We start from the raw sequence: 115343 nt of genomic DNA on the forward strand, positions 1-115343 counted from the left end.
CGTTGGACAAGTCACCGGCCAGCGCCATGACCGGCCCGCCGCAGTTCGGGCCCAGCGCACTGACGCCGGACGGCTATGCGGTAAACACCATGGCGCCTCCGTACTGGCCCACCTGGATCCGCGACCCGGAGCGCCCGGACTACGCCAAACCCGACCTGCCCAGCGTGCTGGTGCCGCAGTCTCACGAACACATCGGCGACAAGCTGTCGAAGAAGAACGTCGATTGGGCCTGGTACGGCGGTGCCTGGCAGGCGACGATCGACGAGCACAAGGATTCGGCGGCGATTCCCAAGATCCCCAGCTTTCAGTATCACCACCAGCCGTTCAACTACTTCAAGCAGCAAGGTCCGGAAAATCCGCTGGAGCGCAAGAAACGCCTGCGCGACGGTGGGCTGGGCGATGAGCCGAGCACCAATCACTTCCTCGCGGATGCCCAGGCGGGGACACTGCCGGCGGTGAGCTTCTACAAACCGCAGGGCAACCTCAACATGCACGCCGGTTACGCCGACGTGGCCTCCGGCGACCGCCATATCACCCGCGCCCTGAAAGTGTTGCAGGAGAGCCCGCAGTGGAAAAACATGGTGGTGATTATTACCGTCGATGAGAACGGCGGCTGGTGGGACCACGTTGCACCGCCCAAAGGCGACCGCTGGGGCCCGGGCACGCGTATCCCGGCGTTGGTTATTTCGCCGTTTGCGCGCAAAGGCACAGTCGACCATACGGTGTACGACACCGCGTCGATCCTGCGCTTGATCACCCGCGTGTTCCAGCTGGAAAAACTGGACGGCCTCAAGCTGCGCGACGACGCCATGATTGCGCGCGGCCAGAAGCCCATGGGCGATCTGAGCAACGCCTTGCAGTTCAAGGTGTAGGTTTTCTTATCCAATAGCGACATGCCCAGCGATTTAGCACGCGGTTTTCCTGGTCAACCGCTACTGTGTGCAAGTGGGCTTTCACCCCGCGCAGACGGGCTTTCGCTGACAAGGAAACAACTATGTTTAAACCGACCAGGCTGTCCTTCACCCTGGCCGCACTGCTCGCCAGTGCGGTCGTACAGGCCGACATCGAAGTACCATTGGGCAGCACGCAGCGGGTCACCCAGTTGTTTGCGTTCCCCAATAACTGCAACGTGATCTGCTTTCGGCCATGGACGCTGGAGCAGACCGCCGAGCACTATCTGAACCAAAGCCTGCAGCGCGACGGTTATAGCCGCGCCAAGGTCAGTGTAAAAACCCATGACGGCCAGGTCTCAGCCACGTTCAGCGGCGTACCCGACCACTATGGCCAGCCACTGACCACGCTGCTCAACACCGCCGACCTGGCCTACCAAGGCGCCAGCAAGCTCAACAGCGACGGCAAGTGGGCTTACAACTGGTACCTGTTCCTGCCGCTGGGCATGGCCCTGGAAAATCGCAAGAGCATCGAACTGCTGCACTTCCCGCCGGACTATTCGCTGACCCAGGCCCAGGATTACCTGGAATCGGCGACCACCGACCGCTGGGCCACGTTGCTCACCGACAATGGCATCCCCGCCACCGAAACACCGGCCTATCAGACCATCATCGATATCGCGCCGATCGCCGCGCCCTCTAATGCGGGCAAGGACCTCGAAAACGTTTACGGCTACTTCGCCGATTACCAGACACGCATGGTCAGGGAGTTGAGCCTGCGCGCCAATGGCTCGTTGCCAATGGTGGCGTTCGGCGCGCCGGTGCGTAATTGGATCAAGCAACAATATGGCCAGACTGTGGGCGTGCTGGGCCTGGCGCAGATCAGCCCGACAGCCGGCAAGACCGTGTCGGTACTGGGCGCCAACCACCCGAGTTACATCTGGTACGCAGCAGATCCGGCAACTTACGACGGTAATGAACAGAAAGCCGATGAGGCCGGCTTGAAGGTGATGGGGCAGGACCTGAGCGCCGCGTGCTGGCAAGCCGGCATGGGGCAGAAACCCGCCAGCGATGCGAATGTACTGCTCAAGGCGTGCATGAATACCTGGCAGGTCACGCGCAAGGAACAGACCTGTGAGTTGTTCTACACCTCGGTGCGCAATCTGACCCCCGAGCAAGCCAACGCCAAGTGCGCCACACCCGTCATCAAGGCTCAGTTGAAACAACTGAAGGACGCCGCTCCAACCCCGGCTGTCCTAGCCCCAGCGCTGTAAGCCGAGCACGCTATAACCGATTTCTACTGTCAGATTTGACAGTAGAAATCGGATCCAACTTCAGCGAATCTTGGGCCGCACCCATCCGCTGCAAGACTGGTAGTCAGCCCCCTTCGCAGGTCGATGCAGCCCAACCCAGGAGAGTTATGAAGACTCAAGCCATGGATCAGGCTAAAACCGCTGTGAGTGACGGCCTTTACCCGTTCAAGACAGTGCTCGTTGAACACGGTTACCCCTCGAACGCCCACTTCCAGGTGGTACAGGACGCAACTGGGCCGGGTGCCCGCATCAAGGCGTGCGTTGCCTTTGACAGCCGCACGCGCATTGCCAGAGTTTCCGGCTACGCCCTGAGCGAACGCCGCTTGCATACCCTGCAACTGTCATCACGCATTCACTTGTATGACCCGTGGTTCAGCGGCCTGCTCTCGCACTCGTGCAACCCGAATGTGTTTTTCGATGCCACGTACCTGGAAGTCTGGACGGTGCAAGCCATCGCTGCAGGCGACCTGCTGACGACGGACTACGCCAATACCGAGGACACGCTGTTCCGGCAGTTCGCTTGCCAATGCGGCGAGCTGAACTGCCGGGGGTGGATCACCGGCAGTGCAGAACCCTTGAACGCCGACGGTCAGGCCTTCATGACCCAGTGGCGGCAGCGCAAACGGCCTTAGACCTCGCCCACTGGCCGCAAGCGATATTGCGGTGGCAGTTGCTCGAAACCACTGATCGTGGTGTTCAGGCTCTTCCAACGACCGTCCTTGATGCCATAGATACAGCCATGGATCGAGAGGCTCTGCCCACGGTGCCAGGCGTTTTGCACAATGCTGGTATGACCCACATTGGCCACCTGTTGAATCACGTTCAGCTCGCAAAGGCGGTCGACGCGCTCTTCTTCAGTGGGTAACTGGGCCAACAGCTCGCGGTTTTCGTAGTAGAGGTCACGAATGGTGCGCAGCCAGCCGTCGATCAGGCCGAACTGGCGGTCCTGCATGGACGCACGCACGCCGCCGCAGCCGTAGTGGCCAGTCACGAGGATATGTTTGACCTTGAGCACGTCGACCGCGTACTGGATCACCGACAGGCAATTGAGGTCGGTGTGCAATACCACGTTGGCCACGTTGCGGTGCACAAACAGATCACCGGGCAGCATGCCGACGATTTCGTTGGCCGGCACGCGGGCGTCGGAGCAGCCGATCCACAGGTATTCCGGGGTTTGCTGGCGGGCGAGCTTGGCGAAGAATTCGGGATCTTCCTGTTTGATCGCATCCGCCCAGCGTTCGTTGTTATCAAGCAGGTCTTGTAGTTCGTTCATCAGGGAAAGCCTCAGGAATGATGCGCAGCTTTGACAGACGACCGCCCGTCCGGGTCACGCCCGGTTCAAGAATAGACCGGTGTTAATTAGCTTGAATCTTTGGGGAGCCGTGCCTGTCCACACACTATAAGCCCCACAGCATGAGGATTGGCCATGACAGATTCACGACGTCCCTACGGCGCTACACAGCCGGAACCGATTGATGACAATGAAGACCGCATGGGCTCGATACGCGAGCTGAATTTTGACGAGGAAGAGCCGACGGCGGAAATCGGCGACGAACTCCCAGCGGGTGAGCGTGAGCACCTGATGCCCGACGAGCGGGTTCGCGAAGCCGGAATGACCGGCGCTTCAACGCAGGACCACGAACCCACCGATGATGACATGAGCCCGGAAACGCTGATTCATGAGGACGGCGCCCGGGATGCGCGGGAGGAAGGTGAAGACAGCCCGGCGGATTACGATCTGAGCATCGTCGATGAAGACGAGATCGGCGGCGGCAATGGGTTGGATGAAGCCGAGTTGGCTGATCTCGACCCGGTAGACGGCAACCGCTGACACACCACAGGCCTCATTGTGAAATGGGGTCCCTGTGGGTGCTGGCTTGCCTGCGATGGCGGCAGTGAATCCAACACGGCTATCGCGGGCAAGCCCGGCTCTCACATGGGTTAGGTGTTCAATCGACCAAGGTGCAGGCCATCACGACTGCGTCTTCGCGCCCACCCACGGCGGGGTAGTAATCGCGTCGACGGCCGATCTCGTTGAAACCGTAGCGCTCATACAGACGGAACGCGCCGGTGTTGCTGTCACGTACTTCCAGGAAGCATTCCCGGGCATTGGCGGCATACGCGCGGGACATCAAGTGTTCCAGCAGCGCCAGGCCCAAACCACGGCCCTGGTTTTCCGGCTTGACGGTGATATTCAGCAAATGCGCTTCATCAAGGATGATTTGCACCACACCGTGGCCCACTTGCTGCTCGCCCTCGAACATCAGCCAGATCTGGTATTTGCCCAGCCCGTCGAGAAAAATCCCGCGAGTCCAGGGATGGCTGAACGCCGCGTATTCGATTTTCAGCACCGCGTCGAGGTCGGCCTCGGTCATCGGGCGGAAGGATAAAGCCTCACTCATCGGTTGTTTTCCAGCGCGCCATCAGCCGGCGCATGGCTTGCCAGACATCAGCCTTACGCTGTGGCTCTTCCATTAATAATTCCAGGCCCGGCAGGGCCCATACCGAGCCCAGACCTTCGACCTGCAGTTCGCGGTACCAGGCTTCGGCATTCGCTTCGCCGGCAAAACGCACAGCGGGCAGGCCGATCAACCACAGGCACACGCAGGGTTCGTCTTCCAGGCGCGCCGACACAAAACCTTGCACAAAATCCCGCGCGGCTTCCGGGCCCTGGTCCATGGTGCCGCGCACCAACAATGGCCAGCGCACCGGGTCGCCGACGATTTGCGGGCTGTCGGGCAGGCCGGCGGCGCGCAGCATGTCTTTTAGCAGCATGTAGGCCGGGTCGCGGGTCTGGAAGCGTTCGCCGGTGGGCAATTCCACCAACAGCAGGCAACGCCCCGCCCGCAGCAATTGCAGGGCAAAGCGTGGCGGCGGCACCACCGGGGCCTTGACCACCGGCGTGGCCTCTTCGGCCACCACGGGTTTGGCGACCGGTGACGGGCGCGGTACTTCGACCTTCGCCCGTTCGACCACAGGACGCGCCTCGGGTACCGGCTTGGCCACCGCCACCGGCGCGGCCGCCTCCTCGCCTGAAACCTCGAACGCCTCATAGGGCTCAGGCGCCTGCAGCAGCTCGGGCCGCGATGGGGCGGCAAATGGCAGTTCGGTGCGGGGCAGCCAGTTGACCACCTGCATGGCGGTCAAGTAAGCGCGACGTCGGGACTCGATAAGCACAGCTCGGCCACTTGTGGATAAGTAAAGAGCGGGGATTCTACCGCTGTTCGCTAACAATCGCCCACTGCGCACTGACCGGCTGTGGATAAATCCCGCGCCTGATGCAGTACAATCGCGACTTTTAATCGCCAACCAGCCGGCCATTCCCATGATCGAACCCAAGCGCGTCCTGCGCGCCCTCGCCGAACACTGGGCCTTACTTGAGCCACTGTGCGAACACTTTGACCAAGGCACCTTGAGCCTTGGCGAGCTGCGCGCACAACTGGCCGCCCAACAACTGGACAGCACGCCCCAGGACATCACCAGCCTGCTGGACGTGTGGATTCGCCTGGACATCCTGGTGCCTGTGGCCAAGAGCCCGAACCGTTTCGAGCTCAATGCACAGATCCACGACTTCCTGGCTTATCTTCGCAAGGAGCACCGGCTTGGCCTGTGCCTGGAAATCGAAGCCTACCTGCGCCACCTTGAGCGCCTGGCCGGCTACATCCAGGACGCCTTCGACATCCGCGACGGCCACGACCTGGCCCGTCAACTGCGCCTGCTGGATATGCGCGTACGCGATGTGCTGAAAAAACTCGCCAACGACGAACAGGCCCTCGCTGCCGTGGCCGACCGCGCCAAGACCAGCGACCGCCAGATCCCGTTGCGCCAGCGTTATGCCGAGGTCTTGGCAACCTGGGACGAATATGTCGAACCAATGATCCAACTGGTGAACGCCGACGGCGCCTTCGAGCAAGGCGTGCGCAAGGTCGAAAACGTGCTGTTGCGCATGCTGACCGAGCAACAGCGCCTTGGCCACCTGGTGGACGATGACATGCTGCTGCGCACCCACGCGCGCATCCTCGAAATGCAGACCAGCGCCCAGCTGACCTTGCGTCATGCCCGCGAACTGCTGCTGCCGCTGCGTGAAGAAGCACGTCGGCACAACGCCGTGACCCGTGGCGCGGCGTTGGCGCTGTCAGCCATCCGCCGTAAAGGCCTGGACGCGGTGCCACAGGCAGCGATGCCGATGTTCACTCGGCCGCAAAGCACCTTCCTTGGCAGCGCCAGTCAGGTCGAAGCGTATGTGTATGCCCTGGCGAATTTCGAACCTAAACCAGCGCGGTTCCCCAAGGCGCACAAATCCCACAAGGGCGAAGCCCAGCGTGCACCGCGCACGGTCAAGGAAATGCTCGAACGCTGCGAAGACGCGCTGCCGATGCCGGACCTGATGACCTGGCTGCTGGAGCAGGAGCCGGACGGGGCCACCGACGAATTGCTGTACTGGTTCTCGCGACTCTCACGCGAGAAACGTTTCAAGCGCGAACGCCTGGAACGCCGCGATTACCACACACACGAGCACCAGGTCAGCCTGCGCTCATTCGCCCTGCTCCCGGCCACGCCTGACGCCGCCGACACCTCTGCGAGCACCGCTTCTGTAAGGACTTCGCATGCATCTTGATCTCTCCGAACTGTCCCAGCTGGCGCCGATCTTTCGCGAGCTGTTCAAGGGTTACCACGTCAGCCGCCGTGACCCGGAGCTGTACGCACAACTGTCGAACTTCCAGGACCAGTACCGCACGCTGTTCAAGGCCCTGGGCTTCGAACTGGTCTGCGATACGCGCGGTTTCTACTACTTCGTGCCGGACTCCGCCATTGCCAGCGCGCAGGTGAACAAGACCGCCCAGCGCCTGGCGTTGTTTACCTTCATCATCGTCGAGCACCTGGCCGACCAGGGCCGCGACCCGATCGCCGTGCTCGACGGCGGCAGCCTGGGCCGCGATGAGTTGCCGTCGTTGCTGGAGAAGTACCGCGACCTGTTTATTCAGGCCGAAGTGCAAACCCAGGAAGAGCTCGAAGAAAAAATCATGCGCCGCATGACCCAGCTGGGTTTCGCCAGCGAGGACAACGGTATCTATCGCTTCCTGCCGCCGATGCACCGCTTCCTCGATGTGTGCCTGTCGGTGCAGCAGGACCGCGACCTCGCCGCCAGCGTGCACAGCGTGTTGCCATTGCCGGCGCCGGTGATCATCGATGAAGACAGCGACGAAAAACTGTTGAAGACCGATGACCCCCTCGACTTGAGTGACTTCTCGGACGAAAGCGAAGAAGACGCCCTGGCACGTGCCATTGCCGAAGAACAGGAGACCGACGCATGAGTAAGGAACGCTACGGCATCCGCCGCTTCGCCCTATTGAACACCGCCGGCTACAGCCTGGGTTTGTTCCCGCTGGAAGAGCCGCTGTCGGTGTACGGCGCGAATAACCTGGGTAAATCCGCTTCGATCAACGCCCTGCAGTTTCCGATTCTGGCGCGCATGTCGGACATGAGTTTTGGCAAGTACACCCTGGAGCAATCGCGGCGCTTCTACTTTGCCACTGACACCAGCTACATCCTCGTGGAAGTCTCGCTGCCCCACGGCCCCCACGTGATCGGCGTGGTCGGGCGCGGCCCGGGCGGTGGTTTCGGTCACCAGTTCTTCGCCTACGCCGGCAAGCTTGACCTGGCCCACTACCAGAAAAACGACACGTGCCTGCGCCAGAAAGAGTTGTTCACCAACCTTGAACGCGAAGGCCTGAAAGCCTACGAACTCAAGCCGGATGAACTGCGCCGTTTATTGGTGGGTGGCCACACGTCGGTGCCGCTCGACCTGACCCTGATTCCGCTGCGCTCCACCAGCGAGCAGAGCTTGAAGACCTTCCGCGCGCTGTTTATCAACCTGTTGCACATGCGCGAAATCACCGCGGCCAAGCTCAAGCAGCTGTTCCTGGATGCTTTCGAACACAGCTTGCGTTCCGGCAGTGTCGATTACATCGCCGCGTGCGAAGAAGCCTTCCGCGATGTACGACGCATGGAGCAGGATTACAACTCGCTGGTGGCCGCCGGGCCGTTGGTTGAAGCGCTCGCCAATGGCGTCAAACAGCGCGACATTCTGCGCGGCAAATTGCATCGCCTGTCGCCGCTGCTGGACTCGCTGCTCGGCACGTGGTCGGACTACGCCAGTGCGCGCAAGGAAGAACTGACGATCCAGGCCGAGCACTACCGCAACGAGCAGGACGCGCTGCAAAACGATCAGCGTGGCGGCACGCAGGAGCTGATGCGCCTGGAGCGGGAAATCAGCGGCATCCAGCGTTGGTTGGGCGAGCTGTCGGTACTCAAGCATCGCTTTGCACTGGTGGATGACGTCAAGGTGCTGGAGCAGCAATTGCTGGCGGCCAAAGATGCCCACGATGAACTCGCTGGCGCCCTGGCGCAGTCGCGGCAGTTCAGCGCCGAGGATCTGGACGAGCGTTTGCGCGACCTGGAAAAACGCCTGAAGTCGGTCAAGCAGCAACTCGATCACGCGGACAACAACAGCTACGCCAAACTGCGTGAAGAATTCTCACAGCAGGACGTCGAGCGTCTGATGCGTCTGTTCAACAGTTCGTTGTTCAGCCTGCCATTGGGCGAACACGGCATCACGCTGGATGAGGACGGCCAGTGGGTCAAATCCCTGGAGCAGATCCTCGACGGCTTCAAAGGCGAGCGTTTCGAAGTGCCGGGGCTGTCTATCGACATTTCCCACATCGAACCACCTGCATTGCAGGCGCTGGCGGATCGCGCGGCGTTGCGTGACCAGAAAGAACGCCTGGAAAAAGAACTCAAGCAGCTCAAGACGCAACAGGCCGTCGCCTCCGACCGGGCGGCGAGCAAGACGCAGACCGAAGCGCTGTACCAGCAAGTGCTGGATGCGCAGAAGGCCTTGGAAGATTTCCGCCGCGCGCAAACCCTGAGCGCCGAGGAAGGCGAGAAACTCGAACACCTGGCGCAGATGGAAGCGGCGCAGGATGAGCTCAAGCGCTCCAGCGATGCGTTTACCGAGCGCGTCCAGCAGCTGTCGGCCAAGCTGCAATTGGTCGGGCGTCAGATCGGCGATATGGAAGCCAAACAGCGCACGCTGGATGACGCGCTGCGCCGCCGTCAGTTACTGCCGGCGGACTTGCCGTTCGGCACGCCGTTCATGGACCCGGTCGACGACTCCATGGATAACTTGCTGCCGTTGCTCAATGACTATCAGGACAGCTGGCAAGGTTTGCTGCGCGCCGACGGCCAGATCGAAGCGCTTTACGCCCAGGTGCGCCTCAAGGGTGTGGCCAAGTTTGACAGCGAAGACGACGTGGAGCGTCGCCTGCAGCTACTGATCAACGCCTATGCGCACCGTACCGATGAAGCCCTGACGCTGGGCAAGGCGCGCCGCGCGGCGGTCACCGATATCGCGCGGACCCTGCGCAATATCCGCAGCGACTACGACAGCCTTGAGCACCAACTGGCGTTGTTCAACCGCGAGATCAACAAGCGCCAGGTCTCCAACCTGCAGAGCTTTCGCATCGTGCTTGCGCCGAACAAGGAAGCCCTCAAGCATATTGACCAGATCATCCACAGTGCCGGTCAATATGAAGAAGGCGAGACCTTGTCGGTGTTCGACCTCAGCCAGAGCGCCGAGCAGGACAACAAGAACGAAGAGGCCAAGGAATACCTCGCGCGCCTGGTGGCTGCCAATCATAACCAGTTGGGCCTCAAGGACCTGTTCGAGCTGGCGTTCGAGATCACCAAGGTGAACGGCCAGCCAGTGATTCACACCGATATCGATGGCGCGGCGTCGAACGGCACGACCATGACCATCAAGGCCCTGACCAACATGTATTTGTTGCTGCACTTGATGGACCGTGACCAGGCCGGCCGTGTGCGCTTGCCGTACTACCTCGATGAAGCGGCAGACATCGATGAGAAGAACCAGGCAGCGCTGCTCGAAACCAGTTTGCAGCTGGGCTTTGTGCCAATCCTGGCCAGTGTGAAACCGCAGGTGTCCGCCCAGGTGGCGATCGACCTGGAAGGTGGCAGCGGACCGAATGGCATCTACATCGATGAGGCGGACTGGAAGTACATCCGTCGTCACGATGCGGTCAAGGCAACGGTGAATGTGCTGGCGGATGAGCCGGAGCTGGATGAGGTTTAATCCACAGCACTGAAATGCAAAAAGGCCGCGATCTTATGGATCGCGGCCTTTTTTTTGCGGTGTTTTTTAAGGGCCTCTTCGCGAGCAAGCCCGCCCCCACTTTTGACCGCGTTTATCCTGTAGGAACGCAGTCGAATGTGGGAGCGGTGTTGCTCGCGAAGGCCGCGCCTCGGTTTATTTGCCGAGCGGAATTTTAGGCGCCCAAGTCAGCCATTCATCTTCGAACTTGTCGAACAACGGAAAGGTTTGCTGTGGGCGTGCGGCATTGCCCATGCGCTCGCCGTCTGGCGTTGCGAAGGCGATGCCGCCGGCGACGAGGGTTTCCAGGGATTCGGTGCGAACCGTCGCCCCTTTGAACAAGCCGAAGTCGAGTCCAAAACCGCTGGTGTTCCAGAAGCGACTGCCACCACGCACCAGCGGCGCGTATTTGGGCTCGATCAGGATGTGAATCAGCACCCGGTCGGCGGTCTGGCCCAGCTCATAGCCGGTGACTTTGCCGACAGTGACTTCGCGGTAAGTGACCGGGACGCCCTCTTTCAACGAGCCACGGCGTGCAGCGCTGAGTACCAGGCTCAGGCCTGCCTCTTGGTGAACAGCCTCCGGCGGCTTGTCCAATGCGACGAAGCTTTTTTGCGGCCCCAGGTTTTTCGCGGCGGGCAGCACTTCGATGTATTGGCCGGTCACCAGGGTTTCCAGGTTCGAGGTTTTCATCAGGCCCAGCTCAGGCTTGACCACCCAGAACTGGCTGCCTGCGCGCGCGATCCGATCGGCCACTTGGGTAATACGCGCGCTGAGCAGCACGGATTGCATGTCGGCGCTTAGGTCGACGTGCTCGATCTTGCCCACATCCAGGCCTTTGAAACGCACGGGCGTGCCCGGGCGCAAACCGTCGGCGCGATCGACCTTGATGGTCACGAGGGTGCCATGTTGATTGGCCGCTTCACGATCAGCAAACAGACGGAAACGCGGGATGCGTTTTTTCAGCGGCACATTCGGTTCCGGCGTTTCGAAGGCGATACCACCGGCCATCAGGCTGGCGAGGGATTCACTCTTAACCTGGATGCCGCCGGTGAGGCCGCCGGTCAGCGTGACGCCGCTGGCATTCCAGAAACGCGTCGAGCCGTTGACCAGGTTCTCGTATTCCTTCTCGATGTGGACGCCGATCACCAGTTGTTTGTTCTTGCGCGAGAACTGGTAGCTCTGCACCGAACCCACTTTGACCTGCTTGTAGAGGATCGGGCTGCCGACATCCAGGGAGCCGAGGTTGTCCGTGAACAGCACCATGTGCAGGCCTGGGGAACGCAGGTCCAACGGCGGCGCTTTGGCACGCGCGACGAACTCGCGTTGTGGCGCGCTGCCTTTATCGCCGGGGCGAATGGCGATGTAGTTACCTTTGACCAAGGCTTCCAGGCCCGTGATACCCGCCAGGGAGATGGATGGCTTGACCACCCAGAACTGGGTGTCCTGTACCAGGTAATCTTCGGCGAGCGGATCGAGGGTCAGCTCGGCGTTGGCACTGGAGAGGTCCGGGTCAATCTTCAGGGTTTTCAGGCTACCGACCTGGATGCCTTTGTACATGACCGGAGTACGCCCGGCTTGCAGGCCCTCGAAGTCAGTGAGTTTAACCTTGACCTTGATGCCGGCTGCGGCAGCGTCGAAGTCTTCGTAGAGGCGGAAGGGCAAACTCGGGTCGGTGGGTGGGCTGTCCTTGCGATTCTCGGGTGTGGCGAACGCGATACCGCCGGCGACGATGCTGGAGAGGGATTCGCTGCGCACTTTTACGCCGGAGAGGTTCGCGTCGATGCTGATGCCGCTGGCGTTCCAGAAACGTGTGTGTTTGCGCACCAGATTGGCGTAGGTCGGCTCAATGTAGACCTTGATCTCGACAGTGCTCTGGTCTTCGGACAGCAGGTAGCTTTTGACCTGACCGACCTGGATCTGCTTGTAGAACACCGGACTGCCACGGTTGAGCGAACCCAGGCGATCGGCCTTGATGGTCAGGTGGAGGCCGGGCTTGGCGTCTGACAAAGGCGGCTCTTCGGAGAGCGCCTTGAATTTGCGGGTGGGCTCACCGTCGCCAGGGCTGGCGGCAATGTAGTTACCCGAGACCAGGGTTTCCAGGCCCGTGATGCCAGCGAGGCTGACGCTGGGTTTGACCAGCCAGAAACGGGTGTTGGTCTTAAGGTATTGCTCGACATCCTTGTTCATCTCAATGGTGGCGATCACACCGCGATTGCTGCCCTCGTCGTCCAGAGCCAGCGTCTTGACCTTGCCCACGGTCATGCCTTTGTAGACCACTTCGGTCTTGTTGACCTGGATGCCCTCGCCGCTTTCAAAGCGGACCTGGATCTCAATGCCTTGCTGGGAATAGGCGCGCCACCCCAACCAGCCGCCAATGATCAGCGCAACCAATGGCAACACCCAGATGGCCGACCAATTGGAAGCTGGGCGGGTTTTAGCTTTTGGCAAATCACTCATGGTCGTCGTCCGACTCCGTGTTGTCCCAAATCAGTCGGGGATCAAAAGTTACTGCGGCAAGCATCGTCAAGATCACCACACTGGCGAATGCTGCAGCGCCAAGATTGGCCTCGACACTGGCAAGTCGCCCAAAGTTAACAACCGCTACCAGGATGGCGATCACGAAGATATCCAGCATGGACCAGCGGCCAATGAATTCGATAAAGCGGTACATAATGATGCGTTGCTGCGCGGACAGCGGTTGGTGGCGCTGCACCGAGAACAGCAACAGGCCAATGCCTACCAGTTTGAATGTCGGTACCAGGATGCTGGCGATAAACACCACGGCAGCGATGGGAAACATACCGTGCTGCACCAACTGAATCACCCCCGCCATGATGGTACTGGGGTCGCCCTGGCCAAGGGAGTTGACGGTCATGATTGGCAACAAATTAGCGGGAATATACAAGATCGCCGCAGTGATCAGTAACGCCCAGGTACGCATGAGGCTGTTGGGGCGACGGGCATGGATCAGTGCACCGCAACGCGTGCAGAGCTGCTCATCGGTGTCGGCCTCTTGCTTGTTCAACTCGTGGCATTCGGTACAAATCAGAATGCCTGCATCAATCGCCCGCATGATCATCCTCTCCTGCCAATGCCTGCCAGATCTGGTGGGGCGACATCACCACCTCAAGCAGAACCTGAACGATTAATAGACTGACGAAGCAGATCAGCCCCAGGCCAATCGTGATAGAAGCCATGTCGGCGAGCTTAACGATCGCGACAAGTACCCCCATCAAGTAGACCTCCAACATTCCCCAATCCTTCAAGTGATGGTAAATGCGATAGAGCAACAGCCCATAACTGCGCCCGATCTTCCAGCGAATGCTAAGTAGCACCGCTAATTGGCAGAGCAACTTGAGCAGGGGAATGCCCATGCTGCACAGGAACACGACAGCCGCCACACCTTGCATACCGGTATCGAACAGGCCGACGACGCCACTCCACACGGTGTCCTCTGACGATTGCCCAAGTAGATTGAGCTGCATGATCGGTAAAAAGTTCGCGGGGATGTACAGCAACAACGCGGCTATTACCAAGGCGAGGCTTCGTTCAACGACGTTGTGGCGATGAGCGTAGAGCTCGTAGCCGCAGCGTGGGCATTGAGCCTTTTCGCCCAGGGCGAGCGTTGGCTTGCGCATCAGCAAGTCACACTCATGGCATGCCACCAGATCATCCAGTGGTAAATCCGACACCTCGGGGGTATCAACCGGATCGGGCATAAATAGGGCTCGGATTCTAAAAAAGGTTAGGTGCCTATTCTAATGGTCTGGTTCAGAAATAACTGTGCAAATTTGTCGGGCAGGATTGAGCGACCTATCGAAAAACACGCGGGGCGATGGTGCAGGTGAGGCAGCGTGCGTACAGGTCAGCACATTGTGGATGCCTATAGCCCTTTGCACTTTTCGACCGCCCAAAACAAAACCCCTGTCTGCGTTAGCAAACAGGGGTTTTGGAATTTAATCTTGACGATGACCTACTCTCACATGGGGAAACCCCACACTACCATCGGCGATGCATCGTTTCACTACTGAGTTCGGGATGGGATCAGGTGGTTCCAATGCTCTATGGTCGTCAAGAAATTCGGGTACTGAGTCGTGGCCAGTTGGCCTCGCTTCAGCAAATTGGGTATGTGATAGCTTTCGGTGTTTTGTGAAATTCGAACTTTCGGTTCTATCGTCTTCACACACCGCAATCTGATGCTTCTGCTTGTTTCCAAGTCAGGAGTAGTCAAATTGCTTGGGTGTTATATGGTCAAGCCTCACGGGCAATTAGTATTGGTTAGCTCAACGCCTCACAGCGCTTACACACCCAACCTATCAACGTCGTAGTCTTCGACGGCCCTTCAGGGGACTCAAGGTCCCAGTGAGATCTCATCTTGAGGCTAGTTTCCCGCTTAGATGCTTTCAGCGGTTATCTATTCCGAACATAGCTACCCGGCAATGCCACTGGCGTGACAACCGGAACACCAGAGGTTCGTCCACTCCGGTCCTCTCGTACTAGGAGCAGCCCCTCTCAAATCTCAAACGTCCACGGCAGATAGGGACCGAACTGTCTCACGACGTTCTAAACCCAGCTCGCGTACCACTTTAAATGGCGAACAGCCATACCCTTGGGACCGGCTTCAGCCCCAGGATGTGATGAGCCGACATCGAGGTGCCAAACACCGCCGTCGATATGAACTCTTGGGCGGTATCAGCCTGTTATCCCCGGAGTACCTTTTATCCGTTGAGCGATGGCCCTTCCATACAGAACCACCGGATCACTAAGACCTACTTTCGTACCTGCTCGACGTGTCTGTCTCGCAGTCAAGCGCGCTTTTGCCTTTATACTCTACGACCGATTTCCGACCGGTCTGAGCGCACCTTCGTACTCCTCCGTTACTCTTTAGGAGGAGACCGCCCCAGTCAAACTACCCACCATACACTGTCCTCGATCCGGATAACGGACCTGAGTTAGAACCTCAAAGTTGCCAGGGTGGTATTTCAAGGTTGGCTCCACGCGAACTGGCGTCCACGCTTCAAAGCCTCCCACCTATCCTACACAAGCAAATTCAAAGTCCAGTGCAAAGCTATAGTAAAGGTTCACGGGGTCTTTCCGTCTAGCCGCGGATACACTGCATCTTCACAGCGATTTCAATTTCACTGAGTCTCGGGTGGAGACAGCGCCGCCATCGTTACGCCATTCGTGCAGGTCGGAACTTACCCGACAAGGAATTTCGCTACCTTAGGACCGTTATAGTTACGGCCGCCGTTTACCGGGGCTTCGATCAAGAGCTTCGCGTTAGCTAACCCCATCAATTAACCTTCCGGCACCGGGCAGGCGTCACACCCTATACGTCCACTTTCGTGTTTGCAGAGTGCTGTGTTTTTAATAAACAGTCGCAGCGGCCTGGTATCTTCGACCGGCATGAGCTTACGGAGCAAGTCCTTCACCCTCACCGGCGCACCTTCTCCCGAAGTTACGGTGCCATTTTGCCTAGTTCCTTCACCCGAGTTCTCTCAAGCGCCTTGGTATTCTCTACCCAACCACCTGTGTCGGTTTGGGGTACGGTTCCTGGTTACCTGAAGCTTAGAAGCTTTTCTTGGAAGCATGGCATCAACCACTTCGTTAACTAAAAGTTAACTCGTCATCAGCTCTCGGCCTTAGAATCCCGGATTTACCTAAGATTCCAGCCTACCACCTTAAACTTGGACAACCAACGCCAAGCTGGCCTAGCCTTCTCCGTCCCTCCATCGCAATAACCAGAAGTACAGGAATATTAACCTGTTTTCCATCGACTACGCTTTTCAGCCTCGCCTTAGGGACCGACTAACCCTGCGTCGATTAACGTTGCGCAGGAAACCTTGGTCTTTCGGCGTGGGTGTTTTTCACACCCATTGTCGTTACTCATGTCAGCATTCGCACTTCTGATACCTCCAGCAAGCTTCTCAACTCACCTTCACAGGCTTACAGAACGCTCCTCTACCGCATCACTTACGTGATACCCGTAGCTTCGGTGTATGGTTTGAGCCCCGTTACATCTTCCGCGCAGGCCGACTCGACTAGTGAGCTATTACGCTTTCTTTAAAGGGTGGCTGCTTCTAAGCCAACCTCCTAGCTGTCTAAGCCTTCCCACATCGTTTCCCACTTAACCATAACTTTGGGACCTTAGCTGACGGTCTGGGTTGTTTCCCTTTTCACGACGGACGTTAGCACCCGCCGTGTGTCTCCCATGCTCGGCACTTGTAGGTATTCGGAGTTTGCATCGGTTTGGTAAGTCGGGATGACCCCCTAGCCGAAACAGTGCTCTACCCCCTACAGTGATACATGAGGCGCTACCTAAATAGCTTTCGAGGAGAACCAGCTATCTCCGAGCTTGATTAGCCTTTCACTCCGATCCACAGGTCATCCGCTAACTTTTCAACGGTAGTCGGTTCGGTCCTCCAGTTAGTGTTACCCAACCTTCAACCTGCCCATGGATAGATCGCCCGGTTTCGGGTCTATTCCCAGCGACTAGACGCCCTATTAAGACTCGCTTTCGCTACGCCTCCCCTATTCGGTTAAGCTCGCCACTGAAAATAAGTCGCTGACCCATTATACAAAAGGTACGCAGTCACAGAACAAAGTCTGCTCCCACTGCTTGTACGCATACGGTTTCAGGATCTATTTCACTCCCCTCTCCGGGGTTCTTTTCGCCTTTCCCTCACGGTACTAGTTCACTATCGGTCAGTCAGTAGTATTTAGCCTTGGAGGATGGTCCCCCCATATTCAGACAAAGTTTCTCGTGCTCCGTCCTACTCGATTTCATGACTAAGAGATTTTCGCGTACAGGGCTATCACCCACTATGGCCGCACTTTCCAGAGCGTTCCGCTAATCTCAAAGCCACTTAAGGGCTAGTCCCCGTTCGCTCGCCACTACTAAGGGAATCTCGGTTGATTTCTTTTCCTCAGGGTACTTAGATGTTTCAGTTCCCCTGGTTCGCCTCTTACGCCTATGTATTCAGCGTAAGATAACCATCTTATGATGGCTGGGTTCCCCCATTCAGACATCTCCGGATCAAAGTCTGTTTGCCGACTCCCCGAAGCTTTTCGCAGGCTACCACGTCTTTCATCGCCTCTGACTGCCAAGGCATCCACCGTATGCGCTTCTTCACTTGACCATATAACCCCAAGCAATCTGGTTATACTGTGAAGACAACATTCGCCGAAAATTCGATAATACTCAATTACGAGTAACTCACAAATTTTACCTTAGCCTGATCCGTTACCAGTGAAAGTAACGTTCAGTCTATCTTTCTATCACATACCCAAATTTTTAAAGAACGATCTAATCAAAGACTAGAAATCAACATTCACCATCATCACAATGGAATGCTCATTTCTAAGCTTTCGAAACTTCAGAAGCAGTAGTGGTGGAGCCAAACGGGATCGAACCGTTGACCTCCTGCGTGCAAGGCAGGCGCTCTCCCAGCTGAGCTATGGCCCCGTATTTCTACAGGCGTTTCCCACACAAAATTGGTGGGTCTGGGCAGATTCGAACTGCCGACCTCACCCTTATCAGGGGTGCGCTCTAACCAACTGAGCTACAGACCCAATTTCGGGCTGCTTCTTATCGTCTTCTTCAATGAATCAAGCAATTCGTGTGGGAACTTATGGAGCAGCTGATGTCGTCGATTAAGGAGGTGATCCAGCCGCAGGTTCCCCTACGGCTACCTTGTTACGACTTCACCCCAGTCATGAATCACACCGTGGTAACCGTCCTCCCGAAGGTTAGACTAGCTACTTCTGGTGCAACCCACTCCCATGGTGTGACGGGCGGTGTGTACAAGGCCCGGGAACGTATTCACCGCGACATTCTGATTCGCGATTACTAGCGATTCCGACTTCACGCAGTCGAGTTGCAGACTGCGATCCGGACTACGATCGGTTTTGTGGGATTAGCTCCACCTCGCGGCTTGGCAACCCTCTGTACCGACCATTGTAGCACGTGTGTAGCCCAGGCCGTAAGGGCCATGATGACTTGACGTCATCCCCACCTTCCTCCGGTTTGTCACCGGCAGTCTCCTTAGAGTGCCCACCATTACGTGCTGGTAACTAAGGACAAGGGTTGCGCTCGTTACGGGACTTAACCCAACATCTCACGACACGAGCTGACGACAGCCATGCAGCACCTGTCTCAATGTTCCCGAAGGCACCAATCTATCTCTAGAAAGTTCATTGGATGTCAAGGCCTGGTAAGGTTCTTCGCGTTGCTTCGAATTAAACCACATGCTCCACCGCTTGTGCGGGCCCCCGTCAATTCATTTGAGTTTTAACCTTGCGGCCGTACTCCCCAGGCGGTCAACTTAATGCGTTAGCTGCGCCACTAAGAGCTCAAGGCTCCCAACGGCTAGTTGACATCGTTTACGGCGTGGACTACCAGGGTATCTAATCCTGTTTGCTCCCCACGCTTTCGCACCTCAGTGTCAGTATTAGTCCAGGTGGTCGCCTTCGCCACTGGTGTTCCTTCCTATATCTACGCATTTCACCGCTACACAGGAAATTCCACCACCCTCTACCATACTCTAGTCAGTCAGTTTTGAATGCAGTTCCCAGGTTGAGCCCGGGGATTTCACATCCAACTTAACAAACCACCTACGCGCGCTTTACGCCCAGTAATTCCGATTAACGCTTGCACCCTCTGTATTACCGCGGCTGCTGGCACAGAGTTAGCCGGTGCTTATTCTGTCGGTAACGTCAAAACACTAACGTATTAGGTTAATGCCCTTCCTCCCAACTTAAAGTGCTTTACAATCCGAAGACCTTCTTCACACACGCGGCATGGCTGGATCAGGCTTTCGCCCATTGTCCAATATTCCCCACTGCTGCCTCCCGTAGGAGTCTGGACCGTGTCTCAGTTCCAGTGTGACTGATCATCCTCTCAGACCAGTTACGGATCGTCGCCTTGGTGAGCCATTACCTCACCAACTAGCTAATCCGACCTAGGCTCATCTGATAGCGCAAGGCCCGAAGGTCCCCTGCTTTCTCCCGTAGGACGTATGCGGTATTAGCGTCCGTTTCCGAACGTTATCCCCCACTACCAGGCAGATTCCTAGGCTTTACTCACCCGTCCGCCGCTCTCAAGAGAAGCAAGCTTCTCTCTACCGCTCGACTTGCATGTGTTAGGCCTGCCGCCAGCGTTCAATCTGAGCCATGATCAAACTCTTCAGTTCAAACATCTTTGGGTTTTTAAGAAACCCTAAACTTGGCTCAGCAATCGTTGGTTACATCTTTGATTTCTCGCGGAGTAACTTGTGATGCTGATAATCTTGTTGACTATCAGTCTGACTCCACAAGCACCCACACGAATTGCTTGATTCAGTTGTTAAAGAGCGGTTGGTTAAGATCTTTCGTCTCAACCGAGGCGCGCATTCTACAGCAGCCTCATTTGCTGTCAAGTGATTATTTTCAGAAGTTTTCGAGGAATTCCTCAACAACTTCAACCACTTGCGCTTCCGATCTCTCGTTAGCGGGAGGCGAATTCTACAGCGTTACACGCTGCTGTCAACACCTCTTTTCCTCCGCTTTCGACCGAGAGGATCGAAACGTTAATAGAGCCAAACAACACTGCTCTACCAACTCCTTCTGGGCTTCGATGACCTGAAGCAACTCGCTGTCGAATTCTGCATAACTTCTTGTTTACCAAGGAGTTTTCCGTTTCGACTGCGCCGGAAGTGGGGCGAATTATAGACGTCCAGAATCTGCCGTCAACACCTTTTTCATATTTCTGTCATATCGATCAACAAGGCCCACAACGCAAAAGCCGGCCCCAAGGGGCCGGCTTTTAACTACAACACCTTACAAACTAGGAAACGCAAATTGCGATGCTTCATGGCTGGCCCGTTGCGGCCAACGCTGGGTAATCGCCTTGCGACGGGTATAGAAACGCACCCCATCCGGCCCATAGGCATGCAAGTCGCCAAACAACGACCGCTTCCAGCCACCAAAGCTGTGATACGCCACGGGCACCGGCAGTGGCACGTTAACACCGACCATGCCCACTTCAATCTCGTCACAGAACAGGCGTGCCGCCTCGCCGTCACGGGTGAAGATGCAGGTGCCGTTGCCATACTCGTGATCGTTGATCAGTTGCATCGCCGCTTCCAGGCTATCAACTCGAACCACACACAATACCGGCCCAAAGATTTCTTCTTTATAGATGCGCATCTCGGGGGTCACACGGTCAAACAGACTGCCGCCCAGGAAGAAGCCCTCTTCATGCCCGGCAACACTCAGGCCACGACCGTCCACCACCAGCTCGGCACCCGCCGCCACACCGTCTTCTATATAGCCACTGACTTTGTCCCGTGCCTGGCCAGTCACCAACGGTCCCATATCCAGGCCACACGAAGTGCCCGCACCGATCTTCAGGGCCTTGACCTGCGGCACCAGCTTGGCAATCAACGCATCCGCCACCTGGTCACCTACGCAAACGGCAACCGAGATCGCCATACAGCGCTCACCGCAGGAACCATACGCCGCGCCCATCAGGGCGCTCACGGCGTTATCCAGATCCGCATCCGGCATCAGCACTGCGTGGTTCTTCGCCCCACCCAGTGCCTGCACGCGTTTGCCGCGTTTGGTCGCTTCGGAGTAGATGTATTCGGCGATCGGCGTCGACCCTACAAAGCTCAGCGCCTTGACTTCCGGCGCTTCGATCAGCGCATCCACCGCGCCCTTGTCACCGTGCACCACGCTCAGCACGCCTTTGGGCAGACCCGCTTCCTGCAGCAGTTGTGCAATCAGCAGCGTCGAACTTGGATCACGCTCCGATGGTTTCAGGATGAAACAGTTGCCGCACACGATCGCCAGCGGGTACATCCACAAGGGCACCATCGCCGGGAAGTTGAACGGGGTAATACCAGCCACTACGCCCAACGGCTGGAAATCCGACCACGCATCGATGTTCGGCCCCACGTTACGGCTGTATTCGCCCTTGAGAATCTCCGGCGCCGAACAGGCGTACTCCACGTTCTCGATCCCGCGTTTCAATTCGCCCGCAGCGTCTTCCAAGGTCTTGCCATGCTCTTCGCTGATCAACTGCGAGATACGTGCTTCGTTCTGCTCCAGCAATTGCTTGAAACGAAACATCACCTGAGCGCGCTTGGCCGGTGGGGTATTGCGCCAGGCCGGGAAGGCCGCCTTGGCCGAGTCGATTGCACGTTGAATGGTTTCGCGGCTGGCCAACGGCACTTGGTGAATCACCTGGCCGGTGGACGGGTTATACACATCGGCAGTGCGACCGGACTCACTGACCAACTGGCCGTTGATCAAATGCTGGATAAGGCTCATGCAGGGCTCCTGAAAAGTTGTTCTATATAGAAGGAGAAATCAGTCGATCTTGTTCAGCACTTCGCCGACCGCATCGAACAGGCGATCCAGGTCCTGCGGCTTGCTGTTGAAGGTTGGCCCGAACTGCAGGGTGTCACCGCCAAAGCGCACGTAGAAACCGGCTTTCCACAAGGCCATACCCGCCTCAAATGGACGCACGATGGCATCACCGTCACGCGGGGCAATCTGGATCGCGCCGGCCAGGCCGTAGTTGCGAATATCGATCACGTTCTTGCTGCCCTTCAAACCGTGCAGCGCATTCTCAAAGTGCGGGGCAACCTCGGCGACGCTCTGCACCAGGTTTTCTTTCTGCAACAGGTCCAATGCCGCCAGGCCAGCGGCGCAAGCCACCGGGTGCGCCGAGTAGGTATAACCGTGGGGGAATTCCACCGCGTATTCCGGCGTCGCCTGGTTCATGAAGGTCTGGTAGATCTCGCTGCTGGCAATCACCGCGCCCATCGGGATCGCGCCGTTGGTGACTTGCTTGGCGATGCACATCAGGTCCGGGGTCACGCCAAAGCTGTCGGCACCGAACATCGAGCCGGTACGGCCGAAACCGGTGATGACTTCATCGAACACCAGCAGGATGTTGTGCTGGTCGCAGATCTCACGCAGACGTTTGAGATAGCCTTGCGGCGGCACCAGCACGCCCGCGGAGCCGGCCATCGGCTCGACAAACACCGCCGCGATATTCGACGCGTCGTGCAACTCGATCAGTTTGAGCAGCTCATCGGCCAAGGCGATACCGCCCTGCTCCGGCATGCCACGGGAGAAGGCATTGCTCGCCAGCAAGGTGTGAGGCAGGTGGTCAACATCCATCAAGCCTTGACCAAACAGCTTACGGTTACCGTTGACGCCGCCCAGGCTGGTACCGGCAATGTTCACACCGTGATAACCACGGGCGCGGCCGATCATTTTGGTCTTGGTCGCCTGGCCCTTCAGGCGCCAGTAAGCACGTACCATCTTCACTGCGGTATCGGCGCACTCGGAACCGGAATCGGTGAAGAACACGTGGTTCAGGTTGCCTGGGGTCAGATCGGTAATCTTTTCCGCCAGTTGGAATGACAACGGATGACCGTATTGGAAGCCTGGGGAGTAGTCCAGCGTGCCCAATTGTTTGGATACAGCTGCCTGGATTTCCTTGCGGGTATGCCCGGCGCCGCACGTCCACAGGCCCGACAATGAGTCGTACACCTTGCGCCCCTTGTCATCGGTCAACCAGCTGCCTTCGGCGGCCACGATCAGGCGCGGGTCACGCTGGAAGTTACGGTTAGCGGTGTAGGGCATCCAGTGAGCATCCAACTTCAGTTGGCTGGCCAGGGACGAAGGGGCGTTTTCGGGCATGTTCATCAGCAAAACCTCGCAAGGCAAAAGGCAGCGTCGGGATTGAAAGCGTTCTTGCAGCTAAATTGCCACGGGGATAAAGTCGGTGAAATCCAACTCTTCTAACCTTCAGTCAGGCCTTCACTAAACTATGAGCAGCCGTCGATCCGACCCTCTGGCCCAAGTCAGCGACTTCGATATACGCCTGTTGCGCATCTTCCGCAGCGTGGTGGAGTGCGGTGGTTTCTCGGCGGCGGAAACCGTACTGGGTATCGGCCGCTCGGCCATCAGCCAGCAAATGAGCGACCTGGAGCAACGCCTCGGATTAAGGCTGTGCCAACGCGGGCGCGCCGGGTTCTCCCTGACCGAAGAAGGCCGCGAGGTGTATCAATCGGCCCTGCAGCTATTAAGCGCCCTGGAAAGTTTTCGCACTGAGGTGAACGGTCTGCACCAGCACTTGCGCGGCGAGTTGATCATCGGCCTCACCGACAACCTCGTCACCCTGCCCCATATGCGCATCACACATGCCCTGGCGCAATTGAAGGAACGCGGCCCCGACGTGCAAATCCAGATCCGCATGATCGCCCCCAACGAAGTCGAGCAAGGTGTACTCGACGGTCGCCTGCATGTCGGTGTGGTGCCTCAGGCCAGCGCCTTGTCAGGCCTCGAATACCAACCGCTGTACAGCGAGCGTTCGCTGCTCTACTGCGCGGTCGGCCACCCATTGTTTTATGCCGACGACAAGCAACTGGACGACACCCGTATCGACAGCCAGGACGCCATCGCCCCAACCTTCCGTCTGCCTGCCGAGATCCAGGCCCATTACCAGGCACTCAACTGCACCGCCAGCGCCTCGGACCGCGAAGGCATGGCTTTCCTGATCCTCACCGGTCGCTATATCGGCTACTTGCCCGACCACTACGCCAGTCTTTGGGTGCAACAAGGCCGACTGCGTGCGCTGAAACCGGCTACACGCTTTTACGATTTAAGCCTCGCATCGGTCACGCGCAAGGGGCGTCGCCCTCATTTGGTGCTGGAAAGCTTTCTCGAGAGTTTGGCGGCAACGTGCTAAGCCGGGCCTTTTGCTAAAAGCTGAGCAACTGGACAGCTTTTTGCAAGGGAGCCAGGACCTAGAACCGTCCGTCTCGAGTTTGCCCGCCATGCCACCAGAATCCTCCAGCCCCAGCGACCTGATCTACGGCCTCAACGATCGCCCCAAACCGATCCCCGCCCTACTGGCAGCCTTGCAACATGTGCTGGCTGCCTTCGTTGGCATCATCACTCCACCGCTGATCATCGGCTCCACCCTTGGCCTCACCGCTCACCTGCCCTACTTGATCAGCATGGCGTTGATGGTTTCCGGCGTAGGAACGTTCATCCAGGCGCGTAGACCTTTTGGCATAGGTGCCGGGATGATCTGCCTGCAAGGCACCAGCTTTGCGTTTCTCGGCGCGGTGTTGTCGGCGGGGTTCCTGGTCAAGCAACGTGGCGGTAGCCCGGAGGACATCATGGCGATGATCTTCGGCGTGTGCTTCTTCGGCGCGGCCGTACAAATCGTGCTGAGCCGGTTTATCGGGCAACTGCGTCGAGTCATCACGCCATTGGTGACCGGCATCGTCATCACCTTGATCGGTATCAGCCTGATCAAAGTGGGCATCACCGACCTTGGCGGGGGGTTCAACGCTCCCGACTTCGGCGCGCCCACCAACCTGGCGCTGGGTCTGTTCGTGGTGCTGACCATCATCCTGCTGAACCGCTCGAACACCCCGTGGGTGCGCCTCTCGGCGATCATCATCGGCCTGGCCCTCGGCAGCCTCGCGGCGTGGTTCAGTGGCAAACTGGTGCCGCAAGCCTTGCCCGACCTGCCGCTGGTCAGCCTGCCGATACCGTTTCGCTTCGGTTTCAATTTCGACTGGAGCGCCTTCCTGCCCATCGCGCTGATTTATCTGATCAGCAGCATCGAAACCGTCGGCGACCTCACCGCCAATTGTATGATCGCTCGCCAGCCTATCAGCGGCCCGTCTTATATAAGCCGGCTCAAAGGCGGCGTACTCGGCGATGGCGTCAGTTGCATGATCGCGGCCACTTTCAGCGCCTTTCCGAATACGACCTTCGCGCAGAACAACGGCGTGATTCAACTCACCGGCGTGGCCAGCCGTTACGTCGGTTTATACATCGGCGTGGTGCTGTGTTGCCTCGGGCTGTTTCCGCTGATTGGCGCCGTGCTGCAGCAAATTCCCAAGCCGGTATTGGGCGGCGCGACCCTGGTGATGTTCGGCAGCGTGGCCGCCGCCGGTGTGCGCATCCTCGCCCAGGCACCGCTGGACCGGCGCAGCATGCTGATCATTGCCACCTCATTTGGCGTCGGCCTGGGCATTGCCGCACAACCGAACCTGCTGCATTTGATGCCGCCTTTGGTGCAAAACCTGTTCGACTCAGCCATCACCAGCGGGGGCCTGACCGCCATCGTGTTGTGCCTATTATTGCCCGAAGCCAAAGCGGCGCGCATTGCCGCAAACCACGCCCCGGAAAGCGACACGCTGGAACCGCTTTGACGGTTTTATTGCATCGGGACTTGTCTGAGGCTTGAGGGTGGGTTATCTGTGCACACGTCGTCTCTATCGATCAGCACGGAAACCTCCATGAGCCTCGAAGTTCCTGCCCACAGCAACCACGCCGGTAAACCCGCCAGCCGCATTCGGCAAAAGAATGAACAAGCAATTCTCCAGGCTGCTGAAGACGAGTTCGCGCGCCATGGCTACAAAGGCACCAGCATGAACACCATTGCCTCGAGTGCCGGGCTGCCCAAGGCTAATTTGCACTATTACTTCACCAACAAACTCGGCCTGTACATCGCGGTGCTGAGCAATATCCTTGAATTGTGGGACAGCACGTTCAACGCGCTCACCGCCGAGGACGACCCGGCCGTGGCGCTCACCCGCTACATCCGCACCAAAATGGAATTTTCCCGGCGCCACCCGCAAGCCTCGCGAATTTTCGCCATGGAAATCATCAGTGGCGGCGAATGCCTCACCGAATATTTCAGCCAGGACTACCGCGCCTGGTTCAGTGGCCGGGCGGCAGTGTTCCAGGCCTGGATCGACGCCGGCAAGATGGACCCCATCGACCCCGTGCACCTGATCTTCCTGTTGTGGGGCAGCACCCAGCACTACGCCGACTTCGCCACCCAGATCTGCCGCGTCACCGGGCGTACCAAGCTGACCAAGCAAGACATGGAAGACGCGGGCACCAACCTGATCCACATCATTCTCAAAGGCTGTGGCATCAAGCCGGCCCTATAAACGAAGCGATTTATGCCTTTCACGCTCACAGGCCTTTGCGAATTTCGTGAAGAAATACGCAAAAGCCGCTTTATCACCCTGGCGGCGCCCATCACCAGCCCGCAAGACGCCCAGGCGTTTTTTGAGCTGCACAGTGACCTGAACGCCACGCACAACTGCTGGGCCTGGAAACTGGCCGACCAGTACCGCAGCAATGACGATGGCGAGCCCGGCGGTACTGCCGGTCGACCGATTCTGGCGGCCATCGAAGCCCAGGGGTTTGATCAAGTCGCGGTGCTGGTGATCCGCTGGTACGGCGGCATCCAACTGGGCACCGGCGGCCTGGCCCGCGCCTACGGCGGCGGCGCAAACAAATGCCTGCAGACTGCCGACCGCATCGAGTTGATCAGCCGCGTACCGCTGAGTTGCGCCTGCGGTTTTTCCGAATTGAACCTGGTGAAACTGCGCGTTGCCGAACTGGGCGGGCTGGTGACGGAAGAAACCTTCACCGCCAACGGCGTCGAGTTACAGCTTGCACTGGGCGAAGCACACATCGCTACGCTGCAGACTCAACTCGCCGACCTGAGCCGTGGGCGTATCCTGCTGGAACGCTGAAACTGCCCACATCTACTGTGCACCCGCCTGTGGATAACCTGAGCACATCCGCCTGTAACCCTTCTGTCACAAGGCGTTGCGGGCGCTGTTCACTTTTTGTCCAATGAGACTTCGCGCCATTTAGCCAAGTCTGCGCTAATGTAGTTCGCTCAATTTCCTGAACCGCGACTTCAAAGGAAGCCCTGCATGTCTACGCCAAAAACTGCACTGATCATCGGCGCCTCGCGCGGGCTGGGCCTTGGCCTGGTCAAGCAATTGATCGAGGACGGCTGGGACGTGACCGCCACCGTGCGCGATCCGAACAAGGCCGATGCCCTGAAAGCCGTTGGCCCGGCACAGATCGAGAAACTGGACATGGACGATCAGCAAGCCGTAATCGCCCTGAGCCAGCGCCTCAAGGACCGCACCTTCGACCTGCTGTTCGTCAACGCGGGCGTCAAAGGCCCGGCCAACCAGGAACCTGGCCACGCCACCCTCGCGGAAGTCGGCCAGCTGTTTTTCACTAACGCCGTGGCGCCGATCAACCTGGCCCAGCGGTTTGTCGGGCAGATCCGCAAAGACAGCGGTGTACTGGCCTTCATGAGCTCAGTGCTCGGCAGCGTGACCATTCCCGATGGTTCGGACCTGGCGCTGTACAAGGCCAGCAAGGCCGCACTCAACTCCATGACCAATAGCTTTATCACCCAGCTGGGCGACCACACACTCACCGTGCTGTCGCTGCACCCGGGCTGGGTGAAGACCGACATGGGCGGCGAAAACGCACAGATCGATGTCGACACCAGCGTGCGGGGCCTGGTGGATCAGGTGAATGCCTACACAGGCAAGGGCGGCCATCACTTTGTTGACTACAAAGGCGACACCATTGCCTGGTAAGGACCCCGGATCAACAGGTAGGACGAGCAATGCGACGATTCGACTTGCCTCTTCCCACACTGATCGGGTGCGCTTTCCTACACCTAGACCAGATCGCGAACTACACGTAATCTAGCCACCTCGCCTTCACCGGCGACCCTGGATCAGCAGACAGGGCAACACTGAGCTGGCAAACCTGAACCCATCATTCAGAGGAGCCGGCCAATGCCTGCGACCCGTATCTGGTTAAAAAACCCCCTCGCGATTTTCACTGCCAATGGCCTCGACGCCCGTGGTGGCCTGGTGCTGCAAGACGGTGTGATCACCGAAGTGCTGGGCTGGAGCCAAGAGCCCGCAGTACCTTGTGGACACGTGTTCGACGCCCGCGAGCACGTGATTCTTCCCGGTTTGATCAACACCCACCATCACTTCTATCAAACCCTGACACGCGCCTGGGCGCCGGTCGTTAATCAGCCGTTGTTCCCGTGGCTGAAAACCCTGTATCCGGTTTGGGCGCGTTTGACCCCTGAAAAACTCGCCCTGGCCTCCAAAGTCGCGCTCGCGGAACTGCTGCTCTCGGGCTGTACCACGGCAGCCGATCACCACTACCTGTTCCCCGACGGCCTGGAAAATGCCATCGACGTACAGGTCGATAGCGTGCGCGAGCTGGGCATGCGCGCCATGCTTACGCGAGGCTCCATGAGCCTGGGCGAGGCCGATGGCGGCCTGCCGCCGCAACAAACCGTGCAACAAGGCCAAGTCATTCTCGAAGACAGCCAACGCCTGATCCGCGAATACCACCAGCGTGGCGACGGCGCGCAGATTCAGATCGCCCTGGCGCCCTGCTCGCCGTTTTCCGTCACGCCGGAAATCATGGAAGCCAGCGCCGAACTGGCCAACAACCTCGACGTGCGCCTGCACACGCATTTGGCAGAAACCCTCGATGAGGAAGACTTCTGCCTGCAGCGTTTCGGCCTGCGCACCGTGGATTATCTCGACAGCGTCGGCTGGCTCGGCCCACGCACCTGGCTGGCCCATGGGATTCACTTCAACCCGGATGAAATCGCGCGCCTGGGGGCTGCGGGCACGGGCATCGGCCATTGCCCGAGCTCAAATATGCGCCTGGCTTCCGGTATCTGCCCGACCCTGGACCTGCTTGCCGCCGGTGCGCCCATTGGCCTTGGCGTGGACGGTTCCGCCTCCAACGATGCATCCAACATGATCCTCGAAGCCCGCCAGGCCCTGTACATCCAGCGCCTGCGTTACGGCGCGGAAAAGATCACGCCTGAAGGCGTGCTGGGCTGGGCGACCAAGGGCTCGGCGCAACTGCTGGGGCGTACGGACATTGGTGAGTTGGCGGTAGGCAAACAGGCTGACCTGGCGCTATTCAAACTCGACGAACTGCGCTTCTCCGGCAGCCACGATCCGATTTCGGCGCTGCTGTTATGCGGCGCCGACCGTGCGGACAGGGTGATGATCGGCGGCAAATGGCGAGTCATCGACGGCCAGGTCGAAGGCCTGGACCTCAAAGGCTTGATCGCCGACCACACCCAGGCGGCGCGGCAGTTGATCGCCGGAACCTAATCAACATGGGGTTCGTCGACTCTACTTAGTCGGTTACAACCCAAGCAGCGACAGCATGATAAAGGTCGCAAACAACACGAAATGGGTCATCCCTTCGATGGCGTTGGTTTCGCCATCGTTGAGGTTGATCGCGCTGACGACCAGCGTGATCAACACCATCACGGTTTGCACCGGCGTCATTGCCATCTGGAACGGCTGGCCAGTGTAGAGCGCCATGGCCTCCATCACCGGCACCGTCAGAATGACAGTCGACAATGAAGCGCCCAATGCGATGTTCACGACCGATTGCATACGGTTGGCCAAGGCCGCGCGCAATGCCGTCAAAATTTCCGGTGCCGCCGAAATCGCCGCGACCACAATTGCGGTGATGACCGGCGGTGCACCGGTGCCTTCCAGGCCCAGGTCGAGGGTCTTGGACATCACCTCGGCCAGCGCGCCGATCACAATCACCCCGAACACCAGCGTACCGATGGAGAACGCCAGACTTATCGATGGCTCCTGCTGTTCTTCAGGCTGTTTTTTGCGGCGTTTTTCCGGGTAGCTGTAGCTGAAGAAATAACTGTGCGGCCCGACCTGCATGCGCAGAAACAAGGTGTAGAGCACCACCATCGCGCCGATGGTGAAGGCCGAGTAAATTTTCCAGTCCGCTTCTGGGATAAATTCCGGCACCACCATCGACACGCCCATCGCGGTGAGGATCATCACACTGTAAGTGCGCGCCGAATCATCGTTGTAGGACTGCTCGCCATGCTTGATGCCGCCCATCAATGCGGCCAGGCCGAGGATGCCGTTGATATCGAGCATCACCGCCGAGTAAATGGTGTCGCGCACCAGCGTCGGCGACGGCTCGTTGCTCATCATGATCGCCAGGATCACCACCTCCACCAGCACGGCGGCGAGCGTCAGGATCATCGTGCCGTAGGGGTCACCGACTTTTTCCGCGAGTTGTTCGGCATGGTGCGCCACGCGCATCGACGCCATGACGATAAAGCCGATCAGTGCTACGCCGGCCAGCAGCGCCACCATTTGCCCGTTGTGGAGCATCCAGTGCTCCAGCGGGTAGGCTGCGATGGCGGCAATCAGCGCCAGCAGCATGTATTTTTCTTGCTTGAGGGATGTGAGCATTCCGGGCCTTTTCATACGGCTAATCAGTCATTGATGGGGTACAGACTGCGCCACGCTGCTAACGTTTCGTTACACCTTAGTTCACAAGGCTTATAAGTGAAAAAAAACCAATACTCTCCTGCTGGTCAGGTTTTGCCGATTATTTCAGCCATGGCCTGTAGAATGCCGCCATTGCACCTGATGAGAATTTAGACATGTACGATTGGCTCAACGCCCTCCCCAAGGCTGAATTGCACCTGCACCTGGAAGGCTCGCTGGAGCCTGAGTTGCTGTTCGCCCTGGCCGAGCGCAACAAAATTGCGCTGCCGTGGAACGACGTCGATACCCTGCGCAAGGCCTACGCCTTCAACAACCTGCAAGAATTTCTCGACCTGTATTACAAGGGCGCCGATGTGCTGCGCACCTCCCAGGATTTCTACGACCTGACCTGGGCCTACCTGCTGCGCTGCAAAGAACAGAATGTGATCCACACCGAGCCGTTCTTCGATCCGCAGACCCACACCGACCGTGGCGTGCCGTTTGAAGTGGTGCTGAACGGGATCGCGGCTGCACTCAAAGATGGCGAACAGCAACTGGGCATCACCAGCGGCCTGATCCTCAGTTTCCTGCGCCACTTGAGCGAAGCCGAAGCCGAAAAAACCCTCGATCAAGCGCTGCCGTTCCGTGACGCGTTTGTGGCCGTCGGCCTGGACAGTTCAGAAATGGGTCACCCGCCGAGCAAGTTCCAGCGCGTGTTCGACCGTGCCCGGCATGAAGGCTTCCTCACCGTGGCCCACGCCGGCGAAGAGGGCCCGCCCGAGTACATCTGGGAAGCCCTCGACCTGCTGAAAATCCAGCGGATCGACCATGGCGTGCGCGCCATCGAAGACGAGCGTTTAATGCAACGGATCATCGACGAGCAGATCCCGCTGACCGTGTGCCCGTTGTCCAACACCAAGCTGTGTGTGTTCGATGACATGGCTCAACACAACATTCTCGACATGCTCGAGCGTGGTGTGAAAGTGACAGTGAACTCGGATGACCCGGCGTACTTCGGCGGTTATGTCACCGAGAACTTCCACGCGCTGTACACCTCGCTGGGCATGACCCAGGACCAGGCCAAACGCCTGGCGCAGAACAGCCTGGATGCGCGACTGGTAAAGCCATAAGCAACACTGATTGAATGAATACAGGCTAAATGTGGGAGCGGGCTTGCTCGCGAATGCGGTGTGTCAGTCACCAGATACATTGACTGACACACCGCATTCGCGAGCAAGCCCGCTCCCACACTGGCCTCACCAGCCTTTAGATTTCAGTTAGCTCTTCCAGCGTCTTGCCCTTCGTCTCCTTCCCGAACACCCACACCACCAGCGCCGCCACCGCAAAGCACAGCGCCCCCAAGGCAAACACCCCGCCCTGCCCGGTTATCGGGAACACCAGCCCGGTCACCAACGGCCCCAGCAATGACCCGACCCGGCCAATTGCCGACGCAAACCCCGAGCCCGTCGCCCGCGCCGAAGTGGGATACAACTCAGGCGTGTAGGTGTACAGCACCGCCCACATGCCAAACAGAAAGAACTGCATCAACAACCCTGACGTAATCAGCAGCCCTACGTTGCCGCCGAATACCGCGCTCTGCCCATACAAGAACGCCATTACCCCGCCGCCCAGCAACGTCACGACACACACCGGTTTGCGCCCCCAGCGTTCCACCAGCCAGGCCGCCATCAGGAACCCGGGAATCCCGCCCAGGGAAATGATCACCGTGTAGTACACCGACTGCGTCACGGCAAAACCCGATTGCTGCAATAACGCACTCAGCCACGACGTCAGCCCGTAGAAGCCGAGCAAGGCAAAAAACCACACGCTCCAGATCATCATCGTGCGCTGGCGATACTGTGCCGACCACAACTGCTCAAAGGCGGAGAAAAAGGTCCCCGGCACGCTCTCCACACGTGGCGAGGCAATTGGCTCCGGCAAGTCCGTGCGGCCGAGGGACTCGCGCACTTTGCGCTCAATGCCCTGCAACACCTTATCCGCCGCCTCATGCCGCCCTGCCTGCTCAAGCCAGCGCGGTGACTCGGGGATAAAAAATCGAATCGCCAACACAAACACCGCCGGCACCGCCAACACCAAAAAGATGTCCCGCCAGCCAATCACCGGCAGCAGGAAATAAGACAACACACCCGCCGCCACAAAACCCAAAGGCCAGAACCCATCCATCAAGGCGATATAGCGCCCGCGCCGTTTGGCGGGGATCAGCTCTGAAAGCATCGACTGCGCGATCGGAAACTCCATGCCCATGCCGATTCCCAGCAGGATGCGGAACAGCGTCAGCGTCTCCACCGTCTGCGCGGTGGAACACAGGTAGCTGGCGACACCCCACAACACGATGCTCCACTGGAACACCGGTTTGCGCCCAAAGCGATCAGCCAGCATGCCGGACAAAGACGCACCGACCACCATGCCGAAAAAGCTCGAACTGGCGAGTAACCCCGCCTGGGCAGTGCTCAGGCCGAACTCGGTTTTGATCGAACCTAACAGGAAGGTCATCATCGCCAGGTCCATGGAGTCGAAGAAAAACGCCAGGGCGATGATGATAAAGATGACGCGGTGGTAACCGCTGATGGGTAACCGTTCCAACCGTTCCGCTGCGCTATAGCCTTGCATACCCATGCCACACCCCTGTATGAAAAATCCCCAAAGCGAGTGTGCGGCATCGTTTTGCCCGGTTATTGCTGGATACGACCTGACTGAAACTCTGAACGACGCTCGCGCCTATGGCGCGGTCAGCCGGTTGATTTGCGCAAGCCCGGTATCCGTCACCAACAACGCGCAGGACTCGTTGATCACGCGGATCCATCCGGACTGTAAAAAAAGCTGCAACAACCCCACCCCCAACGAGCCGCCCAAGTGCGGTTGCTGCTGGCTCCAATCAACACAGTCACAGGCCAGGGGTGATGCCAGTGCCTGGGTGTAAATGCCCAGGCCCGCCAGATGCCGAGCGCCCTTGACGGTGACGTCGGTGCGCTGTTCATGACGCTTGATCCAGCCTGCTTCCAGCATCCGTCGGTACAGCCTTGCCGCCAACTCACCGCCCAGATGGCCATGGCACAACCGCGCATGGCGCAATGATGCCGGGGCGGCCAATGCCTGCGGGATAGCCAGCGGCGAACCACGCGCCGCGCTGGCCATGGTGGTACTGGCCAAGGCGTCGATAGCGGCACTGACATCGGTAGCGGCTACACGGTACAGCCGCTTGCCACGCCGGGCTTCGATCCGCAGCAAACCGCCGCCAGCCAGACGCGCCAAATGCGCATTGGCCGATGCCGCTGACAGCCCGGCGAGTGCGGCCAACTCATCCGAGGTTTTTGCCGAACCGTCCATCAAGGACCAGAGCATGGCGGTGCGCTTGGGGTCAGCGAGCAAGCTGGCGATCTGACTGATGCAAGGTGCTTCTTCCATGTATTCACTCCTTGTTAAATCATTTGTCTGCTGCGGTTGGAACCGAAGTATAAGGGCGCAAACCGCCCGCTCCGCGGCGTCTGACAGCGCGGATTGGGACAGGATTTGAGTGAAATTTCCTGCTGTAGTGAAGGCGATTACGCAGTACGCAATGGCCCTGGCCGTTGCGCGGTCAATACCGCACAACGGGACACGAGCATTTCCCGCAGCAGGTTAATCGGTTTGCTCAGTTGCGCACGGTGGGCGCAGAGTAAATTGAGCGGCGTACGCTCGCCACGCAACTCCGGCAGGATCAAGCACAAGCGCCCGGCCAACACGTCGCTGCTCACATCCAGCCAGGATTTGTAGGCAATGCCGACTCCCGCCACCGCCCAGCGGCGTACCACATCGGCGTCGTCACTGAAGCGGTCACCGGTCACGGTCAGGCTGACCTCGCGCTTGCCATCATGAAAACTCCAATGGTCGTGCACGCGACTGCCGAGCATATACAGCAAGCAATTGTGCTGGGCCAGTTGCTCCAGATGGCGGGGTTCGCCATGCCGGGCGAGGTAGCTGGGCGCAGCGCACAGCACCCGGATATTATCCGGGGCGATGGGCAGCGCGATCAGGCTGGAGTCTTCGGGCTCGCCGTAGCGCAGCGCGATGTCCACTGGCTGGCGGAACAAGTCGGCAATCCGGTCGCCGAGCAGCAGGCGGATGCTCAGTTGCGGGTATTCACGCTGAAACTCATCCAGCCACGGCAACAACTGATTACGCCCGAAGTCCGAAGGTGCCGACAGTTGCAACACGCCGCTGACATGGTCCTGGCCGCTGGCCAATAAGCGCCGCCCTTCGTCCAGCGAACTCAACGCGGCGCGGGCATATTCCAGGAAGCCCTCGCCCTCGGCAGTCAACCGCAGGCTGCGGGTGGAACGTGCCAGCAAACGCGCACCGAGTTGCTGTTCAATACGCTTCAACGCGGCGCTGGCTACCGCAGGCGACAGGTCCATCACCCGCGCCGCCGCCGACAAACTGCCCAGGTCCGCTGCCCGCACAAATAACTGCAAATCATCAAAGCGCAGCATGCATTTCCACCCATTATCAAAATTCTATTGAAACAGACTGCTGTTTTAGCCGCTTTTATCTTCACCGGAAATAGCCAATCATCTGCCCATCCCGTTTATCACGTGCCAGGAGTTGAATATGTCCGCTGCCTTTAACGTCATCGCCACGCTGATCGCCAAGCCCGGCCAACACGCCACCCTCGAACCGCTGTTGCGCGATTTGCTGGAGCCGACCCGCCGCGAGGCCGGTTGCGAGCAGTACGACCTGCATCAAGACCTGCAACACCCCGAGACCTTCTACATGCTCGAACGCTGGAGCGACGACGCCGCGCTGGCCGATCACGACCAGAGCGCGCATATCCAGAACTTCCGCACCAAGGCTGCCGACGTGATCGAACACTTCGAACTCAAGCGCCTGAAGTTTCTCGCCTGATTACCGCCCTTTTCCGGAGCCCCCATGAAAGCCATTGCCTACTACGCCTCATTGCCGATCGACGATCCAAAATCCCTGCAAGACATCGAACTGCCAGAGCCCGTCGCCGGCCCACGCGACTTGCTGGTGGAGGTCAAAGCAATCTCGGTCAACCCGGTGGACACCAAGGTGCGCCAGAACGTCGCCCCGGAAAATGGCGCCGCCAAGGTGCTGGGCTGGGACGTGGCCGGTGTGGTCAAGGCCGTCGGCAGCGAAGTGACGCTGTTCAAAGCCGGTGACAAGGTGTTTTACGCCGGCTCCCTGGTACGCCCGGGCGGCAACAGCGAACTGCACACAGTGGATGAACGCATCGTCGGCCACATGCCCAAAAGCCTGGGTTTCAGCGATGCCGCCGCGCTGCCGCTGACCGCCATCACCGCCTGGGAGCTGTTGTTCGAGCGCCTGCAAGTACGTGAAGGCAAACAGGATGAAGGCCAGAGCCTGCTGGTCGTCGGCGCTGCTGGCGGTGTGGGTTCGATCCTGACCCAACTGGCCAGCCAGCTCACCGCGCTGACAGTCATCGGCACCGCCTCGCGCCCGGAAACCCAGGCATGGGCGAAGGCGCTCGGCGCCGACTTGGTGATCGACCACAGCCAACCGTTGAGCGAAGCACTGAAAAACGCCGGCCACCCACACGTGACCCATGTCGCCAGCCTGACCCAGACCGACCATCACCTGGACCAACTGGTAGAAGCCCTGGAACCGCAGGGCAAGCTGGCATTGATCGACGACCCCAAGGCGCTGGATGTGAGCAAGCTCAAGCGCAAGAGCCTGTCGTTGCACTGGGAGTTCATGTACACGCGCTCGATGTTCGAGACACCGGACATGATCGAACAACACAACCTGCTCAACCGCGTGGCCGAGTTGATCGACGCCGGCACCCTGAAAACCACGGTGGGCGAGCACTTCGGTGTGATCAATGCGGCGAACCTGCGCCGCGCCCATGCGCTGCTGGAAAGCGGCAAGGCCAAGGGCAAGATTGTGCTGGAAGGGTTCTAAAAACAGTCTGTCAGTGTCGTCCATTATTCATGTGAGTAATGGACGACACCGCTAGTCAGAGAGTTGATCTTTGTCATATTTGTGAGCGCATTCGGGTTTATATTGGCCGCCTTTGCCACGATTCTTTTACGTGAGGAAGTCAGCAATGAAGATCCTGATAAGAGCGTTAGCAAAATCCCCGGGCAACAAATGGCAAGTCAGCCTCGACGGCGATGCTTTCACCTTCCGCAATGAAGCCGAGGCCCGTGCCTTTGCCGACACCCTGCAGGCGCGTATCCGCGCCCCCCACCGCTTTCCCCTCAACCAGCAACGTTCCGCCGCTGGCTGATCCGCACCTCAGACCTGCGCCTGCGCGGCCCTCGCCCGTTGCAGGCGCTGGGTCAACGTTGCAATGGTCACCGCCAACACACCGCACACGCTGATGACAATCGCCATCGGCATGGCCGTGCCGTCGTGCAATACGCCCACCAGCGACGCCGCGCCCGCCGCCACACCAAACTGAATGCAGCCAAGCAGCGCCGATGCACTGCCTGCCCGCGCACCCTGCCCGCTCATGGCGCAGGCTGACGTGTTGGGCAAAATGCAGCCCAGGCTTGCGATACAAATGAACAGGGGCACCAACAACGGCCACAAGGCCTCGGTGCGCAAGGCGGCAATGCCCAACAGGGTCAACGCCGCCACTACATAGACCCATACGGTGCGTGACAGCAAAAACGCCGGGGCACGCTTGGCCAGCAACCGCGCATTCAGTTGTGCAACCAGGATAAAGCCGGCAGCGTTGGAGCCGAACAGCCAACCGTAATGCTCGGCAGGCACACCGTACAGCTTGATGAATACAAACGGTGAGCCGGCGATATAGGCAAACATCCCGGCGATCGAGATGCCGCCGGTCAACGCGTAGCCGAGGTAAACCCGGTCTGACACCAGCGCGGCGTAGCGGCGCAGTGACCCGGACAACGGCTGGCGAGGCTGGTGGGCCGGAAAGGTTTCCGGCAACCCGACGGCCACGGCAATCGCCGCCATCACGCTGAACACCGACAACGCCAGGAAGATCGACTGCCAGCCCCACACCCCAACCATCACCCCACCTGCCAACGGTGCGAGGATCGGCGCCAGGCCAGTAACCAGCATCAGTTGCGAGTAAACCTTGGCTGAGCCCACGGCATCACATTTGTCGCTGACGACCGCCCGCGAAATCACCATCCCCGCGCAGCCGCCAAGGGCTTGTACGAAGCGCGCGCCGATCAGCCACTCCAGCGATGGCGCATAAGCGCAGGCGAAGGACGCCAAGGTAAACAGGGTGACACCGCTGAGCAGCGGCACGCGCCGGCCAAAGCGGTCCGCCAGCGGTCCGTAGATGAGTTGGCCGATGGCCAGGCCCGCGAAATACACTGCCAGGGTCAGCTGGATATGTTTTTCGTCGGTCGCGAACGCCGTGGCCATTGCCGGAAAGCCCGGCAGGTAAAAGTCGATCGCCAACGGCGCGAAGGCGCTCAAGGCGCCCAGAATCAGAATTATGCGGAGGTTCATCAGACACCCAAGTGAGTCGGCAGCCCGACAGTCTAGCCGCGCTTGGGTGCCCTGAACATTACGATAGCTCGCTAACTATCAAAAAATTCAAGCAAGCCTGGCACTGTAGCCTTCTTCAGTGATCAGGCTGATGACCTGATCGGCAGACAACCGACTACTTTCAACACTCACGGCTTTCGCCGCCAGGTCGACCTTGACACTCGCCGCCGGGTCCTGGCTTTGTACCGCCTGGGTCACCGCCCGGACGCAATGGCCGCAGGTCATTCCTTCAACGCTGAAAACTTGCATGACATGACTCCTTTGATGAGGTTGTGGCCAGTTTTGACCTTGCCATGATGGCAAGGTCAAGCGTTGAAACTTTCGGCCGGGCTGGTATTCAGCCGCTGCCTCGGCCAAGCTTCATTTCTCTTAGATATGAACCACGGAGCATTCGCCATGCGCTGGTCGTTTTTTAGCCTTATCGGCCTGTTGAGCTTGTCTGCCGCTGCGCCCATGGCCTGCGCCGATGAAGACTACGCGGTGCTGATCATTTCCCGCGAACGCCTGGAAGTGCCGACTAACTGCGAGATCGGCCTGTATATCCAGGATCAATTGGCCGGGCGTCTGTTTCAGGAACAGGCCACCTCGTTTAACTTGCCGGCTGGCAATGTGTCGCTGCGCCTGAAGCTGCTGCCCGGCCAATCGCCTGGTTGCCTGCCGGGCATGCTCGCCCCGCCGGCGCAGAACATCACGCTCAAAGCCGGCGACATACGCAAGTTGCGGATCGCGCAAGGCCCGGACGGCATGTACCTGAAACCCGCTGCACTGGAATATTAAAGGCGCTTGACCTTCCCCACAGGTCAAGGTTGATCCTAGGGGCAACTTCTTTTGGAGGACTGCCCCATGAATGGATCCACCACCTTTGACCTGCCCATCAGCGGCATGACCTGCGCCAGCTGTGCCGGCCGCGTCGAACGGGCGCTGGGCAAGGTGCCGGGGGTGCAAAGCGTCAGCGTCAACCTGGCCAATGAACGCGCGCATGTCGAAGTGCTGGGCAAGATGGACCCCGCAGTGTTGATCGCCGCCGTCGACAAGGCCGGTTACACCGCCAGCCTGCCCCAAAGCGAAACCGTCACCGATGCCAATCAAGCCCAACGCCTGCACCGCGAGCGTTGGTCGTTGCTGCTGGCCATTGTGTTGGCGCTGCCGTTGGTACTGCCGATGCTCGTGGAGCCCTTCGGCCTGCATTGGATGCTCCCCGCCTGGGTGCAGTTCGCCCTGGCCACGCCGGTGCAATTCATCTTGGGCGCGCGCTTCTATATCGCCGCCTGGAAAGCCGTACGCGCCGGCGCCGGCAATATGGATTTGCTGGTCGCCATCGGCACCAGCGCCGGTTACGGCCTGAGCCTGTATGAATGGCTTACCGCGCCCGCTGGCACCATGCCGCATCTGTACTTCGAAGCTTCCGCCGTGGTGATCGCTCTGGTGCTGCTTGGTAAGTACCTGGAAAGCCGCGCCAAACGTCAGACCGCCAGCGCCATCCGCGCCCTCGAAGCGTTGCGCCCGGAGCGCGCGATTCGCCTGTTTGAAGGGCGCGAAGAAGACGTCGCCATCAGTGCGTTAAAGCTCGACGACCTGGTGTTGGTGAAGCCCGGCGAACGTTTCCCGGTGGATGGCGACGTCGTGGACGGGCAGAGCCATGCCGACGAAGCCTTGATCAGTGGCGAAGCCCTGCCCGTGCCGAAACAACCGGGCGACCCGGTCACCGGCGGCGCCATCAACGGCGAGGGCCGTTTGCTGGTGCGCACCCGCGCTGTTGGCGGGGAAAGTGTGTTGGCCCAGATCATTCGCCTGGTGGAAGACGCGCAGGCGGCCAAAGCCCCGATCCAGAAACTGGTGGATAAGGTCAGCCAGGTCTTTGTGCCCGCCGTGCTGGTGCTGGCGCTGATCACGTTGCTGGGCTGGTGGCTATACGGGGCGCCACTGGAAACCGCGATCATCAATGCCGTCGCAGTGCTGGTGATTGCCTGCCCATGCGCATTGGGGCTGGCCACACCGACAGCGATCATGGCCGGTACCGGCGTCGCCGCGCGCTACGGGATTCTGATCAAGGACGCCGAAGCCCTTGAGCGTGCCCATGATGTCAGCGCCGTGGTGTTCGACAAGACCGGCACCCTCACTTCAGGTACGCCAAAGATTGCGCATTTGGTGGCGGTGGATGGCAATGAAACCCTGCTGCTGCAACAAGCCGGCGCGCTGCAACGCGGTAGCGAGCACCCATTGGCCAAGGCCGTGCTGGATGCCTGCCGCGAAAAAGCGCTGACCGTCGCGGATGTGAGCGCCAGCCAATCCCTGACCGGGCGCGGCATTGCCGGCACCCTTGAGGGCCGGCAACTGGCGCTGGGCAACCGTCGAATGCTCGAAGAAAACGGCTTGAATGCAGGCAGCCTGGCCGACGCCGCCAAGGCGTGGGAAGCCGAAGGCCGCACGTTATCCTGGTTGATCGAACAAGGCGCGCAGCCCCGCGTGCTGGGGCTGTTCGCCTTTGGCGATACGCTCAAGCCCGGCGCCCTGGAGGCGGTGACACAACTCAAGGCCCGGCACATCAGCAGCCATTTGCTCACCGGCGACAATCGCGGCAGTGCCCGCGTGGTGGCCGATGCCCTGGGTATCGATGATGTACACGCCGAAGTCCTTCCCGCCGACAAGGCCGCCGCCGTCGCCGAGCTGAAAAAGACCGGCGTGGTGGCGATGGTCGGCGACGGCATCAATGACGCCCCGGCCCTGGCCGCCGCCGATATCGGTATCGCCATGGGCGGCGGCACCGACGTGGCGATGCACGCGGCCGGAATCACCCTGATGCGCGGCGACCCACGCCTGGTGCCGGCCGCGCTGGAGATCAGCCGCAAGACCTACGCTAAAATCCGCCAGAACCTGTTCTGGGCCTTTGTGTATAACTTGATCGGCATACCGCTGGCTGCGTTCGGGTTGCTCAACCCGGTATTGGCGGGTGCGGCCATGGCCCTGTCCAGCGTCAGTGTGGTGAGCAATGCGTTACTGTTGAAAACCTGGAAGCCTGAGGATTTGGAGGATCAACACCCATGAACATCGGCCAGGCAGCCCGTCAGAGCGGGCTGAGCGCGAAGATGATTCGCTACTACGAATCCATCGGCCTGCTCAAAGCCGCGCACCGCACCGACAGTGGCTATCGGGTGTATGGCGGCGACGACTTGCACACACTTGCGTTTATCAAGCGCTCGCGGGATTTGGGCTTTTCATTGGAAGAGGTCGGCAAACTGCTGACCTTGTGGCAAGACCGACAGCGGGCCAGCGCCGACGTAAAAGCCTTGGCGCGCCAGCACATCGAGGCGCTGAATCAGAAGATTATGGAGCTGGGGCAACTGCGCGATACGTTGCAGGACCTGGTGGAGCATTGCCAGGGCGATCATCGGCCGGATTGTCCGATTCTCAAGGAGTTGGCATCGGGCAGCTGTTGCGCCTGAGCATTTAGCCGGCGCACTGCAAAGCCAAATGTGGGAGCGGGCTTGCTCGCGAATGCAGGGTGTCAGTCACTTCATCTTTCACTGATCAACCGCATTCGCGAGCAAGCCCGCTCCCACATTTTTTAGATCTTCATTTGCAGGAAGATCATTGCATCCAGGGCGGCGGCGGTGGTTCGTCGGGCACTTTACTCGCCGGCGCATCATCCGCCGCCCGTATCGCCTGGCGACGCTCTTCATCCAGCCGCGCCGCTTCGATCTCGCGGATCACACCGCCCACGTCCGCCAACTCTTCCGGCTCGTCGAACTCGCCGGTCAAGACGCTGGCCGGGTGCAAGGTGCCGGCTTCATACAACGCCCACATTTCCTTGGCGTACTTGGTCTTCTTCAACTCCGGGGCAAAGCGCCCGAAGTAGGAAGCCATGTTGCCCACATCCCGCTCCAGCATGTTGAACGCGTGGTTGTTGCCAGCGGCATCCACCGCCTGCGGCAGGTCGATGATCACCGGGCCCGTCGGCGTGAGCAGTACGTTGAACTCGGACAGGTCACCGTGCACCAGGCCGGTACACAGCATCAGCACGATCTGGGAAATCAGGAAGGCGTGGTATTCGCGCGCCTGGTCCGGCTCCAGCGTGACGTCGTTCAAGCGCGGTGCCGCATCGCCGTATTCGTCGGCCACCAGTTCCATCAACAGCACGCCTTCGAGGAAGTCGTACGGCTTGGGCACGCGAACGCCCGCACCCGCCAGGCGGAACAATGCCGCGACTTCGGCGTTTTGCCAGGCGTCTTCAGTTTCTTTTTTGCCGAACTTGGAGCCCTTGGCCATGGCCCGGGCCTGTCGGCTGTTGCGGACCTTGCGGCCTTCCTGGTATTCGGACGCCTGACGAAAACTTCGTTTATTCGCCTCCTTGTAAACCTTGGCGCAACGCAATTCGTTGCCGCAGCGCACCACATAAACAGCTGCTTCTTTACCACTCATGAGTGGGCGCAGCACTTCGTCGACCAGACCGTCTTCGATCAGGGGTTCAATGCGTTTAGGAGTCTTCATCAGCTTTTATTGTGGGTCCTTTATTACCAAATACGCGTATGGCACTCGTTATACGGCAATCAGCTCGCCGGTGGGAGAGGCTACCGACCTCTGACCACTGAAGAATGCATGCAATGGGCCAATTTCTTCGGCAATTAGCGTTCGATGATCGCCGTCACTCCCTGACCGCCGGCGGCGCAGATCGAAATCAGCCCACGGCCCTTGCCCGCTGCGTCCAGCAGCTTGGCCAGATTGGCGACAATGCGCCCGCCGGTGGCGGCAAACGGGTGCCCGGCCGCCAATGAACTGCCTTTGACGTTGAGCCGGCTGCGGTCGATGGCGCCCAGCGGCGCATCCAGCCCCAGGCGCGTCTTGCAGTAGTCGGCATCTTCCCAGGCCTTGAGCGTGCACAACACCTGGGCAGCGAACGCTTCGTGAATCTCGTAATAATCAAAGTCCTGCAACGTCAGGCCGTTCCTCGCCAGCAGGCGCGGCACGGCATACACCGGCGCCATCAACAGGCCTTCGGCACCGTTGACGAAATCCACCGCAGCCGCTTCACCATCGCGCAAGTAGGCGAGGATCGGCAAACCGCGCGCCTTGGCCCAGGCTTCACTGCCCAGCAATACCAGGGAGGCACCGTCGGTCAGCGGCGTCGAGTTGCCCGCGGTGAGCGTGCCCTTTTCGCTACGCTCGAACGCCGGTTTGAGACTGGCGAGTTTTTCCAGGGTCAAGTCCGCGCGCACGTTGTTATCACGGGTAAGGCCCAGAAAGGGTGTGAGTAAATCGTTGTGCCAACCTTCGGCGTAGGACGCAGCCATTTTCTGGTGGCTTTCCAGCGCCAGTTGATCTTGCTCGGCGCGGGGGATTTGCCAGGTCTGCGCCATCAGCTCGCAGTGCTGGCCCATCGACAAGCCGGTGCGCGGTTCGCCATTACGCGGCAGTTCCGGTTTGAGGTGATGCGGACGAAGTTGTAACAAGACTTTTAATTTATCCGCCATGGACTTGCTGCGGTTGGCTTGCAGCAGGAGCTTGCGCAGCCCCTCATTCACGCCGATCGGCGCGTCGGACGTGGTGTCGACGCCACCGGCAATCCCACACTCGATCTGGCCCAGGGCGATCTTATTGGCCACCAGCAACGCCGCTTCCAGGCCGGTGCCGCACGCCTGTTGAATGTCGTATGCCGGCGTTTGCGGCGACAGGCGCGAGCCCAGCACGCACTCGCGGGTCAGGTTGAAATCCCGTGAATGCTTGAGCACCGCCCCCGCCGCCACCTCGCCGATGCGCAGGCCGTGCAGGTTGTAGCGTTCGATCAAGCCTTCCAGCGCCGCCGTCAACATCGCCTGGTTACTCGCCGTGGCATAAGGGCCATTGGAGCGGGCGAAGGGGATGCGATTACCGCCAATGATCGCTACACGGCGCAATTGAGTCATGGAAAGCTCCCTGAAGGTGATGAGGTGAGTCTGTGAGACTAGCCTAGGCTCAATCGAACGACTTTCACCTCTTGATGGTCCACCGTTTGAACCCCAGCACTCGGAGAGCGTTCCATGTCTGACCGTTATATCGACTTCGCCAACTCAAGCCTCGGCCATCGCCTGGTCGCCGCCATTGGCCTGCCGTCACCGGTACGCCTGGAACGCTGGCAGGCCGGACGCCTGCGCCCGGTGGAAGGTGCGCTGTTGTTGGGTGGCGGCGCGCTCGCGGCCAAGGTGCTGCCGTTTGCCAATAAACTCACCGACGCGATTTACAGCTACGGCCCTGAGCCATTGGCCGCGTCCGCGTGGATCCCGGGGCATGGCCCCAAACTCAAGGCCGTGGTGTTCGATGCCAGCGACTTGCAGCACACCGACCAGCTCAAACAGCTGCGCGAATTCTTTCAGCCGTTGCTGAAAAATCTTGCACACAGCGCCCACGTGGTGATCCTTGGCCGCGCCCCGGAAACCCTCAGCGATCCGTTCGCCGCCAGCGCACAGCGTGCCCTCGAGGGCTTCAGCCGATCCCTGGCCAAAGAGCTGCGCAGCGGCGGGGTTCTGCAGTTGTTGTACGTCGGCGAAGGCGCCGAGGATCAGCTGGAAGGCGCGCTGCGATTCTTCCTCTCCCCCAAAAGTGCCTATATCTGCGGCCAGGTGATTCGCCTGCAAGCCTGCGCCACACCGGTCGCGGATTGGACTCGCCCGCTGGCCGGGCGCAAAGCGCTGGTCACTGGCGCCGCACGGGGTATTGGCGCCGCCATTGCCGAAACCCTGGCGCGCGACGGTGCCGATGTGATCGTACTGGATGTGCCCCAGGCCAAGGCTGATCTTGACGCGCTTGCGGCGCGCCTGGGGGCGCGCACTATCGTGCTGGATATCTGCGCCGAAGACGCCGCTGCACAGTTGATCGAACACTTGCCGGACGGCATCGACATCGTGGTGCACAACGCCGGCATCACCCGCGATAAAACCCTGGCCAATATGACCCCGGAATACTGGGACGCCGTACTGGCGGTCAATCTCAACGCGCCGCAGGTGCTGACCAAAGCCCTGCTGGACAGCGGCACCCTGCACGACAACGGCCGCGTGGTGCTGCTGGCTTCCATCAGTGGCATTGCCGGCAACCGTGGGCAAACCAATTATGCGGCCAGCAAGGCCGGCTTGATCGGCCTGGCTCAGGCGTGGGCCCCTTTGCTTCAAGAACGCGGCATCAGCATCAACGCGGTTGCCCCCGGTTTTATCGAAACCCAGATGACCGCGCACATTCCCTTCGCCCTGCGTGAGGCTGGGCGCCGCATGAGCTCATTGGGCCAGGGTGGTTTGCCGCAAGACGTGGCCGAAGCGGTGGCCTGGCTCGGTCAGCCGGGTTCCGGAGCGGTCAGCGGCCAAGCATTGCGGGTGTGCGGGCAAAGCCTGCTGGGAGCGTGAGCATGGAGTGGCGGACATTAGACAGCACCCCGTTTCTGCCGCCGCTGTACTGGCGGGCGGCGCTCAAGCGCAAGATCACCGGCAGTACGTTGCCCGATGAAGGGCTGCGCTGCCACCTGCGCGTGAACCCCGAGCACCTGGCCGCTTATCGCCAGGTGTGCGGGTTTGCGGACAGCCCGGTGCTGCCGGGTACGTATCCGCACGTGCTGGCGTTCGGTTTGCAAATGCAATTACTCACCGACAAACAGTTTCCGTTCCCGCTGCTGGGGCTGATTCACCTGAGCAACCGCATCCGCATCCATCGCCCATTGGGCGGTGTGAGTCACCTGATGGTTGGCGTGCACGCGAACAACCTCCAGCCCCATGCCAAGGGCGAGACCTTTGATATCGTGACCACGGTGCAAGATTCCCTCGGTCTGTTGTGGGAAGCCGAGAGCCGAATGCTCTGTCGCGGAGTGAAACTGGAAGGCACGCCGCACGATGATCACGTGTCGGCCACAGGAGACGTCAGCGAATTGGCCCGTTGGAAGGCACCCGCCGATATCGGCCGCCGATATGCACGAGTATCCGGCGACTACAACCCGATCCACCTGAGCGCATTGACGGCCAAGCTCTTCGGCTTCCCGCAGGCGATCGCCCACGGGCTGTGGAGCCTGGCGCGAACGCTGGCCGCGCTGGATGAGAACGTGCCTGCTGCCAATGTTGAAATAGAGGTCGAATTCAACAAGCCCGTGCGCCTGCCCAGTGAAGTCATCTTACTGGCCCATGCCGCAGGTGCCAGCGGCGAGTTGCTGTTAAAGGGAATGGGTGACCTTCAGCATATGGCGGGCAAGTGGCACCCGATCGCATGAGAAAAACCATTTAATTGTATATATACACCCTAAGTTATAGCGGACGCCCTGGCGTCCGTTTTTTTTATTTAACCCATTGATATATAAAACATAGATAACTTTATACAGCCCTCTGTTACACCCTTCGCATTAACCATTAAGCCGACTAAGACCTTGTGTATATAAATTGTTAATACCAAGTTGAGCGTTGCGAGAAAGAGTGCCCGGGTCTGTGATAACCACACGGACAAACGTATCGCTATCCAAGAAATAACGAGCGTTTGAAAACAACCAAGGTTGTACAGGTGCAAGGGAACTCCATCATGAAAACTCAAACTCAAGTAGTGTTATGGAAAACAAGTACCGCGCTGGCCCTGATCATGGCGATGAGCCTCGGTGGCTGCAGCAGCGGTGGTGGCGGGCATCACAGCAGCGTGGCGGCATCCTCGCCTGACGCAGGCGCGGGAACCGGCGGTGGCACGGGTGGCGGTGGTACGGGCGGTGGCACCGGTGGCGGTACTGACGGCGGCACGGGCGGCGGTACTGGCGGTGGCACGGGCGGTGGAACCGGTGGCGGTACTGACGGTGGCACGGGCGGTGGAACCGGTGGCGGTACTGGCGGTGGCACGGGTGGCGGAACCGGTGGCGGTACTGGCGGTGGCACGGGTGGCGGAACCGGTGGCGGTACTGGCGGTGGCACCGGTGGCGGTACTGGCGGTGGCACGGGCGGTGGCACGGGCGGCGGAACCGGTGGCGGCACGGGCGGCGGCACGGGCGGCGGCACGGGCTCGGTAACACCGCTGGTAACAGGCCAGATCGTCGGCGCCCTTGGCACCACCGTCGGCAACGTAGGCACAGCGGTGGGTAACATTGGTTCGAGCTTGAACGGTGTTCCAATTGTCGGCGTTACCGCTGGCGGCCTGGTCACGTCCACCGGCAATGCCGTCACCAGTATTGGTACCGGTGTCACAACAGGCCTGGGCTCCCTGGGTACCGACAGCAATTCCCTGGGCAAAACGGTTGCTGGCGTAGGCACCGGCGTCGCCAATCTGGGCACCGGCGTGTCCACTGCGGGCCAATCCCTGGGCACCACACTGAGTGGCGTACCCGTGGTGGGTGGCTTGACCGGAGGCGTAGGCACAGCAGCGGGTGGATTGGTTAATACTGCCGGTCAGGCAGTCACCATGCTCGGCGATACCCTTAGCACCGCCAGCACCACCGGCCCATTGGGCTCGTTGACGAATACGGTGGGCAGCAAAGTGCTGGTGCCTGTGGTTTCCCTGGTGGAAAACACCACCGGCAACCTCGGCACGGCCACCGGCCTGGGCAGTCCGGTCAATGGCCTGCTGAATAAAGTCGGCAGTACCGTGACCGGCGTGGGCGGTCAAGTCGCCAGTGCCGGCGGTGCCGGCAACCCTGTCACGACGGTGGTGGGCGGTGCATTGACCGGGGTTGGCAGCGTGCTCGACAAGTCCGGCGGCTATGTCGCTCCCGCCAGCGCTGCGCCAGCCTCAGGCATACCTGAATTGGTGGGCGGCCTGGTGGCCAATGTGGGTAACGGGCTGAATGCCGGCAACACCAACGGCACTGTCAGCGCAGCCGGTGTAACCGGCGGCGCACTGGGCGGCACCGTCGCCTCGCTGGGTACCGTGATCGGTGGCAATGGCGTCGCCAATACGGCCGCCACGGCGCCGGTGGCAAGCGTGACCACCACCGTCGGCGCGGCCCTGAACCCTGTGACAACCGGTGTTGCCAGCCTGACGCAAAATGTCGGCACCACCACAGGCGTCGGCGCTCCGGTCAACGGTCTGGTGACCCAAGTCGGCGGTGCAGTCAGCGGCGTCGGCACCACGTTGACCGCCGCCAACGCCAACCCGGTGACTAACGCCGTGGGCACCACCGTCACCGCCGTCGGCAACACCGTGGGCGCGGTAGGTGGGTTGGTCACCGGCGGTACCGGCAGCGGTGGTGGCCTGCTCGGCGGTCTGACCGTCGGCGCCGGCACCAGTGCCCCGGCCAGTGGCACCACCAGCACCGGCACAAGTGGTGGTCTGGGAGGGTTGTTAAACGGTCTGACCGGCAAATAATAGAATGCACCTGGCCGATTAGACGGCCTCCCCTACAGCGCCTACGCTTGGTTGAGACGAGAGACCCTATCAGTCTCTCGTCTTTTTTATAGGGCTTGATGCCACGCCCTCCCGAACCGCGTCCCAGAACCCGGCGGGCCCGAGACGCTGCTGCAGTCTGACCATGGAGTGTCCTATGCGCGTGTTGACTCCGTTGTTTTTGCTTACCCTCAGTGCTTACGTTCAGGCTGAGACCCTTCCCAGTTTCCTCAACAGCAACGACACCATTCGCAACCTGCCGGTGCCTAACCTACCTGCCGACGCCTATCGACCCGTCACGCCACAAACCCAGGTGCCGCAAGCACCCGCCACCCAGAACCAGCCGTTGCAGATGGACACCAAAGTCACCATCCGCAAGCTGCAGATCGAGGGCGGCACGATCTATCCACTGACCGAAACGGCCCAGGCTTACGCAGCGTTGCTCGGCCATGAAACCAACCTCGCGCAATTGATCGAAGCCACCCGCAGCATCACGCGTCGCTATCAACAGGACGGCTACCTGTTGTCCTACGCGTTCTTGCCGCAACAGACCTTCGAAAATGGCCTGGTGCGCGTGGTATTGGTCGAGGGGTACATCAAGGATTACCAGCAAAGCGGTGACATCGGCGCGGTGTCGGCCTACGTCGACAAACTGGCCAACAAGCTCATGGCCGAACGCCCTCTCACGCGCAAGACGTTCGAGCGCTACACCACCCTGATGGGGCGTATCCCCGGCGTGACCTTGCAGGCGCAAGTGCCGCCGCCGGGCACCACTGATGGGGCCGCGCACATGAAGATCGAAGCCACGCGCAAACCCTTCACCACCAGCATGAGCCTGGTCGATGACAACCGTAACGGCACGCAAGCATTGCTCACCGCTACCAGCAACTCCCAGACGTCGATGGGCGAGCAATTCTACGTCAGTGGTTTGTTCCCACCGGGTGACGATAAACAGCACTACTACCGCGTGGGCTACAGCCAGTTCATCAACGCCGAGGGCAGCCAAGTGGTGGTGGGCGCCGAGCGCTATCGCGCCGACCCCAAAAGCAACATCCAGCTTAACGGTGGCTTCGAACTCAAACCGCATCAGTCGATTGATCGCTACACCATCGGCCTCAGCCATCCGCTGATTGCCTCACCGAATGAATCACTGACCCTGGCTACACGCCTGTACGCGGTGGACCAAACCACGCGCTATCAACTGGTGGGTTACCCGCAGCGTTTCGACATCGAAACCAACCTGCGCGCCCTGGCCTTCGAGGGCGACTGGCGCAAGTCCGACACGCGCCAACTACGCATCCTCAGCGCCGGGCTTTACCAAGGCATCAACGGCTTGGGCGCCACGACGCGCAGTGACCTGGAGGTGACGAAACCCGACCTGGACTTCTTCCGCCTGCGCCTCTCCGGCGTGCAAAGCGACAAGTTCTTCGATAACTGGCAGGGCGTGCTGTCGGGGGCGTTCTACTGGAGCGACAGCACCTTGCCCGACAGCGAGCGCGCCACATTCGGCGGGCAGAACTTCGGCCGCGGATACCCCGATGATCAAGCCTCAGGCGACAAAGGCTGGGGCGCGGCGTACGAGGTCAACTACAGCTTCAATCGCGCCGGCGAGTGGCTCAAGGTTGTGCAACCTTATGTGGTGCTCGACCGTGCCAAGACCTGGTTCAACGAACTGCCAGCCAAAAGCAATGACCTGTCATCCGCTGCCGTGGGCGTGCGCTTTGGCGATAACAAGTACTACAACATTGCGCTGGAAGCGGCCAAACCGATGTCGGACATCGCCCTGGACAGCTTCAATCGGCGCCCGCGTTATACGCTGAGCTTCAGCTATCAACTCTGAATGAGGAGACTGTGCAGAGGGCGTTAACGCCCTCTCACAGGGAGGACTTTCTCAGCGGGAAAAGGCTGTCGAGGGTATCGAACAAGCGCTTCAGGTAAATCGGTTTGCGGAACAGATCCAGCACTTGCAGACGCAACATATCGCTGACGTCATCCATCTCGGCATGGCCCGACATCACGATCACCGGCAAGTGTTGACGAGCGGTGTGTTCGCGCAAACGCTTGATCAACGAGATACCACTTTCCTCGGGCATCCGCAGGTCGGTAATGACCAGCGCGATATCGGGGTGCAGGGTCAGTTCCTGCAAGGCAAAGGTGACGGAGGTCGCCGTAAAACAAACGAAGCCCTCGTTCTCCAGCGATTCCGCCAGTTCAACGAGGGCATCTTCTTCGTCGTCCACCAACAGGATCTGTTGACGGCAAGGTATAGCTGCAGCATTCATAGGCACTACCTGATGTTCCAATCAACAACGTGTGCACTCAACAGGAGGCCGTCTAACACTCACGTAGTGGTAATGGCGGTCTGGATTTTACCAATGAAGGTCGTAATCTGAGGTCCCAGCGTAGTCCCGGCTGCCAGTACCACCAGCGCTACAATTGCAACGAGAATAAGGTATTCGATCGCCGTTGCGCCGTCCTTGCGCTGAAAAAATACCTGGAGTTGAACATACAGTCTCATCAACAGATTAAAGACCATCTTACTTCTCCTCTGGCGACATGACGCCATATCAAAGCTCTGTCCACGCTACTTGCAGTGAGTCGTTACGTTGTCGTAATCGCCGTCTGAATTTTCCCGAAGAATGTCGTGATTTTTGGCCCCAGCGTCGTCCCGGCTGCCAGAATCACCAATGCAACAATCGCCACGAGAATGAGGTACTCAATCGCCGTCGCGCCATCCTTGCGATGAAAAAGTAACTGAAGTTGAACATGGAGTTTAATCAACAGATCAAGAATCATCGGAATGCTCCCTGGGCGACCAGACGCCCTGCCTCGGTGCTGCACAGTAATTGCGATGTGCCATCTGAGCATTGTCAACAAACTTCCCCCTCACAACTGTAAGAAGGGATTAATCACAAAGTAGTGGCTGCTTTGTTGACCTGCTAAAGCCTCGATTTCAAAGGCCGGTTTGTGCGCCACAAAGAAATGTTGCTGTCAGTAATGGCATTTTGTCCTAGCTGAACTACCTTCAAATAGCTAAATAGTTAGTTACCGTTCATAGCAGCTGGTTGCGGAATTAGCCTGTTTGGATAGTCGGGTTTTAGTGCAACGGGAAAGGGAGAGCCGTCATGAACACGCGGTTGAGCATGGTACTGGCGGGTGTGCTTTTGATAGGTGCGCTGTTTGCCGGTTATTGGGGGCTGGTGCTCAGTCGTCAACCTGCCCCTTTGCCGCCACCACCGCCACAGGCTGCACCGGTCGAAAAGGCGGTGGCCGTGGTGGAAGATCAAACCCGCCAACCGGTGGTGGTGTTGGCCCATGATGTACCACCCTTTGTTGCGCTGAATGCCGCCGACCTGGCCGTGGAAAAACTGCGCACAGTACCCGCCGGCAGCTTGACCAGCGTTGACCAGGCCATCGGCCGCACGCCCTGGCGAGCCCTGCGCGCCGGCACCTGGCTGAACGATGAGAGCTTCACCGCCGGCGGCCCGCTGGCCCGCATGATCCGCCCGGACGAACGCGCCCTGGCCGTCGCGGTCGATGAAGTGATTGGTGCCGCTGGCCAACTGAGTCCCGGTGACTACGTGGATGTGCTGCTGTACCTGCGCCAGGACGCCGCCAACCTCGAACAATCGGCACAAGTGGTGGTCCCGGCCATGCGCCTGCTCAGCGTCGGCGATCAAATGGGCCTGACCAACGACGGAGCCCCGGCCACACCACCGGCGCTCACCGCCGAGGAAAAAGCCCAACGCCACGCGCCCTCTCGCACCGTGGTGCTGGCAGTGCCCGAGCAACTGCTGAGCCGCCTGATGCTGGCGACCCAGGCCGGCACCTTGCGCCTGGCGGTGCGCAGCGCCGATGAACGCTTGCTGAGCCACTACTGGGCCGGCGAAAGCGATGCGCCGGGCAACCTGCAAAGCGCCAACCGCGATCTCTACCAATTCACTCAACTGGCCTTTGCCCAAGCCCCGAAAAAACTCGCCCAGGGCAGCCCACGCCGCACCGGTGTTGAAGTGATACGTGGCAATCAAGCAACCCAACAAACACCCGACTGAACAAGGATGCTGTGCATGAGCCGACGTTTCGCACCGGTGTTCACGCTGAAAATCGCCTGTGCCCTGATGCTGTCGAATGTGTCTGTGGGTATGGCCGTGGCCGCCCCAGGCAACTGCGGCAGCCTGGGCCAACTGCCCGCCGCACTCTCGGTAGGCGAGGGTCTGCAACAGGAGCTGCAATCACCCGTCGCGATCACGCGCCTGGCGATCGGCGACCCGAAAATTGCCGATGTCCACCTCAACGGGGACCGCGGTTTCCTGCTGACCGGTGTCTCCTCCGGCACCACCAGCCTGATGGTCTGGACCGCCTGCTCGAACACGCCGCGCCAGAGCATGGTATTCGTCAAAGGCAAGGCCACCTCGGCCCTCACCAACCTCGCACTGTCGCCTTCCGATGACCCGCTGCTGCCCAGCCAGGTGCAGACCGACATTCGTTTTGTCGAGGTCAGCCGCACCAAGCTCAAGGAAGCCAGCACGTCGATCTTCGGGCGCGGCGGCAACTTCCTGTTCGGCAGCCCCAGCAACGTGGCCAACCCGGTGAGTACGCCGTTTCGCGGCAACCTGCCGGTCAACGGCGACACCTTCAATATCGGCTTCGGTGGCGGGCGTGTCTCGGCCATGATCAACGCCCTGGAAAGCAGCGGTTTTGCCTACACCCTGGCGCGTCCAAGCCTGGTAGCCATGAGCGGCCAGAGCGCGACGTTTCTCGCGGGCGGCGAAGTGCCAATTCCAGTGCCCAGCAGCGGTAGTAACAGCATCTCGATCGAGTACAAGGAGTTCGGGATTCGCCTGACGCTGACCCCGACCGTGATCGACCACAACCGGATCTCCCTCAAAGTCGCACCGGAAGTCAGCGAGCTGGACTACACCAACGCGGTGATCATCCAGAACATTTCGGTACCGGCCCTGACCATCCGCCGCACCGACACCAGCGTGTCGCTGGCAGACGGTGAAAGCTTCGTGATCAGCGGCCTGATCAGCAGCAACAACAGCACCAATATCAGCAAATTCCCCGGCCTCGGCGACATCCCGGTCCTGGGGGCGTTCTTTCGCGATTCCTCGGTTAAACGCCAGGACAAAGAACTGCTGATGATCGTCACGCCGCACCTGGTGCAACCGTTGGCGGCCAACGCCCAATTACCGTCCTTGCCGGGCGAGAAGCTGCGCAACTACGACCCGAACTGGTACCGCCTGTATTTTCTGGAAAACGGTAATTTCGACCGACTCAACGGTTTGTCCCAATGAGCGATAGCCTGAGCCAGACGTTTCTGGCAATCACGCGCAATACCACCGACCTGGAATGGCTGCAGGGCGCGCTGGCGCCGCTTGGCCAAGTGGTCAGTGCCGGCAGTGGCACCCTGGACGAGCTGCTGGCGCTGGTGGATGTCACCTTCGCCAACCTGGTGTTCATCGGCCTCGACCGTGAGCACGTGGTCGCCCAAAGCGCGCTGATCGAAGGTGCGCTGGAAGCCAAGCCGATGCTGGCCATCGTCGCCCTCGGTGACGGCATGGACAACCAGTTGGTACTCAATGCAATGCGCGCCGGCGCCCGGGATTTTGTCGCCTACGGTTCACGCTCCAGCGAAGTCGCCGGGCTGGTGCGCCGCCTGAGCAAGCGCTTGCCGCAGGTCACCACCAACACCCAACTGGGCGGCCTGACCGTGCTGTACGGCACCCAAAGCAATGCCGACGGCGCCCTGCTCACCAGCCATTTGGCGTTGGTCGTGCAAAAGAGCGGCCAGCAAACGTTGCTGCTGGACCTGGGCCTGCCCCGCGGCGACAGCCTGGCGCTGCTGGGGCTGGAAAGCTCATTCAATTTTGGCGATGCCCTGCGCCACCTCAGGCGGCTGGACACCACCCTGATCAACAGCGCGTTTACCTCTGCCGAAGACGGTCTGCGCATCCTCGCCTACGCCCCCAACGACGAGCCGCTGGAGCTGACCAGCGCCGCCGAGCTGTACATGCTGCTCAGTGCCTTGCGCCAGCACTTCCAACACATTGTGGTGAACCTCGCCGGCCAACCGGACAGCGAAGCGCTGCGCACGTTTGTCAGCCACTGCGACAAGCTGTTGTGGTGCGCCGACCAGAGCGTACTGGACTGCCGTCGCAACCTTGGCGTGCTTAAACAGTGGCGCGAAAAAGGCATGAAACTGGAGCACGCCAAGCTCTTGGTCGACCGCTATATCAAAGGCTGCGCGCCCGATGCCGAGGCCTTGGGCAAAAGCTTCGGGCTGGAAGTGATCGCCGTGTTGCCGTTTAGCCCGGAGGTGCGCCTGAACGCCAAGAACCAGGGGCAAACCCTGTTTGCACTGGCCCCTCGGGAAAGCCTGACCCACGCCCTGAAAACCCTCGGCGAGCGCCTCGCAAAACGCTCGGAAGGCATGAAGAAAACGTCCAACACCTGGCTTGAACGCTTGCTGGGAGCCGGCAAATGAACGGCGAAAAACTCTTTGGCACACCGGTTCGCGAATTCGGGGGCAATACGGACCACGACGGGCTGAAGCTGGTGCTGCATCGTTACATCATCGATGCCATCGAAGAGTCGGGAAAAAACCTGCTGGAGGGCTCGCGCCAGCTGTTGGCGCAGTTCGTCATCGACAAAGTCGCTGAATACATCAACCGCCTGCACCTGGCGATTTCCCGTTATGAGATGGAACGGCTGGCCGAAGAAATCGTCGACGAGTTGACCGGTTTCGGCCCACTGGAAGTCCTGCTGCGCGACCCGTCCGTGACGGAAATCCTGGTCAATGGCCCGCACCGGGTGTTTATCGAGCGTGACGGTTTGCTGCACCAGAGCGACCTGCGCTTTATCGATTCGCACCACGTTGAGCGGGTGATGCAACGCATCCTCGCGCCGCTGGGCCGGCGCCTGGATGAGTCATCGCCGATGGTCGACGCCCGTCTGCCCGATGGCAGCCGGGTCAACGCGATCATCCCGCCGATCGCCCTCGATGGGCCGTGCCTGTCGATACGTAAATTTCGCAAGGACATGCTCAAGAGCAGCGACCTGGTCGCGATGCAGACCATCGACCAGAACATCTTTGACTTCTTCCAGGACGCGGTCGGCAAGCGCTGCAACATCCTCATCAGTGGCGGCACCGGCACCGGCAAAACCACTTTGCTGAATATTCTCAGCCAATTGATCAACCCCCATGAACGCCTGGTCACCATCGAGGACGTGGCCGAGTTGCAACTGGGCCACCCGCACGTCGTGCGCCTGGAAACCCGCCCGCCGAACGCCGAGGGCCACGGCGAGGTCAAGGCCAGCGACCTGATCCGCAACGCCCTGCGGATGCGCCCCGACCGCATTATTCTCGGCGAGATCCGTGGTGTCGAAGTGCTCGATGTACTGACCGCCATGAACACCGGCCACGACGGTTCCATGAGCACCGTGCACGCCAACAACGCCGGTGATGCGCTGCTGCGCCTGGAAACCCTGGTGGGGTTGACCGGCCGCGTGGTGGCGGAGAAAACCCTGCGGCAAATGATCTGCGCGGCCCTGGATGTGGTGATCCAACTGACCCGCCTGCCCGACGGGCGTCGTTGCGTCAGCGAAGTGGTCGAGGTGGTGGGCATCCGCGAAGACGTCTACGTGACTAACACCCTGTTCCGCCATGACCGGCGTACCGGTTTCGGTTTTCTGCGCGAAGCGGTCAACCCTGCCGGCGAAAAACTGCGCCGCGAACCGACACTGCCTTGAAGGAGGCACAACCATGACCGGGGCTATCCTGCTGCTCATCTGCCTGATCCTGATCGGCCTGTCGCTTCGGTCCTTTCAAAACGGCCTGCGCCGCGCCCAGACCGAGCGCGTGTTGGGCCGGCTCGCCGAAGGCCAGCCGCAACTGACCGAAGAGGCCGGCCAGTGGAGTGGCGTGGAAAAAATGTTCCTGCGTGCGGGCCTCGGCAAACCCAGCGACAGCTTGGGGCTGTGGCTGACGATGTGGGGCCTGGGCGTCGTGTTGGGTGGGTTGGTGGCCGGTTGGGCCGGCCTGCTGGTGATGCTGGTATTGCCGCTGTTGCTGTTGCGTCTGTACATCGCCTGGCGCTACCAACGACGCATCAAGCGCATGATCGAACAGTTACCGCAATTGCTCGACCATACCGTGCGCAGCCTCAAGGCCGGACGCACGTTGGCCGATGCGGTGCTGGGCGGTATCGAGATCACAGAGGACCCGCTGCAAGAGGCCATGGGCCGTATCCGGCGCAACGTGCAGTTGGGTGTCAGCCTGCCGGAATCCGCCCACGACTTTGCCGAGTTCTACGAGCGTGATGAGTTTCGCCTGTTCGCGTTGGGCCTGAAGGTCAACCATCGCTATGGCGGCAACGCCAGTGAACTGCTGGAAAACCTGATCAAGATGATCCGCGAGCGCGAGCAGGCCGCTCGCCAGCTACGCGCCCTGACCGGCGAAACCCGGGTGACCGCCTATGTGCTCACCGCTCTGCCGATCTCGATGATCGGCTACTTCCTGGCGGTGAACCCCGCCTACCTGATGACCATGTGGAATGACGGCACCGGGCGCATGCTGTTGTTCGTGGCGCTGATCATGCAGCTGTTGGGCTGCTTCACCTTGTGGCGCATGTTGCGGAGCGTATGAGATGGCTATTTCGCTGCTGATCAGCGCCGTACTGTTCCTGGCTGCCCTGGCGCTGGTGCTGGCCAACTTGATTAAACATCGGCGCAGCCAACGCCTGGTCGCCCAGCGTTTGCAGGGCCAGATGGGCAGCGAACACAAGCTCGGCAACCTAATGCGCCAACTGGGCAACAGCCCTTTGGCGCAGCGTTCGGTCAGCCTGGACAACGAAACCCAAACCCTGCTCAACCGGGTCGGCTGGCGCCAGGCCTCCCAGCGCTCCATGTTCGCGGCCATCCAAGTGGGCACCCCGTTACTGCTGTTGGGCGTTGTGTTGGTGGGCCAGCAACTGCTGTTTCCCCACACGGCGTCGCCGTGGCTGGCGCCCTTGATTGGCCTGGGCATCGGCTACCTGCTGCCCAAGCGGATTCTGGCCAGGGCCGCCAATGCGCGGCAGCAACGCATTGCGCGCGAGGTCTCCACGTTCATTCCGCTGCTGCGCATTCTGTTCGAATCCGGCATGGCGGTCGAACAAGCGCTACGCGTGTTGAGCATTGAAGCGCAGCGCCTGCTGCCGGCGCTGACCCATGAACTGCGCCTGATCCTGACCCGCGTCGACTCCGGCCTGGAACTCAGCGAAGAGCTGGGTAAAACCGCCAGGATGCTGGCCGTGGACGAATTCACCGACACCTGCACCATCCTCCAGCAACTGGTGCAGCAGGGCGGCGGCGCGATGAAATCGTTATTGGCGCTCAAGCAATTGCTCGACGACCGACGCCTGACGCGCATTCAGGAATTCGTGTCGAAAATGTCCGCGAAAATGTCGGTAGTGATGATGGTGTTTTTGTTTCCCGCCCTGCTGATCGTGCTTGGGGGGCCGGCGTTTATCGGTATCTCTCGGGCCTTGAGTAACTTATGAGGAGCGCCCGATGAAAGCCTTGATAGCCGGTATGAGCCTGTTACTGCTCGGCGGTTGCGCCACCAATGGCCAGACCCCGTGGGGCGCCCTGACGGCCACCGGCACCTGCCCCAAGCCCGGCGCCGACCAGGAACTGTCGCTGAACCTGGCCGATGAAATGGCCAACGACGGCAAGCTGCACGCCAGCCTGGCCAACCTGCAGAGCTTGCCGGCCACGCTGCCCCAGGTGCGCCTGCGCCAGGCCAAGGCTTATCGGTTGCTGGGACGCAGCGAGGCCGAGCCACTTTATCGCAGCCTGCTCGGCACCTGCATGGCCGCAGAAGGCGAACACGGGTTGGGGCAACTGGCCTCGGCCAAGGGCGACAACGGGCAAGCCATGTCGCACTTGCAACGCGCGGCGCGACTGGCCCCGACCGACGAAAAGATCCGCAACGACCTGGGCGTGGTGTACCTCAACCAACTGCGTCTTGAGGATGCGCGATTCGAATTCTTGACCGCCATGGAACTCAAGCAGAGCGACCCGCTGGCGGCGATCAACCTGGTGACCCTGCTGATCTATCAGGACAACTGGCAGCAGGCCGCGCAACTGGTCACTCAAATGGGCCTGAGCCCCGAACAAGTCACCGATGCCCAGGCCAGGGCCGAAAAACTCAAGGGCTCCAGCGCAACCGTCGCCAAGGCCAAGGACCAGATCGCGACGGTCGTCGATCCAGCCAGCCACCCGAGGAATTGATCATGAACGTGCCTTATCTGACCAGCCTGGCAGTGCTGGTAATGCCCCTGAGCGTGATGGCCATAGACCCCGGCCCCTCGTCGCCGCAGCAGGCAGTCACCGAGAGCTGGCTGACCTTGCAGGCCAGTGGGCGTGCCGCATCAACGACACCGCAAAAGGCCACGGCCGCAGAACGCGAACAAGCCGCCCAGCGCTTACTGGAGAGCTACAAGCATCCGATTCCGGAGTATTTCGAACAGAAAGTCGGTGGGCAGACCCAAGGCAGTAATTGAGCCAATCCGGCACCCGCGTCGTGCCAAATGGAGGAGCGGGCTTGCTCGCGAATGCGTGGTAGCAGCCGAGACATCCTCAGCCGATTCACCGCTTTCGCGAGCAAGCCCGCTCCCACATTTTGGCCGAGTGTGAAAGGACAGGGTCAGTGGGCAGTGACACGCTGGCGCATTGCCGAATTGTTCGGCGATAGCGCCAACGCCAATTGCGTGCGGTTATGCATGTGGGTCAGGCGTAGAACCTGGGACACATACAGCTTCACGGTGTTCTCGGTAATGCCCAGCTCGCAGGCGATTTGATAGTTGGTCTGCCCCTTGCCCACCAGCCGCGCGACGTCCAACTGACGCGGCGACAATTGGTTGAAGATCGCCGGCGTTTCTAACGGCCCGACCTCCTCGGCCGAGGCATCTTCGCCTTCCAGCACTTGCGGGCTGCGGCGCACTTTGTCGAGGTCCTGGTACAGATCATTGATGGACTCGGAAAGAAATTGCAGCTTCTGGTTCAGGTGCCCCAGTTGCAGCTCCTTCTTGCGTTCTTCCAGCGCGGCTTCCTGGCGCTGCAAGCCTTCGAGCAACTCGTGCAGGTTGATCGGCTTCTGGTAGTAGTCCGCGATCCCCGCGCGCAGGGCCTTGATCACATCTTGCTTATCGGCGCGGCCGGTCAACATGATCGCCTCGAAGGCGCGCTGTTTGCCGGCCACCTTTTGCAGGGCCTGGACCAGCTCGATGCCGTCCATGTCCGGCATATGCAGGTCGCACAGCACCAGGCCGATCTCGGCGTCTTCGCTGAAGCGTTTCAAGGCCTGTTGGCTGGACTCACAAGGCACGCAGCGGAAACCGCTGCTTTCAAGGAACTCACAAAGCTCTTCCACGATCAACGGCTGATCATCGACTACGAGCACTTTTACTGCAGAGGTAAGCTTGTTCACGCGCGACTCCATGCCTTGCAAGCCAATAGTTTGACTAATCCTTCACCACGAAATATTCCTGCACCTGCGTATTAAACGTAGACGTACTTTCTGACTATGTACATAGCGTTAATACCCTCTGACGACTAATGGATCCAAAACCAGGCGAGTGCAAAGCCCACCAGTAAAAACGGCGCAAACGGCAATTTTTTTGACGAATTCGGGGCCAGGTACAGCAGATGCGTTTTAAGCCCTTGACGCATAAGCGGCCACAGTTTTGGCGCGAGTAACAGCCAGAGCACATTGACGGCCGCAGCGCCGACAAATGACCCCAGCAAATACTCGGCATTCGATGCCAGCGCCAGCGCCGCAAGCAGCTTGACGTCCCCCGCCCCCAGCCGGCCAAGGGCGTAACCGGGCAAGGTCAACAGCAGCGCGAGGATAAACGCCCACAGCCCCTGCGCGACGGATGCACCGAGCCAGGTGTTGCCCGTCCACACAAGATAAATCAACGCCAACAGGGCCGCGCCCAGCGTCAGGCGATTGGCAAGCAATCGTTGCCGGGCGTCCTGCCTCGCACACAGCGCCAACCACAACAGCACCACCGCAGCTTGGATCACTAAAAAACGTCCCTTTTCGCCGATTGATTCTATGCTGATATCAAGTAGTAGCCGTCAGGGTAGACGCGGTGATGAAAACAAGCCTCCCCAGTAAGCAAAAAGGCACGGCAGCGATCGAATTTGTGGCCGTGTTTGTGATTTTTTTCGCCGTGTTCTACGGCATGGTCAGCTATAGCCTGCCGCTGCTGCTCTTGCAGTCGTTCAACCAGGCAACCGCCGAGGCCGTGCGGCTGAGCGTGGCCCTGGACCCGACGATGCCGGGCTACCAGGCCGCCGTGCAGAGCACCGCCAAAAACGCTATCACCACGCGTTTGTATTGGATTCCGCCGGCGTACAACTTCAACATCAACCAAATCAGCACCACCTTCAACAACGGCCTGCTGTCGGTGCAGATCAACTACCCGTCGGCCAATCTCCAGTCGGTCATGCCCTTTATTGTCCTGCCCGGCATTGGCACCGTGCCGCAATTGCCGGTGACGTTGCAGGCCCAGTCGAGCCTGCAATTTTGAGTTCCGGCGACAAACTCTTCGGGCGCCTGCTCGGCCGCAGTAGCGCGCTGGCTATCGACACGCCACTGACCCCGGCTGCCGGTTTGCACATGCAGTTGGATGCTCAAGGCCATGTGCTGGAGATCAGCGGCACGCTGCGCCCGCAGTTGGGGCACCCGGTGAACTCGCCACGCTTGCACGACCTTCTGTGTACCCATAGCGCCCTGGCAGTGGAAGGTGTGCCGGCCGATTGGCAACGCCACAGCCTCGACCTGGATTTCCACAGCGTAGCCGGGCAGATCCTGCACACCCGGGCGACGATAGAAGCCCACGAGCACGGCTGGCTGTTGCATGCCGTCGATATCGGCGATTTGCTCGGCGGCCGAGACCGGGCCGAACAGCGCGAACAGAACCATCAACTGACCAGCCGGGTAAGTGAGCAATTGCGCGTGTGCAGCCTCAGCCGCCTGCCCGAGGTGTTCAATGAACAGTTGTGCAGCGTCGCGCAACGCTGGCGTATCCCGTGTGTCGCCCTCGCCTTGCTCGATCAGGAAGATCAGGGCTGGATGATCTACAGCCAGTACGCCAACCATGACGCCCCGCTGTTCTGGCACGCCGGTCAGCGGCTCGGCACCTGCCTGGACAGTCTCAACGGTACGACGCCGCTGAGCCTGCAAGCCCCCTATGGGCGTGGTGAACACCCGCGTTTGCATAGCGTATTTGGGAATGCCGATGGTTTTCTGGTGCCCTATCGCGATGGCCAAGGCGTCGCCGCATGGCTGCTGTGCGGCGCCTACAGCGGCCAACCGCACACCGGCGATCGAGACTGGCTGAACCTCGCTGCTGCCCTGGCCGCGCCATTGCTCAGCCGCCTGCGCGAACACCGTCACCATCAACAACTGGAACGCCTGGAAGCCCTGCAAGGCTTGCTGGGCACTGGCTGGTTTGAGTTGTTGCCCGCGAGTGACGAAATCCAGCTCGCCCCCCAATTGATACGCAACCTCGACCCGGAGGAAGGCCCGACTCGGCAACCTCTGGACACGTGGCTGAACCTGATCCACCCCGCCGACCGCCAGGAGCTGCACAGTCGTCTGCACGACCTGCAAACCCTGGGTAAGCCGTTGCTCGCCAGCGTACGCCTGAACCGCAGCGACCCCGACCGGCCGCCGACCTGGTATCGCGTGCAGGGCCAAGTGCTGGGCGCCGGTGAGCAACGTCGTTGGGTCGGCTTTATGCTCGATATCAGTGACATCAAGAACCAGCAACTGCAAGCCGACGCCGCCCACGCCCGGTTGGACAACCTGATAGCCAGCTCACCGGCGGTGATCTATGTGCAGCGCTATGTGAACGGGGCCCTGCAGCCGGTGTTTTTCAGTGACAGCCTGCTCCCCTTGCTCGGCCGTACACTCGCCGAGTGCAACCACGACAGCCTGGTGCAATGGGTACACCCGGACGACCGCGACCTGTACTTCCAGCGCACCCGCCAACTGCTGCGTGAAGGCAGCGTGCGCAGCCGTTATCGTGTGCAGGACAAACAGGGCGACTACCACTGGCTGCTCGACGAAGCCAAGTTGCTGCGCGACGACCTTGGCGTGCCGGTGGAAGCGGTCGGCCTGTGGCTTGATGTCACCGAGGCGACCCTGGCGGCGCAACAGGTCAAGGACAGCGAGGAGCGCTACCGAATCCTCGTCGAAGACTCCCCGGCGATGATTTGCCGCTACCGCCCGGACCTGACCCTGACGTTTGGCAACACGCCACTGGCCAACTACCTGGAATGTTCACCCGCACAGCTGCACGGGGTGAACCTGGGGGACTGGCTGTCGACCGAACAGCGCGAGGCATTTACCCACCGCATCGAGCAACTGACGCCGGAATTTCCCGTCAGCACCGCCGAAATCAGCCTGCAATTACCTGGGCGCGAACATGCCTGGTGGGTGTGGTCGGACCGCGGGGTATTTGATGAGCACGGCGCATTGGTGGAAGTACAGGCCGTGGGCCGCGACAACACCGAGGTGCGCCGCTCTCAGCAACAACTGACGCAAAGCGCGAAAATGGCCACCCTCGGCGAAATGGCCACCGGCCTGGCCCACGAGATCAACCAGCCACTGAATGTGATGCGCATGGCCATCGTCAATGTGCTCAAGCGCCTGGGCAATGGCGACGCGCAGGTCGATTACCTGACCGAAAAACTGCAGCGCATTGACGCACAGGTACAGCGTGCGGCCCGTGTGGTGGACCACATGCGCGTGTTCGGCCGCCGTTCGGAGATCGAGCAACAACCCTTCGACCCGGCGCAGGCGCTGGAGGGCACACTGTCGTTGCTCAGCGAAGGCCTGCGCGGCAAAGGCGTGGACGTGCGCCTGACCCAGGCGCAGGTTCCGGTGCAGGTCAAAGGCTACATCGACCAACTTGAACAGGTGTTGATCAACCTGATGGTCAACGCCCGCGATGCGCTGGTCAGCCAACGCGAGAAAAACCCCGCGTTGCGCCCCTGGATTGCAGTGCACACCGAACACGACAGCCGCCACGTACGCATCTGGGTCGAAGACAACGGCGGCGGCATCGACCCACGTTTACTGGAGCGAATCTTCGAACCGTTCTTCACCACCAAGCCGATTGGCGTGGGGACCGGGTTGGGCTTGTCGGTGAGCTACGGCATCGTGGAAAACATGGGCGGGCGCCTGAGCGTCAGCAACGGTGAACACGGCGCGCGGTTTTGTATTGAGCTGCCCAGGGCCACCGACGCTTAAATCACCAGGTAGGCTTCGCCGGTCTGGCCGCAGGTCAGGTTGGCGCCGACGTTCACATTCGCAAGGCTGATCCCCAGGCTGTTCAACAGGTTGTTCAGGATCGGGTTGAGCAATGGGGCCAGCAGGCTATCCACGACCGGCGTGACGATGGCGCTGACACCGCTTAACAGCGAGACCGTATTCGTAATCAGGCTACCCAGCGGGTTATTGCCCACCGGCTGATAGGCGGTAATGCCCACGCCACTGAGGGTGGTGGAAAGGCTGCTCACCACATTGGTGGCGGGCGTGGCGGCCAAATAGCTAGGCGTAAGGCCTACGTTGGGTGGTGTGGCAAACGGCGTGGGGCTGGAAAACACCTGGGTTTGGCTGCTCCCCACGATCGGGCTCTGCACCTTGATGCCGATCCCGCCGCCGGCAAATGGCACCCGGGGACCGCAACTGCCGATAAAGGCAATCATGTGACAGGTCTTGGTGCCAATATCGATCAGTGCCAGAGGGGCCACCGTCATCGGCTGTGTGGTGGAAAACGCATTCGTGATCGCGCCCACATTCAGCGATGCCACAGAGGTTGTGGTGTTGGCCGTCAGACTCTTGGTACCTGCGTTGCCGGTTGGGCAGCTGTACGCGGTGACATAACTGCTGGCGCCCCCGGCATCCAGCACGATGTTAAGCGGCAAGTTGCCCGGCAACGGCAGCAAATCCAACTGTTGGCACCCAGCCCCCAGCAAACACAGCGCCGAGTTGATGGTGGTCACCAGGTTCAAGCTCAGCAGGCCATTGACCACCGGCGTCAACGGCCCTACCAGGTTATTCACCGCGGTGGTCAGCCCTGACAAGCTACTCAACACCGGCAAGCTGACCGTCACCTGCGTGCGCACCTGAGCGGTACGGACATAAATCGCATTCGGCCCCAGTGGGTTGGCGGCGGCCAGTGCCGGGTTGCCAATGGCCGACAATTGCGGTGGCTCAATCACTTTGACTTGGGTGGTGATATTGGCCAGCCCCAGCAGGCTCACCGGCAAGGTTGCCGCCACCGCGCTCTGGCTGTTGGACAGTTGCACCACGCCCTGGATCAGTTGGAACACCTGCAGGTTGGCGTTCAGCGCGGCCGCGGTGGTGCCCGTCTGCAATTGCAGGATTTGCCCGAGGGTCAAGGGCGCCTGGTTGATCGCAGCGACTTGCAGGTTGCCCAGCGCCGTCAACACGTCTGCCGTCGCCCCGTTGGCGGTCAGCACGCTGATCGCGGCCTGGATCAACTGCGACGCGGTGACCGTGGTGTTGAGCAACTGGGTGTAGTTACCGGCGGCCACGTTCAGGTTGACCGCCAACTGGTTGAGGTAACTGAGCAGGTTGATATTGGTAGTGAGCAAGCCGTTCCAGCCCGCCAGGGTCAGGTTGACGTTGCCGCCGAGCAAGCCGCTGAACAACGGGTTCAACAGGCTCGCGCTGGCTGTGTTGACGCTGGCCAGGGTGCTGTTGATGGTGAGCTGGGCCAACGATGGCGCAGGCTTGGCCGCCACTGCCGTCGCCGTCAAAACGGTGTTGACGCTGATCGGGCTGCCGGAAACGAGTGCCCAGATCCCGCCGGCCACGCTGGTCGTGACAGTTTTGCTGAGCACCACTTGAATCGCCGATGACACCGCAGGGTTGGCACTGAAGGTGCGCACCCCAGACGCGCCAGTCGTTACCGTGCCGCAAAGGGTCGCCAGGCTATTGCCGTTACCCACCACAAAATGGTTGCGGGCCACACTCTGCGCCGCATAAGCCGCTGCGCTCAGGCCCGCCACACAGGTCCCGCCGCGACTCACGGCTTCCAGTGCCGCCGTATCCGCCACGCCTTGCAGCTTGCGTTTCTCCAGGTACAAACGGCCGCTGTCGACCACCAGTAACGTGCAGACCAACACCAACGCCAACACGCCAGCCGCCATCAAGCCAATGGCACCGCGCTGCTTGCAAGCCAATCGGGGAGACATCGAGCACTCCTGTGCCGGCGAGTTGCCGAGCGCTTACTCTCCTGGGGTGTCAATGAGTGTAGACAAGGGCTGCGGAGGATGACGGGCAAATGCGGGAGGCGGTTTGCTCCCGCACAGCTCAGGTTCAGTGCGGTGGGTAATTCGAGAGGATCTTGGTCACGGTGGTGCGGATCGCATTGCTGCGGTCCTGCGGGTTCGGCGTGCTGCTCATCATCTGCTCGTCGCTGCCACGCCACACCAGCTTGCCATCCTTGCCGTCCAACAGGTCGACCTGCAGGGTTGCGACCTTGTAGGTGATGTTGCGCGTTTCGTTGTACATCGGCGCGCCCCAGTACCCGTTCCACGGGCCGCCCCAGGCGCCGCCGTAATTGGTCGTGACTTGTTGCTGGCGGTCTTCGACGATCAGGTAAACCTGCACGTTCAGGTCAGCCTTGGTGCCTGCCGCTGCGGGACGCAGGCCGCGCTGGTCAAGTTGTTCAGCCACGGCCTGGCGGATGCGTTGCTCAGTGAGGTCGCTCTTGATGCGCGGGTCATCCGGGCGATATTGCAGGGCCGGGTCCTTCCAGGCCCAGTTGCGGTAGGCCCCGAAGTCGCGGCTGGCGTCATAGTCGTTGTTGACCTGACTGGTCTGGCAGCCCCCCAGCAGTAAAACAACAGCAAGTGCAGCGAAGCGACGAAGCATGATTGTTCTCCAAAAAACGCCATAAGCCTGAGATGAGAATAGCGGCTAACTGGGCGGGTAAGCCGTCATGGCCTTCTGCATGGCTTCGCGCAGCGCATCCGCCCGCTCGCTCAAGCTGCCCTGGCTGGTCGTTTCGGCGCTGGTGCTCCAGACCGGCTGGCGGGTGCGGGCATCGAACAGGCTGATACGCGCCACCGCCACCGTCACTTCATAGGTGCGCACCACCGGCACCGAGTTGTACATGCCGTAACCGTTGCCATAGCGGTTATAGCCACCGTAACCATAGCCATAATCGTCCTGGACCTGGCGCAGGCGTTTTTCCAGGCGCACGTCGGCGCTTACCAGCAAGTCGGGCGCACGGTTGTCATGCAGGGGGCGCAAGCCGCGCTGGTCAAGGGCACCGCTGACCGCCTCGGCAATTTGCGCCGAGTCGGCCCACGCCGAATCCGCCGGCAGTTGGCCGTTAAGCCAGGCCCAACTGCGGTAGGCGCCATAGTCGCGGACCGGCGCCGGGTAAGCGCTGGCATCAAAGGTGTTGGCCGCCTGTGCCGGCGCCGGTGGCATCGGGGCCGAGGCGGCCACGTAAGGATTCGGGCTGGAGCATGCGCCCAACCCCAGGGACAACAGGATCAAACAGAGACGACGCATTTCGACCTCCGCAGACTGGGCCGCTTAAACCGGACGGCATATCCAGTGTAAATAACGCCCAAGTCCGGCAAAGCTTGGGTGACGACGGTGAGCGAGTTCCATCTCCAACAAATCCTGTAAATCGGCGCGGGCCTGGAATTCCACCGGCATGTAGTCGTGGAACACCCGCACGCCACTTTGGCTTTCGACCTGCCATAGCCCGTCGAGTTGCGCTGCCAGCTCGCGTGGGTCGAGGGGTTGTTGCGGCGTCAGGCTCTGCTTTTCGCCGGCCATGTCGTTCTTGCGCATTTTGCGGAAGTGGCCTTTGAGCAGGTTGCGATAAATCAGCGCATCACGGTTGTAAAACGCCAGCGACAACCAGCCGCCGGGCACCGTGAGTTGGTGCAGCACCGGCAGTATCGCATGGGGTTCGGCCAACCATTCCAGCACCGCGTGGCACAGCACCAGGTCGTAAGGCTCGGTGAGTTGGCCAAGCAGGTCCTGCCAGGGCGCGTGAATAAAAGTCGCGGTCTGCCGCGCATCGGCAAAGCGTTGGCGCGCGCCGTCGAGCATCGGCTCGGCGGGCTCGGCCAGCGTGACCTGATGGCCGCGTTCGGCCAGCCACAACGACATATGCCCCAGGCCGGCGCCGATATCCAGCACACGCAACGGGCGGTCCGGCAGGGCTTCGGTCAGGTCGGCCTGGAGCACCGCCAGGCGAATCGCACCTTTGGCGCCGCCGTAGATTTTCTCGGCGAAGCGCGTGGCCAACTGGTCGAAATGACGATCACTCATGGGCAAACCGCCGTTCGCTGTCGGCCAGTTTCGCGCGCACCACTTCATTCATGTCCAGGCCCAGCTCACTGCACAGCAACAGCAGGTACAGCACAATATCGCCGACTTCCTGCCCGGCATGGGCGAGTTGGTCTGCGGGCAGTTGCCGCGACTGGTCTTCGGTCAGCCACTGGAAGATCTCCACCAGCTCGGACATTTCCACGCTGGCGGCCATGGCCAGGTTTTTCGGGCTGTGGAACTGCTTCCAGTGATTGGCATCGCGGATACGGTGCAGGCGTTCGGTGAGGTGTTCGAGGTTCATGCGGGGGCTCCTGAAGGTGTATAGCTTCGGGCGGATGATTAGCGAAGGCAAGTGAATCCCTGCACGCCGTAAACCTCTATGCTAGAAGGGAACTCGCGTGCGCCGATAACGACCAAAGGCTCAGGTCCGGCAGCTACGCCCACCTATTCATCAGGACACACACATGCAAACAGACTTTTTCGGCTGGCTGGGTCTCAAAATCGGCCAGATCATCCACTTTATCGTCGAGCTGTTCAGCGGGCTGTTCAACACGCTGTCCCATGCCGGCGGCGATTTTGTCGACGGGCTGTCCAAATCCCTGGGCATGGATACGTCGATCATCAGCATCATCACCCTGATCATCGGGCTGTTGCTGCTGTACTCGGCAGTGCGCGCGTTTATGCGGGCGTCGATCATTGCCGGGATTATCTGGTTGATGCTGGGCCTGTGGCTGCTCAGCTGGGTTGTGCACTGATACTTGAAAACACTCACGTTACTCACCGACTGGCGCGACCGCCCCACCCATCGCCGCGTCTGGGCCCTGGCCGCACCGATGATTTTGTCGAACATCTCGGTGCCGCTGGTAGCCCTGGTCGACAGCATGGTCATCGGCCACTTGCCACACGCCCACCAACTGGGCGCCGTGGCCGTAGGGGCCAGCCTCTATACCTTCCTCGCCTGGGCCATGGGTTTTCTGCGCATGGGCTCCACCGGGTTTGCCGCGCAGGCCGCCGGGCGTGGCGATGGTGCAGCGTTGCGACAGGTGCTGCTGCAAGGTCTGCTGCTGGCGCTGGGCCTGGCGATGCTCTTGGGCACGGTGGGCATCCCGCTGAGCCAGTTGACGCTGGAGTGGATGCAGCCCTCCCCCGAGCTGAATCAACTGACCCGCGACTTTTTCCACACGCGTTTGTTCGGCCTGCCTGCTGCGCTGGCCAGCTATGCGCTGGTCGGCTGGTTCCTCGGCACGCAGAACGCCCGTGCACCGTTGGCGATTCTGCTGACCACCAACCTGGTCAATATCGCCCTGAACCTGTGGTTTGTACTGGGCCTGGAATGGGGCGTAGTCGGCTCCGCACGCGCATCGGTCATCGCCGAATGGACCGGTGCCCTGCTCGGTCTGGCGCTCACGCAAAACGCCTTGCGCGCCTATCCCGGGCATATCGCCTGGGCCGCACTCAAGCGCTGGCAAAGCTGGCGCCCGCTGCTGGCGGTGAACCGTGACATCTTCATCCGCAGCCTGGCACTGCAGTCGGTATTCTTCATGATCACGGTGCAAGGCGCCCGTCTGGGTGATGCCACCGTGGCGGCCAATGCGCTGCTGCTCAATGGCCTGCTGCTGACTGCGCATGCCCTGGACGGTTTGGCCCACGCAGTCGAGGCCCTGTGCGGGCATGCCATCGGCGCCCACGACCGCCAGGCGTTACGCCGTGCATTGGTGGTCGCCTGCGGTTGGTCATTGATCGCCAGTGTGGGCTTCGCGCTGCTGTTTACCTTTGGCGGCCACCTGTTTATCGCCATGCAAACCAATATCCCCAGCGTGCGCGAAACCGCCGATATCTACTTGCCTTATCTGGCGGTGCTGCCGCTGATTGCCGTGTGGAGTTACTTGCTGGACGGCCTGTTTATCGGCGCTACCCGCGCACGGGAAATGCGCAACGGCATGCTGCTGACCGTGGTGATTTTGCTGCCGTTCGCGTGGGTCTTGCAGGGCTACGGCAACCACGGCTTGTGGATAAGCTTCCTGTTGTTCATGGCCTTGCGCAGTCTCACGCTGTGGGCGATCGCTTGGCGATTGAACAAGAGAAACGCGTGGCTCGGCGAGCCGACCTGTTAGTTCTCACAGGTTACAAAACCCCGTCACCGACGTTGAATGAAGGTTGGGCCTGCACAGCGATACGTTTCCGGCCTCAACCTTCTTTCCACTCAGGGACGAACAAACATGGGCAGCAATACCGTATTTATCATCGGCGCGTTGCTAGTGGCCGGTTTAATCGTGGCCGCCACGATGCGTGCGGCCAAGGCAAAAAAATCGCCGCCTCCGAGCGATGTCGTCGCTGCACCTGCCATTCAAACCCCACAGGTCACCCCGGACACCGGCGAGTGGGCAATCAAACCGGGGAGCGACATGCCTGCAACCCTGCCGGAGCTGCCTGCCTCAAGCGCCGTGGAGGTCTGGAACCAGACGGGTTTCCAGATATTCGCGACGCAGCAGGGCATTCGAGCGACCCTGTCGCCCCAGAGTCGCACGCTGATGAGTAATGGCGTTGCGCTGACAATCACGCCTGCATCACCGGACCACACGCTGCGCTCCGTCACGCTGGAGGAAGCAAGTACCGAGACCTCAACCGTGTACAGCCTCATCGTCCAATAGCGCCAGCCTCACTGGCCCGGAGTGGACTGGATAAACGCCGTGACCCGATCCAGCACCGGTGCCAGCCAGCGCAAGGGTTTGGCAATCGATGCCACCAATGTCGCGTGGTTGGTCTTGGTGAAGTAAAACACCTCGACCGGCACACCCGCGTCGTGCAGTTTTTTCGCCAGCCCGCCGGTGTTGCGTGTGGGGTTGACCAGCGTGTCGCTCGCCGAGGCAATCAACAGGCTCGGCGGCGCGCCATGGTCGACGTGGTTGATCGGCTGGGAGTCGGGCGGGGAATTCGGAAAGAAAAACACCGGGCGCACATCGCGGTTTTCAATTGGCAGAAAGTCATAGGGCCCGGCCAGGCCAATCCAACCCTTGAGCATCGAGGGCGCCAGGTTCACCTCATTGAGCCAGCGCGCATCCAGCGCCAGCATCGAGGCGTTGTAGGCGCCGGAGCTGTGGCCCATCAGGTACAACTGCGTGGGGTCGGCGCCGTATTCGGCGATGTGTTGACGTGTCCAGGCCACCGCTTGGGCGCCGTCTTGAAGAAAGCTTGGGTAACGCACTTGCGGATAGAGCCGATAGTCGGCGATCACGACGACGATGCCGCGTGAGGCCAGTGCCTCGCCGACAAAACCATAATCGTCCTTGGCGCCGCTGTTCCAACTGCCACCGTAGAAAAACACCACGACGGGCGCGTTGGGTGCGGCCGCGACGGGGCGGTAGATATCGAGTTTTTGCCGGGGGTCATCACCGTAGGCGATGGATGCGGTTTTGGTGAAGGTGCTGGAGGGCGTCAGTGCGTTGAGCACTTTGATCGGCGAGCACGCCGCGAGAAATGCGGCGACCGCCAGGGTGAACACTTGCAAGAGTTTGCTCGACATCGTTCAGACCTCACGAAGAAGGTACAACCAAACGAAGATACAAATGTGGGAGTGGGTTTGCTCTCGAAAGCGGTGAATCAGTTAACACATGTGTGACTGATGTACCGCTTTCGCGAGCAAGCCCGCTCCCACATTTTAGATCTCTGCCAGCCGATATTACGACGACAGGTACGAAGAACGGGTCAGACCGAGACGCAACGCATCCAGGAACTGCGTGCGCTCGCTGGCACTGATTTTCGCGCTCGCGCACTTGTCGCGGTAATGCGTCATCAACTCCTCCGGCGACAAGTGCACATAGCGCAGCATGTCTTCGATGGTGTCGTGGGTCTCGATACCGGCGCTGTACACCGAACCGTCTTCGCGCTGGTAGATGTTCACCGAGTCGGTATCACCGAACAGGTTGTGCATGTCACCGAGGATTTCCTGGTAAGCGCCGACCAGGAAGATGCCCAGCAAGTAGTCTTCACCTTCATTCAAGGCGTGCACCGGCAGGCTGGTCTCGATGCTCTGCTCGTCGACGTATTGCTTGATCTTGCCGTCGGAGTCGCAGGTCAGGTCTTGCAGCACGGCGCGGCGCAGCGGCTCTTCGTCGAGACGGTGCAGCGGCAGAATCGGCAGAACCTGGCCGATGGCCCAGGTGTCCGGCAAGCTCTGGAATACCGAGAAGTTGCAGATGTACTTGTCGGCCAGCTTGTCGTTGAGTTCGTCCAGCACTTGGCGGTGCGAGCGCTGACGGGCTTTCAACGAGTTGTGCAAGCGACGGCACACGGCAAAGTAGCACTGCTCGGCGAGGGCTTTTTCCGCCAGGGTCAGTTTGCCGTCAGCGTACTGGGTGGCCACGTCGCTCATGTAGTGAGTGGCGCGCCAGTAGGTTTCGGTGACCATTTCGATGTCGGTCGGGCCCAGCAGGTCCACCAGCCATTGCACGGTTTCCGGCAGGCTTTCCTTGTTCTCGATTTGCGGCACGTCGTCGTTGTGTTTTTCAACGTCGGTGACTTGCACCACCAGCATGGCGTGGTGGGCGGTCAGGGAGCGGCCGCTTTCAGAGAAGATGTTCGGGTGCGGCAGGCTCTGCGCGTCGCAGAATTCCTTGAGCATACCGACGACGACGCCGGCGTAATCGTCCATGTCGTAGTTGATCGAGCTGGCATTACGCGAGTGGGTACCGTCGTAGTCCACGCCCAAGCCGCCGCCGACGTCGATGTGGTCCACCGGCAGGCCGAGGTTACGCAGTTCGCCGTAATAACGAATGGCTTCCTTGAACCCGTGCTGGTAGTCGGCCAGGTTGGCGATCTGCGAGCCCATGTGGAAGTGCAGCAGACGAATGCCTTGATCGAGACCCGCCGCGCGGAAGCGCTCGACCACCGACAGCAACTGCGCCGCCGACAAACCGAACTTGGACTTCTCGCCACCCGTGTCCGCCCATTTGCTCGACGCCAGCGACGACAAACGCACGCGCAAGCCAACCTGCGGCTTGACCTTGAGGTTGGCGGCTTCTTCGATCACCAGGCCAACTTCGGATTCTTTCTCGATCACGATGAAAACATTGTGACCCAGCTTCTGGCCCATCAGCGCCAGGCGGATGAACTCACGGTCTTTGTAACCGTTGCAGACGATGGTGCCACCCTTGGGTGCCAGGGCCAGCACAGCCAGCAGCTCAGGCTTGGAACCGGCTTCCAGGCCGATGGAAACGTCCTGGGTGGCGATGATGTTCTCGATCACCGCTTCCTGCTGGTTCACTTTGATCGGGTACAGCGCGGTGTACTTGCTCTGGTATTCCAGGCGCTCGATATTGGAATCGAAAGCGCCGGTCAGTTGGCGTACACGGTCTTGCAGGATATCGGGAAAACGCACCAGCAGCGGCAAGGACAAACCGCTTTTGCGCAGCTGGTCGACTTGCTCGTACAGATCGACGGGCGTGCTGTTCGGGCCGTTCGGACGGACTTCAACGCGACCGGCATCATTGATCGCGAAATACCCGGCCCCCCAATGGCGAATCCCGTAAACACTGCGGCTGTCCGCAACTGTCCATTGGCTGCCATCGTCTTTGCGTGTGCGTCGTACGGACATCGAAGTCCCCTATATAAAGTCGAAGATCACCGCGCCCTTCTTGTAAGGCTGGCGAAGTCTAAAGAATGAAAATGACGATTTGCCTGTAAGCAAGGTAGACCCCACTCGCAGGACAGAGTTTAGACACCGGTCGGGAACAGGCTCTGTGAAAACCATGGAGACGACCGTTCGCGTTCAGCAAACCGGCGATCGGGGTGGGTTTCACAGAGGCTGCTAGCCGCCGGATTTCTTCGCCTTGTAACCCAGCTTGATCAGCTCGGCCAACAGCAACTCGACGTGATCGCCCTGGATCTCGATGACGCCGTCTTTCAGGGCGCCACCCGTGCCACAGCGCTTTTTCAGCGTGGTGGCGAGTTCCTTCAGGGCTTCTTCGGCCAGCGGCACACCGGTGACGGTGGTCACCGTCTTGCCGCCACGGCCCTTGCTCTCGCGTCGTACGCGGGCAATACCGTCGCCTTCAGGGATCAGGGTCTGTTTGCAGGTACACGAATCCACGGGCTGGCGACAGTCCGGGCAGTGTCGACCTGCGTCGGTGGAAAATACCAAGCCACCAAGGGCGGCGAAGGATGCGGCTTTTTTGGCCACCGGCAATCCTCTTGGGAGGACAAAGACAGATCGGTGCTCGGTTCTCGTAAACAGAACAGGGCATCGACCGCGAAGCCCCACTCAGGCAGGGGCAGCGCTACCGAACCGCAAAGGTGGTTCGGGTGAAAAGTCGCGCAGTGTAACGGCAAAAAGCCGACTTGCTAAGAGCCAAATAGCGCCAATTTATGCAACTTTAGCGACGCGAGGCCAGATAGCGCCGCAAGCCCTCTTGAGCGTCCGGGCAGTAAGGCTTTTGTTCAGCTTCCTGCAGGACCCTTTCAAGGGGTAAAAACCGCGCTTCCATGACCTCTTCGGGCTGCAGGCGTAAGGGGCCATCCCAGACCGCCGAATAGGATTTGCACCAGAGCCGGCTGGCGCCATCCTCGAAGTAGAAATGGTCATGCTCGACCAGGTCCACGCCGCCCACCCCAAGCTCTTCTTCCAATTCACGGGCCGCCGAATCGGCGTAACACTCGCCTGCCGCGACCATGCCCCCCGCGGCCGTGTCCCAAAACCCAGGGTACAAGGCTTTGCTCAAGGTGCGCCGATGCACACACAGTTCGCCGGCCGAATTGAACAGGAAGATAAAGGTGCAACGGCCGATCAGGCCGCGCTCACGCAGGTCAGACCTGACGAGATGGCCGAGCAGGTTGTCCTGGTCGTCGACCCAGCAGATCAGTTCAGCATCAGAGGCCGCGCGGTGCGCGGCCTCATTTTGAGTAGCGTCCATCATTACCCCTGGTTGAGGAGCTGACGCAAGTCGATCACTGCAGCGTTTGCCCGGGAAATATAGTTGGCCATGACCAGCGAGTGGTTGGCGAGAACGCCAAAGCCACTGCCGTTGAGAATCATAGGGCTCCAAACCGGCTCCTGCGAGGCCTCAAGCTCACGAATGATCTGACGCACGCTGACGGTGGCATTTTTCTTGGCCAGCACGTCGGCAAAATCGACTTCGATGGCGCGCAGCAAGTGAGACAGAGCCCAGGCCTGGCCACGGGCCTCGTAGAACACGTTGTCGATCTGCATCCATGGGGTTTCCACCACTTCTTCATCGACCTGCGGCACTTCACCCGGCGCCAGGGCTTCGGTTTTCAGCGCGGTGTTCAGCTTGACCCGACCGACACTGGCCGACAGGCGTTGCGACAACGAGCCCAAACGAGTGGCGACATCACCCAGCCAGTTGTTCAGGTTGTCGGCACGCGCATAGAACAGCGCGCCTCTCTGGTTAGGGTCGGACAGACGCGCTTCGTAGCGGCTCAGGGAATTGATACCTTCCTGGTACTCCGACTCGCTGGATGGCAGCACCCAGCTCTTGTTGTCAAAGTTGAAGCGTGGCTCGGCCTTGGCCAAATCGGCGTCCTCGGCCGACTGCGACTGGGAACGGGCGAAGTCTTTACGCAGGGCACGGGTCAAGTCACGCACCTGCACCAGCACGCCGTATTCCCAGCTCGGCATGTTGTCCATCCACAAGCCTGGCGGGAAACGGTCGTTGGAGATATAGCCACCGGGCTTGTTCAGCAACGTGCCGACCACGGTCTTGAGGGTTTCGACAGTGGTGTAGCCAATCACCATCTGCTTGCCTTCCTTCTCCGCAGCAAGCTGGGCGTTTTGCTGGACCGGAAACAGCGCCGGCTCTTCGCTCCAGTACCAACCCAGGCCGCCGGTGACCAACAGGTACAAGGCCAGCACGCTGAGCAACGCTTTGCTCATCAGCAGGTTGCGAAAGTAGCCGCGTTGGGTCGACTTTGGCTCAGGGGCGGGGCCTTTGGCACTGCCTGCACGATTTTTCCAGTCCAGCATGGCGATATCCTTTCAATCACTTGAGTTCATGCACGTCAATTGTCCGGGTGCGGTCAAACACTCCGACCACAACCCTACCCCATCGTGCCCATCGGTGCGGGCCTTTTAACCAAAGTGGCGCACCGGGCAGATTCGACTATAAAGATCTGCAACCATAACGCATGCCGGCTTTTTACGCAGCGCGACCATAAGGTCAGAAACTGAATCGCACAGACGTGTACTTAATTGACGTATGACACTCATATATAAGAAAAGAGGTGCTAGCATAGAGCCATCAGTCGACCTCAGCATGCACCCTCACTAGTAGTCAGGATATGACCGAGCCAGAAGACCCCAGCCGTGAGCGTCTCAAGCAGCACTTTGCCCAGCGGGTAATTCATCAGGCACGTCAAATTCTTGAGATCTGGCAACGCCTGCAGCGCAGTGAATGGTCAAACACAGATTTGTCCGAACTCAGCGAAGCAAACCTGCGCCTGCTGCGTTTTGCCGAACGCTTCGAACAGCCGGAACACGGCCAACTGGCGCGGCACATTGGCGAGTCCCTCAAGGTCGTGGACGAGAACCGTGGCCGCCTCAGCAGCCAGGTGATCACCGAACTCAACCGCCTGATGCAGCGCCTGTCCCGCACCGGCCTGCGCCAGGGCGACCAGCTTGAGCAAACGTTCCTGCCACCGATGCGCAAGCCGATCTACGTGATGCTGGCCGATCACGACCGCGCCGAGCGCCTGGCCAAGCAACTGGAATTCTTTGGCATGAGCGCCCAGTCGCTGGACAGCGTGGCAGCGTTTCGGTCCTCGCTGGCCGAGCGCCTGCCTTCGGCGATTGTGATGGATGTGGATTTCTGCGGGGCCGGCCTGGGCCTCAAGCTCGCGGCCGAAGCCCAGGAAGGCCTTGAGCAAAAGCTGCCGCTGTTGTTCTTCAGCCTGCACGAAACCGATACCCCGACGCGCCTGGCCGCGGTGCGCGCGGGCGGCCAGGAGTTCCTCACCGGCACGCTGGAAGCCTCCAGCCTGCTGGAAAAGATCGAAGTGCTGACCTGCGTCGCGCAGTACGAGCCTTATAAAGTGCTGATCATCGACGACTCACGCGCCCAGGCATTGCACACCGAGCGCCTGCTCAACAGAGCCGGCATCGTCACGCGCACCCTGATCGAGCCGATCCAGGCCATGGCCGAGCTGGCGGACTTCCAGCCGGACCTGATCATCCTCGACATGTACATGCCCGCCTGTACCGGCACCGAACTGGCCAAGGTGATTCGCCACAACGACCGTTATGTCAGCGTGCCCATCATCTACTTGTCGGCCGAAGACGACCTGGACAAACAGCTGGACGCCATGAGCGAAGGCGGCGATGACTTCCTCACCAAGCCGATCAAGCCGCGCCACCTGATCACCACCGTACGCAACCGCGCCGCCCGCGCGCGCAACCTCAAGGCGCGCATGGTGCGTGACAGCCTGACCGGGCTGTACAACCATACCCACATCCTGCAATTGCTCGAAGACTGCAGCTTCCGCGCACGCCGCGAGAACAAACCGCTGAGCTTTGCGATGCTCGATATCGACCATTTCAAGCGGGTCAATGACAGCCACGGCCACCCCATGGGCGACCGCGTCATCAAGAGTTTGGCGCTGTTCCTCAAGCAGCGCTTGCGCAAGACCGATTACATCGGCCGCTACGGCGGTGAAGAATTCGCCATCGTGATGCCCGACACCGACCTGGAATCGGCCTGCAAGGTGCTGGATGAAATCCGTGGGCGCTTTGCCGAAATTCACTACCCCGCCCAACCACAGGATTTATGGTGCACCTTCAGTGCCGGGCTGGTGGAGCTGTGCGACGACTCCGACAGCCTGATGATGGCCGCTCAGGCAGACGAGGCGCTGTACCGCGCCAAGGGCGCCGGACGTAACCGTGTGCAGGCCGCACGCACGTCAAAGCAAAGTGCCATCTTTTCACCGGAATCCACTGATACCGTCATAACCTTGTAATGAAAACGCAATAACTTCAGGCACTTATCTTTCGCTGTCGGTTGAAACCACGCATGCGCCTGAAGCTGCTGACCAATCTGAATACCCTTCTTCTGGTAGCCGTGTGCCTGGCACTTGGGGCGACGCTGTGGTGGTCGCAACGCGCACTCGAACGGCCTTACACGCTGATGGAGCGCTACCTGGGTTTGTCGCAAACCTTCCAGAACCAGGCCGCGCGCAATATCGACGACTACCTGGCCAGTGGCGACGCGTTGCGTTTGAGTAGCGCCAGCCAGAGCCTGGAAGACCTCTTGCAGCACCTGGATGAATTGCCCGCCGAGCTGACGCAAAACCTGCGTCCCAGCCTCGCGGACCTGGATGCCTTCAGCAAAACCGACCTGCTGGCCGCCGGCAAACTGGCCGGCGACCCGCAAGCACTGCTGCTACAGGCCGAGCGAGAGCTGAGCGCGAACCTGGAGCAACTGAGCCAGTACGCAATGGGCGTCAACTCGCCCGAGGCAGCCCGTTACTTGCCGCCACTGCTGGCCGCGTCTCAGCATTTGGGCAAGCTGTCACTGGCACGCGATAAGCTGGTGAGCAGCGGGCGCGCGGAATTGGCCGATGACGTAGAGCGCGAAGTCGCCAGCATCCGCACCCAGGCCGACCTGTTGGCGCAGTTACCCCTGCTGGGCGTAAAGGCCAGCGCGGAATCCAGCTCCGATGACTTTTCAGCCATGATGGGCCTTGAAAACAGCGGAAAAACCGACGTCCAGGACACCGGCGTCGACCTCAAGCGCGAACTCAACAGCCTGCTGACCCGCTACCCCGCCGAACTCAAGCGCACCCGTGAGCAGATCCAGCAGCGCACCGCACTGGCTGCAGGCACCCAGCTGAAAATCGCCGCCGTACAACAATCCATCGCCAGCCTGGAACCCGTGGTGCGCGCGCAACACGCCAAGATCCAGGGCGAAGTGCGCCTGATGCAAGGTGTGATGATCGGCCTGATCCTGTTGATCGCGCTGCTGATCGATACCCTGCAGCGGCGCCTGGCGCGGGTGCTGACCAACCTGGCGCCAGCCCTGTCCAAATGGGCCGAGGGCGACTTCAGCCAGCCCATTGCGCTGGGCAAGACCAACCGTGAATTGCACGACATCGAAGCCTCCCTGAATCGCCTGCGCGCCTACCTGGTGGACCTGGTGGGCACCATTCGCGGGAATGCCGAGGAAGTGGCCGGCAGCAGCCGCGCCCTCGCCGAGCTGAGCAGTGGTCTGCATGACGGTGCCGAGCGCCAGGCCGGCGATACCGCGCAGATCCGTGACTCCCTGGGCGAACTGGAAGCCACCATCCAGCAAGTGGCCGGGGATGCCAGCCAGGCGGCCGGCGCCAGTCGCAGCGCGGGTCAAGCCGTGGAACAGGGCCAACGCGTGATCGGCCTGAGCCTGACCGGCTTGCACGCGCTGGTCGGTGAAGTGCAGCAAAACGCGCAAATGATCGAAAAACTCGCCGAAGAATCCGCGACCATCGGCGGCGTACTGACCGTGATCCGCTCGATTGCCGACCAGACCAACCTGCTTGCGCTTAATGCCGCCATCGAGGCAGCCCGGGCCGGTGAAGCCGGGCGCGGGTTTGCCGTGGTCGCTGATGAAGTGCGCTCACTGGCCCAACGCACCGCCGGCGCCACCGCCGAGATTCAGGGGCTGATTGCCGGCCTGCAATCCGCGGCCCACCAATCGGTGCAAGGCATGCGCGCCCAGGTCGAGCACGCCGAAGCCACCGCGCAGCAAGCCCAGGCGGCCGACGGTGCGTTGGATAAAATCGTCGGGGCAATCCAGACGATTTCCGACACGGCAGTGCGCATCGCCGATGTGACCGCCCAGCAGAGTGGCGCCGTCAGTGAAATTCGCGATAACAGTGAACGCATCCACCAGTTGGGTGAAGATAATCTGCTGCGTATTGGCCAGGGCCGTCGCCAGGGCGACCACCTGCTGGTGCTGGGTGGGCAGCTCAATACGGCTGTGCAGGCTTTCCGCGTTTAATCCGCTCCAATGCCATGCACAGATCACAATGTGGGAGCGGGCTTGCTCGCGAATGCGGTGGGTCAGTCAATTCATTTCTTACTGATCCACCGCTTTCGCGAGCAAGCCCGCTCCCACATTGGATCTCCTGAGACTTCAGGACCGTGCTACCAATGACCGGAATCCAGGCCACAGTCACAAATTTCGCGCAATCCTCGCTAATCGTGCTGCCTACTGCATAGAACTGGACAGTCACAAACGCTTTGCGGCATAGTCGCCGAGTTCTGCCGTACCCACATCAATAACAAGGAACAGCCGATGGCGACCTTACTGGTTCTTCACGGACCCAACCTGAACCTGCTCGGCACCCGCGAACCGGGCGTCTACGGGGCAGTCACCCTCGATCAGATCAACGTGGATCTGGAGCGACGGGCGCGTGAAGCCGGCCACCATTTGCTGTACCTGCAAAGCAATGCCGAGTACGAATTGATTGATCGCATCCATGCCGCGCGTGGCGAAGGCGTGGACTTTATCCTGATCAATCCCGCCGCTTTTACGCATACAAGCGTTGCATTACGTGACGCGCTGCTGGCGGTGAGCATCCCATTTATCGAAGTGCACTTGTCGAACGTGCACAAACGCGAAGCTTTCCGCCATCACTCTTACTTCTCCGACGTAGCGGTAGGAGTGATCTGCGGCCTTGGCGCCAGCGGTTATCGACTGGCCCTGGAGGCCGCCCTGGAACACATTGAACAACCGGCCAAGCGCCCCTGACCGACCCTTGGGAGTTGATGATTCATGGATATCCGTAAAGTTAAGAAACTGATCGAACTGCTGGAAGAATCCGGTATCGACGAGCTGGAAATCAAGGAAGGCGAAGAGTCCGTACGGATCAGCCGTCACAGCAAGACCCCGGCCCAACAGTTCTACGCGCCACAGATGCAAGCGCCGGCACCAGCCGCTGCTGCTCCGGCCGCCGCACCTGCTGCCGCTGCGCCAGCCGCACCTGCTGCGCCTGTGTTGAACGGCTTCGTGGTCAAGTCGCCAATGGTCGGTACGTTCTACCGCACCCCGGCACCGACCTCGCCAGCCTTCGTTGAAGTCGGCGCGACCGTGAAAGTGGGCGACACCATCTGCATCGTTGAAGCGATGAAGATGATGAACCACATCACGGCTGAGAAAGCCGGCGTCATCGAATCCATTCTGGTAGAAAACGGTCAGCCGGTTGAGTACGACCAGCCGCTGTTCACCATCGTTTGAACCGCGGAGCACCTTCGATGTTGAAACCTGCGAAGAAACTGCAAAAAGTCCTGATCGCCAACCGCGGCGAAATCGCGCTGCGGATCCTGCGCGCCTGTAAGGAAGAGGGCATCAAGACCGTCGCTGTTTACTCGACGGCCGATACTGAATTGATGCACGTGAAGCTGGCGGACGAAAGCATTTGCATCGGCCCGCCACTGGCCACGAACTCGTACCTGAAAGTCTCGAACATCATCGCGGCCGCTGAAGTGACTGGCGCTGATGGCATCCACCCAGGCTATGGCTTCCTTGCGGAAAACGCCGACTTCGCCGAACAGGTGGAAAAATCCGGGTTTGCCTTCATCGGTCCGAAAGCCGAAACCATTCGCCTGATGGGCGACAAGGTATCGGCCAAAGACGCCATGATCGCGGCCGGCGTACCCACCGTTCCAGGTTCCGACGGCCCGCTGCCTGAAGACGAGGCAACCGCCCTGCGCATTGGTCGCGAAGTCGGTTACCCGGTGATCATCAAGGCCGCCGGTGGCGGTGGTGGTCGCGGCATGCGCGTGGTGCACAAGGAAGAAGACCTGATCGAAGCCGCCAAGCAGACCCGCTCCGAAGCGGCTGCCTGGTTCGGCAACCCGATGGTCTACCTGGAAAAGTACCTGACCAACCCACGTCACGTGGAAGTGCAGGTGCTGTCCGACGGCCAGGGCCACGCCATCCACCTGGGCGACCGCGACTGCTCGCTGCAACGCCGTCACCAGAAGGTACTGGAAGAAGCACCGGCACCGGGCCTGGACGAAACCGCTCGCCAGGAAGTCCTGGCGCGCTGCGTCAAGGCGTGTATCGACATCAACTACCGTGGCGCCGGGACCTTTGAGTTCCTCTACGAAAACGGTCGCTTCTACTTCATCGAGATGAACACTCGTGTACAGGTAGAGCACCCGGTTTCGGAGATGGTCACCGGTATCGATATCGTCAAGGAGATGCTGAGCATCGCCGCCGGTAACGTGCTGTCCTTCACCCAGGACGACGTGAAGCTCCACGGCCACTCCCTGGAGTGCCGGATCAACGCCGAAGACCCGAAAACCTTTATCCCAAGCCCTGGCCTGGTCAAGCACTTCCACGCGCCCGGCGGCAACGGCGTACGTGTGGATTCGCACCTGTACAGCGGCTACAAGGTTCCGTCCAACTACGACTCGCTGATCGGCAAGCTGATCACCTGGGGCGCCACCCGCGACGAGGCCATGGCCCGTATGCGTAACGCCCTGGACGAAATCGTGGTTGACGGCATCAAGACCAACATCCCGTTGCATCGGGATCTGGTTCGCGATGAAGGCTTCTGCGAAGGTGGTGTGAACATTCACTACCTGGAACACAAGCTGGCTAACCAGTAAGTGCTCCACCCAACAAAGCCGCCTTCGGGCGGCTTTGTTGTGTATGGCCCCTCCATTTAGACTGTGTACTGTCAGTACAGTCGTCTTCTTCTCCACGCTCGCGTAAACTTGCGCGCTTTCGCGACCCAGCCGTCGCACACTCATTTTTTCAAAGGTGCCCGCCATGCCTTGGCTGCAAGTCCGTCTCGCCATCAGCCCAGAACAAGCCGAAACCTACGAAGACGCTTTCCTCGAAGTGGGCGCTGTCTCGGTGACCTTCATGGACGCCGAAGACCAACCAATCTTCGAACCGGAACTCAACACCACGCCGCTGTGGTCCCACACCCACTTGCTGGCCCTGTTCGAAGACGGTACCGATGCCGCCGCCGTGCTGGCCCATATGGAACTGCTCACTGGCAGCCCGCTGCCGGAGCATCACAGCGAAGTGATCGAAGACCAGGATTGGGAACGTAGCTGGATGGACAACTTCCAGCCGATGCGTTTCGGCCAGCGCCTATGGATCGTACCCAGCTGGCACGCCGCCCCTGAACCGGATGCGGTCAACCTGCTGCTGGACCCGGGCCTGGCATTCGGCACCGGTACTCACCCCACCACCGCGCTGTGCCTGGAATGGCTTGATGGCCAGGACCTGACCGACTGCAACGTGCTGGATTTCGGCTGCGGCTCGGGCATCCTGGCGATTGCCGCGCTGCTGCTGGGCGCCAAAGAAGCTGTCGGCACCGACATCGACGTGCAAGCCCTGGAAGCCTCCCGCGACAACGCCGGGCGCAACCATATTCCTGAAGGCAAATTCCCACTGTACCTGCCGGAGCAATTGCCCCAGGTCCAGGCCGATGTGCTGGTGGCGAATATCCTTGCCGGGCCGCTGGTGTCCCTGGCGCCGCAGCTGTCGAGCCTGGTCAAGCCAGGTGGGCGTCTGGCGCTGTCGGGTATTCTCGCCGAGCAAGGCGAAGACGTGGCGGCGGCCTATGCCCAGGACTTCGAGCTGGACCCGATCGCCAACCGTGACGGCTGGGTACGCATCAGTGGTCGTCGGCGCTAGAATGGGCGCTTGCCTGAATCGGATGGCCGCATGACTGACAGTTTCGTCACCCAGTGCCCGCATTGCCAAGCTCGCTTTCGCGTCAGCCACGCTCAATTAAGCGTGGCCCGTGGCGTGGTTCGCTGCGGCTCATGCCTGCAAGTGTTCAACGCCGCCCGCCAGTTGCTGGAGCAGCGTGCCGGTGCATCTGCGCCGCACGGTACACAGCCGGCTGCCGAGGCTGCCCCGCAAACACCGCGGGCGATCAGCCAGAAGCAGTGGACCGCCGAAGAGCTCGACCTGGACAACCTCGACCTGGACGAAGAACTGGCCAAGCTGGAACGCCGCGAGATTCAGCACACCCTGCCGCCAGGCACCGAGCGTCGCCAAGCAGGTGCCGACCGTCGGCAAAAGGAAGATGCCCTCAGCGCCAGCCGTGACACCGTCAAGGCCGAGGAAGAAAAGTGGGCCGCCAGCCTGTTCAGCGAACCGCCCGAGGAACGTGTCCAAGCCAGCGAAGAGCAACCCGAGCCGCCCAAGGCGCCTGCGACCAAGCAGCGCACCGAGCCGTCCATGTCGTTTCACATTGACGACGTTGACGATGAGCCGTCGCTGCACTCAACCCCTGACGATGACGATATCGACCCGCCGTTCACGCCGCTGACCGCTGCCGCCGACGAGCCCGAACCCGAAGAACGCTCACAGCCGCGTCGCAAACGCCCGCGCCCGGAAGCCAGCGTTCACGACGATGTACTCCAGGACCTGGAAGACGACCCGCTGCATCTTTACGCGCAGAAACGTCCGTCGGGCTGGGGCCGTCGCCTCCTCTGGATGTTCCTGGTATTGCTGGCCGCCGCCGGCCTGGCAGGCCAGTACATTGCCTATCAATTCGATGATCTGGCCCGCCAGGACGCGTACCGCCCATGGTTCCAGCAACTGTGCCCAACACTGGGCTGCACGGTGCCATCACGGGTCGATATCGCGCATATCAAGAGCAGTAACCTGGTGGTACGCAGCAACCCGGAGTTTGCCGGGGCGCTGGTGGTGGACGCCATCATCTATAACCGTGCGACGTTCTCCCAGCCTTTCCCGCTGCTGGAGCTGCGTTTTGCCGACTTGAACGGCAGCCTGATTGCCAGTCGTCGCTTCAAACCCGGCGAATACCTGAGTGGTGAATTGGCCGGTGTGAGCGAAATGCCTTCACAAACGCCGATCCATATCTCCCTGGACATCCTCGACCCAGGCAATAAAGCCGTGAATTACAGCCTGAGTTTTCACTCGCCCGAGTGAGCCGGCTCACGCTCCGAGGTTTGACGGCAAATTATTGACTGCCCCGCCACCTACCAAACCGGTGGCGATAAAGAAATAACTGTTCAGATTTTATCCAATTCAGCCTTTATCCAGTCATCGAGAGCGGGTATCATGCCAACCCTTTTTCGAACTCTAATGATCCGGCCCCACAACAGGGAAGTCCTATGTCGGCGGTACGCATCGGCCCATACACATTGCCAAACGGTTTGATTCTCGCCCCGATGGCGGGCGTCACCGATCAGCCCTTTCGTCAGCTGTGCAAGCGTTTGGGCGCGGGTCTAGTAGTCTCTGAAATGGTCACCAGCGACATGAGCTTGTGGAACACCCGCAAATCGCGGATGCGCATGATCCACGAAGGTGATCCCGAGCCCCGCTCGGTACAGATCGCCGGTGGTGATGCACAAATGCTGGCGGAAGCAGCGCGGGCCAACGTGGAGTTGGGTGCGCAGATCATCGATATCAACATGGGCTGCCCGGCCAAGAAGGTCTGCAACAAGGCCGCCGGTTCCGCGCTGTTGAAAGATGAGCAATTGGTTGCCGAGATCCTGCAGGCCGTTGTCGCCGCAGTGGATGTACCGGTCACCCTGAAGATTCGTACCGGTTGGGACCGGGACAACAAGAATGGCCTGACGGTGGCGAAGATCGCCGAACAGGCAGGAATTACCGCGTTGGCGGTGCACGGCCGCACCCGCGCCGACCTTTACACCGGTGAAGCCGAGTACGACACCATTGCCGCGATCAAGCAGGCGGTGTCGATGCCGGTGTTTGCCAATGGCGATATCGACTCAGCCGAGAAAGCCCGGCGCGTGCTGCACGCAACCGGTGCCGATGGCTTGTTGATTGGCCGGGCCGCCCAGGGGCGTCCATGGATTTTTCGTGAGATCGAGCATTTTCTGCGTACCGGCGACGTGTTGCCGGCACCGGAGCTGATCGAGGTGGAACGTATTCTGCTAGAGCATCTGGCCGCCCTGCACGCCTTCTATGGAGACGTGATGGGAGTACGCATTGCTCGCAAGCATGTCGGCTGGTATCTCGCAACCTTGCCGGGCGCCAGGGAGTTTCGCGCCCACTTCAATCGTTTGGATGATACGGAAGCACAGTGCGCCAACGTTCGTGAGTTTTTCAGCGAACGTTACAAGAGCCTGGGGACAGGGGACGGAGAGGGGGTGGCCGCATGACGATGATGACCGAGACTTTAGTGAGTGGAACAACACCCGTGAGCGACAACGTCAATTTGAAACAGCACCTGAACACACCGAGCGAAGAAGGCCAGACCCTTCGCGGGAGTGTCGAGAAGGCGTTGCACAATTATTTCGCCCACCTTGAGGGCGCTTCCGTCACGGACGTGTACAACCTGGTGCTCTCCGAAGTCGAAGCGCCCTTGCTCGAAAGCGTGATGAACTACGTCAAGGGCAACCAGACCAAAGCCAGTGAGCTGCTGGGCCTCAACCGTGGCACCTTGCGCAAAAAGCTCAAGCAGTACGATTTGCTGTAAGCATTCAATCAAACCAGAAAGGCGCCCGCGTAAAAACGGACGCCTTTTTTGCTGACTCCTTTGCTTTTGATGGAAATTGAAATGACCGACCAGACTACCCGCCTGCCGATCCGCCGTGCCTTGATCAGTGTCTCCGACAAGACCGGGATCCTTGAATTTGCCCGGGAGCTGGAAGCCCTGGGCGTGGAAATCCTCTCCACGGGCGGGACCTTCAAGCTGCTGCAGGACAACGGCGTGGCCGCAGTAGAAGTCGCGGACTACACCGGTTTCGCAGAAATGATGGACGGGCGGGTCAAGACCCTGCACCCGAAAATCCACGGCGGGATCCTCGGTCGTCGCGGTATCGACGACGCCATCATGACCGAACACGGCATCAAGCCGATCGACCTGGTGGCCGTTAACCTTTACCCGTTCGAAGCCACCATCAACAAGCCAGGCTGCGACCTGCCGACCGCCATCGAAAACATCGATATCGGCGGCCCGACCATGGTTCGCTCCGCGGCCAAGAACCACAAAGACGTGGCCATCGTGGTTAACGCCAGCGACTACGCCAACGTGCTCGAAAGCCTGAAAGCCGGCGGCCTGACCTACGCCCAGCGTTTCGACCTGATGCTCAAGGCGTTCGAACACACTGCCGCCTACGACGGCATGATCGCCAACTACATGGGCACCGTGAACCAGGCGGCTGAAACCCTCAGCACAGAAGGCCGCAGCCAGTTCCCGCGCACCTTCAACAGCCAGTTCATCAAGGCCCAGGAAATGCGCTACGGCGAGAACCCGCACCAGAGCGCGGCGTTCTACGTGGAAGCCAAACCGGCCGAAGTCGGCATCGCCACCGCGACCCAGCTGCAAGGCAAAGAGCTGTCCTACAACAACGTGGCCGACACCGACGCCGCGCTGGAATGTGTGAAGAGCTTCGTCAAGCCGGCCTGCGTGATCGTCAAGCACGCCAACCCGTGCGGCGTGGCCGTAAGCCCGGACGCTGAAGGCGGCATTCGCCAGGCGTACGAACTGGCCTACGCCACCGACACCGAATCCGCCTTCGGCGGCATCATCGCCTTCAACCGCGAGCTGGATGCAGAAACCGCCAAAGCCATCGTCGAGCGTCAGTTCGTCGAAGTGATCATCGCCCCTTCCGTGAGTGAAGAAGCCCGCGCCATTGTTGCCGCCAAAGCCAACGTGCGCCTGCTGGCCTGCGGTGAGTGGTCGGCTGAGCGCGCCGCTGCCTGGGACTACAAGCGCGTCAACGGCGGCTTGCTGGTACAGAGCCGCGACATCGGCATGATCGGCAGCGAAGACCTCAAAGTCGTCACCAAACGCGCCCCGACCGAGCAAGAGATCAACGACCTGATCTTCGCCTGGAAAGTCGCCAAGTACGTTAAGTCCAACGCCATCGTCTACGCCAAGAACCGCCAGACCATCGGTGTCGGCGCCGGCCAGATGAGCCGCGTGAACTCGGCACGTATCGCCGCGATCAAGGCTGAGCACGCCGGTTTGCAGGTGGCTGGCTCGGTGATGGCGTCCGACGCGTTCTTCCCGTTCCGTGATGGTCTGGACAACGCTGCGAAAGCAGGGGTTACCGCCGTGATCCAACCGGGCGGTTCGATGCGTGATGCAGAAGTGATTGCCGCTGCCGACGAAGCCGGTATCGCCATGGTGTTCACCGGCATGCGCCACTTCCGTCACTGACAGATTTGATACCAAGTGGGCACTGGCTTGTGTAAGCGCTGGCTTGCCTGCGATGCAGACAGCTCGGTGTTTCAGTGCGACCGGGTTGATGCTATTGCAGGCAAGCCAGCTCCCATAGAAAAGCAGCCCACAGTGCTTCCAAGAATTGAGCGTCATCCGAGGGTTTTGAAATGAATGTTTTGATCATTGGCAGCGGTGGCCGTGAACACGCCCTGGCCTGGAAAGTTGCCCAGGACCCACGCGTCCAGAAAGTTTTCGTCGCCCCTGGCAACGCCGGCACCGCCATTGAAGCCAAGTGCGAAAACGTCGCCATCGACGTGCTGGCCCTTGAGCAGCTTGCTGATTTTGCCGAAAAGAATGTTTCCCTGACCATCGTCGGTCCGGAAGTGCCGTTGGTTGCCGGCGTCGTGGACCTGTTCCGTAGCCGTGGCCTGGATTGCTTCGGCCCGACTGCCGGTGCTGCGCAACTGGAAGGTTCCAAGGCGTTCACCAAGGATTTCCTGGCACGCCACAAGATCCCGACTGCGGACTACCAGAATTTCACCGAGATCGAGCCGGCCCTGGCTTACCTGCGTGAAAAAGGTGCGCCGATCGTGATCAAGGCCGACGGCCTGGCCGCCGGTAAGGGCGTGATCGTTGCGATGACCCTGCAGGAAGCCGAAGACGCCGTGCGCGATATGCTCGCTGGTAACGCTTTCGGTGATGCCGGTTCCCGCGTCGTCATCGAAGAATTCCTCGACGGCGAAGAAGCCAGCTTCATCGTGATGGTCGACGGCAAGAACGTTCTGCCGATGGCCACCAGCCAGGACCACAAACGCGTCGGCGACGGCGACACTGGCCCGAACACCGGCGGTATGGGTGCTTACTCCCCTGCCCCAGTGGTCACCGCCGAAGTACACCAGCGTGTGATGGACCTGGTGATCTGGCCGACCGTGCGCGGCATGGCCGACGAAGGTAACGTGTACACCGGCTTCCTGTACGCCGGCCTGATGATCGACAAAGCCGGTAACCCGAAAGTCATCGAGTTCAACTGCCGTTTCGGCGACCCGGAAACCCAACCAGTGATGCTGCGTCTGCAGTCGAGCCTGGTGCTGCTGGTGGAAGCGGCCCTGGCCCAGGCACTGGACAAGGTTGAAGCACAATGGGACCCGCGTCCGAGCGTCGGCATTGTGCTGGCGGCCGGTGGTTACCCTGCCGACTACGCCAAAGGCGACGTGATTGAAGGCCTGGATGCAGCGGCTATGCTGGAAGGCAAGGTGTTCCATGCGGGCACCGCGCTCAAGGACGGCAAAGTTGTAACCGCAGGTGGCCGTGTGTTGTGCGCCACCGCAATGGGTGCCAGTGTCGACGCCGCGCAACAACAGGCGTACAAACTGGCCGCAAAAATCGACTGGAAAGGTTGTTTCTACCGCACGGACATCGGCTACCGCGCCATTGCCCGTGAACGTGGCGAGAACAGCTGAACAGCTACACTTGAGTAGCTATCCGTTCGGTTAGGTAAGGGCCTCTGGCCCTTGCCCTACGCATGTCGCCCCGCGCATAGTTAACCCGTGCATCAACCTACGAAGGGATTTCGCCGTGCGCTGGCTCAGGATCGCCATAGGTTTCACAGTCAGTCTGCTGACCCTGCTCTGCTTGTTCCCGGCCCAGGCCGCCGCACAAGGCAGTGGTTGGGCAGTCTTGCTTGATGAACAGGCCGACCTGCAACTGAGCGACATTCGCTCCGCCCGCTACACCAATCAATTCAGCCCCATCGAACTGGACCGGATTACCGCTGCAGAGCCGGACGGTGCGTTGTGGGTACGCTTCAAGCTGCAACCCGGCAAGCACGAGCAAGTGCTGCGGGTATTCGCCCCGGACCTGTCCCAGCTGAGCCTCTATGTACTGGACGGCGACACCCTGGTGGAACAACAAAGCACCGGCACCCGCCAGCCCCAGGCGGAGCGCCCGCTGCCCAGCAGCGATTTCATGCTGCCGATGCCCCAGAGCCAGAAGCCACTGGACGTTTATCTGCGCCTGGTCTCGGAACACGAACTGCGCCCCTATATCACCCTGGAACCGGCCGTGCTCGCCGCCGCCGATCAGACCCAGACACTGATCTATGGCCTGCTGTTCGGCTGCCTGCTGATGCTGATCCTGCACAACCTCACTCGCTTCGCTTACCACCGCTCGCGCAGCAGCCTGTGGCTGGCGGCCTGCGAGCTGCTGTTGATGCTGAGCCTGGCGTTGTTGCTCAACCTGGTGGGGCCGTGGCTGCCGAACTGGCACGCGATCCAGACCCCGGGCGCCTACCTGGCCCTGCTGCTGACCGCGCCCTGCGGGTTGATGTTTGCCTACCGATTCTTCATGCCCTTGGGCCCGCACCCGCTGAACAAGCTGTTGATGGCCGACATCCTGCTGATCGTGCTGTGCGGCCTGCTGCTGTTGTTCGTCAACACCTTGCCGCTGAACATCATCACCTACGCCCTGGTGGCCCTCGCCGGGCTGAGCATGTTGTTTATCTCGGCCTATCACTGGCAGAAAGGCTACCGGCCGGCACGCTTGTTCGTGGTGGCGATGGTGGTGTTCAACATCGGCACATTGATCATCCTCCCTGCCCTGCTCGGCCTGACGCTGGTGGCGCCGCAAGGTTTGATCGTCACCCTGCTCGGGTTTATCTGCCTCAGCGGCCTGCTGATGAGCCTGGCCCTGGGCGAACGCCAGCGCGCGATTGTCGAGGCCCGCTTCAGCCTCAGCCGTGACCTGGCGGCCAGCAACGCCGAGATCGCCGCCAAGGCCGAGTTCCTGGCGAAGATCAGCCACGAAATCCGCACGCCCATGAACGGTGTGCTCGGCATGACCGAGTTGCTGCTCGGCACGCCGCTGTCGGTAAAGCAGCGTGACTACGTGCAAACCATCCACAGCGCCGGTAATGAACTGCTGACGCTGATCAACGAGATCCTCGACATCTCCAAGCTGGAGTCCGGGCAGATTGAGCTGGACGACGTGCAATTCGACCTCAACGCCTTGATCGATGACTGTTTGAGCATCTTCCGCGCCAAGGCCGAGCAGCAGAACGTCGAACTGATCAGCTTTATCCAGCCCCAGGTGCCGCGAGTGATCAGCGGCGACCCGACCCGCCTGCGTCAGGCACTGTTAAGCCTGCTGGAAAACGCCCTGCAAAAAACCGATGAAGGTGAAGTGCTGATCGTCGTCGCCCTCGACGAACGCAGCGTCAAGCCGCGCCTGCGCATTGCCGTGCAGGACAGCGGCCTGCCGATGGAAGCCGCCGAGCGCGACGCGCTTTTGCACAGCGAACTGCACAGCAAGAACTTCCTCTCGGCCACGCGCTTGAGCGGCCATCTGGGCCTGGTGATCGCGCGTCAATTGATCCTGTTGATGAATGGCGAGTTCGGCATCAAGAGCGGCAGCCACCAGGGCAGCACCCTGTGGCTGACCCTGCCATTGGACCCGGAACGCCTGGAGCATCCGACGTCCGACCTCGACGGCCCGCTCAAATGCGCACGGGTGTTGGTCGTGGACGACAACGACACCTGTCGCAAAGTGCTGGTGCAGCAATGCACGGCCTGGGGCCTGAACGTCAGCGCCGTGCCGTCCGGCAAGGAAGCCCTGGCCCTGTTGCGCACCAAAGCTCACCTGCGCGATTACTTCGACGTGGTGCTGCTGGATCAGAACATGCCCGGCATGACCGGTATGCAACTGGCGGCGAAGATCAAGGAAGACCCGAGCCTGAACCACGACATCCTGCTGATCATGCTCACCGGCATCAGCAACGCGCCGAGCAAGATCATCGCGCGCAACTGCGGGATCAAACGCATCCTCGCCAAACCGGTAGCCGGCTACACGCTCAAGACCACCCTGGCCGACGAACTGACCCAGCGCAGCAAAGGCGCAGTGCCGCCGCGCCCTGCCCTCACTGCGCCGACAGCCGTGACCGTGCCCAGCGACTTCCGCATCCTGGTGGCTGAAGACAACAGCATCTCCACCAAAGTGATTCGCGGCATGCTGGGCAAGCTCAACCTCAACCCGGACACCGCCAGCAACGGCGAAGAAGCGCTGGAGGCGATGAAAGCCCAGCGTTACGACCTGGTATTGATGGACTGTGAAATGCCGATCCTCGATGGCTTCTCCGCCACTCAGCAACTGCGCGCGTGGGAAGTCAGCCACCAACGCATTCGCACACCGGTGGTCGCGCTCACCGCACACATCCTCTCGGAACATAAAGAGCGCGCGCGCCAGGCCGGAATGGATGGGCACATGGCCAAGCCGGTGGAGTTGTCGCAATTGCGCGAGCTGGTTGAGTTTTGGGTGGCGCAGCGTCAACAGCGACCTGAGCACGCACCGTCCTGACCGCAAACACACCCAATGTGCGAGCGGGCTGGCTCGCGAAGGCAGAGTGTCAGTCAATGCATCGTTAACTGATCCAGCGCATTCGCGAGCAAGCCCGCGCCCCCCTATGATCGGCGCCGCCTGATAGACTCTCCCCACTTCCCCCGCCTGTGAGCCGCGCCCATGCTCCATGTGTTATTCAGCGTTTACCTGAAGATGCTGGTGCTCTACAGCCCGTTTTTTGTGCTGTCCTGCTTTATCAGCCTGACCCGTGGTTATTCCAGCAAGGAGCGCAGGCGCCTGGCCTGGAAAGTGGCGTTGGCAACGCTGGTGTCGAGCGTATTGCTCTACCTGTTTGGCCGGGTGATTTTCAGTGTGTTCGGTATCACGGTGGACGCCTTCCGCATCGGTGCCGGCAGCGTGCTGTTTATCTCAGCCCTGGGCATGGCCCAAGGCAAGTCAGCGGTGCAGACCGACAATGTGCAGCAGGACGTGACCATTGTACCGCTGACCATCCCCCTCACCGTTGGCCCCGGCACCATCGGTGCACTGCTGGTGATGGGCGTCAGCCAACCGCATTGGGATGACAAGATCACCGCCATCCTCAGCATCGCCCTGGCCAGCCTCACGGTGGGCGTGGTGCTGTATTTGTCCAACCGTATCGAACGCATTCTCGGCGACCAGGGCTTGCAGATTGTCAGCCGGTTGATGGGGTTGTTCGTGTGTGCGCTTGCCGCGCAAATCATATTTACCGGGGTGCGCGGCTACCTGGTGCCTTAAATCCGATACTGGGCGATTGCCGACTGCACCTTGTCTCCCGCGCTTTCGCGCATCAGCTGCAGGGTCTTTTCGTTGACCACCGAGGTATTCAGCAGCAGGCACGTCTGCCCGCTGAAGGCCTCAAACGAGGCGCTGTCCCACTCCAGAAAAGGCACGCCGACCTGTTTGCTGACGCCGTGACTGCTGTAAGTCACTAACACCATCATCACTTCGCCATCGGTCTCGGCACACGAGGCCAAGCCGAAATCACCGCCCTGATGCACCGTGCTGTTGCGCTTGAACAACTCGAAGGACGCGGGTTGCTGCTTCATGGCCTCCAATGCGTCGGCTGCCAGCTTCGGCAGCGCTGCCAGCAGTGGCATGGCCAGCGACGTCGACGCCAGCATTGCCGCGATGATATTAAGCGCGGCCGTTTGCACCGTCAGGCCCTTGCCCGAGCTTTTGACCCGCTCGAAGCTGCTGCGCACCGGCAACCAGCCCAGGCTGATCATCACCTTGATAAATTCGTCGTACCACGCCTCCGTGCCGCGTTTTACTTTCAACACATCGCTGACATAACCACTGGCCAGCAAATAGCTTTTGCGGATGTACTCGCGGTTCAGCGCAGACATACCCTCGATAAACGAGATAACACCGTTGTTCACCACTGCCGCATTGCAATCATCCTCAGTGTCCAGCGGCGAAGAGGGCGTGATTGCCGGCGCCCCTGGCAGCTTGTAGGCGGCAATCAACTTGCGCCTTTTCGCACTGATGATCCTTTTGTGATATCGCTCCATTTTCCGTTCTCCACAAGCACCCCACATGGGGCTTGCCCCCACACTAGTCGAGTCGCAGGTGCGCTCGCCAGACGACAAACATCGCTTGGCACAACCGGCGAAAAAGCGCCCCCCAGCAATAACGACGCGCCTCCGTGGGCCTTCCCTGTTTCAGCGACAAAAAAAGAAAAAGCCCCGAATAACGGTCGGTTTTCACCCGGCGTTACTCGGAGCTTTCCTGCTTACGGCAGACCGCTTTCAGCCGGCGGGTTTCTCGCCATACCAGCGCGGCGTGTACACCCACTCGCCGCCACCGGCCCGCGCAAACGCGCAGGTGGTGGACGAGCCGATCAGCACCATGGTGCGCATGTCGACCTGCTCAGGCGTCAGCTGCCCCAGCGTGGTGACACGCAAGGTCTGGCCCGGTCGACCGATGTCACGCCCCAGCACAACCGGCGTCTGTGGCGTGCGGTGCACTGCGACGATTTCCAGCGCGCGCCCCAATTGCCACGGGCGCGAGCGCGAGATTGGGTTGTAGAACGCCAGGGCCAGGTCGGCCTGGGATGCCAGGTCCAGGCGCTTTTCAATAATCGACCAGGGCTTGAGGTTGTCCGACAGCGACATCACGCAGAAGTCATGCCCCAGCGGCGCCCCCGCCTGAGCGGCGGTGGCCAGCGAGGCCGAGACGCCCGGCAGGATCTCCAGATCGACTTGATGCCAGGCCGGGTCGCTCGACGCGTGCAACGCCTCGATGACCGCCGCTGCCATCGCAAACACGCCGGGGTCGCCGGACGACACCACCACCACTGAGCGCCCTTGCGCCGCCAGCTCAAACGCATGCCGCGCGCGCTGCATTTCTTCGCGGTTATCGGTGCAATGCTGCACCTGATCATCACGGAACGGCCCGGCCATGCGCACGTAGGTTTCATAGCCCAGCACATCGGTGCAGCGCGCCAGTTCCGCCTTGACTGCCGGGACCATCAACTCGGCCGCGCCCGGGCCCAGGCCAATCACCGCCAGACGCCCACGCGGCCGGCCCACGCGCGACAGGTCCAGAGGTTGCTCTGCAACGGTGATGACGATGTCCGCGTCTTGCTCAACGTCAGCGAACCGCAACGGCACCCCTAATTGCAGTGCAGCGTCGTGCAAGGATGCGTCAGCCATCTGCGTAGCACTGGCCAACAGGCAGGCCAGGGATTGCACAGCAATGCCCGCAGCGTGCAAGGCCGCCCGCACACGCTCGGCCAATTGCGCCGCCGGTTTGCAGGTGACACACACCGTCTTCGGATAAATCAGTAATTCGTGGTCCGCCGGCACACGCTGGGCGCTGCTCACGTGAATCGCCAAGCGTGCGTGCTGATCCTGCGGCAGATTGGCCTGATCCAGCCACGGCGCCGCGCCTTCAATGCGCACGCGTTCTCCGGCGAGCACGTCCGAGACGAAGCGTTTGCCCAGCTCCAGGTCGGCCAGTTGGTAACCCGCAGGCGGGTTGAGCAGGCAAGTGCCGAAACGCAGCTCGCCACTGGTCGTGATAGCAGCGGCAACGCCCAATGCAGCCGCGATGTCTCGCGCCATGAGGTTCACACCGCCCAAACCACCGAGCAACGGCACCACGGCACTGCCATCTTCAGCAACGGCCAGCACCGCAGGCTCTTCACCCTTTTCGAGCAATAGCGGCGCCAGGGTACGGATGATGATGCCGGCCGCGCACAGGGCGATCAGCGGCGTACCTTGTTGGTAAAGCTGGCGCAACGTCGCGCCGAACTCGCTGTACGTGTGGTCCGCGCCTTCGACCCTACCGGCCAGGCCATGGATCAGCGCGCCCGGGTAAACACGCTGGAGCTTGCGCGCAGTCGCCAGGCTGCCCTGGCCCAGGATGACAATCGCCGGGCGCATCAACCTTGCCACCTTTCGCCCGGCACGATGATCAGCGAGAAGTACGGCGAAGACGCCGGGTCGACCTGATCCAGCGCCACGATTTTCTGGTTAGCCATGGTCGCGCGTTCTACGTACAACGCGCGTTCGGCCATGCCGAGTTCCTCCAGTACCTGGCGCACTTTGGGGAAGTTGCGGCCCAGCTTCATGATCACCGCCGCATCGGCATCTGCCAGGCGCCGCTTGAGGTCATCCGCGGGCAACACACCAGAGAGCACCGACAGGCTCTGATTGCGATACACCAACGGTGCGCCGAGCACCGAGGCGCCGCCGAGCATGGAGCACACGCCGGGGATCACTTGCGCCTCATAACGCTCGGCCAGGCGGTCATGCAAGTACATGTAGGAGCCGTAAAAGAACGGGTCGCCTTCGCAGATCACGGCGACATCGCGGCCTGCATCCAGGTGGGCGGCCACGTCGAGACTGGCGTTGTCGTAGAAGTCGCTGATGATTTGTTCATAGGACATCGGTGCCGGCAGCACTTCAGTGGTCACCGGGTACACCAGCGGCATCAGGGTCTGCTGCGCCACCAGGTGGTCTTCGATGATACCGAAGGCATTGCCCTTCTTGCCCTTGGCCACGAAGTACGCCACCACCGGCGATTCGCGGAGCAGGCGCAGGGCCTTGAGGGTAATCAGTTCCGGGTCGCCGGGGCCCACACCCAGGCCAATCAACCGTCCACGTGCCTGCATTATTCGACCTCCGTGGCCAAGGCGTTGACTGCGGCGGCGGCCATCGCACTGCCGCCGAGACGGCCTTGCATGATCACGAACGGTACGCCACGGCTGTCGGCCGCCAGCATCGCCTTGGATTCAGCGGCGCCGACAAACCCTACCGGAAACCCCAGGATCAACGCCGGTTTCGGCGCGCCGGCGTCGAGCATTTCCAGCAGGTAGAACAAGGCGGTCGGCGCGTTGCCAATGACCACCACGCTGCCTTCCAGGTGCGGGCGCCACAGCTCCAGCGCAGCGGCGGAACGGGTGTTGCCCAATTCCCGCGCCAACGCCGGCACGCTGTCGTCGCGCAAGGTGCAGATCACTTGATTATTGGCCGGCAGCCGCGCGCGGGTCACGCCTTCGGAGACCATCCGCGCATCACACAGGATCGGCGCGCCAGCGGCCAACGCATCGCGCCCGGCCTTACCCGCACCGTTGGAGAACTGCAGGCCGTCGATGGCCTCGACCATGCCGCACGCATGAATCACGCGTACCGCGAGTTTTTCCAGGTCGGCCGGGATGCGGTCCAACTTGGCTTCCGCGCGAATAATGGCGAAGGAGTTGCGATAGATCTCCTGACCGTCGCGGATGTAATCAATCATCGGTGTTGCTCCGTGAGCGTGCGCGTAACAGGGCGCCCGCCGCTTCAATGGAAAGAGTGCGCGCGTGCAGCCGGCCGAAACCTTGCGCGGCTGCCTCGCGAAAATAGACGTCGTAGTGGCCGGGGCTCACCGCCAGCAAGGTGACCGGCGCGACATGCGCAGCGGCGCAGGAACGCAGGCAGCCGGACAGGTGCACGTCATGGCCGGGTTGCAGGGCCGCCAGTTGCACGGCGTCGGCCTTGGTGTCGGCCAGGCCTTTGCCACAGCCGCTTGAGCCGGTACAGGCGATCATGCGTGCCAGCGGTTGCTCGACCGAGCAGAGAAAGCCCAGCTGCGCCAGACGCTCGGTGACGCTGGCGGCGTTATCCGTGTGTACGTTGGGCAGCAGCAGACCCTGCCAGGGCGTGAAACGCAGCGTGCCGTCGCCGTAATCAGTGGCCAGGTTGGCGGCGCCCTTGAGCATGCTTGAGTCGAGCCGCCCCAGTGGTGCAACGACGGCGACGTAGACATGATCGTGTTGGCGCTGTGGATAACTACCCAGATGCAGCAGCGCCCCGCTGGCCGGGCGTTTGAAACCATCAACCGGCAGCAACGGCAGGCTTAGACGGCTCAAGAAGTTATCCACAGGCAAATGCCGCATCCGGGTTTGCGCAGGCGTCGCCAGGTCGAGAAACCGCTCCAACACCGCCACCACCAACGCATGGCCCTGCGCCAACGGCACGGCGGCCAGCGGCGCATCCAGCCCGGGGCAGCCGGCCAGACCAAACGCTAGCAGTGTCTCGCCCTCGCGTTCAAAGGCCGACAGCCACAGGTCATGGTGGTGTTCGAGCATCGCCAGGGCTTCGCCGCCATCCAATTGCACAGCGAACTTGGCCGACAGCGCATGGAAGCGAGGATGGTCTTGCAGGGTGGCGAGGATCTGGTCGGCCAGCGGGCGGGTGTCGAACAGCATGTGCGGATCGATACCGGCGCTGGGGCTGAGCATCAGGTTGCGCACGTCGTCACCGGCGGCGTTGTTCGGGCCCAGGTCGGCGGCAAGGAGCATTGCGATCAAGGCGTCCTGCTCGGCGCCGATCCCGCGAATCTGCACGTTGGCGCGGTTGGTCGCCTCGATCACCCCACCCGCATAGGCCTGGGCGGCGTCCGCTACCGCATGGGCCTGGCTGGCGCTGATCGAACCGCCGGCCAGTTTGATCCGGCAAATGCCGCCATCCAACGCCTGGACGATACGCAGCAACCCCGGACAAGCCGAGGGGCGCAAGGTGTTCAGAGTAGGCGTTGGGTTCACGGGGCTACCGGTTGACGGGTAAAGGCGCGGTATTATGCCTGCTTTGTCCGGCGGCATGAAAAGCCTGCCCGTCGGATGTCGTTCAAGGAATTCATATGTCGCCCTGGCTGACGGTAGTAGGCATCGGTGAAGACGGCTTCAAGGGGCTGGGCAGAAATGCCCGGCATGCCTTGTTGCAGGCCTCCCGGATTATAGGCGGCCAACGTCAGTTGGACCTGTTGCCGGTGTGCATTCGTGGTGAACGCCAGCGATGGCCGAGCCCGTTTTCCCTGGAACCGGTGCTGGCGCGGCGCGGCGAGCCGGTGTGCGTGCTGGCGAGCGGCGACCCGATGTTCTACGGCGTGGGGGCCAGCTTGGCGCGGCAGGTGGCCGCTGAGGAATTGCTGATTTTGCCGGCGCCTTCGTCCGTATCCCTGGCGGCGGCGCGCTTGGGTTGGGCGTTGCAGGAGGTGGTGACCGTGTCCGTGGTCGCCCGGCCGCTGGCGGCGCTGAATGCGCACCTGGCCAGTGGTGCACGCCTGCTGGTGTTGAGCAATGACGGGCGCAGCCCTGCGGCGATTGCCGCGCTGCTGGTTGAATCCGGCTTCGGACCAAGCCGTATCAGCGTGTTCGAACACCTCGGCGGCAAAGATGAGCGGCGCATCGAGGGCTTGGCGCAGGCGTGGCAGCACGCCTCGGTGGCCGACTTGAATGTGGTCGCCATCGACTGCCTGGCCGACGCCAATACCCCGCGCCTGTCGCGCCTCGCCGGTCTGCCGGATACGGCGTTCAAGCACGACGGCCAACTGACCAAACGCGATGTGCGGGCCATGACGCTCGCGCGGCTCGCGCCCATGCCCGGCGAATTGCTCTGGGATGTGGGCGCCGGGAGTGGTTCGATCGGTATTGAATGGATGCGCGCGCACCCAAGTTGCCGTGCGCTGGCCATCGAGGCCGACGCAGGGCGCCAAGGCCTGATCGAACATAACCGTGACGCCCTCGGTGTGCCCGGTTTGCAATTGATTCGTGGCAAGGCACCGGACGTGCTGCACGGCCTGGAAGCACCGGACGCGATCTTCATCGGCGGCGGCGTCACCCGCGACGGCGTGCTCGACACCTGCTGGCAGCACCTGCGCCCCGGCGGGCGTCTGGTCGCCAATGCGGTAACCCTGCAAAGCGAAATGACCCTGATGGCCTGGCGCGCCCAACACGGCGGCGAGTTGACCCGTATCCATGTGGCACAGGCCCAGCCGCTGGGCGAGTTCGACACCTGGCGCCAGGCGTTGCCGATTACCCTGTTGGACGTGGTTAAGCCCCTATGAAACGCATCCTGCTGCTGGGCGGTGTGACTGAAGCACTGGCCATTGCCCGCACGCTGGGGCCAGAGCATATCTACAGCCTGGCGGGGGTTGGGCGTGTGCCCACCGATCTGCCCTGCCAGGTGCGCGTTGGCGGCTACGGCGGGGCTGAAGGCCTGGCGCAGTTTGTGCGCGCTGAAAATATCAGCCTGATCCTGGATGCCACGCATCCCTACGCGGCACAGATCAGCCAGAACGCTGCCCAGGCTGCCCGATTGTGTGGCATTCCGTGCTGGGCATTGCGCCGCCCGGCGTGGCAGCCGCAGGTGGGGGATGACTGGCGTGAAGTCAGTGATTGGGCTGAGCTGATCGAGGCGATGCAGCCCTTCAAGCGGCCACTTTTCACCTTGGGCCGCGAGCCGTTGCAGCACCTCGATGAAATCCCCGCCGACCAATTCTGGACGCTGCGCGCGCTGGATGTGTATCCGGGAAATGCACGCTGTGAAGTGATCGGGGCGCGTGGGCCGTTTCTGATCGAGGATGAGCGCGCACTGTTTGAGCGGCGTGGGATTGATGTGCTGATCAGCAAGAACAGCGGCAGCACGGCCACTGAGCCGAAGCTGGAGGTGGCGCGGGAGCTCGGAATACCGGTGCTGGTATTGAAGCGTCCCGTGCTGGCTCTGGTGGATCGAGCGTTCACCTCCGTGGCTGCGGTGCTACAGGCCGTCAACCCGCTGTAAACACCACCTATCCAGGGTGGGAGCGGGCTTGCTCGCGAAAGCAGCGTGTCAGCCAGCACATCAGGTGACTGACACGGCGCCTTCGCGAGCCAGCCAGCGCCCACAGGGTTCAGGGTCAGCCTGGATGTCGCGACTCACCGGCAAAATTGGCAATCTGTGGTTCCCGACTATCATGAAGGCAACCACTGCGACACCAAACCACACCGCGCTTTTTTACTTATCCTTACCGATCAGGCTAAATACCCACCTGATCGCTTAACCCTACGGATTGTCCGCCATGGCCCGTCAACGCTTTGCAATTGCCTGGATCGCCTGCTTTGCAGTGCTGTTCAACGCCTTTGCCATGCCGATGGCCAGCGCGATGCAGCAGTCCAGCGACCCCCTCCAGCAATTGCTGTGGGGCAGCTTTTGTTCCTCCAATGGCGCCAGCCTGAAAACCATTGCCCTGGGCAAACTGGAAATTCCGGCGCCGCAGCAGGACGATCATTCCACCATGCAGCATTGCTGGTGTTGCTCGGGCTCCGCGCCATTAGTGGCGTTGCCGGGGCATGTGCCGCAGTTGTATGTCACGCGGTTTGCCGCCGCACAGAGCCTGCCACCGCCGTCATTGCAAGCCCCGACCCCGCGCCAGCAATGGCCGAGCCTCAACCCGCGCGCCTCTCCAACGGTCTGATTTGTTCGCAAGTGAACTGCGTTTAGAACCGTTCTGGAGAACTGCCATGCTCAAATCTTCCCTGCTTCTGGCTGCGTTGCTGCTGCCGGTGTTCAGTGCTGCCAATGCCGATGACTACAAAGCCGGCGACCTGCTCGTCAGCGACCCCTGGTCCCAGGAGTTGCCGCCGAATGCGCCCACGGTCGCGGCGTATTTCGTGATCCATAACACCGGTGTTACCCCGGACCGCCTGCTCAGTGTCGAAACGCCAGTGGCCGACAAGGCCGAGCTGCATGAGCATGTGATGCAGGGCGACTTGATGAAGATGCAACAAGTGCCCAGCGTTGCCGTACCAGCCAAGGGTGACTTGACCTTCGCACCGATGGCCTATCACGTGATGTTGCTGGGCCTGAAAGACCGCAGCCTGCTGACCGATGGCAAGCAATTCCCACTGACCCTGACCTTCGAAAAAGCCGGCAAGGTACGCGTGGACGTCTCGGTACAAAAAGCGCCACCGATGGCCGGCCACGAGCATATGCACGCTCAATAGGCCAACCTCGATGGGCGCCCCACGCGCCAGGTTTTCCGCGCCGCGCCGCAGGCCCATGAGCCTGATGCGCGGCAGTTGGATCAGCCTGTTCGCCATGCTGATGATTTTTATCGGTCCGCTGATTTCCCAAGCGATGCCGATGGATCATCACGCCGGTATGTCGATGAGCATGTCCATGCCCATGGACATGCCCGGCTGCCATGGCGAACCCAAGCACAGCAAAGCGCCGGACGAACACCACGTCCTCTGGGAAAAATGCGGCTATTGCAGCCTGCTGTTCAGTTGCCCGGCCCTGCCCGGCAGTGTGTCCTATGTCACCCTCGGCACCCCGCCGTCGGCTACCGCCCTAACCCCCGCCCCGCGCCTGGGCCATGCCCGGCAGAGCATCTTCCCCGGCGCCCGCAGCCGCGCCCCGCCCGTCGTCGCGTAAGCACCTCACTGCGTTACTTCACCCCGGCCGACTTTAGACAGACAGCCGCAGGCTGCTGGCCGTGTTGTTTACGAATGATTGATGGAATTTTTCATGTCCAGGTTTTCTGCTGACACCCGTATGGGATGCACCCCCGTTTTCGCTGTTCTGCTTGGCACACTGTTGGTGCCACAGGCACAGGCTGAAGATCACGAATTGAGCCCCACCGTCATCACGGCGATCGCGCCCAGCTCGCCGCTGACCGTGGTTACCAACCCGAAAGACCCGCGCCAGCCAGTGCCGGCCAGTGACGGCGGCGACTACCTCAAGACCATCCCCGGCTTCGCCCTCGTGCGCAACGGCGGTACCAACGGCGACCCGGTGCTGCGCGGCATGTTCGGCTCGCGCCTGAATATCCTCACCAATGGCGGCGTGATGCTCGGCGCCTGCCCGGGCCGAATGGATGCGCCCACCTCGTATATCTCGCCGGAGACCTACGACAAGCTCACGGTGATCAAAGGTCCACAAACCGTGCTCTGGGGCCCGGGCGCGTCGGCCGGTACTGTCCTGTTCGAGCGCGAGCCGGAGCAGTTCGGCGAGTTGGGCACACGGGTCAACGCCAGTGTGCTGGCCGGCTCCAACGGGCGCTTCGATAAAGTCATCGATGCCGCCGCAGGTGGCCCATTGGGTTATGTGCGAGTGATCGGCAACCAGGCGCATGCCGACGATTACAAAGACGGCAACAACCACACCGTCGCCTCGCGCTACGACAAGTGGAATGGCGACGTCGCCGTCGGTTTCACCCCCGACGCGGATACCCTGCTGGAACTCACCGCCGGGCGTGGCGATGGCGAAGCACGCTACGCCGGGCGCGGCATGGACGGTTCGCAGTTCCTGCGCGAAAGCCTGGGGCTGCGCTTCGAAAAGTCCAATATCGGTGAGGTGCTGGATAAGGTCGAAGCCCAGGTTTACTACAACTACGCCGACCATGTGATGGACAACTACAGCCTGCGCACTCCGTCAGGCACCGGGATGATGGCTGGCCCCATGGCCTCCAACGTCGACCGGCGCACCTTGGGCGCGCGGATCAAGGCGACCTGGCGCTGGGCCGATGTGCAGCTGATCGGCGGCCTGGATGCGCAGACCGACGAGCACCGCCAGCGCATGGGCATGGGCATCGACACCTATAAGGATGTGCCGCGTAACAAGGACGCCAACTTTCATAATTACGGCGTGTTTGGCGAACTGACCTGGTACGCCGCGGACCGCGATCGCCTGATCAGCGGCGCGCGCCTGGACCGTGCCTCAGCCAAGGACTTCCGCCAAACCACCGGCTCGGGAATGATGGCCCGCCCCAACCCGACCGCCAACGACACCCGCACCGACACCTTGCCATCGGGCTTCATGCGTTATGAACACGACCTGGCCGACAGCCCCACCACCCTCTATGCAGGCCTTGGCCACTCGGAACGTTTCCCGGATTACTGGGAGCTGTTTTCCCCCAACACCGGCGCGGTAGGTTCGGTGAATGCCTTCGACGGCGTGAAGCCGGAGAAGACCACTCAGCTCGACTTCGGCGCCCAGTACAAAACTGCCGACCTGGAGGCCTGGGCCTCGGGTTATGTCGGCCAGGTGCGCGATTTCATCCTGTTCGACTACAAGCCCGGCATGATGGGTACCACCTCCCAGGCCCGCAATGTCGACGCGCGGATCATGGGCGGCGAACTCGGTACGGCCTACAAGTTGACCCAGAACTGGAAGGCCGACGCCACGCTCGCCTATGCCTGGGGCAAGAACAGCAGCGACGGCAAGGCACTGCCACAGATGCCGCCGTTGGATGCACGGTTCGGCCTGACGTACAGCCAGGACGACTGGAGCGCCGGCGCCTTGTGGCGAGTGGTCGCGGCGCAAAACCGTATCGACCAGAACAAAGGCAATGTGGTCGGCAAGGACTTCGACAAGAGCGCCGGCTTTGGTGTGTTCTCGCTGAACGCCGCGTACCGCATCAATAAAAACTTCAAGGTCAGCACCGGCGTCGACAACCTGTTCGGCAAAGCCTACGCCGAGCACCTGAACCTGGCCGGCAACGCCGGGTTCGGCTACCCGGCCAACGACCCGCAAGCCATCAAGGAGCCGGGGCGCACGCTCTGGACCAAGGTGGACATGAGCTTCTAACCGCATCGGGAGCAAGCCCCCTCCCACATCTGGGAGGGGGCTTGCTCCCGATGGCGGCATAACTGACCCAAAAAAATAATGCCTTGCGGAGCACCCTGATGACCACTCAAAAGATTTCCTTCTACAACCTCGCCTGGCGCTGGCACTTCTACGCCGGGCTGTTCGTCGCGCCTTTCATGGTGCTGCTGGCACTGACCGGCATCATCTACCTGTTCAAACCCCAGCTTGACCCACTGATGTATGGCGACCTGCTCAAAGTGCAAAGCGCCGAGCACGCACTGAGTGCCGACGAGCAATTGCAGAGGGCCCAGGCAGCTTTTCCCCAAGGCAAAATCAGCAAGTACCTGCCGCCAGCCGACGCCACCAGCAGCGCGCAATTTGTGATGCAGGCAGGCGGGCGCGACGTGACGGTGTTTGTTGACCCGTATCGCGGCACCGTACTCGGCGAACAGGATGCAAAAAACAACCTGCAGGCCATCGCCCGGGCCCTGCACGGTGAGCTGATGATCGGCACCGTGGGTGATCGCCTGGTGGAGCTCGCCGCCGGTTGGGGCGTGATGCTGGTGGTGTCCGGCGTGTACCTGTGGTGGCCTCGCGGCAGGTCGTCGGCCGGTGTGTTGTGGCCACGGTTCAGCCGCAGCGGCCGGGTGTTCTGGCGTGACATGCATGCGGTTGCAGGCTTCTGGGGCGCGGCGTTTCTGCTGGTGATGCTGCTCAGCGGCATGACCTGGACCGGCTTCTGGGGCAAGCAATACGCCGAACTGTGGAACACCTTCCCAGCGGCGATGTGGAACAACGTGCCGCAGTCTGACCAGCAGGCACGCGTCCTCAATACCGCCAGCCAACAAACCGTGCCCTGGGCCATGGAAAATACGCCGATGCCGATGTCCGGCGACCACGCCGAACACATGAAGCACGGCGCCATGAACAGCGCACCGGCCGCGCCGGCTGTGCGCCTGCAACAAGTCGTCGACCTGGCCACCGCACGCAAGGTCGAGCCCGGCTACAGCATCACCTTCCCGACCACTGCCGACGGCGTGTTCACGGTCGCGGTATTTGCCAACGACCCGCGCAACGACGCCACCCTGCATGTGGACCAGTACAGCGGCAAAGTGCTGGCCGATGTGCGCTGGGAACACTACAACACCGTCGCCCGCGCCACCGAAACAGGCGTGATGCTGCACGAAGGCAAGATGTTCGGCTGGGTGAACCAACTGATCGTGCTGCTGATTTGCCTGCTGATTTTGCTCAGTGCGGTCAGTGGTGTGGTGATCTGGTGGAAGCGCCGGCCACAGGGCGGGCTCGGCGTTCCACCGTTGCGCCATGACCTGCCGACGTGGAAAACCGCGGTGGTGATCATGCTCGCGCTGGCGATCATTTTCCCTTTGGTGGGCGCCTCGTTGATCGTGGTGTGGGCAGTGGATCGCCTGGTGTTGGCGCGCTTTTTCAACCCACATGAATCCGCCTCAGGTTCGGCATGAAACAGGCGAGATGCCCAGCACAGAGCCCTTCTGTAGCCTTGCGCGACCTTTGTCCCGCAGCCAATAAGTGTTAACTTATAACACTTTCTGCGTTATCGTTGCTCGCCGCGCCCTGCGGCGAGCACCTCCCAAGAAGCGATAGATCGACCCATGAACAAGTACTTCGCGTGCGGCCTGTGCCTGCTCGCTTTGCATAACAGCGCCCAGGCCCTGACCCTGCCCGCCAGCCCCGTGACCGCGCCGGCCGTGGATGATGAACGCGTCGACTTGAATACCCCGACCACCGCCGGCTCGCGCCTGAACCTCACGGCCTTGCAAACGCCGGGCAGCGTCGAGAGCCAGACCGGCGAAAAAATCCGCCAACGCGGCGACGCCAGCGTGCAGGACGCCATCTCCCGCGCCACCGGCATCACCCGCACCGGAACACCGGGCGACGGCGGTACCTCGTTACAGGCACGCGGTTTTACCGGGCAAAGTTCGGTATTGCAGTTGTACGACGGCCAGCGCATGTTCGATGGCGCGGGCACTTCCACCTTCCCGGTGGACACCTGGTCGGTTGAGCGCGTGGACGTTCTGCGCGGCCCGGCTTCGGTCATGTATGGCCAGGGCGCCACGGGCGCGGTGATCAACACTCTTTCGAAGAAGCCGTTTGAAGGCCAGATCGAAAACCACATCCGTCTCGGCTACGGGTCCTATGACCGCCAGCAGCAAGCCCTGGACAGCGGCGGCTCGCTGACCGACACGCTGAGCTATCGCCTGAACATCAACCGCCTGCGCAGCAACGGTTTCATCGACCGTAGCGACTCGGCCAGCGACTTCGTCAGCGCCGCCCTGCGCTGGCAACCGGCCGACAACCTCAGCGTCACCCTGGCCCACGACTATGGCGACCAGCGCCCACAGAACGACTACGGCACCCCGCTGATCAACGGCCAGTTACACAAAAGCCTGCGCGCCAAGAACTACAACGTCAGCAACAACACACTGCACTACAACGACCAATGGACGCGCCTGACCAGCGCGTGGCAGATCAATGACAACGTCACTGCCACCAACGAGCTGTCGTACCTGAAAAACCAGCGCCGCTGGCAGAACGCCGAGAGCTATAACGATGTCGACGGTGGCTTGGTGCGCCAGAACTACCTGGGCATCAAGCACAACCAGGAACAGGTCGGCGACCGCCAGACCTTCACGTTCAAACACACGCTGTTCGGCCTCGACAGCCAGACCGTGACGGGCGTCGAGTACAACCGTATTCGCTTTCATCTGGTCAGCAATGCGCCCTTCGACGACTTGCCGGGCGGCGGCCAGCCGGTGGACATTCAGCACCCGGTGCCACAACCGTTTGTCAGTGACAGCCCATTTATTGCGCAGTCCGTTACCACCACCAAACAGCTCGCCGCCTTTGCCGAAAACCGCCTGCAACTCAGCGACAAACTCTCGTTGATCACCGGCGTGCGCCGCGACTATCTGCACATCGATAGCAATGATCTAACAACCGCGAACAGAGACGCCGACACAACCCTGACCGGCAATAACTGGAAAGCCGGACTGGTCTACGCGATCACTCCAGACATTTCGGTCTACGGCCAGTACGCCACCAGCACCGACGGTGTCGGCAGCCTGATCAGCCTGAGCCCGAGCCAGCAGCAGTTCGGTTTGTCCACCGCCAAACAGGCTGAAGTCGGCTTCAAGCAGGCGTTCTGGGACGCGCGTGGCGAATGGACCCTGGCGGCTTACCACATCGTCAAACAGAAATTGCTGGTGAGCATTCCCGGCACCGACCTCAAAGAACAAGTGGGTCAGCAATCGTCCAACGGCCTGGAGGTCAGCCTCGACCTGCAGCTGCCCGACGCTTGGCAACTGCAAGCCAACGCCGCCATCGTGCGCGCGCAGTACGACGACTTCTCTGAAGTGGTTAACGGCCAGGCGATTTCCCGCAACGGCAACCGCCCGGTGGATGTCCCCAACCGCACCGCCAACCTGTGGCTGAGCAACGCCGTGACCGACGATATACGCGCCGGTGCTGGTGTGCGTTACGTCAGCGCCCGTTATGCCGACACGGCCAACACCCGTGAAGTGCCGAGCTACACCGTGGCCGACGCGGCCGTGTCGTGGAGGGCGATGCGCAACACCACGCTGGGCCTGGAGCTGAACAACCTGTTCAACCGCACCTATGCGGTCAGCCAGTACAACAACGGTCAACAGTGGCTCCTGGGCGAGCCGCGCTCGTTTTTTGTCACCGCGGACTACACCTTTTAACGGCTACCCCAGGGGCTCATGTGCGAGCGTGCTCCCACCTTTTTTGATCTGCGCTGACCTTGAGTATGACCATGCCTTCACTCAGTCTCACCCAGCTTGGCTGGACCCCGCCGGGTCACGAGCACTGCAATCACCGGTTCCAACTGCGTGACGCGAGCTTGCAGGTCGGTGCGGGCGAATTTGTCGGCCTGATCGGACCCAACGGCAGCGGCAAGACCAGCCTGTTGCGTTGCGCCTATCGGTTCAGCAAACCGGAACACGGTGACGTGGTGCTCGAACACCAGAACGTGTGGAAACAAAGCGCCAAGTGGTGTGCGCAACGTATCGCCGTGGTGTTGCAGGAGTTTCCCGACGCCTTCGGATTGCGCGTAGATGAAGTGGTCGCCATGGGCCGTACGCCTCACAAAGGCCTGTTCGATGCCGACACGCGCCACGACCAACAGTTGATTCAAGAGGCCTTGAATTCAGTCGGCATGCAGGGCTTTGAAGACCACGCTTTCGCCACCCTCTCCGGCGGCGAAAAACAAAGGGTGATTCTCGCCCGTGCCCTGGCCCAGCAACCGCAACTGCTGATCCTTGACGAGCCGACCAACCACCTCGACCCGCGCTATCAGTTGGCATTGCTACGGCTGGTCAAGCACCTGAACATCGGCACACTGGCCAGCATTCACGACCTGAACCTGGCCGCTGCCTTTTGTGATCGCCTTTACGTGATCAACCACGGGCGCATTGTCGCCAGCGGCACGCCTCACGACGTGCTGACCGCCGAACTGTTGCGCGACGTGTTTGGCGTCGAGGCCTTGATCGACACTCACCCTCTGTCTGGCTACCCGCGAATCACCTGGATAACCCAACCATGATCCTGCGCTCCCTGCTGTCTCTCGCCTTGTTACTCGGCACTGCTCAAGCGTTTGCCGAAGCAACCCATTACCCAGTGACGATTAAAAGCTGTAACCGCGACGTGACCTTTCAGGAGGCGCCGAAACACGCAGTCAGCCATGACATCAACATGACGCAGATGATGCTTGCCCTGGGCCTCAAGTCGCACATGGCAGGCTATAGCGGCGTGACCGGCTGGAAGTCGGTCACGCCGGAGATGGCCGAGACCCTCGACGGCCTGCCGGAGCTGGCGAGTAAGTACCCATCGGTGGAAACCCTGCTCAACGCCAACGTGGATTTCTTCTTCGCCGGCTGGGACTACGGCATGCGTGTGGGTGGCGACCTCACGCCGCAAACCCTGCAACCGTTGGGCATCAATGTGTATGAGCTGACCGAGTCGTGCGCGTTTGTGATGAAGCGCCCTGCCGCGACACTGGAAGACACCTATACCGACGTGCGCAACCTGGGAAAGATTTTCGATGTGCAAGACCGCGCCAACGCGCTGGTGGCAAAGATGCAGGCCCAAGTGGCCGAGGTGCAAAAAGACCTGCCCACCGACAAACCACGCGTGTTTCTCTATGACAGCGGTGAAGACCGCGCCATGACCTCCGGCCGCCTGGGCATGCCGCAGGCGCTGATCGAAGCAGCCGGTGGGCGCAATATTCTCGATGACATGGATGCCAGCTGGACGCGCGTGAACTGGGAGACCGTAGTGGATCGCAACCCCCAGGTGATCGTGATCGTCGACTACAGCGAAATCACCGCCGAGCAGAAGGCGCAATTCCTGCTCAACAACCCGGCCCTGCAGTCGGTGGACGCCATCAAGAATCAGCGTTTTATCGTGATTCCTTATGTGCAGGCCACGCCGGGGATCGATAACGTGCTGGCGGTGGAAACCCTGGCCAAAGGGTTCCACGGCGAATGATTACCCCGCGCTACGCCCTGTTGCTGGTCGCCCTTGGCGCGTTGTTAATGATCTCTTGCGTAGTCTCGCTGGGGTTCGGCTCGGCGCCGGTGCCGGTGGACGTGGTGTGGCGTATTTTACTGAACAAGGCGTTCGGCCTCGGTGACGTGAACTGGAGTTCCGGTCAGGAACATATCGTGTGGTTGATTCGCGTGCCGCGCATGTTGCTCGGCGCGCTGGTGGGCGCCGGGCTGGCGTTGATCGGCGCCGTGTTGCAGGCCGTCACGCGCAACCCTCTGGCCGACCCGCACCTGTTGGGCGTGACCTCCGGCGCGACCCTGGGCGCGGTGATTGTGGTGCTGCACGTCGGGGAAATCGTCGGCCTGCTGACGCTGCCCATCGCCGCCTTTCTCGGCGCGTTGCTGAGCATGCTGGTGGTACTGGCGGTGGCCAGCCGTCACGGGCGGCTGGAGAGTGATCGCCTGTTACTGTGCGGTGTGGCGGTTTCGTTCGTGATGATGGCGGTGGCCAACCTGTTGCTGTTCATGGGCGACCACCGCGCAGCCTCAGCGGTGATGTTCTGGATGCTCGGCGGCCTGGGCCTGGCGCGCTGGGAACTGCTGATGATTCCTGCCGTGACGGTCGTCTTCGGGCTGCTGCTGTTGCTGGGTATGGCGCGCCCATTGAACGCTCTGATGGCCGGCGAGCAAACCGCTGTGACCCTGGGCCTGAACGCGCGGAACGTGCGGCTGAAGGTGTTTTTGATAGCCTCTCTGATGACCGGCGTACTGGTATCCATCAGCGGCTCCATCGGCTTTGTTGGCCTGATGGTGCCGCACATTGCCCGACGCCTGGTCGGCGCCGAACACCGGCGATTGTTGCCGGTGTGCCTACTGTTGGGCAGCGTGTTCCTGGTCTGGGTAGATGTTGCGGCGCGGACCTTGATCGCCCCCGAAGACCTGCCCATTGGCGTGGCGACGGCGGCGATTGGCGGGTTGTTTTTTATTGGGTTGATGCGCAGGCGCTAGGGTCAGAGTTCGTCTTTGGTATGCACATACCAATATTCGTCGACGTGCGGTTCGGCCTGCACCTCGCTGACTTTCCACTCTTCACCCAGCACCCCCTCACGTGTCCAGAAACTATCGGAGACCAACACGGACAGAATACCCAGTGCTCTTAACCGACTGATCCATACACTTGGGTCAGGCGCTTCACCTGGAGCAAGCAGCGTGGTTTCAGCCGCGCTGTGCACGGGCAGGTACTTGAGCAGCGCCCCACCCCGGCATGACAGGTAACACCTTGCACCCTCGGGGGCATTGCGCTTGACCACCGCAAGATAGTCACGCAAGTCATCCTTGGCGACAAAGTTCTCCAGCAGTTTTATGTCGAGCGGCTCGCGGCTGGAGGTGGAGGCAATGGCTTTGTAGAACGACTGCACCGCTGCGATTTTGTAGGTACTCAGCACATTGCCGGGCGGCACGTCGAAGCCCGCATGATCAATCCAGAACAGCAACGCCAAGGTACTTGTACTTCCCGTGCCCTGATCCTCCACCGGGTCAATCGCGACATACCCCGCTGTTTCTCCAGGCACCAGAACCGCGCCCAGGTACTGCGTGCCCTTGAACGGCGCTACCAAGCCCTGAGCATACCGAGCGGCATCATCGGGATAAAAGAACAGCGGGCCGCAGAACGAATGAAAATACGGGTCGTCAGCAAACGCATGAGGCGCTCTTTTCGGTAGCCAGTGCAGAGTGACCCGCTCTTTCCTGCCCCAGACTTCACTGGTGACGCGAATGGACAGCTCACCGGCACCTGCCAGGCGGCGCACATAATCACTGACGGTGAGGGAGCCTTGAAGCAAGTGCGTACGCTCCAGGTGCGCCCTGCTCGTCCAATCGTAAAGTGACGACGTTTTGGGGAACCTGTACGTGAGTAACGCACCGTCGCTGCACAACAGATAGAGCGGCAGAACACTTCCAGTACGCGCGCTGCTGATAAAGTTCAGCGCCTTGGCAATGTATTGGGGCGCTAGAAAACTGTGTGCCATTTCGTCATTGTCCGCCGCAATGGCAACATTCGAAGCGCACAGATACAAACCGTCGAGCACATAGCCCTGGGGCAACTGGCCGTTGATAAAGACCTGCTTGAAATCAGCAAGGTTGTCTCGCACCAGTGCCAACGTCGTCATGTACAGCGGCTTGCTCACCGACTTCAGCACATAACCGAACGCCACATCGGCTTGCGGCGTCCACTCGCGCTGAGCGTGACGAACGGCATCTAACGCCCGGGTGAAAATCGGGCCACCGGGCGAATCGAGGAACACCTGCCGAATATCCCCGGGGTTCGGCCGAGTTTGATGCGCCACAAAATCCCCGGTGATCTTCCTGGGCATCCCCCACAGCGAATCCCCCTCCACCACATAAAAATCACCGACCTTCGCCACCTCAGTGATAAACGCCTGCGGCGAGAGTGCGCCGCTGCGCAGCTGCTGTTCGACGCGGTTGTCGCCGTAATCACCTTTGACCAGGTTTCGCGGCGCCAGGCGCTCCTTGAGCTGCAATTGCCCATCAGAATCCGACAGCTGATAACTGAGGATCGAGCCATTAGCGCCAAACACATACTCGCGCTTGATATGAGCTTCACGGTGCAGCAGGTTGGACAGCACCGCCGTCGGCAGCATGCTTTTGTAGATCGCTTTTTGGGTGGTGGACAACAGCAACGGCACCTCTTGGTCCAGCACGGACCGATAACGCGCCACAATCGAACTGCCCCCTGGATAAAGCCCCACGGCAACCGCTTGATCCGGGTAGATCCAGTGCAAAGCAAGCCCACGCGGTGGAAGCACCAGCGGCTCGGTCGCGGCGAACAACCCGTTAGCCAACCTGAGGAGCACCCCACCATAAGCACGTCCTTCTTTGCGCACCATGGCCGCAGCATGACGGGCGGCGTCGTCAGGGTTGGCGAAGGCGGGGCTTAAACGCCGCGGCATCAAGGTTTCATAGCCAGCCCAGGTAGGGCTGACCCCGCCTTTTTTATCCCAACACTGGCTGACACGTACGACGTGCAGACTGCGCTTGAGTGCCCACTCCCTGACGAAATCCAGAGGGGAGCGCTGACCCGAATTCAACTGCTCCCGGGCCTCGGTCAACACCCTGTCTGCGGCGCCGCCACTGCTCACGTCAAGCGGCGCAGGCTCGTACCGCAGCAGCGCGCCATCCAGGGTTGAAAAGTAAACTCGCGGGAGGTTCGCACCTTCCTGATTGGCGGCATAGAGGGTGGCGTAGAGCACATCCGGTGTGACAAAAAACAGCGTCAGCCATGCGTTCGACGTCGTCAGCCCGGTGGGTGACCATTGCTGCGAGCGAAACAGCCCGTGAATGGCAAACCCATCGGGCAGTTGGTAACTGCGGTCCGCATTGCGTTCAAACACACCGTTAAGATTGAACAATTTGTTCTGATCGGTGACCCCCACCACTTCGCTTGCGATGTACTGTTCCTGATCCTGATGTTTGAGGATGAAGGCAAAACAGGCCGCCTCGGGAAAGTTACGTCCATGTACTCGACCGTGGAGGTTCTGGGCCGCCTCGTCGGCACTGGCAAACACCGCACCGTAGGTGACGTAGTCGGGCGGGCCGGATCGCGGGGCGTAGGTGTAGTTGGCCGTCCAGTCGTTGTAGACCACTGAGCGCGGCCCCCACAGCGGGTTGCCCCGGATAATCTTGAAGTTCCCCGCTTCCGCCAGCCGCCAGACCCAGTTGCCGGGCTTGACCTGGCCACTTTCGAGACGCCGCTGCAGGCTGTTATTCCCGGCATTCGGGGCAATGTTGTCGAGCAGTAACTGCTCTCCCGAGGAGCGGTCAGGGGTGTACTCCAGCAAACAATTCGCGGCCCCCGACAGATACGCCACTCGCCCGGCCGCGATGATTGAATACATCTCATCGGGGCTGAACACCTGCTGGTTAATCAATGCCTCGTCGCGCGTCCAGCCGCGACGTAACACTGGCGCCGGATCGACCATGGACAGTTCGGGATGGGAGCCGTAACGCCCATGTAGCGTGTAAGGTTCGGGCGGTATCAACGGCCCTTTGTTGTCGGCGGGGAAAAACAACGTGAAGGCAAAGGGGTTGGCGGCGCTTTCCACCGGTTCGGTGACAACAAAGCGGCCGTCTTCGCCCTCAAGCACATACCCTCCATAGTAGCGGTCGCGCCTGGTGCCGACGCGTTCATGGGCATACACCACCGCATCGCGTGCAGAGAGAAACGCGCGGCTCAAAGTCGCCGTATAAAACGACGTCAGCAGGTTGAAGCGGTTATCCACCCTGCCGACCGTACGCCATAAACCACCGGCCTGTACCACCGACAAATCGGTCGCTGCAATCACTCTGCGCACGTAATCACGCGGGCTCAACGTGCCCGCAAGCATGGCTGCCTGCGCGCCGTTATCGTTGACTTCACCCGCGCTTCCCATTCTGACCAGATCGCTGGTGGGCGTGGCCTCTGGCACCTTGAATGCCAGCAGTGCACCATCCGACGCTTGCATGTACAGGGACAAGCCACGAACCGGGTCCTGAATGTCCAGGGTCGCCCGCGCCTGACGCGTCGCGGCCACTATCTGCGCGGGTGTAAAGAAGGTACTGGCCAGCCATTTTTCTCGCGCTGCAACCTCGTCCGTTTCATACCAACTGCTGAAGTAAATGGCCGCCAGCCGGTACTGGGAGGGCAGCCGCAGCTTCCCATCGGGGCGTGTTGGAAAAACATTATCGGGCGAAAACACAGGCTGGCGCTTGGGCAGCGCTAACGTCGCCACGTAAGCCTCCTGACGGGTGTGCTTGAGCACAAACCCCACCTTTGGCTGTTGATCCAGTGCGTCAGTGGGCAAAAACCCACCCAGCACAGCCGCTTCCGGGGTTGAGAACACCGAGGTGAAAAAGGGCTGCTGCAGTACACCACCGCTGGTGGTCACGGGTGTGTTCATTCGCCAGCCCTTTGTCACCCGACCACGAACGCCCCCCCACACTGCATTCGCAATCAGTACCCACAACTCTCCGACCTCGGCGAGATTCCTGACCGGCGATTCGAAATCACTGCTTGGTTCAACGGTTCCGGCCAGCAGTTTTTGGCCATAGGTTTTTTCCGCGCTCGATCCACTGCTGACATATTTGAGCAACACACTGTCCGGCCCGGAAAAATAGTGACTCTTGGCGAACGCCCGATTCCTGAAGCTGAAGAGTTGGTCTGCGGTCGAGTAAAAGTTGTTGAACAGCTGCGCCTGGTCGGCTGTAAAGCTGGGAAACATGGCCCGGATTTGTACGGCATCCGCAGGGTGGGAGTGATAGAACGCCTCAGCCACATAGCCCTCGGGGGCAATAAAGTTGCCCTCACTGTCTTTGGCCAACAGCAGCCCGTGATCGAAGACCATGCGTCTATCCGGTATGGGCTGAGTCGCGTAATAACGACTGCCGCGCTTGAGAATCACACCGCCATATTCGACATCGCGTCGTCGGCCTATCGCCTCGTGTGCCCAGCGGGCTGCGTCGTCGGCGCTGATAAACGCCGGGCTCAGGGGAGGGTGTTTCACAGGATGGCGCGTTGAATCAGCCGGTGTGGCAGGGATCGTGTCCATAAGGTTCTCGCTGGCGAAAAGGTCCAAGGCAAAACAGCGCCTTGTCTGAATCCGCATCCTGGAACAGGCCGGCGGGTGACTTGCGCTGTATATCTACCCCTTCGCCCCTTTTTGAAGCCTCCCGTGCACCCGATACCCATTGCGGCGCCAAGTTGG

The 115343-nt window shown here is 60.7% G+C and carries 98 protein-coding genes, 2 tRNA genes and 3 rRNA genes (1 of these 103 cut by a window edge); 61 read left to right on the plus strand and 42 right to left on the minus strand.

The annotated features are described in order from the left end of the window. The 3 genes from acpA to JFT85_RS12515 all read left to right on the plus strand — a co-directional run. Window positions 1–872, plus strand: partial view of an acid phosphatase gene (acpA, locus tag JFT85_RS12505; protein WP_053254211.1) — the 3' portion only. 829 nt of this gene lie to the left of the window's left edge; 872 of the gene's 1701 nt are visible here — the last part of the coding sequence; its start codon lies off the left edge, out of view; its stop codon occupies window positions 870–872. Between the two features lie 122 nt (window positions 873–994). Next, window positions 995–2164 (plus strand): hypothetical protein, encoded by a 1170-nt coding sequence (locus tag JFT85_RS12510; protein WP_201229933.1) that lies wholly within the window; start codon window positions 995–997, stop codon window positions 2162–2164. 146 nt (window positions 2165–2310) lie between these two features. Then, the gene (locus JFT85_RS12515) at window positions 2311–2835 is read left to right on the plus strand and encodes an SET domain-containing protein-lysine N-methyltransferase (RefSeq protein WP_201229935.1); all 525 of its coding nucleotides are present in this window, start codon (window positions 2311–2313) and stop codon (window positions 2833–2835) included. On the opposite strand, the gene can is transcribed toward JFT85_RS12515, so the two are convergent. Continuing rightward, window positions 2832–3476 (minus strand): carbonate dehydratase, encoded by a 645-nt coding sequence (can, locus tag JFT85_RS12520; RefSeq protein ID WP_053254208.1) that lies wholly within the window; start codon window positions 3474–3476, stop codon window positions 2832–2834. The two genes, JFT85_RS12515 and can, sit on opposite strands and share 4 nt — an antisense overlap. Window positions 3477–3629: 153 nt before the next feature. Between can and JFT85_RS12525 the strand changes: the two genes are divergently transcribed. Then, on the plus strand, window positions 3630–4034 hold the full coding sequence (locus tag JFT85_RS12525) for a hypothetical protein (protein ID WP_053254207.1): 405 nt from the start codon (window positions 3630–3632) through the stop codon (window positions 4032–4034). A gap of 118 nt (window positions 4035–4152) precedes the next feature. Here JFT85_RS12525 and rimI read toward each other — a convergent pair whose 3' ends face one another. Beyond that, window positions 4153–4605, minus strand: a complete 453-nt coding sequence (gene rimI, locus JFT85_RS12530) for a ribosomal protein S18-alanine N-acetyltransferase (protein ID WP_003188286.1) — start codon at window positions 4603–4605, stop codon at window positions 4153–4155. Then, window positions 4598–5341 carry a hypothetical protein gene (locus JFT85_RS12535; RefSeq protein ID WP_053254206.1) on the minus strand — a complete coding sequence of 248 codons (744 nt, stop codon included), beginning with the start codon at window positions 5339–5341 and terminating at the stop codon, window positions 4598–4600. The genes rimI and JFT85_RS12535 overlap by 8 nt, the downstream gene beginning before the upstream one ends. 187 nt (window positions 5342–5528) lie before the next feature. Between JFT85_RS12535 and mksB the strand changes: the two genes are divergently transcribed. The 3 genes from mksB to mksF are packed head-to-tail and all read left to right on the plus strand — an operon-like array spanning window position 5529 to window position 10355. Then, complete coding sequence (gene mksB / locus JFT85_RS12540; RefSeq protein ID WP_053254205.1) at window positions 5529–6821, plus strand: Mks condensin complex protein MksB; 1293 nt, start codon at window positions 5529–5531, stop codon at window positions 6819–6821. After that, window positions 6811–7518, plus strand: a complete 708-nt coding sequence (gene mksE / locus JFT85_RS12545; RefSeq protein ID WP_053254204.1) for an Mks condensin complex protein MksE — start codon at window positions 6811–6813, stop codon at window positions 7516–7518. Before mksB ends, mksE begins: the two co-directional genes overlap by 11 nt. Continuing rightward, entirely contained in the window at window positions 7515–10355 is a 2841-nt protein-coding gene (gene mksF, locus JFT85_RS12550) for an Mks condensin complex protein MksF (protein WP_069551921.1), read from the plus strand. Before mksE ends, mksF begins: the two co-directional genes overlap by 4 nt. Before the next feature lie 174 nt (window positions 10356–10529). Here mksF and JFT85_RS12555 read toward each other — a convergent pair whose 3' ends face one another. The 10 genes from JFT85_RS12555 to JFT85_RS12600 all read right to left on the minus strand — a co-directional run bounded on the left by JFT85_RS12555 (window position 10530) and on the right by JFT85_RS12600 (window position 23075). Next, on the minus strand, window positions 10530–12833 hold the full coding sequence (locus JFT85_RS12555) for a PqiB family protein (RefSeq protein WP_053254202.1): 2304 nt from the start codon (window positions 12831–12833) through the stop codon (window positions 10530–10532). Beyond that, window positions 12826–13449 carry a paraquat-inducible protein A gene (locus JFT85_RS12560; protein ID WP_053254201.1) on the minus strand — a complete coding sequence of 208 codons (624 nt, stop codon included), beginning with the start codon at window positions 13447–13449 and terminating at the stop codon, window positions 12826–12828. The genes JFT85_RS12555 and JFT85_RS12560 overlap by 8 nt, the downstream gene beginning before the upstream one ends. Beyond that, window positions 13436–14095 (minus strand): paraquat-inducible protein A, encoded by a 660-nt coding sequence (locus JFT85_RS12565; RefSeq protein ID WP_053254200.1) that lies wholly within the window; start codon window positions 14093–14095, stop codon window positions 13436–13438. The genes JFT85_RS12560 and JFT85_RS12565 overlap by 14 nt, the downstream gene beginning before the upstream one ends. A gap of 241 nt (window positions 14096–14336) precedes the next feature. Beyond that, window positions 14337–14452: ribosomal RNA gene (gene rrf, locus JFT85_RS12570) — 5S ribosomal RNA — on the minus strand. Window positions 14453–14623: 171 nt separating this feature from the next. Continuing rightward, a 23S ribosomal RNA gene (locus JFT85_RS12575) occupies window positions 14624–17515 on the minus strand. Window positions 17516–17765: 250 nt separating this feature from the next. Next, window positions 17766–17841 (minus strand) — tRNA-Ala (locus JFT85_RS12580). A gap of 30 nt (window positions 17842–17871) precedes the next feature. After that, window positions 17872–17948: transfer RNA gene (locus JFT85_RS12585), tRNA-Ile, on the minus strand. An 82-nt stretch (window positions 17949–18030) separates the two neighbouring features. Then, window positions 18031–19567 (minus strand): 16S ribosomal RNA (locus JFT85_RS12590). The 16S, 23S and 5S rRNA genes sit together here with 2 tRNA genes alongside, the layout of an rRNA operon. A gap of 625 nt (window positions 19568–20192) precedes the next feature. Next, complete coding sequence (locus tag JFT85_RS12595) at window positions 20193–21686, minus strand: CoA-acylating methylmalonate-semialdehyde dehydrogenase (RefSeq protein WP_053254187.1); 1494 nt, start codon at window positions 21684–21686, stop codon at window positions 20193–20195. Window positions 21687–21725: 39 nt separating this feature from the next. Further along, on the minus strand, window positions 21726–23075 hold the full coding sequence (locus JFT85_RS12600) for an aspartate aminotransferase family protein (protein ID WP_053254186.1): 1350 nt from the start codon (window positions 23073–23075) through the stop codon (window positions 21726–21728). 124 nt (window positions 23076–23199) lie between these two features. Between JFT85_RS12600 and JFT85_RS12605 the strand changes: the two genes are divergently transcribed. From JFT85_RS12605 to JFT85_RS12630, 6 genes are all read left to right on the plus strand, one after another. Next, window positions 23200–24120: a LysR family transcriptional regulator gene (locus JFT85_RS12605; RefSeq protein WP_201229937.1), complete on the plus strand. Its 921-nt coding sequence runs from the start codon at window positions 23200–23202 to the stop codon at window positions 24118–24120. A gap of 88 nt (window positions 24121–24208) precedes the next feature. Further along, the gene (locus JFT85_RS12610; RefSeq protein WP_053254184.1) at window positions 24209–25603 is read left to right on the plus strand and encodes a uracil-xanthine permease family protein; all 1395 of its coding nucleotides are present in this window, start codon (window positions 24209–24211) and stop codon (window positions 25601–25603) included. 87 nt (window positions 25604–25690) lie between these two features. Next, window positions 25691–26350, plus strand: coding sequence for a TetR/AcrR family transcriptional regulator (locus JFT85_RS12615; RefSeq protein WP_053254183.1), 660 nt, complete (start codon window positions 25691–25693; stop codon window positions 26348–26350). A 12-nt stretch (window positions 26351–26362) separates the two neighbouring features. Beyond that, window positions 26363–26944, plus strand: coding sequence for an IMPACT family protein (locus tag JFT85_RS12620; RefSeq protein WP_053254182.1), 582 nt, complete (start codon window positions 26363–26365; stop codon window positions 26942–26944). Between the two features lie 186 nt (window positions 26945–27130). Beyond that, a complete protein-coding gene (locus JFT85_RS12625; protein WP_069550946.1) occupies window positions 27131–27817 on the plus strand; it encodes an SDR family oxidoreductase in 687 nt (228 codons plus the stop codon). A gap of 204 nt (window positions 27818–28021) precedes the next feature. Next, window positions 28022–29380, plus strand: coding sequence for an 8-oxoguanine deaminase (locus JFT85_RS12630; RefSeq protein WP_201229938.1), 1359 nt, complete (start codon window positions 28022–28024; stop codon window positions 29378–29380). A 33-nt stretch (window positions 29381–29413) separates the two neighbouring features. Here the strand turns inward: JFT85_RS12630 and JFT85_RS12635 are convergent, their stop codons facing one another. Further along, entirely contained in the window at window positions 29414–30505 is a 1092-nt protein-coding gene (locus tag JFT85_RS12635) for a calcium:proton antiporter (protein WP_069550945.1), read from the minus strand. A gap of 194 nt (window positions 30506–30699) precedes the next feature. On the opposite strand from JFT85_RS12635, the gene JFT85_RS12640 reads away from it, so the two are divergent. Next, the gene (locus tag JFT85_RS12640) at window positions 30700–31653 is read left to right on the plus strand and encodes an adenosine deaminase (RefSeq protein WP_053254178.1); all 954 of its coding nucleotides are present in this window, start codon (window positions 30700–30702) and stop codon (window positions 31651–31653) included. A gap of 136 nt (window positions 31654–31789) precedes the next feature. Here JFT85_RS12640 and JFT85_RS12645 read toward each other — a convergent pair whose 3' ends face one another. From JFT85_RS12645 to JFT85_RS12655, 3 genes are all read right to left on the minus strand, one after another. Then, complete coding sequence (locus JFT85_RS12645) at window positions 31790–33160, minus strand: MFS transporter (RefSeq protein ID WP_053254177.1); 1371 nt, start codon at window positions 33158–33160, stop codon at window positions 31790–31792. A 102-nt stretch (window positions 33161–33262) separates the two neighbouring features. Next, window positions 33263–33949, minus strand: a complete 687-nt coding sequence (locus JFT85_RS12650) for an ArsR/SmtB family transcription factor (RefSeq protein WP_187602081.1) — start codon at window positions 33947–33949, stop codon at window positions 33263–33265. 137 nt (window positions 33950–34086) lie between these two features. Then, a complete protein-coding gene (locus JFT85_RS12655) occupies window positions 34087–35013 on the minus strand; it encodes a LysR family transcriptional regulator (protein ID WP_053254175.1) in 927 nt (308 codons plus the stop codon). 118 nt (window positions 35014–35131) lie between these two features. Between JFT85_RS12655 and JFT85_RS12660 the strand changes: the two genes are divergently transcribed. The 3 genes from JFT85_RS12660 (at window position 35132) to JFT85_RS12670 (ending at window position 36791) form a co-directional block, all read left to right on the plus strand. Further along, entirely contained in the window at window positions 35132–35425 is a 294-nt protein-coding gene (locus JFT85_RS12660; RefSeq protein ID WP_053254174.1) for a putative quinol monooxygenase, read from the plus strand. Between the two features lie 24 nt (window positions 35426–35449). Then, window positions 35450–36463, plus strand: a complete 1014-nt coding sequence (locus JFT85_RS12665; RefSeq protein ID WP_053254173.1) for a zinc-binding alcohol dehydrogenase family protein — start codon at window positions 35450–35452, stop codon at window positions 36461–36463. A gap of 145 nt (window positions 36464–36608) precedes the next feature. Then, window positions 36609–36791, plus strand: coding sequence for a hypothetical protein (locus JFT85_RS12670; RefSeq protein WP_053254172.1), 183 nt, complete (start codon window positions 36609–36611; stop codon window positions 36789–36791). Window positions 36792–36799: 8 nt separating this feature from the next. On the opposite strand, the gene JFT85_RS12675 is transcribed toward JFT85_RS12670, so the two are convergent. Further along, complete coding sequence (locus tag JFT85_RS12675; protein WP_201229939.1) at window positions 36800–37993, minus strand: multidrug effflux MFS transporter; 1194 nt, start codon at window positions 37991–37993, stop codon at window positions 36800–36802. An 87-nt stretch (window positions 37994–38080) separates the two neighbouring features. Then, window positions 38081–38281 carry a heavy-metal-associated domain-containing protein gene (locus JFT85_RS12680; protein ID WP_053254170.1) on the minus strand — a complete coding sequence of 67 codons (201 nt, stop codon included), beginning with the start codon at window positions 38279–38281 and terminating at the stop codon, window positions 38081–38083. 147 nt (window positions 38282–38428) lie between these two features. Here JFT85_RS12680 and JFT85_RS12685 point away from each other — a divergent pair, with 147 nt between their 5' ends. From JFT85_RS12685 to cueR, 3 genes are all read left to right on the plus strand, one after another. Beyond that, complete coding sequence (locus tag JFT85_RS12685; protein WP_053254169.1) at window positions 38429–38809, plus strand: hypothetical protein; 381 nt, start codon at window positions 38429–38431, stop codon at window positions 38807–38809. Between the two features lie 66 nt (window positions 38810–38875). Next, window positions 38876–41077, plus strand: coding sequence for a heavy metal translocating P-type ATPase (locus JFT85_RS12690; protein ID WP_069550942.1), 2202 nt, complete (start codon window positions 38876–38878; stop codon window positions 41075–41077). Then, entirely contained in the window at window positions 41074–41475 is a 402-nt protein-coding gene (gene cueR / locus JFT85_RS12695; protein WP_053254167.1) for a Cu(I)-responsive transcriptional regulator, read from the plus strand. The genes JFT85_RS12690 and cueR overlap by 4 nt, the downstream gene beginning before the upstream one ends. A 145-nt stretch (window positions 41476–41620) precedes the next feature. On the opposite strand, the gene JFT85_RS12700 is transcribed toward cueR, so the two are convergent. After that, window positions 41621–42520, minus strand: a complete 900-nt coding sequence (locus JFT85_RS12700) for a PA4780 family RIO1-like protein kinase (protein WP_053254166.1) — start codon at window positions 42518–42520, stop codon at window positions 41621–41623. A 134-nt stretch (window positions 42521–42654) separates the two neighbouring features. After that, window positions 42655–43932, minus strand: a complete 1278-nt coding sequence (locus JFT85_RS12705; RefSeq protein ID WP_069550940.1) for an acetyl-CoA C-acetyltransferase — start codon at window positions 43930–43932, stop codon at window positions 42655–42657. 114 nt (window positions 43933–44046) lie between these two features. Between JFT85_RS12705 and JFT85_RS12710 the strand changes: the two genes are divergently transcribed. The 4 genes from JFT85_RS12710 to JFT85_RS12725 all read left to right on the plus strand — a co-directional run bounded on the left by JFT85_RS12710 (window position 44047) and on the right by JFT85_RS12725 (window position 50174). Further along, on the plus strand, window positions 44047–45399 hold the full coding sequence (locus tag JFT85_RS12710) for a 3-oxoacyl-ACP reductase (RefSeq protein WP_053254164.1): 1353 nt from the start codon (window positions 44047–44049) through the stop codon (window positions 45397–45399). Window positions 45400–45401: 2 nt separating this feature from the next. Then, window positions 45402–46250, plus strand: a complete 849-nt coding sequence (locus JFT85_RS12715; RefSeq protein ID WP_201229940.1) for a MaoC/PaaZ C-terminal domain-containing protein — start codon at window positions 45402–45404, stop codon at window positions 46248–46250. A 302-nt stretch (window positions 46251–46552) separates the two neighbouring features. After that, the gene (locus tag JFT85_RS12720; RefSeq protein WP_242486534.1) at window positions 46553–48316 is read left to right on the plus strand and encodes a collagen-like triple helix repeat-containing protein; all 1764 of its coding nucleotides are present in this window, start codon (window positions 46553–46555) and stop codon (window positions 48314–48316) included. A gap of 175 nt (window positions 48317–48491) precedes the next feature. Continuing rightward, on the plus strand, window positions 48492–50174 hold the full coding sequence (locus tag JFT85_RS12725) for a ShlB/FhaC/HecB family hemolysin secretion/activation protein (protein WP_053254162.1): 1683 nt from the start codon (window positions 48492–48494) through the stop codon (window positions 50172–50174). A gap of 34 nt (window positions 50175–50208) precedes the next feature. Here JFT85_RS12725 and JFT85_RS12730 read toward each other — a convergent pair whose 3' ends face one another. The 3 genes from JFT85_RS12730 to JFT85_RS12740 all read right to left on the minus strand — a co-directional run bounded on the left by JFT85_RS12730 (window position 50209) and on the right by JFT85_RS12740 (window position 51130). Further along, entirely contained in the window at window positions 50209–50616 is a 408-nt protein-coding gene (locus JFT85_RS12730) for a response regulator (RefSeq protein ID WP_053254161.1), read from the minus strand. Window positions 50617–50675: 59 nt separating this feature from the next. Beyond that, window positions 50676–50870, minus strand: a complete 195-nt coding sequence (locus JFT85_RS12735) for a Flp family type IVb pilin (protein WP_053254160.1) — start codon at window positions 50868–50870, stop codon at window positions 50676–50678. A gap of 65 nt (window positions 50871–50935) precedes the next feature. Beyond that, complete coding sequence (locus JFT85_RS12740; protein ID WP_053254159.1) at window positions 50936–51130, minus strand: Flp family type IVb pilin; 195 nt, start codon at window positions 51128–51130, stop codon at window positions 50936–50938. Between the two features lie 329 nt (window positions 51131–51459). On the opposite strand from JFT85_RS12740, the gene cpaB reads away from it, so the two are divergent. From cpaB to JFT85_RS12780, 8 genes are read left to right on the plus strand one after another with little or no spacing between them, the layout of a single operon-like run. Then, window positions 51460–52386 carry a Flp pilus assembly protein CpaB gene (gene cpaB, locus JFT85_RS12745; protein WP_069550937.1) on the plus strand — a complete coding sequence of 309 codons (927 nt, stop codon included), beginning with the start codon at window positions 51460–51462 and terminating at the stop codon, window positions 52384–52386. A gap of 15 nt (window positions 52387–52401) precedes the next feature. Then, the gene (locus JFT85_RS12750) at window positions 52402–53631 is read left to right on the plus strand and encodes a type II and III secretion system protein family protein (RefSeq protein WP_069550936.1); all 1230 of its coding nucleotides are present in this window, start codon (window positions 52402–52404) and stop codon (window positions 53629–53631) included. Beyond that, entirely contained in the window at window positions 53628–54821 is a 1194-nt protein-coding gene (locus JFT85_RS12755; RefSeq protein WP_053254156.1) for an AAA family ATPase, read from the plus strand. The genes JFT85_RS12750 and JFT85_RS12755 overlap by 4 nt, the downstream gene beginning before the upstream one ends. Beyond that, window positions 54818–56086, plus strand: coding sequence for a CpaF family protein (locus JFT85_RS12760; protein ID WP_053254155.1), 1269 nt, complete (start codon window positions 54818–54820; stop codon window positions 56084–56086). The genes JFT85_RS12755 and JFT85_RS12760 overlap by 4 nt, the downstream gene beginning before the upstream one ends. A gap of 13 nt (window positions 56087–56099) precedes the next feature. Further along, a complete protein-coding gene (locus tag JFT85_RS12765; RefSeq protein ID WP_078827693.1) occupies window positions 56100–56981 on the plus strand; it encodes a type II secretion system F family protein in 882 nt (293 codons plus the stop codon). Between the two features lies 1 nt (window position 56982). Next, entirely contained in the window at window positions 56983–57876 is an 894-nt protein-coding gene (locus tag JFT85_RS12770) for a type II secretion system F family protein (RefSeq protein ID WP_078827692.1), read from the plus strand. A gap of 10 nt (window positions 57877–57886) precedes the next feature. After that, window positions 57887–58609 (plus strand): tetratricopeptide repeat protein, encoded by a 723-nt coding sequence (locus tag JFT85_RS12775; RefSeq protein WP_053254153.1) that lies wholly within the window; start codon window positions 57887–57889, stop codon window positions 58607–58609. Between the two features lie 2 nt (window positions 58610–58611). Continuing rightward, window positions 58612–58881, plus strand: a complete 270-nt coding sequence (locus tag JFT85_RS12780; protein ID WP_053254152.1) for a DUF3613 domain-containing protein — start codon at window positions 58612–58614, stop codon at window positions 58879–58881. A 143-nt stretch (window positions 58882–59024) separates the two neighbouring features. Here JFT85_RS12780 and JFT85_RS12785 read toward each other — a convergent pair whose 3' ends face one another. Beyond that, on the minus strand, window positions 59025–59807 hold the full coding sequence (locus tag JFT85_RS12785; protein ID WP_053254197.1) for a response regulator transcription factor: 783 nt from the start codon (window positions 59805–59807) through the stop codon (window positions 59025–59027). A gap of 125 nt (window positions 59808–59932) precedes the next feature. Then, a complete protein-coding gene (locus JFT85_RS12790; RefSeq protein WP_053254151.1) occupies window positions 59933–60406 on the minus strand; it encodes a prepilin peptidase in 474 nt (157 codons plus the stop codon). Between the two features lie 71 nt (window positions 60407–60477). On the opposite strand from JFT85_RS12790, the gene JFT85_RS12795 reads away from it, so the two are divergent. Together JFT85_RS12795 and JFT85_RS12800 are read left to right on the plus strand one after the other, a co-directional pair. After that, on the plus strand, window positions 60478–60915 hold the full coding sequence (locus tag JFT85_RS12795; RefSeq protein ID WP_053254150.1) for a TadE/TadG family type IV pilus assembly protein: 438 nt from the start codon (window positions 60478–60480) through the stop codon (window positions 60913–60915). Next, entirely contained in the window at window positions 60912–63644 is a 2733-nt protein-coding gene (locus JFT85_RS12800) for a PAS domain-containing sensor histidine kinase (protein ID WP_078827691.1), read from the plus strand. Before JFT85_RS12795 ends, JFT85_RS12800 begins: the two co-directional genes overlap by 4 nt. Here the strand turns inward: JFT85_RS12800 and JFT85_RS12805 are convergent. The 5 genes from JFT85_RS12805 to JFT85_RS12825 all read right to left on the minus strand — a co-directional run bounded on the left by JFT85_RS12805 (window position 63641) and on the right by JFT85_RS12825 (window position 68022). Continuing rightward, window positions 63641–65617 (minus strand): pilus assembly protein TadG-related protein, encoded by a 1977-nt coding sequence (locus JFT85_RS12805; RefSeq protein ID WP_201229941.1) that lies wholly within the window; start codon window positions 65615–65617, stop codon window positions 63641–63643. The genes JFT85_RS12800 and JFT85_RS12805 overlap by 4 nt on opposite strands. A gap of 124 nt (window positions 65618–65741) precedes the next feature. Then, entirely contained in the window at window positions 65742–66299 is a 558-nt protein-coding gene (locus JFT85_RS12810; RefSeq protein ID WP_069550930.1) for a DUF4136 domain-containing protein, read from the minus strand. Window positions 66300–66344: 45 nt separating this feature from the next. After that, window positions 66345–66947 (minus strand): DUF4136 domain-containing protein, encoded by a 603-nt coding sequence (locus JFT85_RS12815; protein ID WP_069550929.1) that lies wholly within the window; start codon window positions 66945–66947, stop codon window positions 66345–66347. 24 nt (window positions 66948–66971) lie between these two features. Then, complete coding sequence (locus JFT85_RS12820) at window positions 66972–67721, minus strand: methyltransferase (RefSeq protein WP_053254145.1); 750 nt, start codon at window positions 67719–67721, stop codon at window positions 66972–66974. Further along, window positions 67714–68022: a MazG-like family protein gene (locus JFT85_RS12825; protein WP_053254144.1), complete on the minus strand. Its 309-nt coding sequence runs from the start codon at window positions 68020–68022 to the stop codon at window positions 67714–67716. The genes JFT85_RS12820 and JFT85_RS12825 overlap by 8 nt, the downstream gene beginning before the upstream one ends. 163 nt (window positions 68023–68185) lie before the next feature. On the opposite strand from JFT85_RS12825, the gene JFT85_RS12830 reads away from it, so the two are divergent. From JFT85_RS12830 to JFT85_RS12840, 3 genes are all read left to right on the plus strand, one after another. Further along, on the plus strand, window positions 68186–68476 hold the full coding sequence (locus JFT85_RS12830; protein WP_053254143.1) for a hypothetical protein: 291 nt from the start codon (window positions 68186–68188) through the stop codon (window positions 68474–68476). 3 nt (window positions 68477–68479) lie between these two features. Then, complete coding sequence (locus JFT85_RS12835; protein WP_069550927.1) at window positions 68480–69835, plus strand: MATE family efflux transporter; 1356 nt, start codon at window positions 68480–68482, stop codon at window positions 69833–69835. 105 nt (window positions 69836–69940) lie between these two features. Next, window positions 69941–70372 carry a hypothetical protein gene (locus JFT85_RS12840; RefSeq protein ID WP_069550926.1) on the plus strand — a complete coding sequence of 144 codons (432 nt, stop codon included), beginning with the start codon at window positions 69941–69943 and terminating at the stop codon, window positions 70370–70372. A gap of 8 nt (window positions 70373–70380) precedes the next feature. Here JFT85_RS12840 and JFT85_RS12845 read toward each other — a convergent pair whose 3' ends face one another. The 5 genes from JFT85_RS12845 to JFT85_RS12865 all read right to left on the minus strand — a co-directional run bounded on the left by JFT85_RS12845 (window position 70381) and on the right by JFT85_RS12865 (window position 75609). Next, window positions 70381–71244 (minus strand): alpha/beta hydrolase, encoded by an 864-nt coding sequence (locus JFT85_RS12845; protein ID WP_053254140.1) that lies wholly within the window; start codon window positions 71242–71244, stop codon window positions 70381–70383. 156 nt (window positions 71245–71400) lie between these two features. Further along, on the minus strand, window positions 71401–73314 hold the full coding sequence (gene speA, locus JFT85_RS12850) for an arginine decarboxylase (RefSeq protein WP_053254139.1): 1914 nt from the start codon (window positions 73312–73314) through the stop codon (window positions 71401–71403). A gap of 213 nt (window positions 73315–73527) precedes the next feature. Beyond that, window positions 73528–73899: a translation initiation factor Sui1 gene (locus tag JFT85_RS12855; protein WP_053254138.1), complete on the minus strand. Its 372-nt coding sequence runs from the start codon at window positions 73897–73899 to the stop codon at window positions 73528–73530. A gap of 193 nt (window positions 73900–74092) precedes the next feature. After that, window positions 74093–74629, minus strand: a complete 537-nt coding sequence (locus JFT85_RS12860) for an NUDIX hydrolase (RefSeq protein ID WP_053254137.1) — start codon at window positions 74627–74629, stop codon at window positions 74093–74095. A 2-nt stretch (window positions 74630–74631) separates the two neighbouring features. After that, window positions 74632–75609: a DUF2333 family protein gene (locus tag JFT85_RS12865; RefSeq protein WP_371850841.1), complete on the minus strand. Its 978-nt coding sequence runs from the start codon at window positions 75607–75609 to the stop codon at window positions 74632–74634. 404 nt (window positions 75610–76013) lie between these two features. Between JFT85_RS12865 and JFT85_RS12870 the strand changes: the two genes are divergently transcribed. The 13 genes from JFT85_RS12870 (at window position 76014) to JFT85_RS12930 (ending at window position 92942) form a co-directional block, all read left to right on the plus strand. Next, window positions 76014–77684, plus strand: coding sequence for a response regulator (locus JFT85_RS12870; RefSeq protein WP_201229942.1), 1671 nt, complete (start codon window positions 76014–76016; stop codon window positions 77682–77684). Window positions 77685–77737: 53 nt separating this feature from the next. After that, window positions 77738–79699, plus strand: coding sequence for a methyl-accepting chemotaxis protein (locus JFT85_RS12875; protein WP_201229943.1), 1962 nt, complete (start codon window positions 77738–77740; stop codon window positions 79697–79699). A 297-nt stretch (window positions 79700–79996) separates the two neighbouring features. Next, the gene (gene aroQ, locus JFT85_RS12880) at window positions 79997–80452 is read left to right on the plus strand and encodes a type II 3-dehydroquinate dehydratase (protein WP_053254133.1); all 456 of its coding nucleotides are present in this window, start codon (window positions 79997–79999) and stop codon (window positions 80450–80452) included. 24 nt (window positions 80453–80476) lie between these two features. After that, window positions 80477–80938, plus strand: a complete 462-nt coding sequence (accB, locus tag JFT85_RS12885) for an acetyl-CoA carboxylase biotin carboxyl carrier protein (RefSeq protein WP_017738537.1) — start codon at window positions 80477–80479, stop codon at window positions 80936–80938. A gap of 17 nt (window positions 80939–80955) precedes the next feature. Then, the gene (gene accC / locus JFT85_RS12890; RefSeq protein ID WP_053254132.1) at window positions 80956–82317 is read left to right on the plus strand and encodes an acetyl-CoA carboxylase biotin carboxylase subunit; all 1362 of its coding nucleotides are present in this window, start codon (window positions 80956–80958) and stop codon (window positions 82315–82317) included. 163 nt (window positions 82318–82480) lie between these two features. After that, window positions 82481–83359 carry a 50S ribosomal protein L11 methyltransferase gene (prmA, locus tag JFT85_RS12895; protein ID WP_069550924.1) on the plus strand — a complete coding sequence of 293 codons (879 nt, stop codon included), beginning with the start codon at window positions 82481–82483 and terminating at the stop codon, window positions 83357–83359. A 30-nt stretch (window positions 83360–83389) separates the two neighbouring features. After that, window positions 83390–84628, plus strand: a complete 1239-nt coding sequence (locus JFT85_RS12900; RefSeq protein WP_069550923.1) for a DUF3426 domain-containing protein — start codon at window positions 83390–83392, stop codon at window positions 84626–84628. Between the two features lie 185 nt (window positions 84629–84813). Continuing rightward, a complete protein-coding gene (dusB, locus tag JFT85_RS12905; protein WP_053254129.1) occupies window positions 84814–85827 on the plus strand; it encodes a tRNA dihydrouridine synthase DusB in 1014 nt (337 codons plus the stop codon). Next, entirely contained in the window at window positions 85824–86144 is a 321-nt protein-coding gene (gene fis, locus JFT85_RS12910; protein ID WP_002555375.1) for a DNA-binding transcriptional regulator Fis, read from the plus strand. Before dusB ends, fis begins: the two co-directional genes overlap by 4 nt. An 81-nt stretch (window positions 86145–86225) precedes the next feature. Then, window positions 86226–87833, plus strand: a complete 1608-nt coding sequence (gene purH, locus JFT85_RS12915; protein ID WP_053254128.1) for a bifunctional phosphoribosylaminoimidazolecarboxamide formyltransferase/IMP cyclohydrolase — start codon at window positions 86226–86228, stop codon at window positions 87831–87833. A 170-nt stretch (window positions 87834–88003) separates the two neighbouring features. Then, window positions 88004–89296: a phosphoribosylamine--glycine ligase gene (gene purD, locus JFT85_RS12920; protein ID WP_078827686.1), complete on the plus strand. Its 1293-nt coding sequence runs from the start codon at window positions 88004–88006 to the stop codon at window positions 89294–89296. A 115-nt stretch (window positions 89297–89411) separates the two neighbouring features. Next, window positions 89412–92183 carry a hybrid sensor histidine kinase/response regulator gene (locus tag JFT85_RS12925; protein WP_078827685.1) on the plus strand — a complete coding sequence of 924 codons (2772 nt, stop codon included), beginning with the start codon at window positions 89412–89414 and terminating at the stop codon, window positions 92181–92183. A 162-nt stretch (window positions 92184–92345) separates the two neighbouring features. Beyond that, window positions 92346–92942, plus strand: coding sequence for a MarC family protein (locus JFT85_RS12930; protein WP_003217330.1), 597 nt, complete (start codon window positions 92346–92348; stop codon window positions 92940–92942). Here the strand turns inward: JFT85_RS12930 and JFT85_RS12935 are convergent. The 5 genes from JFT85_RS12935 to cobG all read right to left on the minus strand — a co-directional run bounded on the left by JFT85_RS12935 (window position 92939) and on the right by cobG (window position 98295). After that, a complete protein-coding gene (locus JFT85_RS12935; protein ID WP_069550919.1) occupies window positions 92939–93718 on the minus strand; it encodes a hypothetical protein in 780 nt (259 codons plus the stop codon). The two genes, JFT85_RS12930 and JFT85_RS12935, sit on opposite strands and share 4 nt — an antisense overlap. Window positions 93719–93955: 237 nt before the next feature. Beyond that, window positions 93956–95593 carry a precorrin-3B C(17)-methyltransferase gene (gene cobJ / locus JFT85_RS12940; protein ID WP_201229945.1) on the minus strand — a complete coding sequence of 546 codons (1638 nt, stop codon included), beginning with the start codon at window positions 95591–95593 and terminating at the stop codon, window positions 93956–93958. Then, entirely contained in the window at window positions 95593–96324 is a 732-nt protein-coding gene (locus JFT85_RS12945; RefSeq protein WP_053254123.1) for a precorrin-2 C(20)-methyltransferase, read from the minus strand. Before JFT85_RS12945 ends, cobJ begins: the two co-directional genes overlap by 1 nt. Then, entirely contained in the window at window positions 96324–96950 is a 627-nt protein-coding gene (locus tag JFT85_RS12950; protein WP_053254122.1) for a precorrin-8X methylmutase, read from the minus strand. Before JFT85_RS12950 ends, JFT85_RS12945 begins: the two co-directional genes overlap by 1 nt. Continuing rightward, the gene (cobG, locus tag JFT85_RS12955) at window positions 96943–98295 is read right to left on the minus strand and encodes a precorrin-3B synthase (RefSeq protein WP_201229947.1); all 1353 of its coding nucleotides are present in this window, start codon (window positions 98293–98295) and stop codon (window positions 96943–96945) included. The genes JFT85_RS12950 and cobG overlap by 8 nt, the downstream gene beginning before the upstream one ends. Before the next feature lie 38 nt (window positions 98296–98333). Here cobG and cbiE point away from each other — a divergent pair, with 38 nt between their 5' ends. The 11 genes from cbiE to JFT85_RS13010 all read left to right on the plus strand — a co-directional run bounded on the left by cbiE (window position 98334) and on the right by JFT85_RS13010 (window position 110592). Beyond that, window positions 98334–99539, plus strand: a complete 1206-nt coding sequence (cbiE, locus tag JFT85_RS12960) for a precorrin-6y C5,15-methyltransferase (decarboxylating) subunit CbiE (protein ID WP_201229949.1) — start codon at window positions 98334–98336, stop codon at window positions 99537–99539. Further along, entirely contained in the window at window positions 99536–100255 is a 720-nt protein-coding gene (locus JFT85_RS12965) for a cobalt-precorrin-6A reductase (RefSeq protein ID WP_069550917.1), read from the plus strand. The genes cbiE and JFT85_RS12965 overlap by 4 nt, the downstream gene beginning before the upstream one ends. 277 nt (window positions 100256–100532) lie before the next feature. Next, complete coding sequence (locus JFT85_RS12970) at window positions 100533–100928, plus strand: DUF2946 domain-containing protein (protein WP_053254118.1); 396 nt, start codon at window positions 100533–100535, stop codon at window positions 100926–100928. Between the two features lie 46 nt (window positions 100929–100974). After that, window positions 100975–101457: a copper chaperone PCu(A)C gene (locus tag JFT85_RS12975; RefSeq protein WP_053254117.1), complete on the plus strand. Its 483-nt coding sequence runs from the start codon at window positions 100975–100977 to the stop codon at window positions 101455–101457. Window positions 101458–101521: 64 nt separating this feature from the next. Beyond that, complete coding sequence (locus tag JFT85_RS12980) at window positions 101522–101887, plus strand: DUF2946 domain-containing protein (protein WP_053254116.1); 366 nt, start codon at window positions 101522–101524, stop codon at window positions 101885–101887. 93 nt (window positions 101888–101980) lie between these two features. Next, on the plus strand, window positions 101981–104041 hold the full coding sequence (locus JFT85_RS12985; RefSeq protein WP_069550916.1) for a TonB-dependent copper receptor: 2061 nt from the start codon (window positions 101981–101983) through the stop codon (window positions 104039–104041). Window positions 104042–104139: 98 nt separating this feature from the next. Beyond that, a complete protein-coding gene (locus JFT85_RS12990) occupies window positions 104140–105522 on the plus strand; it encodes a PepSY-associated TM helix domain-containing protein (RefSeq protein ID WP_069550915.1) in 1383 nt (460 codons plus the stop codon). 150 nt (window positions 105523–105672) lie between these two features. Continuing rightward, window positions 105673–107781 (plus strand): TonB-dependent receptor, encoded by a 2109-nt coding sequence (locus JFT85_RS12995; RefSeq protein WP_201229951.1) that lies wholly within the window; start codon window positions 105673–105675, stop codon window positions 107779–107781. A 71-nt stretch (window positions 107782–107852) separates the two neighbouring features. Further along, entirely contained in the window at window positions 107853–108641 is a 789-nt protein-coding gene (locus JFT85_RS13000) for an ABC transporter ATP-binding protein (RefSeq protein WP_053254112.1), read from the plus strand. Next, window positions 108638–109585, plus strand: a complete 948-nt coding sequence (locus tag JFT85_RS13005; RefSeq protein ID WP_053254111.1) for an ABC transporter substrate-binding protein — start codon at window positions 108638–108640, stop codon at window positions 109583–109585. Before JFT85_RS13000 ends, JFT85_RS13005 begins: the two co-directional genes overlap by 4 nt. After that, a complete protein-coding gene (locus JFT85_RS13010; RefSeq protein WP_053254110.1) occupies window positions 109582–110592 on the plus strand; it encodes a FecCD family ABC transporter permease in 1011 nt (336 codons plus the stop codon). Before JFT85_RS13005 ends, JFT85_RS13010 begins: the two co-directional genes overlap by 4 nt. Before the next feature lie 2 nt (window positions 110593–110594). On the opposite strand, the gene JFT85_RS13015 is transcribed toward JFT85_RS13010, so the two are convergent. Beyond that, a complete protein-coding gene (locus JFT85_RS13015) occupies window positions 110595–115187 on the minus strand; it encodes a hypothetical protein (protein ID WP_201229952.1) in 4593 nt (1530 codons plus the stop codon). Window positions 115188–115343: the final 156 nt, after the last annotated feature.

This window comes from Pseudomonas sp. TH04 (assembly GCF_016651355.1).
GTDB lineage: Bacteria > Pseudomonadota > Gammaproteobacteria > Pseudomonadales > Pseudomonadaceae > Aquipseudomonas > Aquipseudomonas fluorescens.

Coding starts and splice junctions, on each gene's coding strand:
- JFT85_RS13000 (WP_053254112.1), top strand. CDS start 107,853: ATGCCTTCACTCAGTCTCACCCAGCTTGGCTGGACCCCGCCGGGTCAC.
- JFT85_RS12635 (WP_069550945.1), bottom strand. CDS start 30,505: ATGCTCACATCCCTCAAGCAAGAAAAATACATGCTGCTGGCGCTGATT.
- JFT85_RS12625 (WP_069550946.1), top strand. CDS start 27,131: ATGTCTACGCCAAAAACTGCACTGATCATCGGCGCCTCGCGCGGGCTG.
- JFT85_RS12535 (WP_053254206.1), bottom strand. CDS start 5,341: ATGCAGGTGGTCAACTGGCTGCCCCGCACCGAACTGCCATTTGCCGCC.
- JFT85_RS13005 (WP_053254111.1), top strand. CDS start 108,638: ATGATCCTGCGCTCCCTGCTGTCTCTCGCCTTGTTACTCGGCACTGCT.
- JFT85_RS12615 (WP_053254183.1), top strand. CDS start 25,691: ATGAGCCTCGAAGTTCCTGCCCACAGCAACCACGCCGGTAAACCCGCC.
- JFT85_RS12780 (WP_053254152.1), top strand. CDS start 58,612: ATGAACGTGCCTTATCTGACCAGCCTGGCAGTGCTGGTAATGCCCCTG.
- JFT85_RS12655 (WP_053254175.1), bottom strand. CDS start 35,013: ATGCTGCGCTTTGATGATTTGCAGTTATTTGTGCGGGCAGCGGACCTG.
- JFT85_RS12630 (WP_201229938.1), top strand. CDS start 28,022: ATGCCTGCGACCCGTATCTGGTTAAAAAACCCCCTCGCGATTTTCACT.
- JFT85_RS12675 (WP_201229939.1), bottom strand. CDS start 37,993: ATGAACCTCCGCATAATTCTGATTCTGGGCGCCTTGAGCGCCTTCGCG.
- JFT85_RS12515 (WP_201229935.1), top strand. CDS start 2,311: ATGAAGACTCAAGCCATGGATCAGGCTAAAACCGCTGTGAGTGACGGC.
- mksE (WP_053254204.1), top strand. CDS start 6,811: ATGCATCTTGATCTCTCCGAACTGTCCCAGCTGGCGCCGATCTTTCGC.
- JFT85_RS12965 (WP_069550917.1), top strand. CDS start 99,536: ATGAAACGCATCCTGCTGCTGGGCGGTGTGACTGAAGCACTGGCCATT.
- JFT85_RS12930 (WP_003217330.1), top strand. CDS start 92,346: ATGCTCCATGTGTTATTCAGCGTTTACCTGAAGATGCTGGTGCTCTAC.
- JFT85_RS12900 (WP_069550923.1), top strand. CDS start 83,390: ATGACTGACAGTTTCGTCACCCAGTGCCCGCATTGCCAAGCTCGCTTT.
- JFT85_RS12935 (WP_069550919.1), bottom strand. CDS start 93,718: ATGGAGCGATATCACAAAAGGATCATCAGTGCGAAAAGGCGCAAGTTG.
- JFT85_RS12875 (WP_201229943.1), top strand. CDS start 77,738: ATGCGCCTGAAGCTGCTGACCAATCTGAATACCCTTCTTCTGGTAGCC.
- accC (WP_053254132.1), top strand. CDS start 80,956: ATGTTGAAACCTGCGAAGAAACTGCAAAAAGTCCTGATCGCCAACCGC.
- JFT85_RS12640 (WP_053254178.1), top strand. CDS start 30,700: ATGTACGATTGGCTCAACGCCCTCCCCAAGGCTGAATTGCACCTGCAC.
- prmA (WP_069550924.1), top strand. CDS start 82,481: ATGCCTTGGCTGCAAGTCCGTCTCGCCATCAGCCCAGAACAAGCCGAA.
- aroQ (WP_053254133.1), top strand. CDS start 79,997: ATGGCGACCTTACTGGTTCTTCACGGACCCAACCTGAACCTGCTCGGC.
- JFT85_RS12985 (WP_069550916.1), top strand. CDS start 101,981: ATGTCCAGGTTTTCTGCTGACACCCGTATGGGATGCACCCCCGTTTTC.
- JFT85_RS12815 (WP_069550929.1), bottom strand. CDS start 66,947: ATGCGTCGTCTCTGTTTGATCCTGTTGTCCCTGGGGTTGGGCGCATGC.
- JFT85_RS12795 (WP_053254150.1), top strand. CDS start 60,478: ATGAAAACAAGCCTCCCCAGTAAGCAAAAAGGCACGGCAGCGATCGAA.
- JFT85_RS12740 (WP_053254159.1), bottom strand. CDS start 51,130: ATGATTCTTGATCTGTTGATTAAACTCCATGTTCAACTTCAGTTACTT.
- JFT85_RS12645 (WP_053254177.1), bottom strand. CDS start 33,160: ATGGGTATGCAAGGCTATAGCGCAGCGGAACGGTTGGAACGGTTACCC.
- rimI (WP_003188286.1), bottom strand. CDS start 4,605: ATGAGTGAGGCTTTATCCTTCCGCCCGATGACCGAGGCCGACCTCGAC.
- JFT85_RS12970 (WP_053254118.1), top strand. CDS start 100,533: ATGGCCCGTCAACGCTTTGCAATTGCCTGGATCGCCTGCTTTGCAGTG.
- JFT85_RS12555 (WP_053254202.1), bottom strand. CDS start 12,833: ATGAGTGATTTGCCAAAAGCTAAAACCCGCCCAGCTTCCAATTGGTCG.
- JFT85_RS13010 (WP_053254110.1), top strand. CDS start 109,582: ATGATTACCCCGCGCTACGCCCTGTTGCTGGTCGCCCTTGGCGCGTTG.
- cpaB (WP_069550937.1), top strand. CDS start 51,460: ATGAACACGCGGTTGAGCATGGTACTGGCGGGTGTGCTTTTGATAGGT.
- JFT85_RS12620 (WP_053254182.1), top strand. CDS start 26,363: ATGCCTTTCACGCTCACAGGCCTTTGCGAATTTCGTGAAGAAATACGC.
- JFT85_RS12565 (WP_053254200.1), bottom strand. CDS start 14,095: ATGCCCGATCCGGTTGATACCCCCGAGGTGTCGGATTTACCACTGGAT.
- JFT85_RS12660 (WP_053254174.1), top strand. CDS start 35,132: ATGTCCGCTGCCTTTAACGTCATCGCCACGCTGATCGCCAAGCCCGGC.
- JFT85_RS12710 (WP_053254164.1), top strand. CDS start 44,047: ATGTCTGACCGTTATATCGACTTCGCCAACTCAAGCCTCGGCCATCGC.
- JFT85_RS12510 (WP_201229933.1), top strand. CDS start 995: ATGTTTAAACCGACCAGGCTGTCCTTCACCCTGGCCGCACTGCTCGCC.
- cueR (WP_053254167.1), top strand. CDS start 41,074: ATGAACATCGGCCAGGCAGCCCGTCAGAGCGGGCTGAGCGCGAAGATG.
- JFT85_RS12680 (WP_053254170.1), bottom strand. CDS start 38,281: ATGCAAGTTTTCAGCGTTGAAGGAATGACCTGCGGCCATTGCGTCCGG.
- accB (WP_017738537.1), top strand. CDS start 80,477: ATGGATATCCGTAAAGTTAAGAAACTGATCGAACTGCTGGAAGAATCC.
- JFT85_RS12840 (WP_069550926.1), top strand. CDS start 69,941: ATGGGCAGCAATACCGTATTTATCATCGGCGCGTTGCTAGTGGCCGGT.
- mksF (WP_069551921.1), top strand. CDS start 7,515: ATGAGTAAGGAACGCTACGGCATCCGCCGCTTCGCCCTATTGAACACC.
- JFT85_RS12810 (WP_069550930.1), bottom strand. CDS start 66,299: ATGCTTCGTCGCTTCGCTGCACTTGCTGTTGTTTTACTGCTGGGGGGC.
- JFT85_RS12725 (WP_053254162.1), top strand. CDS start 48,492: ATGCGCGTGTTGACTCCGTTGTTTTTGCTTACCCTCAGTGCTTACGTT.
- JFT85_RS12600 (WP_053254186.1), bottom strand. CDS start 23,075: ATGAACATGCCCGAAAACGCCCCTTCGTCCCTGGCCAGCCAACTGAAG.
- JFT85_RS12865 (WP_371850841.1), bottom strand. CDS start 75,609: ATGAGCAAAGCGTTGCTCAGCGTGCTGGCCTTGTACCTGTTGGTCACC.
- JFT85_RS12735 (WP_053254160.1), bottom strand. CDS start 50,870: ATGGTCTTTAATCTGTTGATGAGACTGTATGTTCAACTCCAGGTATTT.
- JFT85_RS12975 (WP_053254117.1), top strand. CDS start 100,975: ATGCTCAAATCTTCCCTGCTTCTGGCTGCGTTGCTGCTGCCGGTGTTC.
- JFT85_RS12700 (WP_053254166.1), bottom strand. CDS start 42,520: ATGAAGACTCCTAAACGCATTGAACCCCTGATCGAAGACGGTCTGGTC.
- purH (WP_053254128.1), top strand. CDS start 86,226: ATGACCGACCAGACTACCCGCCTGCCGATCCGCCGTGCCTTGATCAGT.
- JFT85_RS12760 (WP_053254155.1), top strand. CDS start 54,818: ATGAACGGCGAAAAACTCTTTGGCACACCGGTTCGCGAATTCGGGGGC.
- JFT85_RS12685 (WP_053254169.1), top strand. CDS start 38,429: ATGCGCTGGTCGTTTTTTAGCCTTATCGGCCTGTTGAGCTTGTCTGCC.
- JFT85_RS12755 (WP_053254156.1), top strand. CDS start 53,628: ATGAGCGATAGCCTGAGCCAGACGTTTCTGGCAATCACGCGCAATACC.
- JFT85_RS12665 (WP_053254173.1), top strand. CDS start 35,450: ATGAAAGCCATTGCCTACTACGCCTCATTGCCGATCGACGATCCAAAA.
- JFT85_RS12830 (WP_053254143.1), top strand. CDS start 68,186: ATGCAAACAGACTTTTTCGGCTGGCTGGGTCTCAAAATCGGCCAGATC.
- JFT85_RS12860 (WP_053254137.1), bottom strand. CDS start 74,629: ATGGACGCTACTCAAAATGAGGCCGCGCACCGCGCGGCCTCTGATGCT.
- JFT85_RS12525 (WP_053254207.1), top strand. CDS start 3,630: ATGACAGATTCACGACGTCCCTACGGCGCTACACAGCCGGAACCGATT.
- JFT85_RS12670 (WP_053254172.1), top strand. CDS start 36,609: ATGAAGATCCTGATAAGAGCGTTAGCAAAATCCCCGGGCAACAAATGG.
- JFT85_RS12595 (WP_053254187.1), bottom strand. CDS start 21,686: ATGAGCCTTATCCAGCATTTGATCAACGGCCAGTTGGTCAGTGAGTCC.
- JFT85_RS12945 (WP_053254123.1), bottom strand. CDS start 96,324: ATGCAGGCACGTGGACGGTTGATTGGCCTGGGTGTGGGCCCCGGCGAC.
- dusB (WP_053254129.1), top strand. CDS start 84,814: ATGTCGGCGGTACGCATCGGCCCATACACATTGCCAAACGGTTTGATT.
- JFT85_RS12805 (WP_201229941.1), bottom strand. CDS start 65,617: ATGTCTCCCCGATTGGCTTGCAAGCAGCGCGGTGCCATTGGCTTGATG.
- JFT85_RS12820 (WP_053254145.1), bottom strand. CDS start 67,721: ATGAGTGATCGTCATTTCGACCAGTTGGCCACGCGCTTCGCCGAGAAA.
- JFT85_RS12845 (WP_053254140.1), bottom strand. CDS start 71,244: ATGTCGAGCAAACTCTTGCAAGTGTTCACCCTGGCGGTCGCCGCATTT.
- JFT85_RS12705 (WP_069550940.1), bottom strand. CDS start 43,932: ATGACTCAATTGCGCCGTGTAGCGATCATTGGCGGTAATCGCATCCCC.
- JFT85_RS12765 (WP_078827693.1), top strand. CDS start 56,100: ATGACCGGGGCTATCCTGCTGCTCATCTGCCTGATCCTGATCGGCCTG.
- JFT85_RS12775 (WP_053254153.1), top strand. CDS start 57,887: ATGAAAGCCTTGATAGCCGGTATGAGCCTGTTACTGCTCGGCGGTTGC.
- JFT85_RS12610 (WP_053254184.1), top strand. CDS start 24,209: ATGCCACCAGAATCCTCCAGCCCCAGCGACCTGATCTACGGCCTCAAC.
- purD (WP_078827686.1), top strand. CDS start 88,004: ATGAATGTTTTGATCATTGGCAGCGGTGGCCGTGAACACGCCCTGGCC.
- JFT85_RS12990 (WP_069550915.1), top strand. CDS start 104,140: ATGACCACTCAAAAGATTTCCTTCTACAACCTCGCCTGGCGCTGGCAC.
- JFT85_RS12870 (WP_201229942.1), top strand. CDS start 76,014: ATGACCGAGCCAGAAGACCCCAGCCGTGAGCGTCTCAAGCAGCACTTT.
- JFT85_RS12750 (WP_069550936.1), top strand. CDS start 52,402: ATGAGCCGACGTTTCGCACCGGTGTTCACGCTGAAAATCGCCTGTGCC.
- JFT85_RS12605 (WP_201229937.1), top strand. CDS start 23,200: ATGAGCAGCCGTCGATCCGACCCTCTGGCCCAAGTCAGCGACTTCGAT.
- JFT85_RS12995 (WP_201229951.1), top strand. CDS start 105,673: ATGAACAAGTACTTCGCGTGCGGCCTGTGCCTGCTCGCTTTGCATAAC.
- JFT85_RS12980 (WP_053254116.1), top strand. CDS start 101,522: ATGCGCGGCAGTTGGATCAGCCTGTTCGCCATGCTGATGATTTTTATC.
- JFT85_RS12770 (WP_078827692.1), top strand. CDS start 56,983: ATGGCTATTTCGCTGCTGATCAGCGCCGTACTGTTCCTGGCTGCCCTG.
- cobG (WP_201229947.1), bottom strand. CDS start 98,295: ATGCCGCCGGACAAAGCAGGCATAATACCGCGCCTTTACCCGTCAACC.
- JFT85_RS12950 (WP_053254122.1), bottom strand. CDS start 96,950: ATGATTGATTACATCCGCGACGGTCAGGAGATCTATCGCAACTCCTTC.
- mksB (WP_053254205.1), top strand. CDS start 5,529: ATGATCGAACCCAAGCGCGTCCTGCGCGCCCTCGCCGAACACTGGGCC.
- JFT85_RS12720 (WP_242486534.1), top strand. CDS start 46,553: ATGAAAACTCAAACTCAAGTAGTGTTATGGAAAACAAGTACCGCGCTG.
- cbiE (WP_201229949.1), top strand. CDS start 98,334: ATGTCGCCCTGGCTGACGGTAGTAGGCATCGGTGAAGACGGCTTCAAG.
- JFT85_RS12650 (WP_187602081.1), bottom strand. CDS start 33,949: ATGGAAGAAGCACCTTGCATCAGTCAGATCGCCAGCTTGCTCGCTGAC.
- JFT85_RS12690 (WP_069550942.1), top strand. CDS start 38,876: ATGAATGGATCCACCACCTTTGACCTGCCCATCAGCGGCATGACCTGC.
- JFT85_RS12715 (WP_201229940.1), top strand. CDS start 45,402: ATGGAGTGGCGGACATTAGACAGCACCCCGTTTCTGCCGCCGCTGTAC.
- speA (WP_053254139.1), bottom strand. CDS start 73,314: ATGTCCGTACGACGCACACGCAAAGACGATGGCAGCCAATGGACAGTT.
- JFT85_RS13015 (WP_201229952.1), bottom strand. CDS start 115,187: ATGGACACGATCCCTGCCACACCGGCTGATTCAACGCGCCATCCTGTG.
- JFT85_RS12560 (WP_053254201.1), bottom strand. CDS start 13,449: ATGCGGGCGATTGATGCAGGCATTCTGATTTGTACCGAATGCCACGAG.
- cobJ (WP_201229945.1), bottom strand. CDS start 95,593: ATGCGCCCGGCGATTGTCATCCTGGGCCAGGGCAGCCTGGCGACTGCG.
- can (WP_053254208.1), bottom strand. CDS start 3,476: ATGAACGAACTACAAGACCTGCTTGATAACAACGAACGCTGGGCGGAT.
- fis (WP_002555375.1), top strand. CDS start 85,824: ATGACGATGATGACCGAGACTTTAGTGAGTGGAACAACACCCGTGAGC.
- JFT85_RS12730 (WP_053254161.1), bottom strand. CDS start 50,616: ATGAATGCTGCAGCTATACCTTGCCGTCAACAGATCCTGTTGGTGGAC.
- JFT85_RS12825 (WP_053254144.1), bottom strand. CDS start 68,022: ATGAACCTCGAACACCTCACCGAACGCCTGCACCGTATCCGCGATGCC.